A 115,107-nucleotide genomic window follows, 5' to 3' on the forward strand; every position below is an offset into this window, starting at 1 on the left:
GGGGTCCGACGCGTGGGGGGCTTACGGCATCGGGTCCAGGTGTAACGACCGGCGGACCGCCATCATTCCGGGGGCGGGCCCATCGGCCGGGTCCATGTGTAACGACCGGCTGGCCGCCGTCATTCCGGGGCGGGCCACCGTCGCCGACCGGGTCAACCGGCCGGCGGGCGGGGCTGCTACCTCGGCCGTCGGGGGTATTCAACGACGCCCGGCGGCCCACCATTCCGGCCCCGGGATGCCCCCCGGTCACACCCAAAACACCCACACCGCCCAGGAGGCTTTGTACGGCGCAGCGCTCGGCCAGGCAGCCTCGGCCCAGCGGCCGATCCGACCTGGAAACGGACAACCACCTCACCTGGACCTGGCCGCACCGCGCGGTGCCACGCATGCCGGCGGGAACGCGCCGACCCGCCAACGCCCGGCGATCGGGGCCGACAGTCCGGGGCGCATGGGCGATCAGCATCGGCACACCGGGCCGCCGGCCCAGGCGTGGGGTCGCCGGGCAGCCGGGCGCCGGGCCGCCGGGCCGTCCGGCAGGGCGTGGGGTCGCCGGGCCGACGGGCCACCGGTCACCGGGCCCAGCGCGGGTCGCCGGGCCGCGCGGCCCAGGGCGCGGGTCGCCGGGCCGCGCGGCCCAGGGCGCGGGTCGCCGGGCCGCGCGGCCCAGGGCGCGGGTCGCCGAGCGGCGTGGCCCAGGGCGCGGGTCGCCGAGCGGCGTGGCCCAGGGCGCGGGTCGCCGAGCCGCCGGGCTGCCGGTCGCCGGGCTGGCGGGCCACCGGGCGCCGGGGCCGCCGGGTCGCCGGTCGCCGCGCCTGACGGGCCACCGGGCCGACTGGTCCCTGGGCTGCCGGCCGGTAGGGGGAGAGGTGACGCCGGACACATACGATACGGATCGGTTCCGTATCGTTAATGGGTGGGCTTAGGCTGACTGCGATTACGAGTCTGCTCCGTATCGTATCTTCGGGCGGGGCCACCGGGGGGAGAACCGGCAATGGAGATCCGCGACAACACGGGCCACCCGAGGAGGTGGGCGATCCTGGGGGTGCTGGTGATCAGCCTCCTCGTGGTCGTCCTCGACAACACCATCCTGAACGTCGCACTTCGCACGCTCGCCGACCCGACGCACGGGCTGGGTGCCAGCCAGGGCGAGCTGGAGTGGGCGATCAACTCGTACACCCTTGTCTTCGCCGGTCTGCTCTTCACCTTCGGGGTGCTCGGCGACCGCGCCGGTCGTAAGCGGTTCCTGCTGATCGGTCTGGTGCTCTTCGGCCTGTCGTCGCTGCTGTCGGCGTACGCGCAGAGTCCCGGACAGTTGATCGCGGCCCGCGCGCTGATGGGGGTCGGCGGCGCGGCCATCATGCCGGTGACGCTCTCGATCATCTCGAACGTCTTCGACCCGCGGGAGCGGGGTCGGGCAATCGGCGTCTGGGCCGGTGCGGTCGGGCTCGCCGTCGCGATCGGCCCGGTCCTAGGGGGCGGGCTGCTGGAGCACTTCTGGTGGGGTTCGGTCTTCCTGATCAACGTGCCGGTGGTCGTGCTCGGCGTGGTCCTCGTCGCGCTCCTGGTGCCCGAGTCGCGGGACCCGAAGCCGGGCCGGATCGACGTGTTCGGTGTGGTCCTCTCGGTGGTGGGCCTCGTCGCGCTGACCTACGGCATCATCGACGGCGGTGAGCACGGTTTCGGCCGGCCGGTGGTGTGGGTCTCGATCGTCGGTGGCCTGGCGGTGCTCGCCTGGTTCATCAACATCGAGCGGCGCAGCACCCACCCGTCGCTGGACGTCCGGCTGTTCAAGGTGCCGCAGTTCGCCGCGCCGGTCGCGATCGTCGGCCTGATCTTCTTCGCCGCGATGGGCGTGATGTTCTTCAGCTCGTTCTACCTGCAGCTGGTACGCGACTACAGCCCGCTGCAGACCGGTCTGCTCTTCCTGCCGTTCGCCGGCGCCCAGCTGATCTTCGCCCCGCGCAGCGCGGCGATGGTCCGCAAGTACGGCGGCAAGGCGGTCGCGGTGGTCGGGCTGGTGCTGACGGCGATCTCGCTCGGCGCCTTCACCTTCATCGACGCGCAGACCCCGATCTGGGTCGTGCTGATCTTCTTCTTCATCCAGGGCGTCGGGATGGCCAACATCATGCCGCCGGCGACGGAGTCGATCATGTCGTCGCTGCCCCGGGAGAAGGCCGGTGTGGGCTCGGCGGTCAGCAACACGGTCCGTCAGGTCGGTGGCGCGCTCGGCGTGGCGGTGCTCGGCTCGGTGCTCTCCGCGGTCTACCGGGCCGACGTCGACCCGGCGCTGGCCGGCCTGCCGGCCCAGGCCCGGGACGCCGCGAACGAGTCCATCTCCGGCGCGTACGCGGCGGCCGGGCAGCTCGGGCCGGCGGCGCCGAAGCTGCTCGCGGCGGCGAACGACTCCTTCGTCACCGCCATGCACTGGGCGGCCGCGCTCTCCGCGCTGGTGGCCGCGCTCGGCATCCTGGTGGCGCTGCGCTGGCTGCCCGGCCGGGCGGCCACCGAGCCGGCGCCGGCGGCACGGGCCGCGGCACCGGAGTTGGCCGAGACCGCATAGGTTCGGGGACAATGTCCGACATGACGTCCACTGCTGATGCTCCGCGGTCGCCCGGGCGACCGCGGAGCGTCCGCGCCGATGAGGCGATCGTCGAGGCCACCCTTGACCTGCTCGCCGAGGGCAGCACCATCGAGGCGCTGTCGATCGAGGCGATCGCGGCCCGCGCCGGGGTGGGCAAGGCCACCATCTACCGCCGTTGGGCCGGCAAGGACGCGCTGCTGCTGGACGCGCTGCGCCGGCTCAAGGGCATCCTGCCGCAGCCGGCCGGGCACTCCGTCCGTGACGACCTGGTGCTGCTGGTCGGCGCGATCGGAAAGAACGTCGACCCGCGCGCCTCGAAGATCATGCCCTGTCTGGTGCCCGAGGTGAACCGCAGTCCGGACCACTTCCGGCTCTACCAGAACATCATCGCCCCGCGCCGGCAGTTGATGCGCGAGGTGCTGCGGCGGGGGATCGCCGAGGGCCTGCTCCGGCCCGACCTCGACCTCGAGGTGACCATGGCCCTGCTCACCGGGCCGATGCTGATCCAGCGCGTGCTGCAATGGAACCCGGACCTCGACGAGCAGGCCCTGCCCGGGCAGGTCGTCGACACCGTGCTGGCGGGCATCCAGGCCCGCTGACCGCGCTGCCGCTTCCGTCGATCATGCAGTTGTGGTGGTGCGCGAAAGGCGCCTGTCACCACTTGTCGGGCACCACGACTGCATGATCGACCCCGAAGGGGGCGGTCACGCGGCCGGGGTGCGCAGGCGGTGCAGGCGCAGGGCCAGCTGCACCTCCAGGGCCCGCTCCGGCCGCTGCCAGTCGGCGCCGAGCAGCTGCCCGACCCGCTCCAACCGCTGGGTCACCGTGTTCACGTGCACGTGCAGCTGCTCGGCGGCGCGGGCCAGGCTGCCCCCCACCCCGAAGTACGCCTCCAGCGTCTTCACCAGGGCGGTGCCCCGCCGGGCGTCGTAGTCGACCACCGGCCCCACGGTCGCCGTGAGGAACTGCTCCACGTCCCGGTCGCCGCCGTCGCCGACCGCGCCGAGCAGCAACCCGACGAAGCCCAGTTCGGCGGTGCTCGCGCCCTGCCCGGCCCGGCCCAGCGCGCCGAGCGCGGTGAGGCAGCGGTCCGCCTCGCGGAACGTGGCGGCCAAAGACGCCGGCGTGGCCGACGGGCCGCTCGCCCCCGCGGTGACCGGCCGTCCGGTGATCCGAGACAGGTCCCGGGAGACCGCCCGGGCGCTCGCGCCGGCATCCCGACCGGGAAGCATCAGCACCACCCGGCCGTCGCGCGCCGCGGCCAGCCCGCCGCGGGTCGAGGCGTACGTGGTGGCCCAGGAGAGCACCCGCTGCCGGGCCGAGCCGGTCGCCGCGATCGCGTCCTCGCCCACCGCCACCAGCACGTGCGGCGCGTCCAGGTCCACCCCGAGCCGCCGGGCCCGGCTGCGCAGCGCGTCGGTGTCGCGCAGCGGCCGGGAGATCAGGTCGTCGAGCAGCTCGCCACGGACCCGCCCCTCCGCCTCGGCGACCGTCCGGCGGAACAGCAGCAGCAGCGCCGTCACCAGCGCGGCCCGCTCCAGGATCCGCTGGTCGGCGTCGACCAGCTCCTCGTCCGGGCGCAGCACCAACGCGCCCAGGTTCTCCGCGCCCGCCACCACCGCCGCGTACCAGAGCGAGCCCCGCCGGACGCTGCGTCCCTCGGTCCGGGAGGCGGCCACCGCCTCGACGATGTCCGACCGGTCCGGCTCGGTGATCTGCCCGACCCGGGCCAGCAGCCGGCCCTCCGCGTCCAGCGCCAGCAGCGCCCCGCCGAGCACCTCGGTCACCGCTGCCGCCACGTCCTCCACGCCGCCGCCGCGCAGCACCAGCGCGGTCATCCGGTCGTGGGCGGCCGCCGCGCGCTCCACCGAGCTGCTGTGCGCCCGGATGGTGGTGTTCGCCGCGGACAACTCGGCCAGCGCCGAGCGGGTCTCGGTGAGCAGCCGGGCGGTGTCGATCGCGACCGCCGCGTGCGCGGCGAGCGAGACCAGGAGGGCGACCTCCTCACGGACGAAGGGGCGGGCCGAGCGGTTCGCCGCGTAGAGCACCCCGATGGAGGTCGAGCCGAGCCGCAACGGCACGCCGAGGATGGCCACCAGACCCTCCTCGCCCACCCCGGCGTCGATCTCCCCGGTGTGGTGGAAGCGGTCGTCCTCCGGATAGTTCGCGGTGACGTACGGGGCGCCGGACTGGGCCACCAGGCCGCCCAGGCCGGCACCCATCGGCAGCCGCAGCCGCTGGAAGCGGGCGGAGACCGAGCCGTCGGTGACCCGCATGTAGGTGTCGCCGCGCTCGTCGTCGTTGAGGGTCATGTACGCCACGTCGGCGCCGAGCAGGTTGCGCGCCCGGTGCACGATCGCCCGCAGCACGTCGTCCAGGTCGCGCAGGCCGGCCAGGTCGCTGACGGTGTCGTACAGCCCGGAGAGCTCGGTCTCCCGGCGGCGCCGCCGCTCGAGCAGCGCGCGGACCCGCAGCGCCACCGTCTTCGCCTGCTCCAGCTCGGCGAGCCGGTCCGGGGGCAGCCCGGCGGCGCGGGCCGCGACCAGCGGCCCCTCGAACTCGACCGCGGCGGCCTCCCGGGCGAGCAGTTCGAGGAACTCCACGGGCGAAGACATGACGCCCATTGTGCGCGGGCCCACTAGTTCGCCGTCCAGCCCCCGTCGAGCGCGATGGACGCGCCGGTGATGAAGGCCGCCGGTGGCGCACAGAGGTACGCCATCAGCTCGGCGACCTCCTCCGGCTCGATCAGCCGCTTGATCGCCGCCCGGGCCAGCATGATCTTCTCGACCACCTCGGACTCCGCGATGCCGTGGCTGGCCGCCTGGTCGGCGATCTGGCTCTCCACCAGCGGAGTGCGCACGTACGCCGGGTTGATGCAGTTGGCGGTGACGCCGTGCGGCGCGCCCTCCAGCGCGACCACCTTCGACAGGCCCTCCAGCGCGTGCTTCGCCGAGACGTAGGCCGCCTTGTACGGCGAGGCGCGCAGCCCGTGCACCGAGGAGATGTTGATGATCCGGCCCCAGCCCCGGGCGTACATGTGCGGCAGCGCGCGGCGGATGATCAGAAACGGCGCCTCCACCATGACCCGGTGCAGGTACGCGAAGCGCTCCGCCGGGAAGTCCGGTAGCGCGGCGACGTGCTGCAACCCGGCGTTGTTCACCACGATGTCCACGTCCGTGTCGAGCCGGTCCACCACCGCGCCGTCGGCCAGGTCGATCCCCTCGGCCCGGCCACCGGCTTCGGCGGCCACCGCCTTCGCCGCCTCGACGTTGCGGTCCACCACCAGCACGGCCGCGCCGGCCGCCGCCAACCGCAGGGCACAGGCCCGGCCGATGCCGCTGCCACCCCCGGTCACCAGGGCGGTCCGACCGGTCAGGTCGACGTTCACGACGTGGGGGACCGCCACGGGTTCTGCCGTCATGGCGCAAGAAGTTACGAGCTGTGTGGCCGGGCGCACATGGGGTGGCGACACATACTCCACCGCCAAGGTGTGTGGGAGCGCGGCCGGTCGCGGTCGACCGCCGGCTCGCCGTCGCCTGCCCGGGCCGGCGGGGGGCGGTGGGATGTGAGGCGTACGGTCCGGCGTCGGCGTGTCCCGGCGGGCCGGCGTTCGGAGCCACCAGTAGGGTGTCGAACACACGTACTGCTGGCGGCTGGGGGAGGAGGCGGCGTGCGGGTGCTCGGCGTCGACCCGGGGCTGACCCGGTGCGGGGTGGGCGTGGTCGAGGGCGTGCCCGGCCGGCCCTGCACCCTGGTCGCCTACTACGTGGTCTACACCGACCCGGCCGACGAGCTGCCGCTGCGCCTGCTGCACCTGGATCGCAAACTCACCGAGCTGGTGGCGGAGCACCGGCCGGAGAGCGTGGCGGTCGAGCGGGTGTTCAGCCAGCACAACGTGCGCACCGTGATGGGCACCGCGCAGGCCAGCGGCATCGCCGTGCTCGCCGGTGCGCGCGCCGGGCTGCCCGTGCAGACGTACACCCCGAGCGAGGTGAAGGCGGCGGTGACCGGCTCCGGGCAGGCGGACAAGGCGCAGATGACCGCGATGGTCACCCGGCTGCTGCGGCTGCCCGAGCCGCCCCGCCCGGCCGACGCCGCGGACGCGCTGGCGTTGGCGATCTGCCACATCTGGCGCGGCGGAACCCGCTCCAGACTGGCCGCCGCGGCGGACCGGGTACGACGAGGACAGAGGGACTAGTAGTGGGATCCCTCTCTATGAATGCGGCCAGCCGGGGTGAGGTGGCCACGCTGTCGGCAGCACAGAAGGATCGGCTCGCCCGGTTCGGTTTCGAGTTCCTGGAGCACCCGGCGGCTCGCGTCTGCGAGACCGTTGTTGTCAATTGGGAGTCCCTGTCGCCGCGGCGGGAGTTGGTTAAGAGGATGGGCTCGGCAACGGGTGGCAGGCAGTGAAGGTCACCCGAATTGCTTACTCGGCCCGTCAGAACCCGGCTAAGTACGTGGCCTTGACCGAGCAGGCCCGCAGGCTGGGTCGCGTGCGCAGCGAGGTGTGGCAGCGTTACGGTTCGATCAATGGCGTCGGTTCCGGGCTGAAGGACCGACAGGTCAGGGACCGGTGGCTGGCTGACGACACGCACGTCCGGTTCGGCGTGCTGGCGAATGCGTGGAAGGAAACCGTTCGCGACGCTATGGCTGATATCGCGGCGAACCTGGCGTCGGCCAAGGTCGAGGTGCGACGGGCGATCATCCGGCGCACCGGTGATCCAGGCGAGCGGAAGCGGATGTTCACCGCACTGAATAACAACCGGTGGGCCATCGATCCATTCCTGGCCCGACAGATGCGCAAGCACTGGAAGCGAGGCAAGAACCGTACGCACCATCAGATCGTGGTGCGCGCCGACCAGCACAACACAGTCGCTGACGGGCGGGGCCGATTGTGGCTGGCGGTCCCAGGTCTCGAACGCCGCAAGATGGTCAAAATCCCGCTGTCCACGACGGTCGCTCCAACCGGCACGCTGCGGTTGATCCTGCGCGGCGGCCGGGTCGAGGTGCACTACCAGATCGAGGCGTCGCAGATTCGATCGTCGCAGCGGCCGTGCGGTGACCGGATGATTGGCGTCGACAAGGGCTACACCGAAGCCCTGACCGACTCCGATGGCGACTACCACGGCACCGGCCTCGGCCAACTGCTGGCCGCCGAGTCGGACCGGTTGACGGAACGCAGCCGCCGCAGGGCCAAGCTGCGCTCGATAGCCAACAACGCCGCCCGCCGCGGCAACCACGCGAAAGCGCACCGGATCAACGTCAACAACCTCGGACACGTGAAGCGGAGCCGGCGGGCCGCCCGCCACCGGGCGCAGGTCCGCACGGAGATCTTCACCGCCGTGCATCGGGTCGTCGACAAGGCCCGCACCGTGGTCGCCGAAGACCTCACCAAGAGCTTCGCCGGACGCAAAACGCTCGATAAGGCCACTAACCGTCGCCTCGCCGCGTGGACCAAAGGGGTCACCGCCGAGGCGCTGGTCAACGTGTCGGAGCGCAGAGGTTCTGCGCTCGTGCACGTCAACGCCGCCTACACCTCACAAGCCTGTCACCGCTGCGGCTGCCTCGGCCGACGCAGCGGGGACCGGCTTCACTGCACCTCATGCGGGGTGGTGTGGCAGGCCGACGTGAACGCGGCGATCAACATCCTGCAGCGAGCTGGCGACCCCGACATCGCCCTGCACACCCCGCACCACAGGGTCAAGCAGATCCTGCAGGACAGGACCGATCGTCGCCGGACCAGACTGCCGGTCCAGGACTCCAGCCCGGCCACCATTGGGCGGAGAGCGAATCATCCGAACCGCTCAATAATGAGCGACTAGTAGGAAGCAGGAGCCAGATGATCGCGAGCGTGCGCGGCGTGGTGACCGCGACCGGCCCCGACCAGGCCGTGATCGAGGTCGGCGGGGTGGGCCTGGCGGTGCACTGCGCGCCGGGCACCCTCGCCGAGCTGCGGGTCGGCCAGCCGGCCCGACTCGCCACCAGCCTGGTCGTCCGGGAGGACTCGCTCACCCTCTACGGCTTCGCCGACGACGACGCCAAGCAGCTCTTCGAGCTGTTGCAGACCGCCAGCGGGGTCGGTCCCCGGCTGGCCCAGGCGGTGCTCGCCGTGCACACCCCCGACGCGGTCCGCAAGGCGATCGCCAACGCTGACACCGCCGCGTTGACCCGGGTGCCCGGGATCGGCAAGAAGGGCGCCGAGCGGTTGGTGCTGGAGCTGCGCGACCGGATCGGTCCGGTGCCGGTGGGCGCCGACGGCGCGGCCGGGGTGGTCGGCGGCGCCTGGCCGGACCAGGTGCGTCAGGCGCTGGTCGGGCTGGGCTGGACGGCCGCGCAGGCCGACCAGGCGGTCGCCGCGGTGGCGGAGACTGTGGACGGCCCGACGCCGCCGGTGCCGGTCCTGCTCAAGCAGGCCATCCGGCTGCTGGGCCGGACGCGATGACCGGTCCCGACCACGGCGTGGTCTCGGCGTACGTCGCGGACGCGGAGCGGGACGCGGAGGCCAGTGTCCGGCCGAAGCGGCTGGCCGAGTTCATCGCCCAGCACCGGGTGCGCGACCAGCTCGACCTGCTGCTGCAGGGCGCGATGCGCCGGGGCAGCCCGCCCGACCACATTCTCCTGTCCGGGCCGCCCGGCTTGGGCAAGACGACGTTGGCCAACATCGTGGCGGCCGAGTTGGGCGCGGGCATCCGGGTGACCAGCGGGCCGGCGATCGAGCGCTCCGGCGACCTGGCGGCCATCCTGACCAGCCTCGCCGAGGGCGACGTGCTGTTCATCGACGAGATCCACCGGATCGCCAAGCCGGCCGAGGAGCTGCTCTACAGCGCGATGGAGGACTTCCGGGTCGACGTGGTGGTCGGCAAGGGGCCGGGCGCCACCGCGATCCCGCTGGACGTGGAGCCGTTCACCCTGGTCGGCGCGACCACCCGCTCCGGCCTGCTGACCGGGCCGATGCGGGACCGGTTCGGCTTCGTCGCCCACCTCGACTTCTACGCCCCGGCCGATCTGGAGGCGCTGCTGCACCGCTCGGCGCGGATCCTCGGCGTGCCGATCACCGCCGACGGCGCCGTCGAGATCTCCGGTCGCTCGCGGGGGACGCCCCGGATCGCCAACCGGCTGCTGCGCCGGGTGCGCGACTTCGCCGAGGTGCGGGCCGACGGCGTGGTCAACCTGGAGACCGCGCGGGCGGCGCTGACGGTCTACGACGTCGACGCGCTCGGGCTGGACCGGCTGGACCGGGCGGTGCTGACCGCGTTGGTCGACTCGTTCCGGGGCGGCCCGGTCGGGCTCTCCACCCTCGCCGTCGCGGTGGGGGAGCAGCCGGACACCGTCGAGGAGGTCTGCGAGCCGTTCCTGGTCCGGGCCGGTCTGCTGGCCCGTACGCCGCGGGGGCGGGTGGCGACCGAGGCGGCCTGGCGGCATCTGGGGCGTACGCCACCGAATGGTACATTTGGTGCCGATGCCCCTCCCGTGGCCGATCTGTTCTCGACCGCGCCCGATCAGCCGTGATCCGAACGTGATCTGTGCCGCATTCGGCGTTCCCAGGTGCAGGGATTAGACTCGCCGCGGTCTGTACAGGACGTGAGAATCCGCCTCCGCTCCGGCACACCTGGTGCCGGCGGGAGGCCAATGGGAAGGTCTGTAACCGTGCAATACCTTGCAGCGGGCAGCGGCGGGGCCGGCGGTCTGACGCCGATCCTGATGATCGTTCTGCTCTTCGGCGTCATGTACTTCATGATGATCCGCCCTCAGCAGAAGCGCCGCCGTGAGGCTGCGGAGATGCAGTCCGCGCTCGGCCCGGGTGACGAGGTGGTCACCATCGGCGGCCTCTACGGCACGGTCACCGGCGTGGACGACGACACCGTCCTGCTCGAGGTCTCCCCCGGGGTCCAGACCCGGTACGCCCGGCCGGCCATCGCCCGGGTGGTCACCCGGGCCGAGCTTCCGGCGGAACCGGCGACCGAGGACGCGGACACCGTCAAGGAGTGACCCGCCCCCCGTCGGGGCAGCCCGGCCGGTCCCAACCGGCCGATTCCCGACGGGGCGGCGGTGGCGACATCAAAACTGGATAATCGGGTCGACGCTGGGCGTCGGCACATCTGCGTGACCGGTCGGCGCCCCCGCGCTCTCCGCCGCGACGCCGTGCCGCCGACCGCAGCCGGGCCCGGTCGGATCCGTCGGCCCGGGATCCCGGCCCGACACCCGTCGCCGCGGGGGCGGCGCGACCGTACAGGGAGACAGGACAGCCGTGGCACCACCTCAGGGACAGATGCGCCCCGGGCGGCAGCTCGCCGTACTCGGGCTCATCTTCGTCGTCCTCTATCTTTTGGTGTTCTTCTCGGGCGGCGCCAAGGGCAGCTTCACCGACCGGCTCGAGCCCCGGCTCGGCCTGGACCTGGTCGGCGGCACCCGCCTGACGCTGGAGGCGAAGAACACCGTCGACGGTCGGCCCCCGACGGCGGAGAACCTCGAAGAGGCCCGCCAGATCATCGAGAACCGGGTCAACGCCTTCGGCGTGGCCGAGGCCGAGGTGGTCACCGAGGGCAACCGGAACATCGTGGTCTCCCTGCCCGGCGAGAACCGGGATCTGACCAACGTCGGTACCCCGGCCGAGCTGCGCTTCCGCAAGGTGCTCAAGGCGGCGGACGGCAGCGGTGCGATCGCCGCCCCGCCGGCCGCGACGCCGGCCCCGTCCGGCAGCGCGAGCCCGGCCCCCTCGGGCAACGCGACGCCGACCCCGTCGGGCAGCGCCGCGCCGAAGGTGACCAGCTCGCCGTCGGGTGGCCAGGGCGGCATGGCGCCGGCGCCGAGCGCGAGCGCCACCCCGACCCCCTCGACGTCGGCCTCGCCGAGCGCCGCCGCGCCCGCGCCGAGCGCCAGCGAGGCACCGGTGCCGGCCAGCATCGAGCAGCAGCGCAAGGCCGTCGAGCAGAAGGTCGGTGCGGCCGCCTGGTCGGCCGCCAGCGGGTTGCAGGCGCCGGCGGACCTCACCGCCGACCCCTCGCTCGCCGACAAGCTCAAGCCGTTCGGCACGCTCAGCCCGCAGGAGGTCGCTGTTCTGCCGGCGCAGATGCAGTTCAACGTGCCGACCATCGGCTGCGCCCAGCTCGACGGGCGTCCGCCGGCGTCGGTCTCGGACCCGCAGCAGCAGGTGGTGGCCTGTGAGGACGGCGCCGCGAAGTACCTGCTCGACGTGGCGAAGGTGCTCGGCACCGACGTGAGCGACGCCAGCGCGGTGATGGACCAGACCAGCTCCTGGGTGGTGAGCCTCGACTTCACCGGCAACGGCCAGGAGAAGTGGACCAACCTGACCCGCGAGGCGTTCGGCAACGAGGGCCAGGCCTGTGACGCCTCCGCCCTCGGCCAGGACGGCAAGTGCCGGGTGGCCGTGGTGCTGGACAACGAGATCGTCTCCTCGCCGGAGATCCAGGGCGTGCTCACCGGCGACTCGCAGATCACCGGCAACTTCACCCAGAAGGACTCCAGCACGCTGGCCAGCCAGCTGCGCTACGGCGCGCTGCCGGCGACCTTCGAGGCGCAGGAGCAGCAGAACGTCTCCGCCACCCTGGGCGCCAGCCACCTGCGGGCCGGCCTGCTCGCGGCCGGCATCGGCATGCTGCTGGTCATCATCTACGCGTTCTTCTACTACCGTCTGCTCGGCTCGGTGATCTTCCTGAGCCTGATCCTCTCCGCGCTGCTGGTCTTCGGCGCGCTGATCGTGCTCGGGCGGCAGATCGGGTTCACCCTGACGCTCGCCGGCATCGCCGGTTTCATCGTCTCGCTCGGTGTGGCGGCGGACTCGTTCGTCATCTACTTCGAACGATTGAAGGACGAGATCCGCGAAGGCCGCAGCCCGCGTAGCGCGGTGCCGCGGGCGTGGATCCGGGCCCGCCGGACGATCATCTCGGCGAACGCCATCTCGATCCTCGCGGCGGTGGTGCTCTACATCGTCTCGGTCGGCACGGTGAAGGGCTTCGCCTTCGCCCTGGGTCTGGCGACGGTGCTGGACCTGGTCGTGGTGTTCCTCTTCCGGCACCCGATCATGACGATGTTCGCCCGGACCCAGGCGTTCCTCTCGCCCCGGGTCAGCGGCCTGGGCCGCGTCCTGCGGACGGCCGAAGCCGAGCGGGAGACCACCACCCGCCCGTCGCGCGTGAAGGAGGCCTGACATGGCCGGTAGCGGTTTGGCCACTCGCCTCTACCGGGGCGAGGCCGGTCTCGACATCATCGGCAAGCGCAAGCTCTGGTTCGGCATCGCCGGCGCGCTGGTGCTCGCCGCGCTGCTGAGCTTCCTGTTCCGGGGCTTCACCCTCGGCATCGAGTTCGAGGGCGGCAACTCCTTCCAGGTGCCGGCCAGCGTCGGCACCCTCAACCAGGCCGAGGACCGGGTCGACACGGTCCTCGCCGACGCCGGCAGCACCGAGGTGGAGTCGGCCCAGCGGGTCGGCGGCGCGGGCGGGGAGTTCTACGAGTTCCGCACCGCCGTGCTGAGCTCCGAGCAGGCCAACGCGGTCAAGTCCGGGCTGGCGCAGGAGTTCGGCATCAACGCCGACCAGATCAGCTCCAACCAGGTCAGCGCGGCCTGGGGTGGCCAGTACACCGAGCGTGCGCTGCTCGGTCTGGTCATCTTCATCGCGCTGGTGATGCTCTACCTGATCATCCGCTTCGAGTGGCGGATGGCGGTCGGTGCGGTCTCGTCGCTGCTGCTCAACCTGGTCCTCACCGCCGGGGTCTACTCGCTGGTCGGGTTCGAGGTCACGCCGTCGACGATCATCGGCTTCCTCACCATCCTGGGCTTCGCGCTCTACGACGTCGTCGTGGTGTTCGACAAGGTCCAGGAGAACACCCGGGGCATCACGGCGAACAACAACCAGACCTACGGCGAGGCGGCCAACCTCGCCATCAACCAGACCCTGATGCGGTCGATCAACACTGGTCTGGTCGCGCTGCTGCCCGTGGGTGGTCTGCTCTTCATCGGTGTCCCGCTCGGCGCGGTCACCCTGGAGGACCTCGGTCTGGTGCTCTTCGTCGGTATGTTCATCGCGGTCTACTCGTCGATCTTCTTCGCCACCCCGGTGCTGGCGACGCTGAAGGACTTCGAGCCGCGGATCCAGGCGCACAAGAAGCGGGTCCTGGCCCGGCGGGGCGCGATCGCCCGTGGCGAGGTGACCCCGAAGGGCGCACCGCGCGCCGCCGCTGGCGGCGGCGAGAGCGTCGTCGACCCGGAGGCCGCCGCGCTCGCCGGCGCGGCGCCCAAGGTGGGTGCCCGGCCGGCCGCCAAGCGGCAGACCGGCGCCCGCGGTGGGCGGCCGACCGGCGGCGGCGGAAACCGGCCGGGCGGCGCCAAGCGGCGCTGACCGACCGCCGGGGGCCGACCCGGTAGGAACCGACCTGACGGCGTCCTTCATGCTGTGCGAGCAGCATGCAGGACGCCGTCGTCGTCGGAAGGGAAACGGGAACTGCCGTGACGGAGACCCACAGCGCCGAGGTACGCGGGGACAGCGGTGTCGAGACCGCCCGGCTGGTGGCGAGCCGGGTGCTCGACGTGCCGGACTTCCCCAAGCCGGGTGTCGCGTTCAAGGACCTGATGCCGCTCTTCGCCGACGGGGCCGCGTTCCGCGAGGTGACCGACCGGATCATCGCGTACCACGGGCGGGACGCGTTCGACGCCGTGGTGGGCATCGAGGCGCGCGGCTTCGTGGTCGCGGCGGCCATCGCCTACGCGACCGGGGTCGGCGTGGTGCCGGTGCGCAAGGCGGGCAAGCTGCCCCGGGCCGCCTACTCGGCCTCGTACGAGCTGGAGTACGGCGAGGCGACCCTGGAGGTGCACCAGGACGCGTTCACCGCGGGGCACCGGGTGCTGGTGGTGGACGACGTGCTCGCCACCGGCGGTACCGCGGCGGCGACGCTTGACCTGGTCGAGCGGGCGGGCGGCACCGTGGCCGGGTTCACCGTGCTGCTGGAGCTGGGTTTCCTGGGCGGCCGGGACCGGCTCGCTCCCCGTCCGGTCCATGCCCTGCTGACCGTTTGATCCAGGTGGCCGCTGGTAGGCCAGGCGCGGTCCGTCCGGCGGAGCGGCAGGGCACCGTCTGTGCGGGTAGCATTGCCCTTTGCTGACGCCGGCGGTACACCGTTCGGCGGCACGAGACCAGACCGACCGGCGCACGGTCGGTGTGTTTCCGGCGAGCGGTGAGGAGGCCGGTGTCCCACGATGTCGTCCCTCCGGTGGAGGGCACGTTGCACCCGACAGGCGACGCGGACGGCTCGGTGACCGACCGGAACGGTGACGCGACAGCCCGGGTGACGGGCTCTGGCAACGGCTCAGGCCTGACCGACCCGGTCGACGGCGCGCGGCCGGCCGACAACGTGGTGGTCCCGTTCCGGGCCGACGGGTCGGTCGAGCCGGCGGTCGGCACCGGTTTCGGCTTCTCCAACGCGCCCACCGGCCGACGGGTGCGAGCCCGGCTGGCCCGGTTCAACGCGCCCTGGCAGACCTCACAGGTCAGCGAGGTGCTCGAGCCGCTGATCTCGACACACCGGGAGAACCACCCCAAGGCGGATGCCCGGCTGCTCCAGCGCGCCTTCGACACCGCGGCCCGCTGGCACTCGGGGCAGTACCGCAAGTCCGGTGACCCGTACATCACCCACCCGCTGGCGGTGGCCACCATCCTGGCCAACCTCGGGATGGACACCACCACGCTGGTCGCGGCGCTGCTGCACGACACCATCGAGGACACCGAATACACCCTCGACCAGATGCGCGCCGACTTCGGCGGCGAGGTCGCGCTGCTGGTCGACGGCGTCACCAAGCTCGACAAGGTCAAGTTGGGTGACGCGGCCAAGGCCGAGACCATCCGCAAGATGGTGGTGGCGATGGCGAAGGACCCGCGGGTCCTGGTGATCAAGCTCGCCGACCGGCTGCACAACATGCGCACCCTGACCTTCCTGCCCCGCCCCAAGCAGGAGCAGAAGGCGAAGGAGACGCTGGAGATCCTGGCCCCGCTGGCCCACCGGCTCGGTATGAACACCATCAAGTGGGAGCTGGAGGATCTTGCCTTCGGCACCCTCTTCCCGAAGCGGTTCGAGGAGATCAACCGGCTGATCGGGGAGCACCAGCCGCAGCGCGAGGCGCTGCTGCGCCAGGTCACCCAGAAGGTCTCGACCGACCTGAAGGCCGCCAAGATCAAGGCGGACACCACCGGCCGGCCGAAGCACCTCTACTCGATCTACCAGAAGATGATCGTGCGGGGGCGCGACTTCAACGACATCTACGACCTGGTCGGGGTGCGGATCCTGGTCGACACCGTGCGCGACTGCTACGCGGCGCTGGGCGTGATCCACGCCAACTGGCAGCCGGTGCCGGGCCGGTTCAAGGACTACATCGCGATGCCCAAGTTCAACATGTACCAGTCGTTGCACACGACGGTCATCGGGCCCACCGGCAAGCCGGTGGAGATGCAGATCCGCACCTACGCGATGCACCGCACCGCCGAGTTCGGCATCGCCGCGCACTGGAAGTACAAGGAGCACAAGGGCACCCAGATCGTCGGCCCGCCGGCGCACATCGACGAGATGACCTGGCTGCGTCAGCTGCTGGACTGGCAGCGGGAGGCGGCGGACCCGAGCGAGTTCCTCGACGCGCTGCGCTTCGACCTGTCCAGCCAGGAGGTGTACGTCTTCACCCCCAAGGGTGACGTCATCCCGCTGCCGACCGGGTCGACGCCGGTGGACTTCGCGTACGCGGTGCACACCGAGGTCGGGCACAAGTGCATCGGCGCCCGGGTCAACGGCAAGCTGGTCCCGCTGGAGTCGACGCTCTCCAACGGCGACGTGATCGAGATCTTCACCTCGAAGTCCGACACGGCCGGCCCGACGCAGGACTGGTTGGGCTTCGTCAAGAGCCCCCGGGCCCGGACGAAGATCCGCCAGTACTTCAACAAGGAGCGGCGCGAGGAGGCGATCGAGGCCGGCAAGGACGCGATCGTCAAGGCGATGCGCAAGCAGGGCATGCCTCTGCAGCGGATGCTCACCTCCGACGCGTTGATGTCGATCGCCCGCGACCTGCACCTGGCCGACGTCGCCTCGCTCTACGCGGCGGTCGGCGACAGCCAGGTCAGCGCCCAGTCGGTGGTGCAGAAGCTGATGGCCGCGTACGGCGGCGAGGAGGGCGCGGCGGAGGACATCGCCGAGACCGCCGTCGCCACCCGGCCGCCGCGCAGTCGGCAGAGCAGCGCCGATCCGGGTGTGGTGGTCCGCGGCGTCAGCGACGTCTGGATCAAGCTGGCCCGGTGCTGCACCCCGGTGCCGCCGGACGCGGTGTTCGGTTTCGTCACCCGCTCGGGCGGGGTGAGCGTGCACCGGGACGACTGCGCCAACGCCGAGGATCTGCGGGCGCAGAGCGAGCGGGTGGTCGAGGTGAGCTGGAAGCTCACCTCCGCCTCGACGTTCCTGGTCGCCATCCAGGTGGAGGCGCTCGATCGGCACAAGCTGCTCGCCGATGTGACCCGGGTGCTCTCCGAGGAGCGGGTCAACATCCTCTCCGCCACGGTCACCACCACCCGGGACCGGGTGGCGGTCAGCCGGTTCAGCTTCGAGATGGCCGACCCGAAGCACCTCGGCCACCTGCTGGCCACGGTCCGCAAGGTGGACGGCGTCTTCGACGCCTACCGGGTCACCTCCGGCGCCTGACGCCGCCCGGCTGACCGGGCCGGAGGGCGCGGCCTGCCGGGTCGACCGTGGCGCGCTCGTCGGTGCGCCCGCCAGTTCGCGAGATCACCGGGCCCCGACACCGGCGCCATGATCCACTCGACTCCTGGGGAGTCGGGGTATCCGGGCGACCGGACACTCCGACATCCGTGCACCCGAGTCGATCACGAACGAAAGCGCCCGCCGGTCGGTGACCGGCGGGCGCTTCGTCGTACGCGGGGCGCGCTCAGGACTGCGGCGCGCTCATGGTCAGCTTCTTGATGACGATCTCCTTCTTCGGGTGACCGCCACCGGCCTGCTGCGCGAAGGCCTTGTCGTCGCCGGCCTTCGCCACGTCCTGGACGATGTTCATCCCGCCGGTGACGGTGCCGAGGACGGTGTAGTTCGGGTCCAGCGGCGAGTCGCCGTAGACGATGAAGAACTGGCTGCCCGTGCTGCCCGGCTGGCCGGAGTTGGCCATCGCGATGACACCCTCCGGGTAGGGGGGCCGCTTGTCGGTCGGCAGGTTCTCCTCGGCCATCCGGTAGCTCGGGCCGCCGGTGCCGTCGGTGTCCCGCCAGCCCTTGCCGGTGGCGCTCGGGTCACCGCACTGGAGCACCTTGATGCCCTCGGTCACCAGCCGGTGGCACTTGCTGTTGTCGAAGAAGTTCTTCTCCGCCAGGTGGGTGAAGCTCGCCGCGGTGCAGGGCACCAGGGACCGGTCGACCTTGGCGGTGATCGGCCCGAGGTTGGTGTCGATCGTCATGGTCTGCACACCGGTGTTCGACTGCTGGTTGGCCGGCAGCCCGACGTCCTTGATCTCCTTGATCCGCTGATCGGCGGGGATCTCGGTGAAGGCGCACTGGGCGAGGCCGCTCGCGGCGGTCTCGGTGCCGCCGGTCTTGTCGTCGTCGCCACCCAGGCTGGTGGCCAGCCAGACGGTGCCGGCCACCACGAGCAGAAGGGCGAGGCTCGCCCCCACGATCGCCTGGGTCTGCCGGCGCTTGCGGGCCAGGGCCGCGCGCTCGGCCATCTCCTTCTCGAGCCGGGCGCGTGCCGCCGCGCGCTGCCGCTCTCTGGTGGACGTCACGCCTGGATCCTCCTGGACTGTCTGTCTGGGTGCCGCTGCGGGTGGGATGGGGCTGCCCGGTCAGCCGGCGCTCGGGCTGGGCGCCGGGGCGCCGGAGCCGGTCGGCGCCGCTGCGCCCCCGGTGACCGGCTCGCCGACGGTGAGGCTCTGGATCGCCACGTCGGTCTTGGGCTTGACCGTGGCCCCGGTCCCATTGTCCACGGTCGGCAGGGCGCCGACCTTCTCCAGGACGTCCAGGCCGCCGGTGACATTGCCGATGACCGGGTAGGCCGGCTTCTCCGGGTTGTAGTCCTTGAAGAAGAGCAGGAACTGGCTGCCGTTGGCGCCCGGCGGGTTGGCGATCATGGCTACCGTGCCCTTCGGGTAGGCCGGCGGCTGCCCCGGGGCGGGGCTGGCGGACGGGCTCGCCTCGGGCCCGTCCGGCACGTTCTCGTCGTAGAACGAGTAGGTGGGGCCGCCCAGCCCGGTGCCGCTGGGGTCGCCGCAGCGCAGCGCGCCCTCGGCGGTGATCTCGTGGCACTTGGTGTTGTCGTAGAACGACCGGCTCGCCAGGTGGGCGATGCTCGCCGCCGCGCACGGCGCCGAGGCCAGGTCGAGCTCGGCGGTGATCGGCGCACCCTGGTTGGTGGTCACCGTCATTGCCCGGGTGCCCTCGGTGGGCAGGCCGGTGGTGGCCGGGGTGCCCACGTCCTTGAGGTTGGTGTTCGCGGAGGCGTCCTGCGGGGTCCAGAGGCAGACCTCCTCGGCGGCGCTGTTCTCCGCCGGATCCGAGTCGAAGGCGCCCAACGCCCAGGCCGAGCCGGCCACGATCAGCGCCAGCACCAGGGCGGCGCCCACGCCGGCCTGAATCTGCCGCCGGCGCCGGACCCGTCCGGCCCGACGGGCCATCTGCCGGTCGAGCTTGGCCCGCGCCAGTTTGCGCTGCCGGTCCCTGCTGGAAGCCACCCGTGCTCCCCTTCCTCTACGCTGGTCGTCACCGGCGGCGGGCGTCCCCCGCCCGGGCGGGCCAGTGCGCCACGCCACACGCCCGCCAGAGTGTACGGCCACCGGCTGGGAATGTGGTGTACGAGGTCCCGGCTGCGCTTAACGGAGCGGATCACTGTGCCGGGCGGGAACGGCGGGACTGATGGGTCCGCCTAATGCGCTCGTGCCGCCGGTTAGGCTGCTGGCAGACGGACGGCAGCTCGACGGAAGGGGAGCGGACGTGCTCGTGGCCGGCTTTCCCGCCGACGCCTTCGGCACCAACTGCTACGTGGTCGCCACGGCGCCCGGCGAGCAGTGCCTGGTGGTCGACCCCGGGATCGGCGTACTCGACCGGCTCGACGCCCTGCTCGCCGAGCACCGCCTGCATCCGGCCGCCGTGCTGCTCACCCACGGCCACCTCGACCACACCTTCTCGGTGGCGCCGGTCTGCGGGGCGCGCGGCATCCCCGCGTACGTCCACCCCGGCGACCGGGAGATGCTGGCCGACCCGACCAAGGGCCTGTCGGCGGACCTCAGGGCGCTCTTCGGCGGGCGGCTGACCTACTCCGAGCCGGAGGACGTCGCCGAGCTGACCGACGGCGCCACCCTCGCGCTGGCCGGGTTGGAGATCACCGTCGACCACGCACCGGGCCATACCGGCGGGTCGGTGCTGTTCCGGATGCCCGGCGCCGGCTCGCGCTGGGAGGCGGACGAGGTCTGCCTCTCCGGTGACGTGCTCTTCGCGGGCTCGATCGGCCGCACCGACCTGCCGGGCGGCGACATGCCGGCGATGCTCACCAGCCTGCGGGACAAGATCCTTCCGCTGGCCGACGAGACCGTCGTACTGCCCGGCCACGGCCCCACGACCACCATCGGCCGCGAGCGCGCGACCAACCCGTACCTCATCGAGGTGGCGGAGTCCGGCGACGCGCGCCCGGCCGCACCCACCCGCGGCCTGTAGCCGGCCGCGCCGACTCTACTCCCCGCGCGGGCCGCGCGGGTCTGTGAACGGAGCATCATGAGCAAGCCCACGCCCATCTCCGGCTTCCCCGAGTGGTCACCGCCGCAGCGGATGATCGAGCAGTATGTGCTCGACCGGATCCGGAACACCTTCGAGCTGTACGGTTTCGCCCCGCTGGAGACCCGCGCGGTCGAGCCGCTCGACCAGTTGCTGCGCAAGGGGGAGACCTCCAAGGAGGTCTACCTGATCCGCCGGTTGCAGGCCGACGCCGACGGCCCGGCCGGCGACGACTCGCTCGGGCTGCACTTCGACCTGACCGTGCCGTTCGCCCGGTACGTGCTGGAGAACGCCGGCAAGCTGCAGTTCCCGTTCCGGCGCTACCAGATCCAGAAGGTGTGGCGCGGGGAGCGGCCGCAAGAGGGTCGCTACCGCGAGTTCCTCCAGGCCGACATCGACATCGTCGACCGGGACACCCTCGCTGCGCACCACGAGGCGGAGATGCCGCTGGTGATCGGCGACGCGCTGCGCTCGCTGCCGATCCCCCCGGTGCGCATCCAGGTCAACAACCGCAAGATCTGCGAGGGCTTCTACCGGGGCATCGGGCTCACCGACCCGGAGGCGGCGCTGCGCGCGGTCGACAAGCTGGACAAGATCGGCCCGGCGAAGGTGGCCGAGCTGCTGGCCCAGACGTCCGGGGCGAGCGAGGCGCAGGCGAAGGCGGTCCTGGCGCTGGCCGAGATCTCCGCGCCGGACGCGTCCTTCGCCGACGCGGTGCGCGCCCTCGGGGTCACCGACCCGCTGCTCGACGAGGGAATCGAGGAACTGGTCCGGGTGATGGAGACCGCGACCGCGCACTCGCCCGGCCTCTGCGTCGCCGACCTGCGGATCGCCCGTGGCCTGGACTACTACACCGGCACGGTCTACGAGACCCAGCTGCGCGGCTACGAACGGTACGGCTCGATCTGCTCCGGCGGCCGGTACGACAACCTGGCCAGCTCGGGTTCGGTCCGGTTCCCCGGGGTGGGCATCTCGATCGGGGTCACCCGGCTGCTCGGCCTGCTCTTCGGCACCGGCGGGCTGTCGGTCTCCCGGGAGGTGCCGACCTGCGTCCTGGTCGCGGTGACCAGCGAGGAGCAGCGTCCGGTGAGCAACCGGGTGGCCGACGTGCTGCGCCGGCGCGGGGTGCCGACCGAGGTGTCGCCGAGCGCGGCGAAGTTCGGCAAGCAGATCCGCTACGCCGAGCGGCGGGGCATCCCGTACGTCTGGTTCCCCGGCGTGGACGGCGCCGTCGACGAGGTCAAGGACATCCGCTCCGGCGAGCAGGCGCCGGCCACCGCCGACACCTGGACCGCGCCGCCGGCAGACCTGAAGCCGCAGGTGAGCTGACCCAACCCGCCCGCCCCCGCGACTCGCTCCCCGCTCGCTCCCGACTCCCGCGTCGATCATGCAGTTGTGGTGGGGGACGCATCCCGCTTTTCGGGATGTACCAGGCACCACGACTGCATGATCGCCGGGGGCGGGGCCGGGGGCGGGGCCGGGGCCGGGGGTTGGGGTTAGGCGTCCGGGGTTAGCGGGAGGATCAGGCAGGTGCTGGTGGCGTGGGCGACCAGGCGACCGCGGGCGTCGGTGAGGCGGGCCTCGGCCAGGGCGGTGCGGCGGCCACGTTGCAGCACGGTGCCCTCGCAGCGCAGCGTGCCGGAGTCGACGGTGGCCGGGCGGAGAAACTTCACGTTCAGATCCAGCGAGGTGTAGCCGACGCCGGCCGGCAGCGTGCTGTGCACGGCGCAGCCTGCGGCGGTGTCCAGCAGGGTGGAGAGGATTCCGCCGTGGACGGTGCCGAGCGGGTTGTAGTGGAACTCCTGCGGCACCATCTCCACCGTGACGCGTCCCTCGTCGGCCGTCATCCGGGACATGTCGAGCAACTGCATCACCGGTGGCGGGGGTAGTTCGCCGGCGAGCATCGCCTGGAGCATCTCCAGGCCGCCGCGCCGGCCGAGCGCGGCAGCGTTCTCCGCCGGGTCGGACCAGGAGAAGGTGCGGCTGCGCGTGGCGTCCTGCGTCTGCGTCATGGACTCAGGGTGTCAGTCGCTTGCTGAGTCTGTCAACGAGACCTAGCCTGGTCGCCATGAGGCCCCCTGCGCTGGACTGGTCGGTGGAGAACTGCACCATCGCCCGGGCGATGGAGATCCTCGGCGAGCGGTGGACCCTGGTGGTGCTCCGGGAGGTCTTCAACGGCATTCGTCGCTTCGACGACATGCGGATCCGCACCGGCATCCCACGCCAGGTGCTCACCAACCGGCTGGCCACCCTGGTCGAGCAGGGCGTGCTGCGCCGCGAGCCGTACCGGGAGCCGGGCAGCCGGGTGCGCCACGAGTACCGGTTGACCGACAAGGGGCTCGACCTCTGGCCGGTGCTGGTCGCCGTGCTCGGCTGGGGTGACCGCTACCTGGCCGATCCGGAGGGCTCGCCGCTGGCCGTCGAGCACCGTGACTGCGGCGCCGAGATCCGGGTCGCGCTGCGCTGCGACAGCGGCCACCCGGTGGAGTCACCGCGCGACGTGGTGCCGCGACCGGGCCCGGGCGCCCGTCGCCGAATCCGCTGACCGCGCTGACCGCGCTGACCGCGCTGACCGCGCTGACCGCGCTGACCGGCCGCGCCGGCGGGCGGGCGGGGACGGTCGCCCACCCGCCGGTGCGTGGTCACCAGCGGAAGCCGGCGGCGTACGAGACGTTCGCCAGCACCTGCTGGCCGGTGGCGTTCGGGTGGAAGTAGTCCCAGCCGGAGAGCTGGCTCAGCGTGAACGGGTAGCCGAACACCGCGTTGTCGTCGAAGTCGCAGTTCGGGCCGTACGCCGCGCAGGCCTGCGCGAGCTGGGTGTTGTAGTCGACGACCCGCTGGCGTACGCGGTTGCGCCGGTCGGTGTCGGCCGGGGCGGTGGACGTCGGGTTGGCCAGCATCGACTGGCAGATGCCGAAGAGCGACCATGCGCTGCGGGCGCTGCCGCTGTCCTTGCCGACCGACCAGAGCCGGCGGATGTCGGGGATGCTGATCAGCTGCACCCGGGCGGTGGGCAGCCCGGTCTTGAGCCGGTTCAACGCGGCGTCGATGTTGGCCCGGTAGGTGCTGACCGGGGTCATGCTCGACTCCGAGCTGGTGCAGGCGTCGTTGGCGCCGATCAGCATGGTCACGTAGCCGACGCCCTGGCCGACCGCGGTGCCGGCCTGCCCGTACATGTCGGCGGACTTCGCCCCCGACCGGGCGTCGTTGTGGTTGCGCCCTCCGATGGCCGCGTTGACCGCGCGGATGCGCAGGTAGTGGCTGTTGACGGCGGAGTTGTCACCGGTGCTGAAGGACCGGGACGTGCAGTCGACGTACCAGCCGCAGGCGTTGAAGCCGCGGGTGATCGAGTCGCCGAGGCTGGCCATCGCGCTCGGCGGTGGGCCGGGATCGGCGGCGGCGGGGGCGGCGGGGAGCAGGGCGAGCGCGGTGAGGGCGGCGAGCGGGACGAGCAGGCGTCGAATGGGGGACATGGTGGCCTCCGGGTCGCGGGTGCCGAGGGGTGGAGGTGCGGTGAGCAGATCGTATAGACAGCCATCTGTGTCCACAATGTTTCCGGTCGATGACCACCGTTGGCGGGGCGAAAAGGACAAATTTGGGTCTTGCCGATGATCTTAAGCATGTGAATACTTCAGTGAGTCGCGGCCGATTCCCCCAGTTCGGCCGGATTGTCCTGTGCCCCCGCCAGCCCCGGTGTGGGCCGTCGCTCCCTCCCTGGAGGTTTGTTACATGCGACCCACGAGGTCATCGATCCGCCACGCCGCCACCCTCACCGTGGCCGGAGCTCTGGTCGTCGGCTCGCTCATCGGCGCGCCCGCCCAGGCGGCCCCCGCCGCCTCGCCCGACACCGCCGCCGCCCTCGCCGCGCAGCTCGGCGACCGCTCCGCCGGCTCGTACATCGACGCCAACGGCAAGTCGGTCGTCACCGTGACCGACGCGGCGGCCGCCCGCCAGGCGAGCAAGGCCGGCGCCACCGTCAAGTACGTCACCCGCGGCGCCGCCGAGCTGAACCGGGCCACCGCGGACCTGGAGCGCTCGGCCAAGATCCCGGGCACCGCCTGGTGGAGCGACCCGGTCACCAACCAGGTCGTCGTCTCCGTGGACAGCACCGTCACCGGGGCGAAGCTGGAGCGGGTCAAGGCCGCCGCGGCGCGGGCCAACGGCGCGGTCCGGATCGAGGCCGAGGCCGGCGTGCTGAGCACCCGGATCTCCGGCGGCCAGGCCATCTACGCCGGCGGTGGCGGACGCTGCTCGCTCGGCTTCAACGTGCGCAGCGGCAGCACCTACTACTTCCTGACCGCCGGGCACTGCACCAACATCTCGTCGAGCTGGTACTCGAACTCGGCCCAGACCGCGTTGATCGGCACCCGGACCGGCACCAGCTTCCCGGGCAACGACTACGGCATCGTCCGGCACAGCAACTCCGCCAACGCGGCCGGCAACGTCTACCTCTACAACGGCAGCTACCGGGACATCACCGGCGCCGGCAACGCCTCCGTCGGCCAGTCGGTGCAGCGCTCCGGCAGCACCACCGGCCTGCGCAGCGGCTCGGTGAACGCGACCAACGCCACGGTGAACTACGCCGAGGGTTCGGTCTCCGGCCTGATTCGGACCAACGTCTGCGCCGAGCCGGGCGACAGCGGCGGCTCGCTGTTCAGCGGCAGCACCGCCCTGGGCCTGACCTCCGGCGGCAGTGGCAACTGCCGCACCGGCGGCACGACCTACTTCCAGCCGGTCACCGAGGCCCTGAGCCGCTACGGCGTCAGCGTCTTCTGATCCACACCAGCTGAGCGGGCCGCCGGATTTCTCCGGCGGCCCGCGTCGTGCGTCCGGGCGGTCGGGTCGCCACCCTGCCGGCGGCGTACCGCGCGGGCAGCCGACTCACGGAAGCGGGGCCGACTCACGGAAGCGGGTCGGGCCGCGGCGGAGTGGGCTCACGGGCCGGCCGACGGGAATCGTGCGGCACGACCCGGGTCACCCGCCGACCCGAGTCGACGGGCGGCGCGGCGTCGGCGACCGTGGCGGTCCCGGCGGCCGCGGGGTCGGCGGCTGTGGCAGGCCCGGCGGCCGTGGGAAGACCGGCGGCCGCTGGACGACCGGCGGTCCCGGCGGTCCCGGCGGCCCTGGTGAGACGGGCGGGAGCGGCGGCCGTGGCGTCGTCGGCGGCCGTGGCGGCCCAGGTGAGCTGCGCCCGCCGGGCGGAGAGGACCGCCAGCAGCGGCCAGAGCGCGACGGCCACCGCCAGCACCCGCTCGGCCAGCCCGGTGCGGGACCCGCCGGTCACCTCGAACGCGAACCAGCCGAAGAGGACCAGCAGCAGCGCGGTGACGCTGAGCCCCACCGCCCGGCGGAACGCCCACGGCGGTTCCGGCCGGGCCGGGTGCCCGGCGTCCGGGCCCCGCGGTAGCCGCAGCGCCGAACCGGCCGGCCAGAGCGCCATGGCGAGGACGGCCACGGTGGCCACGACGCCGTGGCCGAGGGAGCCGCCGACCGTCGGTCGGGGGAAGGCGATCAGCGCGATGGTGGCCACCCCGCCGACGGCGAGCAGGAAGCGGCTGGGCAGCCCGGCCGCGTGCAGTACGGCGGCGATCGCCACGTAGCAGCCGCCGAACAGCACCAGACAGCCGATCATGATCCAGGCGTCGGTGGCGTCGTGCCCGGCCAGCTCGCTGATGGTGTCCCGGACCGGGTCGTAGCCGGCGGGCTGGCGGGCGCCCGCGACCGTCCAGCCGGTCACCAGCAGCACGGGTGCCGCCGCCGCCGTGGCGACGGCCCAGTTGGGTACGACGCGCATTCGGCCACGTTAACCGGCGCGGCGTCGCGCCGAGCCGGGTTCGCGCCGACCGCCCGACGACGAATTGCCCTGGCGTGCCGGGTGCCCGGGAGCGAGGAGTCCCGCCCCTGACAGAATGCCGGTGAGGACTGTTCCACGATGAGGAGTTGCCAGCCGTGATCCGTACCCACAATGCCGGAAGCCTGCGCGCCGCGGACGCCGGCTCGACGGTGACGCTCGCCGGCTGGGTGGCCCGCCGCCGCGACCACGGCGGTGTCATCTTCGTCGACCTGCGCGACGGCTCCGGCGTGGTCCAGGTGGTGTTCCGCGAGGAGGACGCGCACGCGCTGCGCAACGAGTTCTGCGTGAAGGTCACCGGTGAGGTGACCCGCCGCCCGGAGGGCAACGAGAACCCGGAGCTGCCCACCGGCGAGGTCGAGGTGACCGTCGCGGAGCTGGAGGTGCTCTCCGAGGCGGCGCCGCTGCCGCTGCCGGTCGACGACCAGATCGAGGCCGGCGACGACATCCGGCTCCGGTACCGCTACCTCGACCTGCGACGCAGCGGGCCGGCTAGCGCGATGCGGCTGCGCTCGCGGGCCAACCAGCTGGCTCGCGGCGTGCTGCACGAGCGGGACTTCCTGGAGATCGAGACCCCGACGCTGACCCGGTCCACCCCGGAGGGCGCCCGCGACTTCCTGGTGCCGGTCCGGCTCCAGCCCGGCAGCTGGTACGCCCTGCCGCAGTCCCCGCAGCTGTTCAAGCAGCTGCTGATGGTCGGCGGGATGGAGCGCTATTACCAGATCGCCCGCTGCTACCGCGACGAGGACTTCCGCGCCGACCGGCAGCCGGAGTTCACCCAGCTCGACATCGAGATGTCCTTCGTCACCGAGGACGACGTGATCGACCTCGGCGAGGCGATCGTCTCGGCGCTCTGGAAGGACCTGGCCGGGCACGAGATCTCCCGGCCGATCCCGCGGATCACCTGGCACGACGCGATGGCCCGGTACGGCTCCGACAAGCCGGACCTGCGCTACGGCGTCGAGCTGACCGAGCTGACCGACTACCTGCGCGGCACCGAGTTCCGGGTCTTCGCCGGCGCGATCGACGCCGGCGGCTACGTCGGCGCGGTGGTGATGCCCGGCGGCGCGTCGCAGACCCGCAAGGAGCTGGACGGCTGGCAGGACTGGGCGAAGGCGCGCGGCGCGCGCGGTCTGGCGTACGTGGTGCTCGACGCGGAGACCGGCGAGGCGCGCGGCCCGGTGGCGAAGAACCTCTCCGAGGCGCACCTGGCCGGGCTGGCCGACGCGGTGGGCGCCAAGCCCGGCGACGCGATCTTCTTCGCCGCCGGCGCGAACACCCGCGAGGCGCAGGAGTTGCTCGGCGCCGCCCGGATCGAGATCGCCAAGCGGGCCGGGCTGGTCGACGAGAGCGCCTGGGCGTTCTGCTGGGTGGTCGACGCGCCGATGTTCGAGCGCACCGACGAGGGTGGGTGGACCGCGGTGCACCACCCGTTCACCTCCCCGAACGCCGAGTGGGTGGACCGATTCGAGGAAGCGCCGGACCGGGCGCTGGCCTACGCGTACGACATCGTCTGCAACGGCAACGAGATCGGCGGCGGCTCGATCCGTATCCACCGTGGTGACGTGCAGAAGCGGGTCTTCGACCTGCTCGGCATCACCCCGGAGGAGGCGCAGGACAAGTTCGGCTTCCTGCTCGAGGCGTTCAAGTACGGCGCGCCGCCGCACGGCGGCATCGCCTTCGGCTGGGACCGGGTCTGCATGCTGCTCGCGGGCGCGGACTCGATCCGCGAGGTGATTGCCTTCCCGAAGACCCGGGGTGGCTTCGACCCGCTGACCGGCGCGCCGACGCCGATCACCGGCCAGCAGCGCACCGAGGCCGGCATCGACGCCAAGCCCAAGCCCCCCGCCACCCCGCACACCGGCACCGCCGGCCCCGCCGCCCCGGTAGCCGACCCCACCTGACCCACCCGGGGGCCTTGCCCCTGTTGATCAAGAGGTCCGCGTCATGATTCGCTGTCGACATGACGCGGACCTCTTGATCCTTTTTCGGGAAGTAGGGGGCGGGGTGGGATGAGGCTGCTCGTGGTGGGGGCCAGCGGGTTCCTGGGCGGTGAGGTGTGCCGGCAGGCGGTGGCCGCCGGATGGCCGGTGGTGGGGACGTACCACTCGGGCGCGGTCGGGCTGTCGGGAGTGCAGGCGCGGCGGTTCGACGTGACCGACCGCGCCGCGGTGCGCGCGCTGGTCGCCGAGGTGCGGCCGGACGCCGTCGTCGGCACCCCCTACCGGTACGGCGACTGGACGGTGACCGCCGACGGGGCGGCGCACGTCGCGGTCGCCGCCGCCGAGGTGGGGGCGCGGTTGGTGCACCTCTCCAGCGACGCGCTGCACGCCGGCCGCCCCGAGCCGTACGCCGACGACGAGCCGCCCAGCCCGGTCTACCCGTACGGCGCGGCGAAGGCGGCGGCCGAGACCGCGGTGCGGGCGATCGACCCCGGCGCGGCGCTGGTGCGCACCTCGCTGATCCTGGGGGAGGGGAGCAAGCAGGTCGAACTCTGCCGGGACGCGCTCGCCGGCCGGGCGGCTCTCTTCACCGACGCGATCCGCTGCCCGGTCGATGTCACCGACCTGGCCGCCGCCGTGCTGGAGTTGGTCGAGGGCGACCACGCCGGCCCGCTCAACGTGGCCGGCCCGGATGCGGTCAGCCGCGCCGAACTCGGCCGGCTGGTGGCCCGCCGCGAGGGCCTCGACCCGGCCGGCCTGAAGACCACCACCAGCGCGGAGTCCGGGGCGACCGGCCCCGTCGAGGTGCGCCTCGACTGCTCCCGCGCCGCCGGACTGCTGCGGACCCGGCTGCGCGGGGTCCGCGAACTCCTCGCCGGCTGAGCGCCCCCCGGAAGCATCCCCGACGGTCACGCACACTTCCTGTGCACAACTATTGTGCACAGGAAGTGTGCACAGCTATTGTGCATGCATGGATGACGAACATCCGGGCGGGCCACCCGCCCCCCGCAGCGTCCAGCTGGACGCCCGGCAGGTCCGCACGCTGGCCCACCCGCTCCGGATGCGGCTGCTCGGCACGCTGCGTCTCGACGGGCCGGCGACGGCCACCGCGCTGGCCGAGAAGCTGCACACCAACACCGGGGCGACCAGCTACCACCTGCGGCAGCTCGCCGAGGTGGGGCTGGTGACCGAGGACCTCGACCGCGGCGCCGGCCGCCAGCGGTGGTGGCAGGCGGCGCACGACATCAGCAACTTCGAGCCGACGGACTTCGACGACGACCCGGACGCCCGAGCGGCGGTGCAGTGGATCCAGGCCGACCAGGTGCGGCTCCTCGCCGAGCAGGCCGAACGGTGGATGGCCGTCGCGCCCGGCTGGTCCCGCGAGTGGCGCGACGCCGCCGGCATGGGTGACATGGTGCTCGAGCTCGGGCCGGCCCGGCTCCGCGCGCTCAACGACGAGCTGTGGCAGCTGCTGGAGCGCTACCGCGACGAGGCCACGCCCGACGAGCGGGACGCCCGGTCCGTGCACGTCTTCCTGGCCGCCTTCCCCCGGGTGGAGGAGGAACGATGAGCGCGCTCTCCGTACGCCAGGTCCGCCGCCGTTTCCTGGTGCTGCACGGACTGCGCTGGCTGCCCTCCGGCCTGATCATCCCGGTGATGATCCTGCTGATGCAGCAACGTGGCCTGTCGCTGTCCCAGATCGGGCTGGTCACGGTCGCCCAGGGCCTGGTCGTGCTGGCGCTGGAGCTGCCCACCGGCGGGCTCGCCGACGCCCTCGGCCGACGGCCGGTGCTCCTGGTGGCCTGGACACTCGGCCTGATCTCTCTGCTGATCTTCGCGGTGGCCGACTCGTTCGCGCTCTTCGCCCTGGTCTGGGCGTTGCAGGGCGTCTTCCGGGCGCTGGACAGCGGTCCCCTGGAGTCCTGGTACGTCGACGCCACCCTGGCCGCCGACCCCGAGGCGAAGTACGAGCCGGGTCTCGGCTACGCGGGCACGGTGATCGGCGTGGCCATCGCCGCCGGAGCGCTGCTCAGCGGCGGCCTGGTCGCGCTCGGCCCGATCGGGCCGGTCAGCGCGCTCACCGTCCCGGTGCTGGTCGCCGCCGCGTTCCAGCTGGTGGCCCTGGCCGCCCTGCTGGTGCTGCTGCGGGAGGTCCGCCCGGCCCGAGGCGCCGGGGCGCTGCGGGCGTCGCTCGTCGAGGCGCCACGGATGATCGGTCAGGCCGTCGGGCTGCTGCGCCGCTCCCGGGTGCTCCTGGCGCTGGTCTCCGTCGAGCTGTTCTGGGGCTTCGGGATGGTCACCTTCGAGTCGCTGCTGCCGGTGCGGCTCTCCGAGGTGGTCGGAGATCCGGACCGGGCGGCGGCGCTGCTCGGGCCGGCGAACTCGGCGGCCTGGCTGGCCGGGGCGGCCGGCGCCGCGCTCACCCCGCTGCTGCTGCGCTGGCTCGGGGCCGCCCCGAGCGCCGCACTGATGCTCCTTCTCCAGGGCGGCACGGTGGTCGGGATGGGGCTGCTCGCCGGCCCGGTCGGTGTGCTGCTCGCCTACCTCGCCTGCTACACCGTGCACGGGGCGGCCAACCCGCTGCACCAGGGCCTGCTGCACCGCCAGGTCGACGGCCCCTACCGGACCAGCGTCATCTCGCTCAACTCGATGATGGGCCAGCCCGGCTTCGCGATCGGCGCGGTGGTGCTCACCGCGCTCGCCGACACGGTCAGCGTCACCGCCGCGATGCTGGTCGGCGCCGTGGTGCTGGCCCTCGCCGCGCCGCTCTACCTGCCTGCCTGGCGGGCCGGTCGGGCCGCCGACCGGGCACCGGTCACCCCGGCCGGGCCGACGCCGTCGGCCGGGACGGTCGAGCCCAGTGCCGTGGCGGCGGACGCGGCCGGCGCCACGAGGGGCAGCTGAGCCGGCAGGGCGCGTCGCGGTTCGGGTGTGCTGCCGCTGGGTCGTCACGACGGCTCGGCGGCAGCACACCCGCCCGACGGCACCGGGTGGCGTACGGCCTCAGCCGAGGTGCAGGGAGCTGCGCGGCAGGGTGTTGGTGAAACCGAGCCGCCGGTAGAGCCGGATCGCCCCGACGTTGACCGTGTAGACGCCGAGCGCGGCCTGGTCGTGGCGGGTGAGCAGCGTCCGGGTCATTCCGGCGGTGAGCGCCGCGCCCAGCCCCTGCCCGCGCACGGCCGGGGCGACGGTGAGCCCGGCCAGGAAGCCGATGTCGCCCCGGCTGCGATCCGCCCCGCAGGCGACCAGCCGGTCGCCGTCGCGGATGCCGTACCAGTCGACGACCCGGGGGTCGCCCGGGCGTGAGGTGCTGGTGGGGAAGGCCTCGTCGACCAGCGCGGCGAGCGCCGGGTGGTCGGCCTCGGTGAGCCGGACCACCCGCTCCTCGCTGGGCTGGAACGGCGGCGGCGTGGTGGTCCAGAGGAAGTCCCACTCGTCGTGCCGCGCCACGGTCAGCCGGCCGGCCAGCTCCGCCGGGTCGAGTCGGGGCAGGTGCACCCACTGGCCGGGGCCGAGCGCACCCTCGGCGACCAGCGCGGCGCAGACGTCCAGCGCGGGGCCGGGCGAGCCGAGCGCCCCGGCCGCCGGTCCGTGCTCCGCCGGCAGCAGCCAGAGCACCGCGCCGTCGCGCCGGTAACCGCGCGGCTCGCTGTCCCGCCAGAGCGAGTGCCGGGCGTACGGATGGTGGCCGGCGGCGGCCAGGATGGCGGCCCGGCCATGCAGGACCTGGTCGGCGATGATCATGCAGTCAGCCTAGAAGCCCGCAGCGCAGCGCATCCGCCGGTGCCCGGGTCGGACGGGTGGGTCCATGGTGGAGATTGGCGAGCGGACCGATTGGGTACATCTCGCGCCGACCTACTGGGAACCCCCACCGGAGGAACGCCATGCTCGCCATTCTCGCGGCGATCGTATTCGGCTTCGCCCTGCTGCTCGACCTGATGGACACCAACTTCGGCGCGCCGGACCTGTTCAACTGGAACACCCTTGTGCTCATCGGCCTGCTGCTGCTCTCGCTCTACCTGGCCGGTGTCGGCCGTGGCCCGGGTGGCGGCGGCGGCCGCTGGTACCGGGGTCGGCGTCCGGGTCGGGGCTGACCGGAACCGATCACCGAGGTCGGGCCGCGGCGCGATTCCGGCGTTGCGGACCCGGCCCGGTACTGTTCCCGTGATGGAGTCCGACGCCCTCTTCTCCCTCGGTGAACCCGCCGGAGCGCCCAGCGCCCCCGCGGGTTCCGCTGGCGTCGACGGGTTCAGCACGGTCGGGCCGGATTCGCCCCTGCCGGTGCGGATGCGCCCGGCGAGCCTGGACGAGCTGATCGGGCAGGACCACCTGCTCGCCCCCGGGGCCCCGCTGCGCCAGCTGGTCAGCGGCGGCGCGCCGATGTCGGTGATCCTCTGGGGCCCGCCGGGTAGCGGCAAGACCACCATCGCGCACCTGGTCGCCGGGGCCACCGACCGCCGGTTCGTCGCCATGTCGGCGCTCTCCGCCGGGGTGAAGGACGTCCGGGCGGTGATCGAGACGGCCCGTCGGCAGCGCCGCAGCGGCGGCCCGCAGACCGTGCTCTTCATCGACGAGGTGCACCGGTTCAGCAAGACCCAGCAGGACTCGCTGCTCGCCGCGGTCGAGGACCGCACGGTCACGCTGCTCGCGGCCACCACCGAGAACCCGTACTTCTCGGTGATCTCGCCGCTGCTCTCCCGGTGCGTGCTGCTCACCCTCCAGCCGCTGGACGACGAGGCGGTGCGTAGCCTGCTGCGCCGGGCGGTCGCCGACGAGCGGGGTCTCGGCGGCACGCTGACCCTGGAGCCGGCGGCCGAGGACCACCTCGTCCGGCTCGCCGCCGGCGACGTACGCAAGGCCCTGACCGCCCTGGAGGCCGCTGCCTCCTCCGCCGGCGCGCTCGGCGCCGGCGTGATCGACCTGAGCACCGCCGAGCAGGCGGTGGACGTGGCCGCCGTCCGCTACGACCGGGACGGCGACGCGCACTACGACGTGATCAGCGCCTTCATCAAGAGCATGCGCGGCTCGGACGTGGACGCGGCGCTGCACTGGTTGGCTCGGATGCTGGTCGCCGGCGAGGACGCCCGGTTCATCGCCCGCCGGTTGGTGATCTTCGCGAGCGAGGACGTCGGGATGGCCGACCCGAGCGCGTTGAGCGTGGCCACCGCCGCCGCGCACGCGGTGGAGTACGTCGGGCTTCCGGAGGTCCAGCTCAACCTCGCCCAGGCGGTGATCCACCTGGCCACCGCGCCGAAGTCCAACTCGGCCACCACCGCGATCGGCGCGGCCATCGCCGACGTGCGGGCCGGGCGGGGCGGTCCGGTGCCCCGTGGGCTGCGCGACGCGCACTACGCCGGCGCCCGCGGGCTCGGTCACGGTGCCGGTTACCGCTATCCGCACGACGACCAGCGCGGCGTGCTCACCCAGCAGTACGTGCCGGACGACCTGGTCGGCACCGACTACTACCGGCCCAGCCAGCACGGCTCGGAGCGGTCGGTGGCCACCCGGCTGCCGCTGTTGCGCCGGATCGTCCGCGGGCTGCCCACCCCGGTGAGCCGGCCGGCGGCGTCGGACTCGGCGGCGACGCGACCCGTGGTCCCGGCGGCCGGATCCGAGGCGCCGGCTTCGGTCCCGGCGGGCAACGGCGGTCGACCGACGGGCTCGGATGGCGCCGACGTGGCGGAGCAGGGCGGCAGCGACGCCGCCGGAGAGGGTCAGCAGTGAAATCCCGTGGGGAGCGACCGGAGGACGGCCCGGACGAGCGGCGCGATCCCCGTGCCAAGGGCCGCCGCTGGGGGCGGGGCCGAGCCGAGGCCGAACCGGAGGAGCCGGTCAGCGGCGAGGAGTTCGGCTGGATCGACGACCTGCGCTCGGCCAAGCAGCAACAGGTCGAGCTGGGGCCGGGTGCGCCGGAGGCCGGCGCACCGACCGCTCGCGGCGGCGTTCCGGTACCACCCGGCCCGGACGGGCCACCGCCCGGCGCGCCCCCGGTGCGTCGGGGCGGAACGGAGAGCGGCGCCGCCCGGCCGCGTCCGGTCGACGGGCCGTGGCCCGGCGCGCCGGAGCAGCCCGGCCCGGCCCGCCCGGAGCAGCGGCCACCGGCGCCGCCCGGCGTCGGGCCGACGCCCGGCCCGGCCGCCCCGCACCAGCCCGTCCGCCGCGGCGCGGCGTCGGTACCGGCTCCCGGAGCGCATCCGACTTCGGGCGGCCCGCCGGGGGCCCGGCCAGCCGCGGGCGCCCCGAGAGGCCCGCAGCCCCGCCCGAACCCCGAGGCTCCCGCCGGGCCACCCGGCGCCCGACCCGTGGCCGGTCCGCAGGGCCCCCGGCCCACCCCCGGCGATCCGGCGGGTGCGCCGCCACGCCCGGGTGCTGACAACCCGGTACGCCCGCCCGGTCCCCGGCCGGTCTCCGGCGGCCCGGCCGGTGCGCCGACGAACCCGCGAAACCTGCCGCCGCTCGGTCAGCCGCCGGCGGTGCCCGGCGGTCTGCGGCCCGACCCCGGTGCCGAGCGCGAACCGCGCCCGGACCGGCGCCGCCGCGGCCCGGTCGGTGCGCTCGCCCCGGACCCCGGGGCTCCGACCACGACGGGGCCGGTCACCGACCGGGCCCCCGCATCCGGTTCCGGTCGCCGGCGGGCACCGGAACCCGACGAGTCTCCGGTGCCCCGCTCGGGCAACGCTCCGCCGGTTCCCGGCGCCTCCGCCGAGGAGCCGACGGCCGGCTCGGCCACCGCCAGCGGGCGTCGCCGGCGTCCGGTGGCGGGGGAGACGGAGAGTCCGGCCGGCCGTCGGCGGGCCGCCCCGGACGAGGCCGACACCGCCTCGGGCCGTCGGCATGCGCCCGACGAGGCCGACACCGCCGCTGGCCGTCGGCATGCGGCGGACGGTGCCGAGACCGCCTCGGGCCGTCGGCGGGCGGCGGACGACGCCGATGCCACCGCGGGCCGTCGGCGGGTGGAGCCGGAGGAGGCCGAGACCGCCTCCGGTCGACGGTCCGGCGCGGGCGATGCCGGTCCGACCCGGGGCGGTCGCCCCGAACGCCCGGCGGACTGGCTGCGTCAGGCGGGCCGACTGCCACACACCGATCCGAAGCTTCCGGTGATCAACCGCAGTGGGTCGACGCCGTCCGCGCCGACGACCCCGCCGGCCCCGGACCGCTCCACCGGGCGGCGACCGGCACCCGGCCCCGTCCCGCCGGGTCAGGCCGCGCCGAGCGACCGGCCGACCGGCCGCCGCTCCGCCGTGCCACCGGGCCAGGACCCGACCGGCACTCGGCGTGCCTCCGCGCCGGTGCCACCGACCGCCGAGCCGACCACCGGGCGCGGCGTGCCCGTGGACCCGGGGGCCGGCGACCCGACCGGCCGGCGGGCCGCCGGGGGTCCGCCTCGCCCCGCCGACGACCCCTACCGCTCCGGTCCGGACCGGGGGCGGGGCGCCGGCCGGAACACGCCCGCCGAGCCCACCGGTCCCGCCCCGCCGGCCCGTGGCGCGGCCCGCCCCGGCCCGGGCGCCGAGTCGCCGACCGGTCCCGGCCCGGACGCCGCGGCCGGCCCGGTTCGCGGCGCGGCCCGGCCCGGCCCCGATGCGCCCGCCCGTGGCGCGGCCCGGCCCGGTCCCGACGTGCCTGCCCGTGGCGCGGCTCGCCCCGGCGCGGATGTCGCCGCCCGAGCCGCCGTCCGCCCCGGCGCGGATGGACGGTCCGGACCCGACGGTCCCGGCCGACCCCCGACAGGGGCTGGCGCCGACGATCGCGGCCGACCCGGCGCCGTACCCCGGCCCGGTAGCGCGGCCGTGCCCGCCGCGGCCCGTGCCACCGCCCCCGGGAGACCGGCCCCGGAGGACCGGGCCGCCGGCCGCGCCCTGCCGCCGCAGCGGGAGGCGGGCCGTCCCGAGCCCTCCGGCGTACCGCCGGTCCCGGTCGTGGGCCGCCCGGCAGAGCCGCCGGCGGTCGCCCGGGCCGCCGCGGTGGTACCGCCCCCCGGTCCGGCGCTGGACGGCCCCGGGCCGGAGCCGGTGAGCGGATCGCCGCTGCGCAGCGCGGCCGGACCGGACGCCCCGGACGACGACTCCGCCGCGGCCGGCGGCCTGCGCGGCGCCCGCTCGGAGCTGCGCCGGCAGATGCGCGAGCGCCGCCGGCTGCGGATGGCCGTGCTGGCGGTGGTCACCCTGGTGCTGCTCGGCGCGGTGCCGGTCTACTTCGGCATCCGCACGCTCAGCCGCGACCCGGTCTTCGACAGCCTCGACGAGCTGAACGTGCCGGGCTGGGCGGCGGCGCAGACGGTCGACGAGGTCAGCGGCAGCCGGTGGTGCCTGCTCGACTGCCGGCTGCGTGAGCGCACCGTCACCTCGGAGCGCGCGCCGGACGAGACCGTGCAGGTCTACGAGAGCGCGCTTCGGCAGGACGGCTGGCGCCCGTGGAAGGTGGCCCGTTGCCCGGAGCAGCAGGAGAAGGGCAGCTACACCTGCTGGCGTCGGGACGAGCTGACCCTCGACCTGTGGGTCCGCGAGCCGGCCTGTGTGCCGCCGCCGGTGGACGGGGAGCCGGCCATCGTGCCGTCTCCCGACCCGTCGGCCGCTGCGGGTACGTGCGCCGGCTCGTTGGTGTCGGTGAAGGTCCGCAACGCGATCGACGACGAGCGGACCCGACCACAGCCGACCACTGATCCGTCACTCACCGGCGAGGATCCGTTCCCGACCCTCAGCGGAGACCCGTTGGGTGAGCTGACACCCTCACCGTCGTGAGCCGGTTTCCATCACGGACGGTAGGGTCTGGGGCTGGCAGGCCCGCCTGCTCCCGTTGACCCGCACGGGTCGTCGAGCGCCGGTGTGGGTACCAAGGTCGCACGTTCCGGGGACGTCCGGTCCCCGGAACTCTGCTTGAGGAGGACAGGCGTGGACATTGGAGAGGTCGCGGCGCTGATCGCGGCGATCGCGTTCGCGATGCTGGTGTTGATCCTGACGCTGCCCATCCTGCGGCTGCGACACACCGTCGACGCCACCACGCGGATGATCAATGACCTCAACGACCGCACCGCTCCGCTGCTCGGCGACGTGAACACCACGGTGAGGAACGTCAACACCACCCTGGAGCAGGTGCAGACGTCGCTCGACGGTGTCAACCTCCAGCTGGCCAAGGTCGACAACATGACCGGCCACGCCCAGAACGTCACCGCCAACGTGGCCAATCTCGTCGCGGTGGTCTCGGCCGCCGCGGCGAACCCGCTGGTCAAGGTCGCGGCCTTCGGCTACGGCGTCCGCAAGGCCGCCTCGGCCCGTCGGCACGCCGAGACCGAGCGTGAGGTGCGCGACACCATAAAGCAGCAGCGGCGGGCCGCCCGGCGCGTCGAGCACTGACGCCGGCGACCAGGAGGTGCGACGAGCATGAGACGGTTGTTCTGGCTGGGCATCGGGCTGGCCGTCGGGGTGGTGGTGGTCCGCAAGGCGACCCGTACCGCACAGGCGTACACCCCGGCCGGCATCGCGAGCACGATGTCCGAATCCGCTGGCGGCCTGGTCGAGTCGCTGCGTAGCTTCGTGGAGGACGTCCGGGTCGGGATGGCCGAGCGCGAGCAGGAGATCCACCACGCGTTCGCCCAGGGCGAGGCGTTCGACGACCACTTCGCCGACCTGCGGGAAGACCCGCGGATCGGCGATCGAGAGATCTTTCCGGAGGAACACCAGCGATGAAGACGGCGGAGATCAAGCGGCGGTACCTCGCGCACTTCGAGGCGAACGGCCATGCCGTGGTGCCGTCCGCTCCGCTGCCCGCCATCAGCGACCCGAACCTGTTGTTCGTCAACGCCGGCATGGTGCAGTTCGTCCCCTACTTCCTGGGGCAGCAGACCCCGCCGTACCGGCGGGCGGTCAGTGTGCAGAAGTGCATCCGGACCCCGGACATCGACGAGGTCGGCAAGACCAGCCGGCACGGCACGTTCTTCCAGATGAACGGCAACTTCTCCTTCGGTGACTACTTCAAGGACGGGGCGATCCCGCTCGCCTGGGACCTGGTCACCAAGTCGCGGGAGCAGGGCGGCTACGGCCTCGACCCGGAGCGGATCTGGCCGACGGTCTACCTGGACGACGACGAGGCGTACGAGATCTGGCGGTCGGTGGGGGTGCCGGCCGAGCGGATCGTGCGTCGCGGCAAGGCGGACAACTTCTGGTCGATGGGCATCCCCGGCCCATGCGGTCCGTGCTCCGAGCTGTTCTACGACCGTGGCCCCGAGTACGGCCGCGAGGGCGGCCCGGCGGTCGACGAGGACCGCTACATGGAGTTCTGGAACCTGGTCTTCATGCAGTTCGAGCGGGGCCCGGGCACCACCAAGGACGATTACCCGATCCTCGGCGACCTGCCGGCGAAGAACATCGACACCGGCATGGGCCTGGAACGGATGGCCTCGATCCTGCAGGGCGTCGACAACCTCTACGAAATCGACGAGGTCCGGCCGATCCTGGACAAGGCGGCCCAGCTCACCGGCAAGCGGTACGGCGCGCACTCCGGCCACGTGGCCAGCGAGTCGCACCCGGACGACGTGCGGCTGAGGGTGATCGCCGACCACGTGCGGACCGCGCTGATGCTGATCGGCGACGGGGTGACCCCGTCCAACGAGGGGCGCGGCTACGTGCTGCGCCGGATCATGCGCCGGGCGATCCGGTCGGTGCGGCTGCTGGGCTGGCAGGAGCCGGCGCTGCCGGAGCTGCTGCCGGTGGCCCGGGACTGCATGGCGCCGTCCTACCCGGAGCTGGCGACCGACTTCGACCGGATCGCGGAGTACGCGTACGCGGAGGAGGACGCGTTCCTGTCCACGCTGCGGGCGGGCACGACGATCCTGGACACCGCGATCGCGGAGACCCGGACCGCCGGCGGGGCGGCGCTCTCCGGCGAGAAGGCGTTCCAGCTGCACGACACGTACGGCTTCCCGATCGATCTGACCCTGGAGATCGCGGCCGAGCAGGGCCTGCAGGTGGACGCGGAGGGCTTCCGGCGGCTGATGGCCGACCAGCGGTCCCGGGCGAAGGCGGACGCGCAGGCCCGCAAGACCGGGCACACCGACCTGTCGGCGTACCGGGCGGTGCTGGACGAGAGCGGCCCGGTGCGGTTCACCGGCTACTCGGAGGTGTCCCGGGAGTCGCGGGTGCGGGCGCTGCTCGGCACGTCCGGTCCGCTGGGCGCGGCGGTCGAGGGGGACACCGTCGAGCTGGTGCTCGACGTCACCCCGTTCTACGCCGAGGGCGGTGGCCAGCAACCCGACCAGGGCATGATCACCGTCGGCGCCGGTCAGCTCGAGGTGCTCGACGTGCAGCAGCCGGTGCCCGGCCTGATCGTGCACCGCGCCCGGGTGGTCCGGGGTGAGGTGCGCCCGGGCGAGACCGGCTTCGCCGAGATCGACACCACCCGCCGGCGGGCCATCTCCCGCTCGCACACCGCGACGCACCTGGTGCACCAGACCATGCGCAACTTCCTCGGTGAGTCGGCCACCCAGGCGGGTTCGCTGAACGCGCCGGGCCGGCTGCGCTTCGACTTCAACACCCCGACGGGGGTGTCGCCGAGCGTGCTGCGCGACGTCGAGCAGCAGGTCAACGAGGTGCTCCTGGCAGACCTGGAGGTGCACGCCTTCATCACCTCGCTGGACGAGGCGCGGCGGATCGGCGCGATGGCGCTCTTCGGCGAGAAGTACGGCGAGGAGGTCCGCGTCGTCGAGGTCGGTGACTACGCCCGGGAGCTGTGCGGTGGCACGCACGTGGCCCGCTCCGCCCAGCTCGGCCTGGTGAAGATCCTCTCCGAGGCGTCGATCGGTTCGGGGATACGCCGGGTCGAGGCGCTGGTCGGCATGGACGCGTTCAACTTCCTGGCCCGGGAGCACCTGCTGGTCTCCCGGCTGGCCGAGCTCTACCGGGTGCCCTCCGAGCAGGTGGCCGACCGGGTGGAGCAGACCGTCACCCAGCTCCGCGACGCGGAGAAGGAGCTGGAGAAGCTCCGCGCGCAGCTGGTGCTCGGCGGGGCTGCGGCGCTCGCCGCCCAGGCCAAGGAGGTGCGCGGAGTCGCGTACGTGGGCACCGAGGCGCCGGAGGGCGCGGGCGGCAACGACGTGCGGACCCTCGCCCAGGAGATCCGCGGCAAGATCGACCCGGCCCGGCCGGCGGTGGTCGCGGTGGCGGCCCGCAACAACGGCAAGGCGTCGCTGGTGGTCGCGGTGAACCAGGCGGCCCGGGGCCGGGGACTGGCCGCGTCGGACCTGGTCAAGGCAGCTTTCTCCGGGCGAGGAGGTGGCAGTCCCGATCTCGCCCAGGGCGGTGGTCTGCCCGCCGCCGAGGCGCCGAACCTGCTGCTCACCGTAGAGAAGGCGATCGCCGAGGCGTGATGGCCGACCTCAACCAGCCAGGGCGGACCGCTTCGGTCCGCCCTGGTTCGTCATATCCGGCCGGTGACGGCCGGTGACCGGGCTGTCGCGGGGGGTGCGCCTCGGCGTGGACGTCGGGCAGGTCCGGGTTGGCGTCGCCCGGTCGGACCCGCACGGGGTGCTGGCCACCCCTCTGGTCACCCTCGCCCGGGACCTCACGGCGGCGCCCGACGCGGTGCCCACCGACCTCGCCGAGCTGTCCGCCCTGGTCACGGAGCACGAGGCGGTCGAGGTCGTCCTCGGCCTTCCGGTCAACCTTGCCGGCAAGCACGGCCCGGCGGCCGTCCATGTGAAGGCGTACGCTGACCGACTGGCCGATGTAATAGCGCCCGTGCCGGTAACGCTCACCGACGAGAGGATGTCCACGGTCGTGGCTTCTCGTAGGCTTGCCGAGCGTGGGGTCCGGGGGAAACGTCAACGCGCGGTTGTCGACCAGGCGGCCGCGGTGGAGATCTTGCAAAGCTGGCTGGACGCGCAGCGGAGGCGGACGTAATGATCGACGATCTGGACCTGGGCTTCGATGAGGCGGAGCGGGGGGAGAAGGGCCGACACCGGCGCGGCTTCGCCCGCAAACGCAACGGGAAGTCCGGTGGACGTGGCAAGACCGTGCTGGCCCTGCTGCTCGCCCTGGTCCTGCTCGGCGGTATCGGTGGCGGAGCCTTCTACGGCTTCGACCGGATTCAGAACTACTTCGTCACCCCCGACTACGACGGCGCCGGCACCGGCGAGGTCAGCGTCGAGATCAAGCAGGGCGCGCTGATCGCCGACATGGCCGTCGCGCTCTACGACGCCGGGGTGATCAAGAGCACCAAGGCGTTCATCGAGGCCGCCGAGGCGAACTCCCGCAGCAAGAACATCCAGCCGGGCCTCTACAAGCTGCGCAAGCAGATGAGCGGCGAGAGCGCCGTCACCGCGATGCTCGACCTCAAGAACAAGATCGTCAACGGGGTCACCATCCCGGAGGGCCGCACCGCCAAGAACGTCTACAAGCTGCTCTCCGAGCACACGAAGATCCCGGTGAAGGAGTTCGAGACCGCGGCGAAGGACCCGATCGGGCTCGGCGTGCCGGACTGGTGGTTCAAGCGCAGCGACGGCAAGAAGGTCAAGCCGTCGATCGAGGGCTTCCTCTACCCGGACACCTACGAGATCCCGCCGAAGGCGACCGCGGAGAGCGTCCTCAAGCTGATGGTCGACAACTTCCTCTCGGTCACCGGCTCGATCCAGTTCGCCGACCGGGTGCAGAAGGAGCGCGGCGGGATCACCCCGTACGAGGCGCTGGTCGTCGCCTCGCTGGCCCAGGCCGAGGCGGGCAACAAGGACGATCTGGGCAAGGTCGCCCGGGTCGCCTACAACCGGGTCTACGGCGAGTTCCCGTGCGGCTGCCTGGAGATGGACGTCACGGTCAACTACTACCTGGAGGCGAGCGGTCAGCAGACCAAGTCGTCGAAGGACATGACCGCCGCCGACCTGGACAACCCGAAGAACCCGTACAACCGCAAGCTGCGCGGTCTGGTGCCGACTCCGATCAACAACCCGGGCAAGCAGGCCATGGAGGGCGCGATGTCCCCGCCGCCCGGAAAGTGGCTCTTCTTCGTGGCGATCGACAAGCAGGGGCACTCGGCCTTCGCCGACACCTACGAGCAGCACCAGCAGAACGAGAACAAGGCCCGGGAGGCCGGGATCATCTGATGGCGCAACGACGGCGGGCGGCGGTGCTCGGCAAGCCGATCGCGCACTCCCTCTCCCCGGTGATCCACAACGCCGGCTACGCGGCGGCCGGCCTGACCGGGTGGTCGTACACCCGGATGGAGTGCGCGGAGTCGGAGCTGCCGGGGCTGGTCGCGGGCCTGGGCCCGGAGTGGGCCGGGCTGTCGGTGACCATGCCCGGCAAGGAGGCGGCGCTCGCGGTGGCCGACGCCGCCTCGCCGGTCGCGACGGCGGTCGGTGCGGCCAACACGCTGGTACGTCGCCCGGACGGCTCCTGGTACGCGGACAACACCGACGTCGCCGGCATGGTCGACGTGCTCACCGCCGCCGGCGTGCGTCCCGGCGTCACGGTGACGGTGCTCGGCGCGGGCGGCACCGCCCGCGCGGCGCTGGCCGCGGCGGCGCAGCTCGAGGCCCGCACGGTGACCGTGGTGGCACGGCGGGCGGCGGCGGTCGACGAGCTGCGCCCGGTGGCGCGGGTGCTCGGCCTGCCGATGACCGGCGCGCCATGGGTCGAGGCCGCCGAGCTGTGCCGCGCCGACGTGGTGGTCTCGACGGTGCCGAAGGGGGTCGCCGACCCGCTCGCCGGCACGGTCAGCTGGCGGCCGGAGACGGTGCTCTTCGACGCGCTCTACGACCCGTGGCCGACCCCGCTGGCCGCCGCGGCGGAGGCGGCCGGCTGCCGGATCGTCTCCGGGCTCGACCTGCTGCTGGCCCAGGCGGTCGGCCAGTTCGAGCAGTTCACCGGCGTGCGCGCCCCCCGCGAGGCGATGGCCGCCGCGCTCGCCGCCGCCCGCCAGCGCTGACCCGGCCCCGCCCGCCGACCGCCCACTGTGGCACGCCTTAGGCCAGGATTAAGACGCGCTTAGGTACCCCTGACTTCCTGCCAACATGCGGTGACCGTCGATACGCTGCTCTCCGTCAACGCAGTAGACACAGGGAGTTTCCGGTGAGCAGGCCAGGACTGCACCGCCTCATCCGACACCACGGCGCCCGGCGTAAGGCCGTGCTCCTCAGCGTGCTCGGCACGTCGGTGGTGGCCGGCATCGTGGCGACCATGATGCCGCTGCTGGCCAGCGACGACCTCTCGATCCGGGCGGCGGCGGACACCACCGCGACGGTGGTCACCCAGGACGGCGACAACTCGGCCAAGACGACCCTGGCCACCTGCCCGGCCCGCTGCGACGGCAACCCGCGCGGCGGTCGGGACGCGGTCATCCAGTTCGCGGTGACCACCGTGCCGGCCACCGCGGTCAACGTCCGGGCCACCCTGCGGGTGCACTCCTGGCGCACGGCCGCCGCCACGGTGACCGCGCACGCGTCGCCGGTCGACGCCCGGGCCGCCCGGCCGGCCCCGGCGGTCCCGGGCCCGGCGCTGGCCACGGTCACCGCTGTCCGGCCGGGCTTCAACGAGTGGGACGTCTCCAAGCTGGTGACCGGGAACGGCACCTGGACCGTGTCGCTGGCGCAGACCGGCCTGGAGACCCGGGTCTACTGGGCCGCCACCGAGAACCGCGATCCGGAACTGCGGCCCCGGCTGCTCATTACATACGACATCGGAACCCGGCCGTCGGCGGTGGTGACCAGCCCGGCGGTCGCGCCACCGTCGCCGAGCGTGTCGCCCAGCGCCCCGCCGCGGCCGTCGCCGACAACCAGTCCGGCCCGGCCGACGCCGAGCGCGACGCCCAGCCCGTCGGTGGGCTCCGGCCGGTGCGGCGAGGTGTCGGCGGAGCTGGTGCCCTCCTGCGGCGCCTGGTGGGGCATGTACTCGCCCACCAGCGCGGCGGACGGGTGGGATCACGGCGGGGCCGTCACCGAGGTGGAAGCGCAGGTCGGACGGCGGTTCGACATCGTGCACCGCTACCACGACTTCTCCAACACCGGCAGCAACGGCGCTTTCCCGGACGTCTACGAGCGGCAGCAGATGCGCGAGGGCCGGCTGCTCTTCTTCGCCTGGGAGTCCCGGATCTTCTCCAGCGGCAAGGTGCTGACCTGGGCCGACATCTACAGTGGCCGGCACGACGCGACCATCGACGCGGTGGCCGGTCGGATCCGCGACACCGGCGTGCCGGTCTTCATGGGCTTCGACCACGAGCCGGAGGACGAGCCGGCCAAGGGCAGCGACGCCGAGTTCGTCCGCGCCTGGCGGCACGTGCACGACCGGTTCGCGGCGGCCGGTGCGGCGAACGCGGTCTGGGTCTGGACGATGATGGGCTGGTCCGGGCACTACAACCGGTACGCGGGTCTCTACCCGGGCGACCGCTATGTCGACTGGGTGGCCTACGACCCGTACAACTTCCACGTCTGCAACGGCAGCACGGTGTGGAAGAGCCCGAGCACCACGGTCGGCGGCTTCTACCGGTGGCTGGACGAGCACGGCATCGGCGCCGGCAAGCCGCGGATGCTCGCCGAGTTCGGCACCAACTTCAACTCCGCCGACCCGGCGGCCAAGCGGCGCTGGTTCGAGGAGTTCCCGGCCGCGTTGAAGGCGCACCCGAAGATCAAGGCAGCGATCTACTTCAACTCCGCCGGCATGACCACCACCACGGGCAACTGCAACATGACGATGAACCACGATGCGTCCGCGTTGGCCGGCTTCGCCCGCGCCGGGCAGGACAGCTACCTGCGGCAGCCCACCGGAGGGAGCCGCTGACGACGCTGACCGGCGGGTGACGGGACGTCGCCGGGTCGGGGCGGACATCCGACTCGGCCACGTTCTGTCAGCTAGCGGATTCACTGACCGCCCAATCGGCGGATATCGGCCACCAGGGTTGGCGAGGCACGCTACGCGGGTTCTCATCCATCTTGGAGGCGTAGCGTGCCTGAACTCCCGTTCTCCCGGCGCCCTTCGACAAGAATTCGCATCTGGGCGGGGACGGTCGCGCTGACCACCGTCGCCGCGGTACTCGCCGTGCCGACCGTGACCTCCGCGGCCGTGGTGCCCACGCCGGAGCCGGCCACCGTGGTGTCGGCGAACCCGGCCAATGCGACCCCGCACGCCAGAGACGGTGAGACCCGGGCATTCGCCGAGGTCGGCAACCTGGTGTTCGTCGGCGGGAGCTTCACCCAGATCCGCCAGACCGCCAGCTCCGCGTGGGTCACCCAGCGCTACCTCTTCGCGTACGACCGGAGCACCGGCACGATCTCCACCGGCTTCCTCCCGGTGCTGGACGGCGCGGTCAACACGCTGATCGCCGGCCCGGGCGGGACGCTCATCGTCGGCGGCACCTTCAAGAACGTCAACGGGGTCGCCCGGCGGAACCTGGTCGCGCTCAACCCGACCACCGGCGCGATCATCGACAGCTGGGTCGGCCGCTCCGACGGCGGCACGGTCCGCGACCTGGTGCTGCACGGCAACTGGCTCTACGTGGCCGGCGCGTTCAACTGGCTCAACGGCACCGCGCACGCCGGTCTCGGCCGGCTCAACGCGACCACCGGCGCGATCGACCCGACCTTCAACATCAACGCCACCGTCGGGCGGCACAGCACCACGTCGTACGTCTGGACCATCGACGTCTCGCCCGACGGCGGCACGCTCGCCGTCGGCGGCAACTTCCTCAACGTCAACGACCTGCCGCGCAACCAGATGGCGCTGATCGACCTGACCGGCACCCCGACCGTGCTGGACTGGAGCACCGAGAAGTTCGTGCCGCCGTGCGCGGCCCCGGCGACCTTCGTCCACTACGTACAGGACGTCAAGTTCGGCGGCGACGGCAGCTGGTTCGTGGTCGGCACCAACGGCGGCGCCGGCTGGCCGGCCGCTTACTGCGACGCCCTGGTCCGGTTCGAGACCGCGAACCGGGGCAGCGGCCAGCTCGCCACCTGGGTCGACTTCACCGGCAACGACACGGTCACCTCGGTGGAGGTGGCCGACAACGTCATCTACCTCGGCGGGCACTTCCGCTGGCTGAACAACCCGAACGCCAGCGACAACGCCGGCGCCGGCGCGGTCGACCGGCTGGGCATCGGAGCGGTCACCCCGGCCACCGGCATGCCGATCAACTGGAACCCCCGCCGCAGCGGCGGCTCGGCGCTGCCGTCCGGCGCCAGCTCGTGGGGGTCCGCGGTGCCGGTGCTCTGGCGCGGATCCGACGGGCTCTACTTCGGGCACAACTCCGACGGGATGGGCGAGGAGTACCACGGCCGGCTCGGCATGTTCCCGCTGGCCGGCGGGCGCACCATCACCCCGAAGAACCCGCCCACGGCCACCACCGGCAACCTCTACCTCGGCACCGGCCCGGGCACGGTGGCCAAGGTGCCCTTCAACGGCACCACCCTCGGCACGCCGACCGCGGTCAGCCAGCCCAACTACACGGCGGCCGGCGCGACCTGGCGGGTCGACGACCGGATCTACTGGTCGCACGCGGTGGCGGGCACCCCCACCGGCAGTCGGATCGACATCTCGCTGTTCAACGGCGGAGCGATCGGCGCGCCGTGGGAGGCCTCCGGCTACAACGACTGGTACAACCCGGCCGCGCTGACCGGCGCGTTCTTCCTCAACGGACGGCTCTACTACACCCGCAGCGGGGCGAACGCGCTCTACTACCGCTACTTCGAGATCGACGGCAACTACCTCGGCGCCACCGAGTTCAGCCTGCCCACCACCGGGGTGACCTGGTCGACGGTGCGCGGGATGGCCTGGGTCGGCGGCCGGATCGTCTACGGCGCCACCGACGGCACGCTGCGCAGCGTGCCGTTCGACCCGACGGCCGCTCCGGTGGTCGACGGGACGGCCACCACGGTGGTGGCGACGGCGACACCCGAGCTCACCTGGTCCTCGCCGTCGACGTTCTTCGCGGTGCAGTGATCGGCCGTCTACTCTTCGTAGCCGATCATCGGTAGATTGTTCACGTCGGGCCGGCGACGGGACCACCGTCGCCGGCCCTGCCACACATGGGGGAGGGGTCGTTGGCCGGCGCCGGTGGTCTCCGCGGTGGGCGCGCGGTGCGCGTTGTCTTCGCCGTCAAACGTGGCTGGTACCGGCTGCGCTACCGGCGGCTGACGCTCGGCCGCGACGTCGAGATCCGCGGCCGGATCCGGCTGCGTCGCGGGATCAGGGTCCACATCGGCGAGCGCACCCGGATCAACAAGCTGGTCCGCTTCGCCGGCCCGGGCGAGGTCCGGGTCGGGGCCGACTGCCTGCTCAACGCCACCTGGATCGGCAGCTGGACCTCGGTGACCATCGAGGACCGCTGCCTGCTCTCCGACTGCGAGTTGCTCGACAGCGACTTCCACAACCTGCCGCCCAAGCTGCGGCACGACCCGGCCACCCCGGCCACCCGGGCCCCGATCGTCGTCGAGGAGAACGTCTGGATCGGCACCCACGCGTTGGTGCTGAAGGGCGTCCGGATCGGCCGGGACTCCGTCGTCGGCGCCGCCACCGTGGTCCGCACCGACGTGCCGCCGGGCGTCGTGGTCGTCGGCAATCCTCAACAGACGGTGAAGAAGTTCCATGACTGACCCAGCAGCCGGTTCCTGGCCCGCCGACACCGCGCGCGGCGGCGGTGCGGGCCGTACGGTGACCCTGACCGACCTGCTCCGCGTGCCGCTGCACCGGTTCCGCCTTGTCGCCGGGGTGGCCGCGGTCGGCCTGCTCGCCGCGCTCGGCTACCTGGTGCTGGTCCCGTCGGCGGTGACCGCCAGCGCGGTGGTGGCGGTCCGGCCGGTGGTGACCGACGCGTTCACGCCGAGCGGCGCCGGCGCCGACCGCGCGGTGAACATGAACGTGGAGAGCGGCATCGCCACCGGCACCGAGGTGGTGCAGCGGCTCGCCGACGCGGTCGACGGCGACCCGCGCGACATCCGCGCCGCGCTCGAGGTCGAGGTGCCGACCGGCGGGCAGATCCTGCGCTTCCTCTACCAGGCGCCCAGCCCGCAGCGCGCGGTGGAGAGCGCCAACCTCGCCGCCCAGGCCTACCTGGACGTGCGGCGCACCATGTACGAGAAGCAGCGCTCCGAGATGCTGCGCTCCTACGACGAGAGCATCGCCAAGGTCGTCGCCCAGCAGAGCGCCGTGCAGAAGCGGGTCAACGGCGCCCGCGACACCGCCGCCGGGGACGCCGCGGTGGCCGAGCTCGCCGGGATCAACAGCCAGCTGACCCAGCTCAACTCCGCGCGTACCGAGATCGCCGCGGTCGACGTCAACCCCGGCTGGGTCACCCAGACCGCGGAGAAGGCGTTGGTCTCCGCCGCCGGGCACCGGCCGACCTACCTCCTCGCCGGTCTGCTCGGCGGTCTGCTCATCGGGATCATGCTGGCCTACCTCTGGGAGTCGATGGACCGGCGGATCCGCTCGGTGACCGACGGTCGCGACGCCACCGGCCTGCCGCTGCTGGGCACCGTGCGGCGGCAGCGGTTCCGGGGCCCGCGCCGGGCCGTCGACGCCGACGTGCGCTACGTGGCGATGGCGATCGCCGAGCGGGTTCGACAGCCCGCCCGGGTCTCCCTGCTGACCGCCCGCGAGGATCCGAGCGGGCTCACCGCCGGGCTCGCCGTGGCGCTGGCCGCCGACGGTCGGGAGGTGTTCGTCGCCGACGACAGCGGGCGCGTCGAGCGGCTGCGTACCGCCGTGCTCGCCGACCGGGGGCGGCTGCCGGCGGTCGCCGAACCGAACCGGTCGATCGTGCCCAAGCCGCGCCCGGCCGGGACGCCCGTGGCGGCGGACGCGGCGGCGCGGCGGCCGTCGCCGCACCCGCCCGGCGCGCGCCCCTCCACCGACCCGGACGCCACCCTGACCCTGCCGCGGGTCACCTCCGCGCAGGGCGGCGAGAACGGCCGGGTGATCGGAGCCGAGGACGTGCCGGTCGGCATCGGCAGCGTCCGGTTCGGCAGTTGGCGTCAGGGCGCCGACCACGGGCTGGTGCTCTACAACGCCCCGCCGGCGGAGTCCGACGAGCGCGGCGTGGCGATCGCCCGCCAGGGCACCGCGGTGGTGGTGGTGGAGCGGGACCGGACCCGGCAGAGCGACCTGCGCCGGCTGGTCGAGCGGTTGCGGGCCGCCGGGGTGACGCCGTTGGGCTTCGTGCTCACCCGCAGCGGCCGGGGCTGACCGTGTCGGCCACCCGGGCCCCGGCCACCAGCGAACCGGCCGGGGGTGATCCGCCGCCGGCCGCTCCACTCGGCCCGTCGCCGGCGCCCGCGCCGCCGCTGCTGCCGCTCTGGCCGCTGGCGGTGATGTTCGGGCTGGTGCCGCTCTGGTGGCTGGCCGGCGCCTTCTACCTCGGCTGGCCGCTGCTCGGCGCGCTGCTCTTCGTGCTGCTGGTCACCCGGGGGCGGGTGCCGCTGCCCCCGGCGACGGGAATCTGGCTGCTGTTCCTCTGCATCGTGGTGGTGAGTGCCACCCAGTTGCAGGCGCCGTCTGCGGTGCTGTCGTTCACGCTGCGGCTGGCCTTCTACGCCACCGCGCTGGTCGTCGGGGTCTACGTCTACACCGCCGTGCGCGAGCGCGCCGACCCGGTGGCCGTGCTGACCCCGCTCTGCGCGTTCTGGTGCGGGCTGGTCGTGCTGGGCTGGCTGGGGGTGCTGGTGCCCCGGTTGGCGATGACCACGCCGATGGAGCTGCTGCTGCCGGGCGGAGTGGCCGGCAACCCGTTCATCCAGGACATGGTGCACCTGAGCACGGCCGAGTACAGCGCCCGGTCCCTGAACCCGATCTACCGGCCGGCGGCGCCCTTCCCGTACACGAACAACTACGGCAGCGCGTACGCGATGACGCTGCCCGCCGTGGTTGCGTACACCATGCTGCGCCCCCGCGGCGTGCTGCGCTGGCTGCTCCTGGCGACGCTGCCGCTGTCGCTGGCGCCGGCGTTCCTCACCCTCAACCGGGGGATGTTCCTCAGCCTCGGCGCCGGGCTGGCCGTGCTGGGCATCCGGGCCGGTCTGCGCGGCAACGTGCGGGTGGCGGCGTCCATCGTCGGGATCGTGGTGATCAGCGGGCTCGCCACCCTGTTCATCCCGGTCACCGAGCTGATCGGCAACCGGGTCGAGTCCAGCGACACCAACACCGACCGGCTCTCGCTCTATCTCGAGGTGATCCGGCGGATAGCGGACTCACCGTGGCTCGGCTACGGCGCGCCGGTCAACGTGGACACCGTCACCGCGGCCGCGCCGATCGGCACCCAGGGGCAGCTCTGGATGGTCCTGTTCAGCCACGGCGTGCCCGCGTTGCTCTGCTTCCTCGCCTGGTTCGTGGTCGCCGCGGTGCTCTGCGCCCGGGCCACCTCGGCCGCCGGCCAGTGGCTGGCGGTGGTCCCGGTGGTCTGCCTGGTGCAGTTCCCGTTCTACGGCATGGCCAGCCCGAACCTCGCCGTCGCGTTCTTCGCCATCACGTTCGCGATCGCGCTCGCCGAACGGGAGGCGCGGGCCCGGGCCACCCGGCGCGCGCGCCCGACCCGGCGTCCCGAGGCGGTGCCGGCATGACCGCCGCCACCCGCCCCGGCGGTCCGACGGGGGCGTCCGGCGGTTCGGCGACCGGCCCCGACGCCGTCGACGAGAGCGCCGGTCCGGCCGACCGCACGGTGGAGACCCGCCGGGGCGCCCGCAGCGGCGCCGCCGGGCTGGTCGGCGCCGCGACCAGCGGCCTCTTCGGCTTCGTGCTCGCGGTCGTGATCACCAGGGGCTACGGCACGGTGGGCTCGGGTGCCTTCTTCGCCGCGATCGGAGTGGTCACCGTCGCAACCGCGGTCTGCACGCTCGGGGCGGAGACCGGGCTGATGTGGGCCCTGCCGCGACGGCGCACCGGGTCGGGCGGGAACGCCGCCCGGGTGCTGCCGGTCGCGCTGATCCCGCCGCTGGCCGTCGCGGTGCTGGTCGCCGGCGTCGGGGTGCTGGCCGCCGACGCGTTCGCGCCCCGGCTGCTGGGCGGCTCCGGCGCCGCCGGCCCGCCGCTGCTGGCGCTGAGCTTCGCGGCGGTGCCGGTGGTGGTCGGGATGACTCTGCTGCTCGCGACGCTGCGCTGCGTACGGCCGATCCGGGCGTACGTCGCGGTGCAGTTCTTCCTGCTGCCGGTCGCTCGGCCGGTGCTGGTCGGCGCGGCCGCCCTCGCCGGTGGCGGCCTGCTCGCCGGCATGACCGGTTGGCTGGTGCCGGCGGCGCTCGCGCTGCTGGTCTGCCTCACTCTGGTCGCCGGTCCGCTCGGCGTCGGCCGGGGCGCGGTGCTGCGGCCGGAGCGGGCCGACTGGTCGGTGTTCTGGCGGTTCGCGCTGCCCCGGGCCGCCTCGGCCGCGATCGACGCGGGCAGCATGTGGGTGGGGGTGCTGCTCACCTCGGTGCTCGCCGGGCAGGCCGACGCCGGCGTGTTCGGCGCGGTCGGCCGTTACATCCTCGCCGGGCAGTTGGCCATGCAGGGGTTGCGGGTGGCGGTGTCGCCGCAGCTGTCCCGGCTGCTCGGCCGCGGCGAGCGGGCGGCCGCGGCGGCGGTGCACCGGCAGCTGACCACCTGGGCGCTGGTGCTCTCCTGGCCGGTCTACCTGCTGCTCGCCGTCTTCGGGCCGGCCTTCCTCCAGCTCTTCGGCCCGGAGTTCGCCGCCGGCGCGCCGGCGATGACGGTGCTGGCGCTGGCGATGCTGGTCAACACCGGGGTCGGCAACGTGCAGAGCCTGCTGCTGATGGGCGGGCGCAGCGGCCTGCACCTGACCGCCGCCCTCGCCGGCCTGCTGGTCACCGTCTCCCTGGGGCTGTGGCTGATCCCCGGGCACGGCGCGACCGGCGCGGCGCTGGCCTGGGCGGCCGGGATCGTCACCGAGAACCTCACCGCCGCCGGCTGCGCCCGGGCGGTGGTCGGTCAGCCCCTGGTCGACGCGGCGCTGCTGCGGGCGGCGGCCGGAACGGTCGCCGCGGTGGGTGTGGCGGCGCTGGCCGGTGTGCTGGGCGCCGGGCGGGAGATCCCCGGGCTGGTGGTGGCGCTGGCGGTGCTGGCGGCCGGCTGCGTCGGCTTGTTGACGTTGCCCCGGGTGCGACGGCGCATCCGGGTGACCATGAGTCAGATCCGTGGCCGGGAGCAGGCGGCGCCGACCGCCGCCGATGCCGCCGCGGCGTCCATGAAGGGCAGGTGAGGTCCGTCGTGCCGTCCATCCGAGACCGGGTGAAGCAGCTCGTGCCGACCCAGGTGACCGACCGGGTGAAGGACTCTCTGGTCGACTACGCGGTGCGCACCAGCGACCGGCGGCCGCTGCCGGACTTCCTCATCATCGGCACCAAGCGGGGCGGCACCACCTCGCTCTGGAACTACCTGGTGCAGCACCCGCTGGTGCCGCGCCTCTTTCCGGCCTGGAACACCAAGGCCTCGCACTACTTCGAGGAGAACTGGCACCGGGGCGAGGCGTGGTATCGCTCGCACTTCCCGACCGTGCGGCAGCGCGCGGCGCTGGAGAGCCGGCACGGCGGGCCGGTGCGGGTCGGCGAGGCCGCCCCGCTCTACATGTTCCATCCGCTGGCGGCGCAGCGGGTCGCCGCGCTGATGCCGTCGGTACGGCTGGTGGTGTTGCTGCGGGACCCGGTCGAGCGGGCGTACTCGCACTGGAAGGAGCGGCGGACGCACGGCATCGAGCCGCTGGACTTCGGCGACGCGCTCGCCGCCGAGGCCGAACGCACGGCGGGGGAGCGGGAGCGGCTTCTCGCCGAACCGGAGTACTTCAGCGAACGCTACGACTGGTACAGCTACCGGGCCCGGGGGCGCTACCTGGAGCACCTGGAGCCGTGGCTGGACCGGTTCGACCGGGCGCAGATCCTCTTCCTGCCCAGCGAGGGCCTCTACCGCGACGCCCGCACCACCTACCGCCGGACGCTGGACTTCCTCGGGCTGCCCCCGCACGACCTGCCCGACTTCAAGGTCTACAACGACCGCCGCTCGGCGCCGCTGGAGCCGGCGCTGCGGGCGGAGCTGACCGCGTACTACCGGCCGTACAACGACGCGCTGCGGGAGCGGCTCGGGCTGGACCTCGACTGGCCGGACCGGGCGGCGTGACCGCCTCGGTCGCCGCGTCCGCCGATCCGCGTACCCGCGGCGACGGGCTGGGCTGGGTGAGCCGGGCGGTCTTCGGCGACGAACGGGTGGCGCTGACCGTGGGCGGCGCCCCGCCGGCCGGGCACCGGGCGGTCGCCCGCTACGCGGTGGTGCCGTCACTGTCCCGGGCCCGGTTCCTGCTGCCGCTCGGCGCGCCCCGGGTCACCGCGGCGTCGCTGCTGGCGTACAACGCGCTGCGGCCGCCGAAGGTGCGCGCGGTGCGGGCCGCGCTCGGCGGGCTGTCCCGGGTCGGCGCGGTGCAGCGGGCCTTTCCCACCCTGACCGTCGCGGTACCGGCCGGGGCACCGCTGGCCGAGCTGCTCCTGGCCGACCGGCTCGCCGCGGCCCTCGGCGACGCGCCGCTGCACGCCGCCTGCGGGGTACGGCCACCGGACCCCAACCACAAACCCACCCTGCAGCTCTTCACCGCCGACGGCCGGCCGCGCGGGTACGCGAAGATCGGCTGGAACCGCGCCACCCGGGCGCTGGTCGCCGCCGAGTCCGCCGCGCTGCGCACGTTGGCCGAGGTGACCGGGGTGCCCGACCATCCGGTGACGCCCCGGCTGCTCGCCGAGCTCGACTGGGCGGGGCAGCTCATCGCCGTGGTCGAGCCGCTGCCGTCGCGGGTGCGCGGCGTGCCGGTCACCGACCCGCCCCGGATCGCCGCGCTGCTCGCGGTGGCCCGTCGGGGCCGTCCGGCGGCGCCGCTCCGGCCGCTGGCCGGATCGCCGTTCCTGGCCCGGTTGACCGCCGAGGCGGACCGCTCCGCCGTGGCCGGACCGGCCGGCGCGCGGGCAGTCGCCGCGGTGGGGGAGCTGGCCCGCCGGCACGGCGGCACGCCGGTCGAGTTCGGGCACTGGCACGGCGACTGGGTGCCGTGGAACCTGGGCCGGCACGACGGCCGGCTGGTCGCCTGGGACTGGGAGCACAGTGGACCGGACGTACCCCTCGGCTTCGACCTGGCGCACGACGCGTTCCAGCGGGCCGTGGTGCTGCGCGCGGAACCGGTCGCGACGGCCGCGCGGGCCGTCGACGCGCAGCTCGACCGGTACGGCGAGCGGTTGGGGCTCGGGCCGGCGCAGCGCCGCCTGGTGGCCGACGGCTACCTGCTGGAGATGTGGCTGCGGACGTGGCGGCTGGCCGACGCCGGGGCGGGCTGGAACAGCGCGCTGCATCCCGCGCTCCTGGACGTCATCGAGAAACGACATAGCGGCTGATCCGGTCGGATCGCCACGCCGATGGCTGTTGACCATCGTCGTAGCGTGACGGAAGAATTGCTGGTCGTGATGGTGGTCGATGGACCGCCGGGCGTATGGGGTGACCGGCGACCCCGGCGGAGGGCCGGTCGATCACCCGGTCGCCCTATACAACGGTCGGTCGAGCTGTGATCTGCTCTTGCGTGGCGCCGACCGAAACTCCAAGCGAACTTGTGGGGAGTCGCGTGGACACGAACACTGAGGATGGCGGGCCCCCGGTCCTGCTGCTGGTCAGTTCCAGCGGCGGCCACCTGGCCCAACTTCTGGCACTGCGGCCCTGGTACGAACAGCGGCGTCGGTGCTGGGTCACCTTCGACACGCCGGAGGCGGTGTCGTTGCTCGCCGGCGAGGAACTGGTGCCGGCGCACCACCCGACCACCCGCAACGTGCCGAACCTGTTGCGCAACGCGGTGCTCGCCTGGCGGGTGCTGCGTCGCCGGCGGGTCGCCGCGGTGGTCACCACCGGCGCCGGCGTCGCCGTGCCGTTCGTGGTGCTGGCCCGGCTGCGCGGCATCCCGACCGTCTACATCGAGGTGTACGACCGGATCGACACCCCGACGCTGACCGCCCGGCTCTGCCGCCCGTTCCTCACCGCCATGCTCGTGCAGTGGGACGAGCAGCGCCGGCAGTACCCCGAGGCGACCGTCGTGGGGACGCTGCTGTGAGCGGGGACGCGACAACCGGGACCGCCCCGGCGCACCGGCCCGCCCCGACCCGGCAGGCGCCACACCTGGCCCGACCCGCCGTCCGCCCCGACCCGACCCGGGTGCCTCGCCAGCGCGACCGCGCCGACGCCGCCCGGCTCCAGCTGCTGGTCGCCGTCGGCACCGACAAGCACCCCTTCGACCGGCTGGTGAACTGGCTGGAGGAGTGGCATGCCGAGGCCACCGACCAGATCGGGCTCACCGTCCAGCATGGGCACACCCGGGCTCCCGCGGTGCCCGGGGCGGTGCCGTTCCTCGGCCACGACGCGTTGCAGACCGCGATGGCCGACGCCGACCTGGTGGTCTGTCACGGCGGCCCGGCGACGATCCTGGAGGCCCGCCGGCACGGTCACCTGCCGATCGTGGTCCCCCGGGATCCGTCCCACGGCGAGCACGTCGACGATCACCAGCTGCTCTTCGCCCGCCGGCTCGGCGCGGCCGGCATGGTCGCGCTCTGCGAGTCGCGGCAGGACCTGCGTGCCGCGCTCGCCGCCGGGCTGGCCGACGCGGCCCGCTTCGCGGTCGCCGCCGACCCGCAGGCGCACGACGCGCGGCACGAGGCGGTGAACCGGGTCGGGCAGATCGTGGACGGGCTGGTCGCCGCGGCGGCCGGGCGACGCCGGCAGTGGTGGCGGGCGTGGGCCCGGCCCACCCAGGGCGAGGGGCGGAAGCCGTGACGCCCACGGTCAGCGTCGTGGTGCCCACCCGGGACCGGCCGGAGCTGCTCCGCGCCGCCGTCCGGGCCATCCTCGACCAGGATCATCCCGGCCCCATCGAGGTCGTGGTGGTCCACGACCAGTCCGAGCCGGACGGGTCGCTGGCCGCGCTGTCCCGGCCCGAGCGCAGCGTGCGGGTGATCCGCAACGAGCGCACCCCCGGTCTGGCCGGGGCGCGCAACTCGGGCACCCTGGCCGCCGACGGTGAGTTGATCGCGTTCTGCGACGACGACGACGAGTGGCTGCCGGGCAAGCTCGCCGCCCAGGTCGCCGCGCTCGCCGCCGCGCCCGAGGCGGAGTTCGTCAGCTGCGGCATCCGGGTCAGCTACGACGGGCACACCGTCGACCGGGTGCTCGACAAGGACCGGGTCGGCCTCGCCGAACTGCTGCGCGACCGGATGACCGAGCTGCACCCGTCCACCTTCGTGATCCGCGCCGCCGCGCTGCGCGACGGCTTCGGGCTGGTCGACGAGGAGATCCCGGGCAGCTACGCCGAGGACTACGAGTTCCTGCTCCGGGCCGCGCGCAGCGCGCCGCTGGTCAACCTGCGCACCCCGTACGTGCTGGTGCGCTGGCACAAGCGGTCCTACTTCGCGCAGCGCTGGGACACCATCTCCGAGGCGTTGCAGTGGCTGCTGGAGCGCTACCCGGAGTTCGCCGGCCAGCCGGCCGGCGAGGCGCGGGTGGCGGGTCAGATCGCCTTCGCCCGGGCCGCCTCCGGTGACCGGCGCGGCGCGGTCCGTTGGGCCCGCCACACCCTGCGGCGCAACCTGCGCGAGCCGCGTGCCTACCTGGCGCTCGCAGTGGCCGGCCGGGTGGTCCGCGCGGACGCGGTGTTGCGGAGCCTGCACCGGCGCGGCCGGGGGATCTGACGATGGCGCCGCCGGATCCGCCCGAGGGATTCGGCGGCGACGCGTTTGTTCCACGAGCCCCGATGGCACGGACCGATCGGCCGATGACACGGTCGAATCGATCGATAAAAATCTGATTCCATGGCCCTCCACTCGCTCAGGTTCTATCTGGTTGATTCGCCGACTTCCCTGGGCGCGAAACGGCGCGCCCGGCGTGCCGCGTGGCTCTCGGAAACTTTTCCGGATCTCGCCGAGATGAATGTCCTCGACCTGGGCGGTCGGGTGGAGAGCTGGGCCAAGGTTCCGGTGCGTCCGGCGCACGTGCACGTGGTCAATCTGGAGCCGCTCCCCACGGAGCTGCCCGAGTGGGCCGAGGCCGATCACGCCGATGCGTGTGAACTGCCCAAGAGTGTCCTGAGCCGCCGCTACGACCTCGTCTTCAGCAACAGCGTGCTGGAGCACGTCGGCGGATACGAGCGGCGCCGGCGGATGGCGGAGGCGGTCCGTGAGCTGGCGCCGGCCTACTGGGTCCAGACGCCTTACCGGTACTTCCCGATCGAGCCGCACTGGGTCGCGCCCGGAATGCAATTCCTGCCGGTGTCGGCGCGGGTTGTCGTGGCGCGCAAGTGGCCCCTCGCCTACACGCCCGGAAAATCCTACGACCTGGCGATGAAACAGGTCTTGACGACGGAACTCGTCGGTCGGGCCGAGCTGCGTTACCTCTTTCCCGACGCCACCATTCGAAATGAGCGCCTGCTGGGCCTCACCAAGTCGTTGATCGCGATCCGCAGGCCGTGACCCCGGTTCGCTGATCATGATCCGGTCGGCGACCGGCCGGGCCGGGCGCGCCGGTGGCGGACGCCGTCGTCCGCAGGGCGGGACAGGGCGGGCACCGCACGGCAGTGACCACCCGGCGTGACAGACTGACCGCTGTGTTGCGCTGGCTGACTGCAGGTGAATCGCACGGACCCGCCCTCGTCGCGCTGATCGAGGGGGTGCCCGCCGGGGTCGAGGTGACCACCGGCGAGATCTCGGCCGAGTTGGCCCGCCGGCGGCTGGGTTATGGCCGGGGCGCGCGGATGGCGTTCGAGCAGGACGAGGTCGAGGTGATCGGCGGCCTGCGGCACGGCGTCACCATCGGCAGCCCGGTCGCGGTCCGGGTCGGCAACTCCGAGTGGCCGAAGTGGCGCACCGTGATGGCCCCCGACCCGGTCGACGCCGACGAGCTGGCCGGGCAGGCCCGCAACGCCCCGCTGACCCGTCCCCGGCCCGGCCACGCCGACCTCGCCGGCATGCAGAAGTACGGCCACACCGACGCCCGGCCGATCCTCGAGCGGGCCAGCGCCCGCGAGACCGCCGCCCGGGTCGCCGTCGGCACCGTCGCCAAGGCGTTGGTGAAGCAGACCCTCGGCATCGAGATCGTTTCGCACGTGGTGGAGCTGGGGCCGGTCGCGGTCAAGCCGGGACTGCGCCCGCGCCCGGAGGACGCCGCCCGGATCGACGCCGACCCGCTGCGCTGCCTCGACCCGGAGGCCAGCGCCCGGATGGTCGCCGAGGTCGACGCCGCGAAGAAGGCCGCCGACACCCTCGGTGGCGTGGTCGAGGTGCTGGCGTACGGGGTGCCGCCGGGGTTGGGCAGCCACGTGCAGTGGGACCGGAAGCTGGACGCCCGGCTGGCCACCGCGCTGATGTCCATCCAGGCGATCAAGGGCGTGGAGATCGGCGACGGCTGGCAGCAGGCGCGCTCCCGCGGCTCCGAGGCGCACGACGAGATCATGCCGACCGCCACCGGCGTACGCCGGGTCACCGACCGGGCCGGCGGGCTGGAGGGCGGCATCACCACCGGTGAGCCGCTGCGGGTCAAGGCCGCGATGAAGCCGATCTCGTCGCTGAACCGGGCCCTGGCCACCATCGACGTGACCACCGGCGAGCCGGCCACGGCGATCAACCAGCGTTCGGACGTCTGCGCGGTGCCCGCCGCCGCGGTGGTGGCCGAGGCGATGGTCGCCCTGGTGCTGGCCGAGGCGACCATGGAGAAGTTCGGTGGCGACTCGGTCGCCGAGATCCGGCGCAACCTGGCCGGCTACCTCGACGCGCTGGTGATCCGGTGACCGTGTCCGGTTCCGATCCGACGCTCGGAGCGACCAGGCCGGTCTGTGTGCTGGTCGGCGCGCCCGGCTCGGGCAAGACCACGGTCGGCCAGGCGCTCGCCGCCGCGCTCGGCGTGGAGTTCCGCGACACCGACCTGGACATCGAGCGGATGGCCGGCAAGCCGATCCCGGAGATCTTCATCGACGAGGGCGAGGCGCACTTCCGCGCCCTCGAACGGGCCGCGGTGGCCGCGGCGCTCGCCTCCTGCCCGGGGGTGCTCGCCCTCGGCGGCGGCGCCGTCCTGGCCGAGGAGACCCGTGCCGCCCTGGTCGGGCACACCGTGGTGCACCTCTCCGTCGAGCTGTCCGACGCGGTGAAGCGGGTCGGCCTGGGCGTCGGGCGCCCGCTGTTGACGCTCAACCCGCGGGCGACGCTGAAGCACCTGATGGACCAGCGTCGACCGCTCTACACCGAGGTGGCGACCGCGACGGTGGTCACCGACGGGCGGAGCCCCGCGGAGATCGCCGCCGAGATCACCGCCCTGCTGGCGCGCTGACGTCGCCCGGCCCGGGCCCGCTGGACTAGGCTGCCGGCGATGGACGAGGTAACCCGGATCCCGGTCGGCGGCGAGCGGCCGTACGACGTGCTGGTGGGACGCGACCTGCTCGACACGCTCCCCGGCCTGCTGCCCGGCGCGACCCGGGTGGCGCTGCTGCACGCGCCACCGCTGAAGGAGTTGGCCGACGCGCTCGGCGAGCGGCTGAACGCCGCCGGCGTCGCTCCGCTGCCGATCGAGGTGCCGGACGCCGAGGCCGGCAAGCAGATCGACGTCGCCGCGGCATGCTGGGACCGGCTCGGCGCGGCCGGCTTCACCCGCTCCGACGCAGTGGTCGGGGTGGGCGGTGGCGCGGTGACCGACCTCGCCGGCTTCGTCGCCGCGTCCTGGCTCCGTGGGGTGCGCTGGGTGCCGGTGGCCACCTCCCTGCTCGGCATGGTCGACGCCGCGGTCGGCGGCAAGACCGGGATCAACACCGCCGCCGGCAAGAACCTGGTCGGCGCGTTCCACCCACCGGTCGGGGTCCTCGCCGACCTGGCCACCCTGGACAGCCTGCCCCCGAGCGACCTGGCCGCCGGGCTGGCCGAGGTGGTCAAGTGCGGCTTCATCGCCGACCCGGTGATCCTCGACCTGGTCGAGGCCGACCCGGCAGCGGCCACCGACCCGGCCGGGCCGGTGACCCGGGAGCTGATCGAGCGGGCGATCCGGGTCAAGGCCGACGTGGTCTCCGGCGACCTGCGTGAGTCCGGCGTCCGCGAGGTGCTCAACTACGGCCACACCCTGGCGCACGCGATCGAGAAGGTGGAGGGCTACCGCTGGCGGCACGGGCACGCGGTCGCCGTCGGCCTGGTCTACGCCGGCACTCTGGCCCGCCTCGCCGGCCGGCTCGACGAGGCGACCGCCGGCCGACACCGTACCGTCGTCGCCGCGCTCGGCCTGCCCACCAGCTACCGGGCCGACGCCTGGCCGGAGTTGCTGGGGGCGATGCGGGTGGACAAGAAAGCCCGGGGTGACCGGCTGCGCTTCGTGGTGCTGGACGGGCTGGCCCGCCCGGCGATCCTGGAGGGCCCGGACGACGACCTCCTCCGCGCCGCCTACGCGGAGGTGGCAGCCGGGTGAAGGTGTACGTGCTGAACGGGCCGAACCTGGGCCGGCTGGGCACCCGCCAGCCCGAGGTGTACGGCGCGACCAGCTATGCCGACCTGGTGGCGCTCTGCGAGTCGACCGGCCGTGAGCTCGGCCTGGACGTCACCGTCCGGCAGACCGACGCCGAGCACGAGCTGCTCGGCTGGCTGCAAGCCGCCGCCGACGAGGGCGCCGCGGTGGTGCTGAACCCGGCCGCCTGGTCGCACTACTCCTACGCCGTGCGGGACGCCTGCGCGCTGCTGCGCGGGCCGCTGGTCGAGGTGCACATCTCCAACATCCACGCGCGCGAGGAGTTCCGGCACCACTCGGTGGTCTCCGCGGTGGCGACCGGAGTGATCGCCGGGCTCGGCGTCGACGGCTACCGCCTCGCCTTGCACCACCTGGCCACCCTGACGCCTGACGCCTGACGCCTGACGCCTGACGGCAGGCCCGTTGGCGCTTCCCCCACGCCGTGTTCGCTCACCGTGACCGGCGCGGAGTGCGGCGACCCCCCTTCCGCGCCGCCTTTGCTCTGCTTCAGCGGGGGCAACACCGCGTTGACCTGGGCATACCGTGATCCGGCTCGCATCGTCGGCCCGGGCTCTCGAAACGCCAGGTGACTGTTGCCTGCGCTGAAGCAGAGCAAAGGACGGTGGGTGGGTCGGTCGGGCCGCAGGTGCGGCGGTCGCAGCGGGGCCGGGCCGGCCGGTGACGGCGGAGGCGGCCGTCCCGGGCGGCTTGTAGACTTGCCAGGTCTGTCCGCCAAATTGATGATCAAGGCAGGAAATGGCCACCACCAACGACCTGAAGAACGGCCTGGTACTCAACCTCGACAAGGAGCTCTGGGCCGTAGTCGAGTTCCAGCACGTCAAGCCCGGTAAGGGTGGTGCGTTCGTGCGCACCACGTTGAAGAACGTGCTCTCCGGCAAGGTGGTCGACAAGACCTTCAACGCGGGCACCAAGGTCGAGACGGCGACCGTCGACAAGCGCACCATGCAGTACCTCTACGCCGACGGCGAAGACTACGTCTTCATGGATCTGGAGACCTTCGACCAGATCACCGTGCCCGGCGGCACGGTCGGCGAGGCGGCCAACTACCTGCTGCCCGAGGCCGAGGCGACGGTCGCCACCCACGAGGGCGTCCCGCTCTACATCGAGCTGCCGACCAGCGTCGTGCTCGAGGTCACCTACACCGAGCCGGGTCTGCAGGGCGACCGCTCGACCGGCGGCAACAAGCCGGCGACCGTCGAGACCGGCGCGACCGTGCAGGTGCCCCTCTTCATCACCACCGGCGAGAAGATCAAGGTCGACACCCGCGACGGCCGTTACCTCGGCCGCTCCTGATGGCTGAGGGCCCCAAGCAGCAGATGCCGGCGCGCCGTAAGGCGCGCAAGCGGGCACTGGATGTGCTCTTCGAGGCCGACCTGCGGGATCACCCTCCGGTGGAGGTGCTCGCCGGCTACCTGCAGCGGATCGAGCGGCCGCACCCCGAGCACCTGGGCTACGCGGTGGGCCTGGTCGAAGGGGTCGCCGCCCACCTCGACCGGATCGACGAGCTGATCGCCAGCTACACCGAGGGCTGGACGCTGGAGCGGATGCCGGTGGTCGACCGCAACCTCGCCCGGATCGCGGTCTACGAGCTGCTCTACGTCGACGAGATCGACGACGCGGTGGCGATCAGCGAGGCGGTCGAGCTGGCCCGGCAGATGTCGACCGACGACTCGCCGCGCTTCCTCAACGGGGTGCTCGGCCGGATCGCCGAGTACGCCACCCGCTGACGCGGCCCCGCCGCACCCGTACCACCACGAAGGGCCCGTGCCGGACGGCACGGGCCCTTCGTGGTGTTCGCGGGTCAGGAGGCGAAGAACGCCCGCGGGTCGGCGACCAGCACACCGTGCTCGGTGAGCCGCTCGATCAGACCGGACGGCGAGGCGTCGTAGACGATCGCCAGGGCACGCAGGTCGTCGGCGCGGATCGAGAGCACCCGGCCGTTGTAGTCACCGCGCTGCTGCTGGATCGCCCGGGCGTAGCGGGCCACGTAGGCGAGGTCCTCGGAGGCCTCGTCGTAGAGCCGCTCCAGGTCCAGGACGATCTTGCTGGTGGGCTCGTGACGCACCCCGCTGCCGTCGGGCAGCAGCTCCGAGACGGGAACGCGGTAGAAGTCGGCCAGCTCGGCCAGGCGGGACACCGTCACGGCGCGGTCGCCGCGCTCGTACGAGCCGACCACCACGGCCTTCCACCGCCCGTTCGACTTCTCTTCCACCCCCTGCAGGGACAGCCCCTGCTGCTGGCGGATGGAGCGCAGGCGGGCGCCCAGCGACTTGGCGTATTCAGAGGGCATTCGGACACTCCCAGTGCTGCTTTGGGGTTCTCCCAGCGATCGCTACGGAGCGTGACGGTACGGGGATTGCGACACCTGGTCAAGTGGTCGTGACCCTACCGTTGGGGAGCACGGGGGGAGTTATCCCCATTTCGCCGGCCTGATCCGATGGTCAGCGGGCCGCCGCGATCGGCCCGGTGACCACTGGTAACGTGGCGTGAAGCCCCGGCGTCGCCCTTCGCGGCCGGCCCGGAGGTGTCCGACATCCTTTAACGACCCGTCCCGTGAGGCGGGGAAGGAGGTCCGCCGTGGCCTGCCCACCGGCTGCCCAGTCGCCGACCGCGCGGCAACCCTCGGTGAAGGTGATCCTCGCCAGCGCCGACGTGCAGCGCGTGGTCGACCGGATCGCCCACCAGATCCTGGAGAAGACCCAGGGTGCCGCCGACACCGTGTTGCTCGGCATTCCCACCCGGGGCGCTCCGCTGGCCAAGCGGCTCGCCGCCCGGATCAGCACCTTCGAGGACATGGCCGTTCCGGTCGGTGTGCTCGACATCACCCTCTACCGCGACGACCTGCGCCGGCACGCGATCCGCGCGGTCGGACCGACCCAGCTGCCGCCCGGCGGCATCGACGGCAAGCGGGTCATCCTCGTCGACGACGTGCTCTTCTCCGGCCGCACCGTGCGGGCCGCCCTCGACGCGCTCAACGACGTCGGCCGGCCGGCCTCGGTGCAGCTCGCCGTCCTGGTCGACCGCGGTCACCGCGAGCTGCCGATCCGGGCCGACTACGTCGGCAAGAACATCCCCACCGCGCTCTCCGAGAGCGTCAAGGTGACGCTCGCCGAGACCGACGGCGTCGACGGGGTCAAGCTGTACGGAGGTAACCCCGCATGATCCGGCACCTGCTCTCCGGCGCCGACCTGGACGCGGCCACCGCCACCCGGATCCTGGACACCGCCGCGGAGATGTCCACCGTCGCCGGCCGGGAGATCAAGAAGCTGCCCGCACTGCGTGGCCGGACGGTGGTGAACCTCTTCTACGAGGACTCCACCCGCACCCGGATCTCCTTCGAGGCGGCGGCGAAGCGACTCAGCGCCGACGTGATCAACTTTTCCGCGAAGGGGTCGAGCGTCACCAAGGGCGAGAGCCTCAAGGACACCGCGCTGACCCTGCAGGCGATGGGCGCCGACGCGGTGGTGGTCCGCCACCCCGCCTCCGGCGCCCCGCACCGGCTCGCCGAATGGGTCGACGGGTCGGTGGTCAACGCGGGCGACGGCACCCACGAGCACCCCACGCAGGCGCTGCTCGACGCGTACACCATGCGGTCCCGGCTGGGCCGGCTGGCCGGCCTGTCGGTCACGGTGGTCGGGGACGTGCTGCACAGCCGGGTCGCCCGCTCCAACGTGCTGCTGCTCTCCACCCTCGGCGCCAAGGTCACGCTGGTCGGGCCGCCGACGCTCATCCCCGTCGACATCGCCCAGGCGCTCGCCCCCGGCACCGCCGTCTGCTACGACCTCGACGCGGCGCTGCCCGACGCGGACGTGGTGATGATGCTGCGGGTGCAGCGGGAGCGGATGAACGACTCCTACTTCCCCTCCGCCCGCGAGTACGCCCGCCGCTACGGCCTGGACGGGCCGCGGATGCGCCGGCTGCCGGAGCACGCGATCGTCATGCACCCCGGTCCGATGAACCGGGGCATGGAGATCACGCCCGAGGTGGCCGACTCGCCCCGCTCCACCATCGTCGAACAGGTCACCAACGGGGTCTCCGTCCGGATGGCCGTCCTCTACCTGCTGCTCGGGGGGAACAACGCATGACCGCGTACCTGGTCAAGGGAGTCAGCGTGCTCGGCGCCGCGCCGACCGACCTGCTGATCCGCGACGGCGTCGTGGCCGAGGTCGGCGCCGGTCTGACCGCCGCCGACGCCACCGTGGTCGACGCCGCCGGGCTGGTCGCCCTGCCCGGCCTGGTCGACCTGCACACCCATCTGCGCGAGCCGGGCCGCGAGGACGCCGAGACGGTCGAGTCCGGCTCCCGGGCGGCGGCGCTCGGCGGGTACACCGCGGTCTGCGCGATGGCGAACACCTCCCCGGTCGCCGACACCGCCGGGGTGGTCGAGCAGGTCTGGCGGCTCGGCCGGGAGGCCGGCCTGGTGGACGTGCAGCCGATCGGCGCGGTCACCGTCGGGCTGGCCGGCGAGCGGCTGGCCGAGCTCGGCGCGATGGCCGACTCCGCGGCCAAGGTGCGGATCTTCTCCGACGACGGGCACTGCGTGGCCGACCCGAAGCTGATGCGCCGGGCGCTGGAGTACGTCAAGGCGTTCGACGGGATCATCGCCCAGCACGCCGAGGAGCCCCGGCTGACCGAGGGCGCGCAGATGCACGAGGGTGAGGTCTCCACCCGGCTCGGGCTGACCGGCTGGCCGGCGGTGGCCGAGGAGGCGATCATCGCCCGGGACGTGCTGCTCGCCGAGCACGTCGGCAGCCGGCTGCACGTGTGCCACGTCTCCACGGCCGGCAGCGTCGAGGTGCTGCGACAGGCCAAGGCCCGCGGGGTCCGGGTCACCGCCGAGGTGACCCCGCACCACCTGTTGCTCACCGACGACCGGGCCGAGACGTACGACCCGGTCTACAAGGTGAACCCGCCGCTGCGCACCAACGGGGACATCGTCGCGCTGCGCGCCGCGCTGGTCGACGGCGTGATCGACGTGGTCGCCACGGACCACGCCCCGCACGCGGTGGAGGACAAGGAATGCGAGTGGGCGTACGCCCGGCCGGGGATGCTCGGACTGGAGACGGCGCTCTCGATCGCGCTCGACGTGCTCGGCCCGCGCTGGGACCTGATCGCCGAGCGGATGTCGCGTACGCCGGCCCGGATCGCCGGGCTGGACGCGCACGGCCTCGACCCGGCGCCCGGCGTGCCGGCCAACCTCACCTTGGTCGACCCGGCCGCCCGTCGGGTGGTCGAACCCGCGGAGCTGGCCAGCCACAGCCGTAACACCCCGTACGCCGGCATGACGCTGCCGGGTCGCGTCGTGGCGACCTTCCTGCACGGCGAGCCGACGGTCCTCGACGGAAAGGCAACGAAGTGAAGAGGCGTCCAGCGATTCTGGTGCTGGAGGACGGGCGGACCTTCTCCGGCGAGGCCTACGGCAGCGTCGGGGAGACCTTCGGCGAGGCGGTCTTCAACACCGGTATGACCGGCTACCAGGAGACCCTCACCGACCCCTCCTACCACCGGCAGGTGGTGGTGCAGACCGCACCGCACATCGGCAACACCGGGGTGAACGCGGAGGACGACGAGTCGGCCCGGATCTGGGTGGCCGGCTACGTGGTCCGCGACCCGGCCCGGATCGGCTCGAACTGGCGGGCCACCGGCGGGCTGGAGGACCGGCTCGCCGCCGAGGGTGTGGTCGGCATCAGCGGGGTCGACACCCGGGCGCTGACCCGGCACCTGCGTGAGCGGGGCGCCATGCGGGTCGGCATCTCCAGCGTCGAGGACGACCCGCGGGCGCTGCTCGCCCGGGTCCGGCAGGCCCCGGAGATGGTGGGCGCGGACCTCTCCGCCGAGGTGACCACCGCCCAGCCGTACGTGGTGCCGGCGCAGGGCGAGCACCGGTACACGGTCGCCGCCCTGGACCTCGGGATCAAGCGCAACGTGCCGCGCCGGCTGGCCGCGCGCGGGGTCACCACGCACGTGCTGCCCGCCGGCTCCAGCATCGAGGAGCTGCTCGCGACCGGCGCCGACGCGGTCTTCTTCTCGCCCGGCCCGGGTGACCCGGCGACCGCTGACCGGCCGGTCGCGCTCGCCCGCGAGGTGCTGAGCCGCAAGATCCCGCTCTTCGGCATCTGCTTCGGCAGCCAGATCCTCGGCCGGGCGCTCGGCTTCGGCACCTACAAGCTGGGTTACGGGCACCGCGGCATCAACCAGCCGGTGCTCGACCGGGCCACCGGCAAGGTGGAGGTGACCAGCCACAACCACGGCTTCGCGGTGCAGGTGCCGGGCGCGGGCGCCGGGGTGGTCGTCCCGGACCAGGTGATCGACACCGAGTTCGGCGGGGTCCAGGTGTCCCACGTCTGCCTCAACGACAACGTGGTCGAGGGGCTGCGGGCGCGGGACGTGCCCGCGTTCACCGTGCAGTACCACCCGGAGGCGGCGGCCGGCCCGCACGACGCGGACTACCTCTTCGACCGCTTCGCCGAGCTCATCGAGGGGCGCAGCAATGCCTAAGCGGACCGATCTGAAGCACATCCTGGTCATCGGCTCCGGGCCGATCGTCATCGGCCAGGCCTGCGAGTTCGACTACTCCGGCACCCAGGCCTGCCGGGTGCTGCGCAGCGAGGGGATCCGGGTCAGCCTGGTCAACTCCAACCCGGCGACGATCATGACCGACCCGGAGTTCGCCGACGCCACCTACGTCGAGCCGATCACCCCCGAGTTCGTCGAGCTGGTGATCGCCAAGGAGCGCCCGGACGCGATCCTGCCCACCCTGGGCGGGCAGACCGCGCTGAACACCGCGGTCGCCCTGCACGAGGCCGGCGTGCTGGAGAAGTACGGCGTGGAGCTGATCGGCGCGAACATCGACGCGATCAACCGCGGCGAGGACCGGCAGCTGTTCAAGGAGATCGTGGCCAAGGCCGGCGTCCGGCTCGGCATCGACGACCCGGCCGCCCTGGTGCCCCGCTCCCGGGTCTGCCACTCGATGGAGGAGGTCGAGGCGACCGTCGCCGAGCTGGGCCTGCCGGTGGTTATCCGGCCGTCGTTCACGATGGGCGGGCTGGGCTCGGGCATGGCGCACACCCCGGAGGATCTGGCCCGCATCGCCGGCGACGGCCTGGCCGCCAGCCCGGTGCACGAGGTGCTGATCGAGGAAAGCGTGCTCGGCTGGAAGGAGTACGAGCTCGAGCTGATGCGCGACCGCCGCGACAACGTGGTGGTGGTCTGCTCGATCGAGAACATCGACCCGATGGGCGTGCACACCGGCGACAGCGTCACCGTCGCTCCCGCCATGACCCTGACCGACCGGGAGTACCAGCGGCTGCGCGACCTGGGCATCGCGGTGCTGCGCGAGGTCGGGGTGGACACCGGCGGCTGCAACATCCAGTTCGCGGTGAACCCGGCCGACGGCCGGATCGTCGTGATCGAAATGAACCCTCGGGTGTCCCGCTCCTCCGCGCTGGCGTCGAAGGCGACCGGCTTCCCGATCGCGAAGATCGCCGCCAAGCTGGCCATCGGCTACACCCTGGACGAGATCCCCAACGACATCACCCTGAAGACCCCGGCGGCCTTCGAGCCGACGCTGGACTACGTGGTCGTCAAGATCCCCCGGTTCGCCTTCGAGAAGTTCCCCGGCGCGGACCCGGAGCTGACCACCACGATGAAGTCGGTCGGCGAGGCGATGAGCCTCGGTCGCAACTTCAGCGAGGCGCTGAACAAGGCGATGCGCTCGATGGAGACCAAGGCGGGCGGATTCTGGAGCGTCCCGGATCCGCGCGGAGCCACCAGGGAGAACACCCTGGCCGCGCTGGGTGTCCCGCACGACGGCCGGCTCTACACGGTCGAGCGGGCGCTGCGGCTGGGCGCCTCGATCGCCGAGGTGGCTGCCGCCTCGGGCGGGATCGACCCGTGGTTCCTGGACCAGATCGCCGGTCTGGTCGAGTTGCGCGACGAGATCGTGGCCGCCCCGGTGCTCGACGCCGAGCTGCTGCGCCGGGCCAAGCGCGCCGGCCTCTCCGACCGGCAGCTGGCCGCGCTGCGCCCGGAACTCGCCGCCGAGGACGGCGTGCGGACCCTGCGGCACCGGCTGGACATCCGCCCGGTCTACAAGACCGTGGACACCTGCGCGGCCGAGTTCGAGGCGACCACCCCGTACCACTACTCGTCCTACGACCAGGAGACCGAGGTCGTCGGGTCGGACCGGCCGAAGGTGCTGATCCTGGGCTCCGGCCCGAACCGGATCGGGCAGGGCATCGAGTTCGACTACTCCTGCGTGCACGCGGTCCAGGCGCTGCGGGCGGCGGCCTTCGAGACCGTGATGGTCAACTGCAACCCGGAGACCGTCTCCACCGACTACGACACCGCCGACCGGCTCTACTTCGAGCCGCTCACCTTCGAGGACGTGCTGGAGGTCTGGCACGCCGAGGACTCCTCCGGCCGGGCGGCCGGTGGGCCGGGCGTGGTCGGGGTGGTCGTGCAGCTCGGCGGGCAGACGCCGCTGGGCCTGGCGCAGCGGCTCAAGGACGCCGGGGTGCCGATCGTGGGCACCTCGCCGGAGTCGATCCACCTCGCCGAGGAGCGGGGCGCGTTTGGCGCGGTGCTGGCCCGGGCCGGGCTGCGCGCCCCGGCGCACGGCATGGCCACCTCGTACGACGAGGCGAAGGCGATCGCCGACGAGATCGGCTACCCGGTGCTGGTGCGTCCCTCCTACGTGCTCGGCGGGCGGGGCATGGAGATCGTCTACGACGACCCGACCCTGCGCGACTACATCGGCCGGGCCACGGACATCTCGCCGGACCACCCGGTGCTGGTGGACCGGTTCCTCGACGACGCCATCGAGATCGACGTGGACGCGCTCTGCGACGCCGACGGCGAGGTCTACCTCGGCGGGGTGATGGAGCACATCGAGGAGGCCGGCATCCACTCCGGTGACTCGTCCTGCGCCCTGCCGCCGATCACCCTGGCCGGCTCGCACCTGGCCGAGGTGCGTCGGTACACCGAGGCGATCGCCCGGGGGGTCGGGGTGCGTGGCCTGCTGAACGTGCAGTACGCGCTCAAGGACGACGTGCTCTACGTGCTGGAGGCGAACCCGCGGGCGTCGCGCACCGTGCCGTTCGTGTCCAAGGCGACCGCGGTGCCGCTGGCCAAGGCGGCGGCCCGGATCGCGCTCGGCGCCACCATCGCCGAGCTGCGCGCCGAGGGTCTGCTGCCGCGCGACGGCGACGGCGGCGCCATGCCGGTGGACGCCCCGATCGCGGTGAAGGAGGCGGTGCTGCCGTTCAAGCGGTTCCGCACCCGCTCCGGCAAGGGGATCGACTCGCTGCTGGGCCCGGAGATGAAGTCCACCGGCGAGGTGATGGGCATCGACACCAACTTCGGGCACGCTTTCGCCAAGTCGCAGTCGGCCGCGTACGGCTCGCTGCCGACGGACGGGAAGATCTTCGTCTCGGTGGCCAACCGGGACAAGCGCGCGATGATCTTCCCGATCAAGCGCCTGGCCGACCTGGGCTTCCAGATCGTCGCCACCACCGGCACCGCCGAGGTGCTGCGCCGGCACGGCATCGCCTGCGAGCAGATCCGCAAGCACTACCAGACGGGTGAGGGTGAGGACGCGGTCTCGCTGATCCTCGGCGGCGACGTGGCCCTGGTGGTCAACACCCCGCAGGGCTCCGGCGCCAGCGCCCGCTCCGACGGCTACGAGATCCGCAGCGCCGCGGTCACCGCGGACATCCCGTGCATCACCACGGTGCCCGGCGCCGCGGCGGCGGTGATGGGCATCGAGGCCCGCATCCGCGGCGACATGCAGGTCCGTCCCCTCCAGGAGCTGCACGCCGCGCTGCGGGCCCAGCAGTGATCTTCGAGCGGGCGGTGCGGCCGGCGCTGTTCCGGATCGGCGGCGGCGACGCAGAGGCGGCGCACGAGTGGACGCTGCGCCGGCTCGTTGGGGTGTCCCGGCGGCCGGCGCTGCTCGCGGCGCTGCGGGCCCGGTACGCGGTGCGCGCGCCGCGGACCGTGTTCGGCGTCGAGTTCCCCAACCCGGTCGGCCTGGCCGCCGGGATGGACAAGAACGGCGTCGCGCTGCCCGCCTGGCCGGCGCTGGGCTTCGGCTTCGTCGAGGTCGGCACGGTGACCGCGCACGGTCAGCCGGGCAATCCCCGGCCCCGGCTGTTCCGGCTGCGCGAGAGCGAGGCCGTGGTCAACCGGATGGGCTTCAACAACGCCGGCGCCGAGGCCCTGGCGGCCCGGCTGGCCGCGCTGCCCCGACCGATCGGTGTGCCGCTGGGCATCTCGCTCGGCAAGTCCAAGGTGACCGCGTTGGACGACGCGGTGGCCGACTACCTCGCCTCGTACCAGGCCCTGCGCGGGTACGGCGACTACTTCGCGGTCAACGTCTCCTCGCCGAACACTCCGGGCCTGCGTTCCCTGCAGGACCGGGCGCACCTGGACGCGCTGCTGGCGGCGCTGGTGGGGGAGAAGCCGGTGCTGGTGAAGATCGCACCGGACCTGACCGAGCCGGCGATCGCCGAGCTGCTGGAGGTCTGCCTGGCCCGGGGCGCGGCCGGGGTGATCGCCACCAACACCACGCTCGCCCGCGACGGCCTTGCCGCCGCGGACCAGCCCCGGGGCGCGGAGACCGGCGGGCTCTCCGGCCGGCCGCTCACCGGGCGGGCCCGGGCGGTGGTCTCCTTCGTGCACCGGGAGACCGGTGGCCGGCTGCCGGTGATCGGGGTCGGCGGCATCCTCGACCCGGACGACGCCGCGCGGATGCTCGACGCCGGCGCCAGCCTGGTGCAGCTCTACACCGGCTTCATCTACCGCGGTCCGGCGCTGGTGCGCGCGGCCGCCCGGGCCGCCGCCCCGACGCCGGCCCCGGCCGCGCGCCGGTGAGCCAGTCGGCGGCCGGTCCCGCTTGGACCGTCCGCGCGTACGTCCGCATCCACGTTCGCATCCTTTGCTCTGCTTCAACCCCGGCAACGGCCGCCGTCCGCTCTCCGGACATCGGCTGTCGCCTCCGCTGAAGCAGAGCAAAGAAGGCGCGCGGTGGTCGCCCGGTCGGGTGCCACCGCCAGTTCCGACGGTACGAAGGAGAGCCCGTGACACCCGAGGAGATCCTGGCCGCCGACCGGGCGCACGTCTGGCACCCGTACGCCCCGCTGCCACCGGCCAGCCCGCCCTACGTGGTGGCGGAGGCGCAGGGCGTACGGCTGCGGCTGGCCGACGGCCGCGAACTCGTCGACGGGATGTCGTCCTGGTGGGCGGCGATCCACGGCTACCGGCATCCGGTGCTCGACGCGGCCGTCACCGACCAGCTCGGCCGGATGAGTCACGTCATGTTCGGCGGGCTGACCCACGAGCCGGCGGTCCGGCTGGCCGAGACGCTGGTCGACCTCGCCCCGGACGGGCTGGAGCGAGTCTTCCTCTGCGACTCCGGCTCGGTGAGCGTCGAGGTCGCGGTCAAGATGTGCCTGCAGTACCAGCGGGCCACCGGCCGGCCGGAACGCCGCCGGCTGGGCACCTGGCGGGGCGGCTACCACGGCGACACCTTCCACCCGATGAGCGTCTGCGACCCGGAGGGCGGCATGCACCACCTCTGGGGCGACGTGCTGCCCCGGCAGGTCTTCGCGCCGATCCCGCCGAGCGGCTTCGACGCCCCGCCCGACCCGGCCTACTGCGCCGCGCTGGCGGAGGCCGTCGAGCGGCACGCGGACGAGCTGGCCGCGGTGATCGTGGAGCCCGTGGTGCAGGGCGCCGGCGGAATGCGCTTCCACCACCCGGAGTACCTGCGGGTGCTGCGCGAGGCGACCCGGGCGCACGGGGTGCTGCTCATCTTCGACGAGATCGCCACCGGCTTCGGCCGGACCGGCACCATGTTCGCCGCCGAGCACGCCGGCGTGGTCCCGGATGTGATGTGCGTCGGCAAGGCGCTCACCGGCGGTTACCTCACCCTGGCGGCCGCGCTCTGCACCGCCGAGATCGCCCGGGGGATCTCCGCCGACGGCGTGCTGGCGCACGGCCCGACGTTCATGGGCAACCCCCTCGCCTGCGCGGTGGCCAACGCCTCCATCGGCCTGCTGCGGGCCGGTGACTGGGCGGGTGAGGTGGCGAGGGTGGGCGCGGGGCTGCGGGCCGGCCTGGAGCCGCTACGCGGCGCGCCCGGGGTGCTCGACGTGCGGGTGCTCGGCGCGATCGGGGTGGTGCAGCTGGACCACGAGGTGGACCTGCCCGCTGCCAGCGCCGCGGCGGTGGCCCAGGGGGTCTGGCTCCGGCCGTTCCGGGATCTGATCTACACCATGCCGCCGTACGTGACCGACGACGCCGACCTGGCCCGGATAGCGACCGGGGTGGCGGCGGCGGTGAAGGCCGGCTGAGCCGTCGGCGCGGCCACCCGGGCGGTACGCGGACGGCACCGGCCGTCCGTGTGAGGAGAGCGAGGAGAGGGAGAGACGGATGGAGAGCTTCGGCGCCCGGCTGCACCGGACCGTGACCGAGCGGGGACCGCTCTGTGTCGGCATCGATCCGCATCCGGGTCTGCTGGCCCGCTGGGGACTGCCCGACGACGTCGACGGGCTCGACCGGTTCGCCCGGACCGTCGTGGACGCCCTCGGTGACCGGGTTGCGGTGGTCAAGCCCCAGTCGGCCTTCTTCGAGCGATTCGGGGCCCGGGGCGTCGGGATTCTTGAGTCAACTATCCGACAGTTACGGGATCGCGGCTCGCTCGTTCTGCTTGACGCGAAGCGTGGCGACATCGGCTCGACGGTCCGCGCGTACGCCTCGGCGTACCTTGATCCATCCAGCCCGCTGTATGTCGACGCGGTCACCGCCAGCCCCTACCTGGGAGTAGGTTCGCTCGCTCCGATGTTCGAGCTGGCTGCCGAGCACGGCGGCGGCGTCTTCGTCCTGGCGTTGACCTCGAACCCCGAGGGAGCCGCCGTGCAGCACGCCCGAACCCCCGACGGGCGGACCGTCGCGCAGACCGTGATCGACGAGATTTCCCAGCTCAACGCGGGTGCGGACCCGCTCGGCAGCTTCGGTTTGGTGGTCGGAGCGACCATCGGCGACACCGGTCACGATTTGTCCCAGGTGGGGGGTCCACTGCTCGCGCCCGGGCTCGGCGCGCAGGGCGCGACGGCCGCCGATCTGCGTACCGTCTTCGGTGCCAGCCTGCCCGCGGTGCTTCCCTCGTACTCCCGTGAGGTGCTCGGCGCGGGCCCCGACCCGGTCGCGCTGCGGGCCGCCGCGGAGCGGGTGCTGGCCGACTGCCGGGCGGTCCTGCCGGCCCGCTGACTGACTGACGGCTCGGTCACTTTGCGATGATCATGGCGCGCCCACGTTGCCGAAAGCTCCGTTGACCGCTAGTTTTCCCCGCGCTGGGAACCACGGACCCCTTGGTTCACAGCGACACCACGTTTCACAGATGCGGCGGTGCGCCCCGCCCGTCGCGATAGGGACCTGAGGAGAACTGGTGCCGCTCCCGTCACTGACCCCCGAACAGCGCGCTGCCGCGCTGGAGAAGGCCGCGGAGATCCGCAAGGCCCGTGCTGAGCTGAAGGAGCAGCTCAAGCAGGGCAAGACCACCCTCGGAGCCGTCCTCGAGCGGGCCGAGTCCGACGACGTCGTGGGCAAGCTCAAGGTGTCGGCCGTCCTCCAGGCGATGCCGGGCATCGGCAAGATCCGGGCCACCCAGATCATGGAGAAGCTCAAGATCGCTGACAGCCGTCGCCTGCGTGGCCTCGGCGAGCAGCAGCGCAAGGCACTGCTTGGAGAGTTCGCCGCCAACTAAGAATGGCAGCGTGTAGAAACAAGCAGTGAGCACGGATGGCGAGGCGCGCCCGGTGGCTCGGCTCACTGTCCTGGCCGGCCCCTCGGGTGCCGGCCGGGAGAGTGTCGTCGAGCTGGTCCGGGCGCGTTCTCCGTCCGTGTGGCGGCCGGTGCCGGTGACCACCCGGCCCCGCCGCGCCGGCGAGGTCGACGGGCTCGAGCGGATCTTCCACACCCCGGCCGAGTTCGACCGCATGATCGAGTCCGGTGCCCTGCTGGAGTGGTCCCGCACCGGGCCGCACCGGCGCGGAACCCCCTACGAACCGCTGCGCTCCCGGCTCGCCGCCGGGCAGCCGGTACTGCTGCCGCTCGATGTCCCGGGCGCGCTGGCCGTCCGGGAGCGCCTCTCCGCCGTCCGGCTGGTGCTGCTCTGCCCGCCGGGGCACCGCCCCGAGCCGGCCGTCGCCGCGTCCTTCGAACTCGCCCTCACGCACGACCTGACCGATCGCGTCGCTGATGAGCTGGTAGGCTTGCTCGGTTCTTCTTATCCGACTCCGGCCCGACCGGGCGTGCTCGGTTAGGAGCGGGTCAGCACCGCGTCCGCGCGGTACTAAAGACGCAGAGGTTATTTCGTGGGATCCATCGCCACCAACCCCGAGGGCATCACCAACCCGCCGATCGACGAGCTCCTCGAGAAGACGACGTCGAAGTACGCGCTGGTCATCTTCGCCGCCAAGCGTGCCCGCCAGGTCAACGCCTACTACAGCCAGCTCGGTGAGGGCCTGTTGGAGTACGTGGGACCGCTGGTCGAGACGACCCCCCAGGAGAAGCCGCTCTCCATCGCCATGCGCGAGATCAACTCCGGCCTGCTCACCGCCGAGCCGACCGACCAGCCGTAACCCGCCGCACCGCGATGTCCGCCGGGATCGTCCTCGGAGTCGGTGGCGGCATCGCCGCCTACAAGGCGTGTGAGCTGCTGCGGCTCTTCAGCGAGTCAGGTCACCGGGTCCGGGTCGTGCCGACCGCGTCGGCGCTCCGTTTCGTCGGAGCGCCGACCTGGGCGGCGCTCTCCGGCCAGCCGGTCGCCGACGACGTCTGGTCCGAGGTGCAGGAGGTGCCGCACGTGCGGCTCGGCCAGCAGGCCGACCTGGTGGTCGTCGCGCCGGCGACCGCCGACCTGCTGGCCCGGGCGGCGCACGGCCTCGCCGACGACCTGCTCACCAACACGCTGCTGACCGCCCGCTGCCCGGTGGTGCTGGCCCCGGCCATGCACACCGAGATGTGGGAGCACCCCGCCACCGTGGCCAACGTCGCCACGCTGCGCGCCCGCGGCGTCCGGGTGATCGAGCCCGCCGTCGGCCGGCTGACCGGAGTCGACACCGGCAAGGGTCGGCTGCCCGATCCGGCGGAGATCTTCGCGGTGGCGCGGCGGGTGCTCTCCCGTGGCGTCGACGCGCCCGCCGATCTGGCCGGCCGCCGCGTGGTGGTGACCGCCGGCGGCACCCGCGAGCCGCTGGACCCGGTGCGGTTCCTCGGCAACCGGTCCTCCGGCAAGCAGGGTTACGCCTTCGCCCGCGCCGCGGTCGCCCGGGGCGCCCGGGTCACCCTGATCGCGGCCAACGTCGCCCTCACCGACCCGGCCGGGGTCGACCTGATCCGGGTGGGCACCACCGAGGAGTTGCGGGAGGCGACCCTCAAGGCGGCCGTCGAGGCCGACGCCGTGGTGATGGCCGCTGCTCCGGCCGATTTCCGCCCCGCCGTCTACGCGCCTGGCAAAATCAAGAAGGCGGACGACGGTAGTGCGCCCACCATCGAGCTCGTCACCAACCCGGACATCGCCGCCGAGCTGGGCCAGCGCCGTCGCCCTGAGCAGGTGCTGGTGGTGTTCGCCGCGGAGACCGGCGACGCCGAGGCCAACGGTCGGGCCAAGCTGGCCCGCAAGCGGGCCGACCTCATCGTCATCAACGAGGTGGGGACGGACAAGGTCTTCGGCGCCGACACGAACGCGGCGACCGTCATCGGTGTCGACGGTTCGGTCAACCGGATGCCCGAGCAGTCCAAGGAAGACCTCGCCGACGGCGTCTGGGATCTCGTCGTGACGCAACTGGCCGGTCACTCCTGAGGGTTGGAACGCACCTGACCACCTCCGCCGCACCCGCCGGCGGTGACTACACTGCCGCGAACGACCTTCATACGCTTAGGAGTGCCGTGACACGCCGCCTCTTCACGTCCGAATCGGTCACGGAAGGCCACCCGGACAAGATCGCCGACCAGATCAGTGACGGAATCCTCGACGCGCTGCTCGCGGAGGATCCGCGTAGCCGGGTCGCGGTGGAAACCATGATCACCACCGGGCAGGTGCACATCGCGGGTGAGGTGACCACCAAGGCGTACGCCGACATCCCGACGATCGTCCGCCGGACGATCCTCGACATCGGCTACGACTCGTCGAAGAAGGGCTTCGACGGCGCCTCCTGCGGGGTCAGCGTCTCGATCGGCGCCCAGTCGGAGGACATCGCGCAGGGCGTCGACAACGCCTTCGAGCTGCGTACCGGGTCGTCGGAGAGCGCGCTGGACGCGCAGGGCGCCGGCGACCAGGGCATGATGTTCGGCTTCGCCTGCTCGGAGACTCCCGAGCTGATGCCGCTGCCGATCGCGCTCGCGCACCGGCTGGCCCGCCGCCTCGCCACGGTCCGCAAGGACGGCACCGTCCCTTACCTGCGCCCGGACGGCAAGACCCAGGTCACCATCGAGTACGAGGGCCTGCGCCCGGTCCGGCTGAACACCGTGGTGGTCTCCAGCCAGCACGCGGCCGACATCTCGCTGGAGTCGCTGCTCACCCCGGACGTCCGGGAGCACGTCATCGCCCCCGAGTTGGAGAGCCTCGGCCTGGACACCGAGGGCTACCGGCTGCTGGTCAACCCGACCGGCCGGTTCGAGATCGGCGGGCCGATGGGCGACGCCGGGCTGACCGGTCGCAAGATCATCGTCGACACCTACGGCGGCTACGCCCGACACGGCGGTGGCGCCTTCTCCGGCAAGGACCCGTCGAAGGTCGACCGCTCGGCCGCGTACGCGATGCGCTGGGTGGCCAAGAACGTGGTTGCCGCCGGCCTGGCCGAGCGCTGCGAGGCGCAGGTCGCCTACGCGATCGGCAAGGCGCACCCGGTCAGCCTCTTCATCGAGACCTTCGGCACCGAGACCGTGCCGGTCGCCTCGATCGAGAAGGCCGTCGGCGAGGTCTTCGACCTGCGGCCGGCCGCCATCATCCGCGACCTCAACCTGCTCCGCCCGATCTACCGGCAGACCGCGGCGTACGGCCACTTCGGCCGGGAACTGCCCGACCTGACCTGGGAGAGCACCGACCGGGCCGCCGACCTCAAGTCGGCTGCGGGAGCCTGACCGGCACCACGCGCAGCGACCGGCGACCCGCGGACGGGTCGCCGGTCGCTCGTGTCTGCGTGGACGTCCCGCTCGCCCACCTGGACCGGCCCTTCGACTACCTGGTCCCGGCCGAGCTGGACGAGCTGGCCGCGCCGGGCACCCGGGTGAAGGTCCGCTTCGCCGGCCAACTGGTCGACGGTTGGCTGCTGGAGCGCACCGACGGCTCCGGGCACACCGGCCGGTTGGCGTACCTGGAGAAGGTGGTTTCCCCGGAGCCGGTGCTCTCGCCCGAGGTGGCCGGGCTGGCTCGGGCGGTCGCCGACCGGTACGCGGGCAGCCTCGCCGACGTGCTCCGGCTCGCGGTGCCGCCACGGCACGCCCGGGTGGAGAAGGAGGCGCACGAGCCGCCCCCGCCGGTCGAGCCGCTGCCGGCGCCCGAGCCGGCCGGCTGGCGCGACTACCCGGCGGGGCCGGCCTACCTGCGCGCGCTCACCGACGGGCGGGCGCCCCGCGCGGTCTGGTCGGCGCTGCCGGGGGAGGACTGGGCGGCCCGCTACGCCGACGCGGTGGCCGCGACCGTGGCCGGCGGCCGGGGCGCGGTGGTGGTGGTCGCCGACAACCGGGACCTGGACCGGCTGGACGCCGCCGTCGGCGCCGCCCTCGGCCCGGGGCGACACGTCAGCCTCTCCGCCGCGCTCGGCCCGGCCCGGCGCTACCGGGCCTTCCTGGCCGCCCGCCGTGGCGACGTGCCGGTGGTGATCGGCACCCGGGCCGCCATGTTCGCCCCGGTCGCCCGGCTGGGTCTGGTCGCGGTCTGGGACGACGGCGACGACCTGCACGCCGAGCCTCGGGCGCCGTACCCGCACGCCCGGGAGGTGCTGCTCACCCGGGCCCAGCTCGCCGAGGCCGGCGCACTGGTCGGCGGGTACGCCCGCACCGCCGAGGCGCAGCTGCTGCTGGAGACCGGCTGGGCTCGGGAGGTGGTGGCCGACCGGGGCACCGTGCGGTCGCGTACCCCGGCCATCGCGCCGGCCGGCGACGACCCGCAGCTGGCCCGGGACCCGGGCGCGGCGACCGCCCGGCTGCCCAGCCTGGCCTGGACCGCCGCCCGCGACGCGCTCCGGGCGGAGCTACCGGTGCTGGTCCAGGTGCCGCGCCGTGGCTACCTGCCGTCGGTCTCCTGCGCCGACTGCCGCACCCCGGCCCGGTGCCCGCACTGTGCCGGCCCGCTCGCCCTGCCGTCGGCGACCGGCACCCCCGCCTGCCGCTGGTGCGGCCGGGTCGCCGCCGCCTACGCCTGCCCCGAATGCGGCGGACGGCGGCTGCGGGCCGCGGTCACCGGCGCGCGCCGCACCGCCGAGGAACTCGGGCGGGCCTTTCCCGGCGTGCCGGTGCGCACCTCGGGGCGGGAGGAGGTGCTCACCGCCGTGCCCGGCGGCGCCGGGCTGGTGATCGCCACCCCGGGGGCCGAGCCGGTCGCCGAGGGAGGCTACGGCGCGGTGCTGCTGCTCGACTCGTGGGCCCTGCTCACCCGGGCCGACCTGCGCGCCGGGGAGGAGGCGCTGCGCCGGTGGCTGGCCGCGGCGGCGCTGGCCCGACCGGCCGGGGCCGGCGGCCGGGTGGTGGTGGTCGCCGACGGCGCGCTCGCCCCGGTGCAGGCGTTGCTGCGCTGGGACGCCGGCTGGTTCGCCGGCCGGGAACTGGCCGAGCGACGTGAGCTGGGCTTCCCACCGGCGGTCCGGATGGCCAGCGTGACCGGGTTGCCGGCCGCGGTGGCCGACCTGCTCGCCGAGGCCCGGCTGCCGGCGGAGGCCGAGGTGCTCGGGCCGGTCCCGGCCGACGGCGAGCGGGAGCGGATGCTGGTCCGGGTGCCTCGCGCCCGGGCCGGGGCGCTGGCCGACGCGCTGCACACGGCGGCCGGCGCGCGCAGCGCCCGCAAGGCCGCGGACCCGGTCCGGCTGCAGGTCGACCCGCTCAGCCTCTTCTGACCTCGGCCGGGTGAGCTGCGCTGCGTCGCACGCCGCGTGCGGCGGGAGGCTGGCGAACGGGTGGTAGCATCGCCCGTCATGCCCGGGCGCACGGACGGCGCGACGATGGCGGGAGCGCGTCGGACCGACGCCAGGTCGACGATGTCAATCAGCCGGTGATCAGGGGTGGACCAGTCGTGACCGTTCGTCAATCCATCGTCTTCAACGGTGATCTCGGCAGCGGCAAGAGCACGGTGTCGGTGGAGATCGCCAAGCGGCTGGGGCTGCGCCGGGTGAGCGTCGGTGACCTCTACCGGCAGATGGCGCAGGAGCGGCAGATGACCGCGCTCCAGCTGAACCTGCACGCCGAGCTCGACCAGGCCGTCGACGGCTACGTCGACCAGCTCCAGCGCAACATCGCCGCGTCCGGCGAGAGCCTGGTCATGGACTCCCGGCTGGCCTGGCACTTCTTCACCGACGCGCTCAAGGTGCACATGATCACCGAGCCGGGCGAGGCGGCCCGCCGGGTGCTGGCCCGCCCCTCCGGGCCGGCGGAGAGCTACACCTCGCTGGACGAGGCCAAGGCCAAGCTGCGCGAGCGCAGCGAGAGCGAGCGGAGCCGGTTCCTGGTCCGCTACGGGGTGGACAAGGCCAAGCTGCGCAACTACGACCTGATCTGCGACACCACCCGGGCCACCGCCGAGGAGGTCATCGAGCACATCGTCGCGGCGTACGAGGGCAAGCTCGGCGCCGACGTGCTGCGCGACGGCCCGCCGCTGCTGCTGCTCGACCCGGCCCGGGTCTACCCGACCGAGGACATCACCACCCTGCGCGGGCTCTGGGACTCCGAGTTCGTCGGCGAGCTGGCCGGCGCCGGCGACGAGGCGCTGGAACCCTTGAAGATCGGCTTCACCGGCGAGCACTTCTTCGTGGTCGACGGCCACCGCAGGCTCAGCGCCGCCCTGCAGAACGGCTTCCGCCTGGTGCCGGCCCAGCTGATCGCCGAGGTGAACGAGCCGGTGGTCGGCGGGATGAGCGCGGTGGAGTACTTCACCGCCCAGGTCCGCCCCGGCACGGTCTACGACTGGGAGGCCGCGCACGGCATCCAGCTGCCGCTGCCCGAGCACGCCCTGCTCGCCGGCGACGCGGTGCTGGCCGGGGAGCCGGGCCACAGCGCCTGACGCCCGCTGCCTGACCGCTGCTCGGGCCGTACGCTCGGGCGGTCGTCGCCCGCCCTCCCGGCGGGTCGGCCGGCCCGGACGTCGACGGGGATGCCGGCGGGCGGCCGGCTCGGCATGATGGAGCCTCGTACCCGTCGACGGGGAGGCCGGTCATGGATGCCGCCGAGGCGCTCACCCTGCTCATGTCGCCAGCGGGGCGGGTGGATCCCTACCCGACCTACGAACGGCTGCGCGCGCACGGGCCGGTGGTCGAGGCCGGGCCGGGGTTCTACGTGGTCACCGGCTACGCCGAGGCCGACGAGCTGCTGCGCGACCCCCGCCTCGGGGTGATGGACGACGCGGCCCGGGACCGGGTCTGGCCGGGCTGGCGGGATAGCGCGGCGGTGACGTCGATCTCCCGGTCGATGCTGCGCACCAATCCGCCCGAGCACAGCCGGATGCGCCGGCTCGCCGCCGGCGCGTTCAGCCCGCGCCGGATCGCCGGCATGCGTGACGTGGTGACCGCCCAGGCCGACGAGCTGATCGACACGATGCTCGATCGCGCCCGGCGGGGCGACGAGGTCGACGTGCTGGCCGACTTCGCCTATCCGCTGCCGGTCGGGGTGATCTGCGCCCTGCTCGGCGTGCCGGCCGCCGACCGGCCGCTTTTCCGGCGCTGGGCGGCCGACCTGACCGGCATCCTGGAGCCGGAGATCACCCCCGCCGAACTGGCGGTGGCCGATCGGGGCGCGGCCGAGCTGCGCCGCTACTTCACTGAGCTGGTCGAGTCCCGCCGGCGGGCCCCGGCCGACGACCTGACCACCGCGCTGGTGCGGGTGCACGACGCCGACGGCGAGCGGCTCTCCGGCGACGAACTGCTGGCCAACCTGGTGGTGCTGCTGGTCGCCGGCTTCGAGACCACCACCAACCTGCTCGGCAACGGGCTCGTCGTGCTGCTGGCGCACCCGCGGGCGGCGGACGCGCTGCGCGAGCACCCCGACCTCGCGCCGGCGTACGTCGAGGAACTGCTCCGCTACGACTCTCCGGTGCAGCTGACCACCCGGTTGAGCACCGACCGGGTACGTGCCGGCGGGATCGACCTGCCGCCCGGCGCCTGGACGCTGCTGCTGCTCGGCGCCGCCAACCGCGATCCGCGGCGTTACCCGCAGCCGGACCGGTTCGACCCGTGGCGGGCGCAGGCGCACCCGCTCTCCTTCGGGGCCGGCCCGCACTACTGCATCGGCGCCGGGCTGGCCCGGCTGGAGGCTCAGGTGGCCTTTCCGCTGCTGCTGCGTCGGCTGCCCGGGCTGGCCCTGGTCGGCCCGCCCCGGCGGCGCACCCGGCTGACCCTGCGGGGCTACGAAGCCATGCCGGTGACGCTCGGCACACCGGCGGCGGCCGATCGCGGTACGCCGGCCGGAGCCCCTCCCGGCACTCCGTAGACTGGTACGGCCCGGTTGTCCCACCCCAGAAGGAGCCGTCCCGCGTGACCGTCCAGCCCATCCGTCTGTTTGGGGATCCGGTGCTGCGCACGCCGGCCGATCCGGTGGTCGACTTCGACGCCGAGCTGCGCCGGCTCGTCGCCGACCTGACCGACACCATGCGTGAGCAGAACGGCGCCGGCCTGGCCGCACCGCAGCTCGGGGTGGGCCTTCGGGTCTTCACCTTCGACGTCGACGACGTCCTCGGTCACCTGGTCAACCCGGTGCTGGAGTTCCCCGACGTCGAGGAGCAGGACGGCCCGGAGGGCTGCCTCTCCATTCCCGGGCTCTACTTCGACACCAAGCGCCGGCAGAACGTCATCGCCAAGGGTTTCAACGGCTACGGCGACCCGCTGCAGATCGTCGGCACCGGGCTGATGGCCCGCTGTGTGCAGCACGAGACCGACCACCTCGACGGGGTGCTCTTCGTCGACCGGCTCGACCCGGCCGGCCGGAAGGAAGCGATGAAGGCGATCCGTCAGGCCGAGTGGTACGACGCGGCCGCCCCGCCGGTGGTCAAGCTCAACCCGCACACGGCGGACAGCCCCTTCGGTCTGGGTCGGTGACCGCCCGATGCGCGTGATCTTCGCCGGTACGCCCGCCGTCGCCGTTCCGGCGCTGGCCGCCGTCGCCGCCTCCCGGCACGAGCTGGTCGCCGTGCTCACCCGGCCCGACGCGCCCGCCGGGCGTGGCCGTGGCCTCTCCCGTTCCCCGGTCGGCGAGTGGGCCGACGAGCACGGCATCGAGGTGCTCACCCCGGCCCGCCCGCGCGAGCCGGAGTTCCTGGCGCGGCTGCGCGAGCTGGCCCCGGACTGCGTGCCGGTGGTCGCCTACGGGGCGTTGGTGCCGCCGGCGGCCCTGGAGATCCCCCGGCACGGCTGGGTCAACCTGCACTTCTCGCTGCTGCCGGCCTGGCGCGGTGCGGCACCCGTGCAGCACGCGGTGCTGCACGGCGACGAGCTGACCGGGGCCAGCGTCTTCCAGTTGGAGGAGGGGCTGGACACCGGCCCCGTCTACGGCACCCTGACCGACGAGATCCGCCCGGCCGACACCTCCGGTGAACTGCTGGAGCGGCTGGCCCAGGCCGGCGCCGGCCTGCTGGTGGCGGTCCTCGACGCGATCGCCGACGGCACCGCCCGGGCCGAGCCGCAGCCGGCCGACGGAGTGTCGCTGGCACCGAAGCTGACCGTGGAGGACGCCCGGGTGCGCTGGGCCGACCCGGCCTTCGCGGTGGATCGGCGGATCCGGGCGTGCACGCCGACACCCGGCCCGTGGACGACCTTCCGGGACGAGCGGGTCAAGCTCGGCCCCGTCACCCCCGTCACCCCCGTCGCGAACGGACCGGACCTCAAGCCGGGCGAGCTGCGGGTGGAGAAGTCCGAGGTGCTGGCCGGCACCGGCACCGTGCCGGTGCGGCTGGGCGAGGTCCGGGCGGCGGGCAAGCGGGCGATGCCGGCCACCGACTGGGCGCGTGGCGTCCGGGTCGCGACCGGCGAGGTGTTCGCGTGACCGGCCCGGCGCGGCCGGACCGCGGTGACCGGCCCCGCGGCGGCGACCGGTCGGCCGGGGGAGCCCGGTGGGGCGCCCGCACCGGCGTCGACCGACGTGGCGGCCGGGGCGGCCGGCCGACGGTGGACCTGCCCCGGCAGGCGGCGTACCAGGCGATCGCCGCGGTGCACCGGGACGACGCGTTCGCCAACCTGGTGCTGCCGGCCATCCTGCGCGAAGAGGGGCTGTTCGGTCGGGACGCGGCGTTCGCCACCGAACTGACCTACGGCACCCTGCGCCACCTCGGCACGCTGGACGCGATCCTCACCGCCGCCGCCGAGCGGGACGTGCAGCGCATCGACCCGCCGGTCCGCGACGCGCTGCGGCTCGGGGCGTACCAGCTGCTGCATACCCGGGTCCCCGCGCACGCGGCCGTCTCCTCGACGGTCGACCTGGTCCGTTCGGTCGGCCCCGGCGCCACCGGCTTCGCCAACGCGGTGCTGCGGGAGGTCTCCAGCCGCGATGCCGACGCCTGGGTGCAGCGGCTCGCGCCGAGCATGGAGACCGACCCGGTCGGGCACCTCGCGTTGGCCTACAGCCACCCGCAGTGGGTGGTGCGGGCGTTCTCCGAGGCGCTCGGCGGCGATCTCGGCGAGACCACCCGGCTGCTGATCGAGGACAACGAGCGCCCACCGGTGCACCTGTGCGCCCGGCCGGGCCTGATCGATCCGGTCGAGCTGGCCGACGAGGTCGGCGGCGCCCCGGGCGCCTTCTCGCCGTACGCCGTCTACCTGCCCGGCGGCGCGCCGGGCGACCTGGCGGCGGTGGTCGAGGGCCGTGCCCACGTGCAGGACGAGGGCTCGCAGCTGGTGGCGAACGCGCTGGCGGTGGCGCCGCTCGACGGCCCGGACGGGCGCTGGCTGGACCTCTGCGCCGGCCCCGGTGGCAAGGCCGGGCTGCTCGGCGCCCTCGCCGCCCAGCGCGGCGCCCGGGTGACCGCGGTCGAGGTGGCCGAGCACCGGGCCCGGCTCGTCGCCCAGGCCACCCGGGGGCTGCCGGTGACCGTGCTGCACACCGACGGTCGCACCGTCGGGCAGGATCCGGAGCTGCCGGAGGAGCACTTCGACCGGGTGCTGGTCGACGCGCCCTGCACCGGCCTGGGTTCGCTGCGCCGCCGGCCCGAGTCGCGGTGGCGGCGGCAGCCCTCCGACCTGCCGCCGCTGACCCGGTTGCAGCGCGAGCTGCTCGGCGCGGCGCTGCGCGCGGTGCGTCCCGGTGGCCTGGTCGCCTACGTCACCTGCTCGCCGCACACGGTCGAGACCCACGTGACGGTGACCGAGGCGGCGCGCCGCTCCGGGGTGCCGGTGGACTTCGTCGACGCCCGGCCGCTGCTGCCGGCTGGCATGCCGGGCCTGGGCGACGGGCCGACCACCCAGCTGTGGCCGCACCGGCACGGCACCGACGCGATGTTCCTCGCGATGCTGCGCCGCGGCTGACCGCTGCCGCTACGAATCGAGGGTGGCCACCCCACGCGGGGCGGCCACCCTCGACTCGTAGCAGGGGGCGTCAGGTGACCGGGAGGCCCTTGCTGCCGGCGCCCTTCATCGAGCGGGTGAGGTTGCGGTCGCTGACCCACAGGAAGCACTGCACCCCGCGGTTGCCGTTGCGCCACTCCTGCTCGTACGGGTGGTAGAAGATCGTGCCGGCCCGGTACTGCAGGTCGCCGTTGTTCGGCACCTTGGCGTACCCGGCGAGCACCTTGCGGCACGCCTTGTGGGTGCGCAGGGTGGTCCGGGTGAACTCGGCGTAGCTGATGTCGGGCGCCTGGTAGATCCCGACGAACTCGGCGTGGTGCTTCGCGGTGCAGGAGACCGCGATCATCTCCCGGATGTCGTCGCCGCTGATCTTCGGGTTGAAGCAGCGGTGGGCCAGCGGGGCGGCGCCGGTCAGTGCGCCCTTCAGGCCACCGCTGCGCGAGACCGCGCCGCTCTCGTCGATGCTCTCGTACTCGGTCAGCTCACAGCGGAACCAGCGGGCGCCGCCGGTCCAGGCGGCGCTGGAGGGCAGCACCACGCCCAGCCCCAGCCGACCGGAGCGCCAGTCGGCGCCGAGCAGCTCGTTGGCCGCCTTGTCGCACTCGGCGCGGGCGGCGCGCAGCGCCGCCGAGCCGGCCGGCGGGGGAGTGGACCGCTCGGCGTTCGCCCCCGTCAGCGTCCCGACGTGCACGGTCTCGGCGCGGTGCGGCTGGGCGCAGTCCACCGGGTTGTACGCGGTCAGGTAACCGACGTCCTGCAGGCCGACGTGGCACACCCCGGGGTCCGGGACGAACGTCTCGGCCGCGGCGAGCGCCGGCCAGTCGTCGGTGAGGTTCGCGTCCAGGCCGGCCGGGGCGCACCCGGCGACCCCCAGCACCGCCGCTGCGGCCACGGCGACCGCCGCCCACCACCGTCGCATCCGCCGACCTCCCCGCCGACCGTGGTCACGTCCACCGGCGATCGTCGACCGGTTGCGCCACGGCGCAGCAGCATACGGCACCGGCGCTCAGATCGCGGGCAGTCCCTGCGGGCCCACTCCGCGCATCGACCGGGTCAGCTTCCGGTCGTCGCTCCACAGGAAACAGCGCACCCCCCGGTCGCCCTCCTCCCACTCCCGCTTCGACGGTGGGTAGTAGATGGATCCCGCCCGGTAGGGCAGGTCGCTGTTGTTGGGCACCGCGGCGAACGCGGCGATCAGCGCCATGCAGCGCCGGTGCGCCTGATCGGGCGCGGCGGTGAACTGTGCCCAGCTCATGTCCCGCTCGACGTAGACGCCGACGAACTCGGCCCGATGCGGTTCGGTGCAGAGCACCGGTGCCATGTAGTTCAGGTTCTCCCCGATCAGCTTCGGGTCGAAGCAGCGGTGGATCAGCGGCGAGTCGCCGATCATCGCCCCGCGCAGGCTGCCTGTGCGGTTGACCGGGCGGGTGTTGTCGATGCTGTCGGTCTCGCTCAGGTCGCAGCGGAACCACCGGGCCCCGCCGTCCCACGCCGTGGCGGAGGGCAGCGCGATGTTCAGGGTGAGCCGGGCGGAGTGCCAGTCGCCGCCGAGCACCTCGCGGGCCCGCTGGTCGCACTCGGCCCGTGCGGTGCGCAGCGCCGGCGAGCCGGGCTCCGGCCGGGGACCGGCGGGCAGTCCGCCGATCGTGCCGACGTGGATGGCTTCCGCCAGGTGGTTGCGGGCGCAGTCCACCGTCTCGTACGTGCTCGCCTGCACGACCGGGGTGATCCGGGGCAGGCAGGTGTCGGTGGCCGGGACGAAGAGCGCCGGGGCGCGCATCGCCGGCCAGTCGTCCACCAGGTCACCGTCGGCGCCGTGTGGTTGCAGGCAGCCGGCCAGCAGGACCGTCACCGCGCCGGCAAGCGCCAGCGCCCCTAGCCACCGTCGCATCGTCCGCCCTTCCCGGAAGCCGGTGACCTCCCCGCCCGGCCGGTCGCACCCCGCCGGCGGTGGAGCACGCCCGTCACCGTCCCTGTTGGAGTCTCGTCGGGTTCCCGTCGTTCGGCCAGTCGCAAATGTCTCTTCGTCCGGAATCGTCGGTCCGGACCGGCCAATTCTGCACCACTGGTCACTGCTGGGTCACAGCGCGTCTCCGGTGGTGCGGTGGTGCCGGCGGCGGGTCGCCACGTTCGTACACTGGCCCCGTGACCGTACCGCCGCCGATCGTCGCGCCGAGCATCCTGGCCGCCGATTTCGCCCACCTCGCCGATGAGGTCCGTGCCGTCGAGAACGCCGCTGACTGGTTGCACGTCGACGTGATGGACAACCACTTCGTACCGAACCTGACCATCGGGCTGCCCGTCGTGCAGAGCCTGCGGGCGGTGACCCAGATCCCGTTCGACGTGCACCTGATGATCGAGGATCCGCGGCGCTGGGCCCCCGGCTACGCCGACGCCGGGGCGTACAACGTCACGTTCCACGCGGAGGCGTGCGACGACCCGGTGGCGCTGGCCAAGGACCTCCGCTCGGCCGGGGCGAAGGCGGGGCTGGCGATCGACCGGGACACCCCGATCGAGCCGTACCTCGACCTGCTGCCGAGCTTCGACACGTTGCTGATCATGACGATCAAGGCCGGCTTCGGCGGGCAGCGCTTCCTGCCGCAGCTGCTGGAGAAGGTCAGCGCCGCCCGCCGGCACGTGGCCGCCGGCCACCTCGAGCTGCGCATCGAGGTCGACGGCGGGATCGCCGCCGACACCATCGAGCAGGCCGCCGCGGCCGGTGCCGACGCCTTCGTGGCCGGCACCGCGGTCTACGGCGCCGACGACCCGGCCGAGGCGGTACGCCGGCTGCGGGCTCTCGCGGAACGCGCGATCGCCGGGGCCTGAGGTGGACCCCGCGCAGGAGCGCCCGGACGTCATCCTGGTCGTCGACGACGACGCGGACATCGCGCGCTTCGTCGAGTTCAACCTGCGGCTGCACGGCTTCGAGGTGATCCACGCCAGCGACGGCCAGGAGGCGCTGGAGGTGATCGAGCGGCAGCGGCCCGACCTCGCCGTGGTCGACCTGATGATGCCCCGGATCGACGGTCTGGAGCTGACCCGGCGGCTGCGCGCCGACCCGATGACCTCCGCCCTGCCGGTGATCATGTTGACCGCCAAGGGGATGACCGTCGACAAGGTGCACGGGCTCAGCGCCGGCGCCGACGACTACCTGGTCAAGCCCTTCGACACCGCCGAGCTGGTCGCCCGGGTCAGCTCCACCTTGCGGCGCAACAAGGAGTTCCGGGAGGTCTCCCCGCTGACCGGGCTGCCCGGCAACAGCCGGATCCGGCGGGAGATCGCCGACCGGGTGCGCAGCGGGTCGGACTATGCGGTCGGCTACATCGACATCGACCGGTTCAAGAGCGTCAACGACCGGTACGGCTTCGTCCGCGGCGACGACTTCATCTCGGCGTTGGCCCGCAGTCTGCACCGGGCGGTGGTCTCGGTGGGGCTGCCACCGGCCTTCCTCGGGCACGTCGGCGGCGACGACTTCGTGATCGTCTGCTCCCCGGACCAGGTCCGGCAGTTGACCTCCCGGGCGGTGGTCGACTTCGAGAAGGCCGCCGACACGCTCTACGACCCCAACGACCGGGAGCGCGGTTTCGTCGAGCTCAAGGACCGGCGCGGGAACATCCGCCGGGCCGCGCTGGTCACCCTCTCGATCGGGGTCTCCCTCTCCGCCGCCGACAAGCGCTTCACCGACCCGCTCGAGGCGATCGCGGTCGCCAGCGAGATGAAGACGGTGGCCAAGAGCCAACCCGGGTCGTACGTCGCCGTGGACCGCCGCCGCGGCGTCACATGATCGTGGCACTCCGCTGTGAAGTAGCTCGCCTCGGTGGCACCACCCCCCGCTCGGCGTGTAAGACTTCCGGTGTACCCACCACGCGCTGGCGGGACTCGGTGTAATTCCGAACCGGCGGTGATCCACAGCCTGGCTGTGGTCAGCCCGCGACCCGGACGGCTCTGCCGCCCGGTGGACCTGGTGAGAACCCAGGGCCGACGGTTGGGGGCGGTTCGTCCGCGCCCAGAAAGTCCGGATGGGAGACAGCGCGCGGGACGGACGGGTCCGAGCCGACCGCTGGCTTCAGCGTGCCGTGCCGACCCCCCGGGGCGGCTGTGCCGTTCCCGGAATCCGCCGCCGCACGTCCGCGGCCCCATGCCGCCGCCTCCCTGACCGCCCGCGCGTGCAACGGCGAGTGAGAGGGCAGGGTCACCGGCGATGACGAGCGTCTCCGTCGACGAGGCGATGCGTCGTGCGATCGAGCTGGCCGCGCGCGGGCTCGGCACCACCAGCCCCAACCCCGTGGTCGGCTGCGTGCTGCTCGACGCCGGCGGCGAGGTCGTCGGCGAGGGCTTCCACGCGTACGCGGGCGGGCCGCACGCCGAGATCGTCGCGCTCGCCCAGGCCGGTGAGCGGGCCCGGGGCGGCACCGCGGTGGTCACCCTGGAACCCTGCGACCACACCGGTCGCACCGGTCCCTGCAGCCTCGCCCTCATCCAGGCCGGGGTGGCCCGGGTGGTGATCGCCGTTCCGGACCCGAACCCGGTCGCCTCGGGCGGCGCGGCCACGCTGCGCTCCGCCGGGGTCCGGGTCGACGCCGGCGTGCGCCTCGACGAGGCCGAGGCCGGCAACGTCGCCTGGCTGACCTCGATGCGCCGGGGCTGGCCGTACGTGATCTGGAAGTACGCGGCGACGCTGGACGGCCGGTCGGCGGCGGCCGACGGGACCAGCATGTGGATCACCTCGGAGGCGGCCCGGATCGACGTGCACGCCCTGCGCGGCACCGTGGACGCGGTGGTCGTCGGGGTGGGCACCGTGCTCGCCGACGACCCTCGGTTGACCGCCCGCAACCTGCGCGACGGCAGTCTGGCCATCCGGCAGCCGCTGCGGGTGGTGGTGGACAGCGCCGGGCGTACGCCCGACGACGCCCGGGTCCGCGACGGCGCCGCCCGCACCTGGATCGCCACCGCCAAGGAGGTCGGCGCCGGCCCGGACGGCGGGGTGGACCTGCCGGCCCTGCTCGCGGCGCTGCACCAGCGCGGAATCCGCGCGGTGCTGCTGGAGGGCGGACCCCGGCTGGCCGGCGCGTTCCTCGCCGCCGGGCTGATCGACAAGATCGTCGGCTACGTCGCGCCGCGGCTGCTCGGCGCCGGACCGGCCGCGTTGGTCGACGCCGGTGTGAGCACCATCGCCGAGGCCATCGATCTGGAGTTCATCGACGTTACGCAGATCGGTCCGGATCTACGGATCACCGCGCTGCCCCGAAAGAGGGAGGGCTGACATGTTCACCGGCATCGTCGAGGAGTTGGGCGAGGTCGTCCAGGTGACGGCCACCGCGGGCGACTCCGCGCTGGTCGCCGTCCGCGGCCCGCTGGTCACCGCCGACGCCCGGCACGGCGACTCCATCGCGGTCAACGGCGTCTGCCTGACGGTGGTGGACGTCGACGGCGGCATCTTCACCGCCGACGTGATGGGCGAGACGCTGCGCCGCTCCGCGCTGGGCGCGTTGCAGGCGGGTGACCCGGTCAACCTGGAGCGGGCCGCCACGCTGGGCAGCCGGCTCGGGGGGCACCTGGTGCAGGGCCACGTGGACGGCGTCGGCGAGGTGCTCTCGCGGGAGCCCGCCGAGCAGTGGGAGACGCTGCGGTTCCGGCTGCCCGCCGCGCTCGCCCGGTACGTGGTGGAAAAGGGCTCGATCACCGTCGACGGCGTGTCGCTGACCGTCGCCGGCGTCGGGCCGGACTGGTTCTCGGTCGGCCTGATCCCGACCACGCTGAAGCTGACCACGTTGGGCGCCCGCGGCCTCGGTGACCCGGTCAACCTCGAGGTGGACGTGCTCGCCAAGTACGTCGAGCGGCTGCTCGGCGATCGGGCTGTCGGCTCGCCGAGCGGGCCCGGCGCTGCGGCGGCGGACGCGGCTCCCGCGCAGGCCGGCGGGGTGGACGGCGCTGCGCCGATGGGCGAGGTGGCCTGATGGGCCCGATGCACTGGCTGCTCGACGCGCAGGTGAGCGTCGCCGGGTCGCCGGTGCTGGTCCGGGAGATCGTCGGCAACGTCTTCGGGCTGGCCTCTGCGGTGCTCGGTCTGCGCCGGGTGGTCTGGGCGTGGCCGGTCGGAATGGTCGGCAACGCGCTGCTGTTCACCGTCTTCCTCGGCGGGGTGTTCGCCACCCCGCAGGCGCACGACCTGTACGGGCAGGCCGGCCGGCAGGTGTTCTTCTTCGCCGTCAGCGTCTACGGCTGGTGGCGCTGGTCGCGTACCCGCCGACTCGGCGTGGTGCCGGACCGGGGCGCGGTGGCGCCGCGCTGGGCCACCGGCCGGGAGCGGCTGGTGCTGCTGGCCGCCGCCGCGCTGGGCACCGCCGCCGCGTACCCGCTGCTCGCCGCGCTCGGCTCGTGGGGGCCGCTGCCGGACGCCTGGATCCTCGTCGGCAGCCTGCTCGCCACCTACGGCATGGCCCGGGGCTGGGTGGAGTTCTGGCTGGTGTGGATCGCGGTGGACGCGGTGGGCGTGCCGCTGCTGCTGCGCGGCGGGTTCTATCCGTCGGCCGCCATGTACCTGGTCTACGGCGCCTTCTGCGTCTGGGGCTTCGTCAGCTGGTGGCGCACCTCGCGGGTGCTGCGACCGGCCCGCGCCCCGATCCCGCCCACCTACACGGAGGCTGTGGCATGAGCGAGCGTAGCGAGCGAATCATCAGGTCCAGTCCCTTGGTGCCTCATGACGGCACGGAGCGAAGCGGAGTGCTGGCATGAGCAGTTTCGGGAGCATCGAGGAGGCGTTGGCGGAGATCGCCGCCGGCCGGCCGGTCGTCGTGGTCGACGACGCCGACCGGGAGAACGAGGGCGACCTGATCTTCGCCGCCGAGCTGGCGACGCCGGAGCTGTTGGCGTTCATGGTCCGCTACACCTCGGGCTACGTCTGCGTGCCGCTCACCGAGAGCGAGGCCGACCGGCTCGACCTGCCGCCGATGCACCACACCAACCAGGACCGGCGCGGCACCGCGTACACGGTGACCGTCGACGCCCGGGAGGGGGTCAGCACCGGCATCTCGGCGGCCGACCGGGCGCACACCATCCGGCTGCTCGCCGACCCGGCCACCGGGCCGACCGACCTGGCCCGTCCCGGCCACGTGGTGCCGCTGCGGGCCCGAGAGGGCGGGGTGCTGCGCCGCGCCGGGCACACCGAGGCCGCCATCGACCTCACCCGGCTGGCCGGCCTGCAGCCGGCCGGCGTGCTCTGCGAGCTGGTCAACGACGACGGCACCATGATGCGCCTGCCGGACCTGGAGAAGTTCTCCGCCGAGCACTCGCTGACGCTGATCACCATCGCCGACCTCATCGCCTACCGGCGGCGCACCGAGAAGCAGGTCGAGCAGGTCGCCGACGCCCGGATGCCGACGGAGCACGGGGTGTTCCGGGCGCTGGGCTACCGCAGCGCGCACGACCCGGCCGAGCACGTCGCGATGGTCTTCGGTGACCTCGGCGACGGGCAGGACGTGCTGGTGCGGGTGCACTCCGAGTGCCTGACCGGCGACGTCTTCGGCTCGCTGCGCTGCGACTGCGGCCCGCAGCTCGACGCCGCCCTGGCCCGGGTGGCCCGCGAGGGGCGCGGCGTGGTGCTCTACATGCGCGGGCACGAGGGACGGGGAATCGGGCTGCTGCACAAGCTCCAGGCGTACCAGTTGCAGGACCGGGGCCGGGACACCGTGGACGCCAACCTGGACCTCGGCCTGCCGGCCGACGCCCGGGACTACGGCACCGGCGCGCAGATCCTCTACGACCTCGGGGTGCGGTCGATGCGGCTGCTCACCAACAACCCGGCGAAGCGGGCCGGCCTGGAGGGGTACGGCCTGACCATCACCGGTCGGGAGGGGCTGCCGGTGCGCCCGCACCCGGAGAACGTCCGCTACCTGCGGACCAAGCGGGACCGGATGGGCCACCTGCTGGACGAATTGGACGAGGTCAGCGAGGTGCCGGCTGGCCGGCTGCCCGCGGGCGACGAGATAGGAGCGTAACGATGGCGGGATTCGGCGAACCGGCGACGGCCCCGGTGGACGCGGCCGGGCTGACCGTGGGCGTGGTCGCCGCCCGGTGGCACGGCGAGCTGACCGATCACATGCTCGACCGGGCGCTCGCCGCGGCGCAGGCGTGCGGGGCCCGGGCCGTGGTGGCCCGGGTGGCCGGCTCGGTCGAGCTGCCGGTGGTGGCCCAGGCCCTCGCCCGCCGCTGCGACGTGGTGGTCGCGCTCGGCGTGGTGGTCCGCGGCTCCACGGCGCACTTCGACTACGTCTGCCGGTCGGTGACCGACGGGCTGACCCGGATCGCGCTGGACGAGGGGAAGCCGGTGGCGCACGGAGTGCTCACCGTGGACACCATCGAGCAGGCCCGGGACCGGGCCGGGCTGCCGGACTCGGCGGAGGACAAGGGCTGGGCGGCCACCGTCGCCGCGCTGGACGCCGCCCTGGCGATCCGGGGTGTGGCGTCGAGCAACGGCCAGCGGGTCGGCTTCGGCGGCTGACCGCCCGCCGGCCGGCTCGTACGGTCAGAGCCGGCCGGCTTCGATGATCCGCTTGAGGAACTGCCGGGTCCGTGGCTGCGTCGGGTCGCCCAGCACCTGCGCGGGCGGCCCGGCCTCCACCACCCGCCCGCCGTCGAGGAAGCAGACCTGGTCGGCCACCTCCCGGGCGAACCCCATCTCGTGGGTGGCCAGCACCATCGTCATGCCGTCCGCCTTCAGATCGCGGATCATGGTCAGCACCTCGCCGACCAGCTCCGGGTCGAGGGCGGAGGTCACCTCGTCGAGCAGCATCAGCCGGGGCGAGTTCGCCAGCGCGCGGGCGATGGCCACCCGCTGCTGCTGGCCGCCGGAGAGCCGGTCCGGGTAGGCGTCCGCCTTCGCGCCGAGCCCCACCCGGTCGAGCAGCTCCCGGGCCTGCGCCTCGGCCTCGGCCCGGGCCCGCCGGTGCACCCGGGTCGGTGCGAGCGTGATGTTCTGCAACACCGACAGGTGCGGGAAGAGGTTGTAGGACTGGAAGACCATCCCGATCCGCCGGCGCACCCGGTCCGGGTCCACCCGGGGATCGGAGATCTCCTCCCCGTCCAGCTCGATCACCCCGTCGTCCAGCTCCTCCAACAGGTTGACGCAGCGCAGCAGGGTCGACTTGCCCGACCCGGACGCGCCGATCAGGGCCACCACCTGGTGCTCGTCGACGGTCAGGTCGAGGTCGTCGAGGACCACGTGGTCGCCGAACTCCTTGCGCAGTCCCCGGCAGGTGAGCAGGGCCATGTCAGCCTCCGGACTGGCGTCGGGCCGAGCGCAGCGTCACCCAGTCGGTGACCGCGATCAGCGGGATCGCGAGCAGCACGAACAGCACCCCGGCCACGATGTACGGGGTGTAGTTGAAGGTCTCCGCGGTGGCGATCTGGGCGGCGCGTACCGCGTCGATCGGCCCGGCCAGGGAGACCAGCCCGACGTCCTTCTGCAGCGCCACCACGTCGTTGAGCAGCGGCGGCGCGACCCGCCGGACGGCCTGCGGCAGCACCACGTGCCGCATGGTCTGCCGGTAGGTCAGGCCCAGCGAGCGGGCCGCGGCGAGCTGGCTCGGGTGGACCGACTCGATGCCGGCGCGGAACACCTCGGCCAGGTAGCCGCCGTAGGTGAGCACCAGCGCCAGCCCGCCGAGCACCAGCACCGGCGGCATGCCCTGCAACCGCAGCCCGGGCACGCCCAGGGTGAGCAGGTAGAGCACGATGATCAGCGGCAGGCCGCGGAAGGTGTACGTGTAGCCGGTCGCGAGCGCCCGGACCGGGAAGAAGACCGGCCCGCGTAGCGTCCGCAGCAGCGCGATCAGCAGTCCGAGCAGCAGCGCTCCGGCGGCGCAGCAGACCAGCAGCCGTACGTTCAGCCAGAGCCCGGTCAGCACGTCCGGCAGGGCGTCGCGGGCGATCGCCGGGTCGAGGAACGACTCACGGACCCGCTCCCAGCCCGGCGCTCCGGTGACCGCGACGACGAGCAGCGTGCCGAGCACCGCCGTGGAGGCGGCGGCGATCAGCACGCTGCGGGTCGTCTGGCGGCGCCGGTACGCGGCCCGGCGCCGCTGGGCCACCGAGGGGGTGTGGTGCAGCAGGCTCACCGGAGCTCGGCCGCCCCCGCCACCTGGGCGAGCCACTTCTGCTCCAGCTGGGTGAGCGTGCCGGCCTCGGTGAGTTGGCCGACCGCGCCGCTGACGCAGCCGGTGAGCGGGGAGCCCTTGTCCAGCAGCAGCCCGAACGCCTCCGGGGTGCCGACCTGCGGCACCTGCCCGACGATTGTCGCGTCGGTGAGTTCCGCGCCGGTGATGTAGAACGCGGTCGGTAGGTCCACCACCAGACCGTCGAGCTGGCCGTTCTGCAGGGCCTTCTTGGCGTCGTCGTTGCTGTTGTAGACCTGCGGGGCGACCGTCGGCTTGATCACGTCGGTGATCGCCTGATAGCTGGTCGTGCCGACCTGGGCCCCGAGCTTGGCGTCGCGCAGGTCGGCCAGCGCGGTCCTGCCGGCGATCTTCGACGACTTCAGCGCGATCACGGTCTGCCGCACCAGGTAGTAGGGGGCGGAGAAGTCGACCGCCTTCTTGCGTTCCTCGGTGATGGAGAACTGGTTGATGTCGAAGTCGAAGTTCTTCGGGCCGGGGGCGATGGCGGTGTCGAACTTGACCCGGGTCCAGGTGACGTCCGCCCGGGCGTAGCCGAGCTTCTCCGCGACCGCGTACGCCACGGCGGCCTCGAAGCCCTCGCCGCTCTCCGGCTTGTTCTCCCGGAACCACGGCTCGTACGCCGGCTCGTCGGTGGCGATGGTGAGCTTGCCCGGGGTGCGGGTGCGCAGGCTCTCCTTGCTGCAGGAGGCCGCGCCGCTGCTGGCGGTGTCGGTGGGGGATTCGTCGTCCTGCGGCGCGCAGCCGGCGACCGCGAGCAGGGCGGCGGTGGCGGCGGTGAGCGCGACGATACGTGAGCTGCGTCCCATGGCCGACAGCGTAGGACGGGCGCGGCGACGTTCCGAAGAGTGTCCCACCAACTAGGTAGGGAATTGTCGCCGGAACGATGCGGCTCCGTTGCCGGGGCGGCGGCGCCCGCCGGTGGCCGCGCGGGCGCGGCCGGCCGGTCCCGCTGGGTGAGCGGGATCTGACCCGGCGGAGCCGGGCCGTCGGGGCGGCTGGAAGAATCGCGGTGTGAAGACGTTCGAGGAGTTGTTCGCCGAGCTGCAGGCCAAGGCCGCCGCCGGCACTCCCGGCTCGGGCACGGTCGCCGCGCTCGAGCGGGGCGTGCACTTCATCGGCAAGAAGGTCGTCGAGGAGGCGGCCGAGTCGTGGATGGCCGCCGAGCATGAGGGCCGGGAACGGGCCGCCGAGGAGATCTCCCAGCTGATCTACCAGACCCAGGTGCTGATGCTCGCCACCGGTCTGGAGCTCAAGGACGTCTACCGACATCTGTGAGTGCGCCCCGTCGTTGATCTGAATCGACTGCAAGGAGCACTCCGTCATGCTGCGTGTCGCCATCCCCAACAAGGGCACCCTGGCCGAGCCGGCCGCCCAGATGCTGCGTGAGGCGGGCTACCGCCAGCGCACCGACCCGAAGGACCTGGTCTGCCGGGACGAGCCGAACGACGTCGAATTCTTCTACCTGCGCCCGAAGGACATCGCCACCTACGTCGGCTCCGGTGACCTCGACCTCGGCATCACCGGCCGGGATCTGCTGATCGACTCCGGCGCGCCCGCCGAGGAGGTGGTGGACCTCGCCTTCGGCCGGGCCACCTTCCGCTTCGCGGCCCGCCCCGACGCCACCGACTCCGTCCAGGAGCTGGGCGGGCACCGGATCGCCACCGCGTACCCGGGGCTGGTCGAGCGGCACCTCGCCGAGCTGGGCGTGAAGGCCGACGTGATCCGCCTCGACGGGGCGGTGGAGAACGCCGTCCGGCTCGGCGTCGCCGATGTGGTCGCCGACGTGGTGGAGACCGGCGCGACGCTGCGCCAGGCCGGGCTGGTGGTCTTCGGTGAGCCGCTGCTGCGCTCGTCGGCGGTGCTGGTCCGCCGGGCCGACGCGCCGGCGCACCCGCAGGCCGCCCAGCTGCTGCGCCGCCTGCACGGGGTGCTGGTGGCCCGCCGCTACGTGATGCTCGCCTACGACGTGCCGGCCGGTCTGCTGGACCGGGCCAGTTCGCTGACCCCGGGCATCGAGTCGCCCACCGTCTCGCCGCTGCACCGGGAGGGCTGGGTCGCGGTGCAGGCCATGGTGCTCCGCGACGACGTGCACCGGATCATGGACGAGCTCTACGAGCTCGGCGCCCGGGCCATCCTGGTCACCAACATCCACGCCTGCCGGCTCTGACCCGGCCCGTGTGGCGGTGACCGGCCCGGCGGGGCCGGATGGCAGACTGGTGGGGTGAGTGAACCCGAGCTGATCCGCCTCCGGCCCCGTCGTATCCGGGTGGTCTGCTGGTCCTCGGCGGCCGTCCTGCTGGTGGTCTTCACCGCGGTGGCCACCTCGCTCAGCGGCCCGACCGGCAACGGCTACGGCACCTTCCAGCGCGGCGACCAGATCGCCATGGTCGGCCTCGGCGTCCTCGGCGCGCTCGGCTTCCTGCTCTTCACCCGGCCCCGGGTCGAGGCCGACGCGCGGGGGGTCCGGGTGCGCAACGTGCTCGGCTCCTACGAGCTGCCGTGGGAGGTCGTCCGCGGGGTCCGCTTCGACCGGGGCGCCCCGTGGGCCAGCCTGGAGCTGCACGACGACGACCTGCTGCCGATCGTCGCCCTCCAGGCCGCCGACAAGGAGCTGGCCGTCGAGGGCGTCCGCGCCCTGCGCCGGCTGCACCAGGCGCACCTGGCCCGGCTCGGCGAGGGCGCCACCGGCCGCTGACCCGTCCCGTTCCCGCCCGATTTGGGGGCGAGTCGGCCCAGGGTGTAGTGTTGTCGAGTCGACCAGGCTGTCTTCTCGTGCGAGCAAGTCCGCACGTGACCCGGCAGCCATGAAAGTGGAGCGCCTGCTCCCACCCGCGTCGCCACCACGGTGGCCGGGTCCGGTCCCCGGTTCCGGGCACATCCCGGCACCGGATGCGCGATCCTGTGATCGTGCCGACCGGTCGAGCGGGCCCTGGCATGCGCCGGGGCCTTCTGCTTTCCGGCTCGGCTCCCACCCGGGGGCCGCAGGGTCGGCACAGAGCAGACACTCGACTCGAGGAGGCCCCATCAGCGTCGAACCACGCGTTAACGAGCAGATCCGGGCACGTGAGGTCCGACTGGTCGGCCCCGAGGGTGAGCAGGTGGGCATTGTCCCACTGGAGCGCGCCCTTCAGCTGGCCGCGGACGTCGATCTGGACCTGGTCGAGGTTGCGCCGATGGCGCGCCCGCCGGTGTGCAAGCTCATGGACTTCGGCAAGTTCAAGTACGAGAGCGCACTCAAGGCGCGCGAAGCGCGGCGTAATCAGCAGCAGACCGTCATCAAGGAGATGAAGCTCCGGCCGAAGATCGACCCGCACGACTACGAGACCAAGAAGGGTCACGTGGTGCGGTTCCTCAAGGCGGGCGACAAGGTCAAGGTGACGATCATGTTCCGCGGTCGCGAGCAGAGCCGCCCGGAGCTGGGTTACCGGCTCCTGCGCCGGCTCGAATCCGAGATCACGGACCTGGGATACGTCGAGGCCGCTCCGAAGCAGGACGGCCGAAACATGATCATGGTTCTCGCTCCGCACCGGGCCGTCAAGGCCTCCGCGGTCGCCGCCACGGCGTCCCGCGGCGGGCCCCGGGACCGGGCTGCGGACGAGTCCGCCGCTCCGGCAGCCGGTCAGACCGCGGCGACCGGCGAGACCGCAGCAGCCGGTGAGACCGGCGCAGTCGCCGACAACAGCGGCGAGTAACAGGGGAGAGACGTTCCACATGCCGAAGATGAAGAGCCACACGGGTATGGGTAAGCGAGTCAAGGTGACCGGCAAGGGCAAGATCGTTGCCCAGCAGGCCGGCCTCCGGCACAACCTGGAGAAGAAGCCCTCCACCCAGACCCGGCGGCTGACCGGCACGGTCGTGCTGGCCAAGGCCGATGTCAAGCGCATCAAGAAGCTGCTCGGCCGCTGACGCGCGCCACCCCGACGTAAGAAGGAGTTGAGATGGCACGCGTCAAGCGGGCTGTGAACGCCCAGAAGAAGCGCCGTACCCTGCTGGAGACCGCGAGCGGCTACCGCGGTCAGCGCTCCCGGCTGTACCGCAAGGCCAAGGAGCAGGTGCTGCACTCGATGCAGTACGCCTACCGGGACCGTCGCGACCGCAAGGGCGACTTCCGGCAGCTCTGGATCCAGCGGATCAACGCGGGCGCCCGCGCCAACGGGATGACCTACAACCGCCTGATCCAGGGTCTCCGGCTGGCCGGCATCGAGGTCGACCGGAAGATCCTGGCCGACCTGGCCGTCAACGACGCCGCCGCGTTCGCGGCGATCGTCGAGCTGGCCCGGGCCGCGGTCGCGGCCGAGGGCACCGGCGGCGCGGCGGCCCAGGCCGCCTGATCCCCTGCGGCTGACCGAGGCGTCCCCCATGTCGTCACCGACCCCTGGGGGGCGCCTCGCTGGTGCCCGAGGGAACGCCACCGTGCTCTTCACCCCGCGTACGCCCCGGGTGGTCGCCGCCCGCCGGCTGCACCGCCGCCGCGACCGCGACACCACCGGCCGCTTCCTCGCCGAGGGCCCGCAGGCCGTCCGCGAGGCCCTCACCCGCCCCGGCGTGGTCACCGAGCTGTTCGGTACGCCGACCGCGCTGGACCGCCACGCCGAACTGGCCGCGCTGGCCGCCGGCGGTGGCGTGCCGGTCTCCGAGGTGACCGACGACGCGCTGGCCGCCCTCGCCGAGACCGTCGCCCCGCAGGGCCTGGTCGCCGTCTGCCGGCACCTCGACGTGCCGCTGGCGCAGGCCCTCGCCGGCGCGCCCCGGCTGGTCGCGGTGCTCGCCGAGATCCGCGACCCGGGCAACGCCGGCACCGTGCTGCGCACCGCCGACGCGGCGGGCGCCGGTGCGGTGGTCTTCGCCGGCGACGCCGTCGACCCCTACAACGGCAAGTGCGTGCGGGCCTCCGCCGGCAGCCTCTTCCACGTCGACGTGGTGCGCGCCGCCGACACGGTCCAGGCGGTCGACGCGCTGCGCGCCGCCGGACTCTCGATTCTCGCCACCACCGGCTACGGCGAGGCGGACCTCGACGACCTCGCCGACGCCGGCCGACTCGCCGCGCCGACCGCCTGGCTCTTCGGCTCCGAGGCGCACGGGCTGCCGCCGGCGCTGACCGAGGCCGCCGACGCCCGGGTCCGGGTGCCGCTGCACGGGCGCGCGGAGAGCCTCAACCTGGCTGCGGCCGCCGCGGTCTGCCTGTACGCTTCAGCCAGAGCACAGCGATGACCACCACTGGGTCACGCGCACGGCACAGCAGGGGAGAAGTAGTCGTCGATGAACGCGCCACGGCGTTCGTTTAGCCAGCCCGCCGGTGTCGGCGGGCGGCGGGCCTGACTCGCTCCCTGCACAACTCCCACCGGCGGGCTGCGGCACAGCCGCGCGTCCGTAGACTCGCTTCGCCGTCCCGCGAGGGCCGGCGCCGCCGTGAGGGAGTGCCCGTACGCCATGAGCTACCGCAACGATCCGTACGATCCGAAGCAGGTCGCCCTGCTCGACCCGGCCGCCCTGGCCGAGGCCGTCGCCGACGCCGAGAAGGCGTTCGCCGCCGCCGGTGACCCGGACGCGCTGACCGCGCTGCGCCCGTCCCACCTCGGTGACCGGGCGCCGATCTCACTGGCCCGCCGGGAGATCGGCGCGCTGCCGCCGGCGGCCAAGTCCGAAGCCGGCAAGCGGGTCAACGAGGCCCGCCGGGCGATCGAGGCCGGCTACGCCGCCCGCGCCGAGGTGTTGGAGCGCGAACACGCCGAGCGGATGCTGGTGGCCGAGCGGGTCGACGTGACGCTGCCGCACGAGCGCCGCCCGCGTGGCGCCCGGCACCCGCTGGCCACGGTGATGGAGCAGGTGAGCGACCTCTTCGTCGGGATGGGCTACGAGGTGGCCGAGGGCCCCGAGGTCGAGCTGGAGTGGGTCAACTTCGACGCGCTCAACATTCCCGCCGACCACCCCTCGCGGGGGCTGATGGACACCTTCTACGTCGCGCCCGCGGACGGCTCCGGCCTGGTGCTGCGCACGCACACCTCGAACGTGCAGACCCGCACCATGCTCAGCCGCAAGCCGCCGATCTACGTGATCTGCCCCGGCCGGGTCTACCGCACCGACGAGGTGGACGCCACGCACAGCCCGGTCTTCCACCAGGCGGAGGGCCTGGTGGTGGACAAGGGCATCACCATGGCGCACCTGCGCGGCACGCTGGACCACTTCGCCCGCGCCATCTTCGGCCCGGACGCGAAGACCCGCTGGCGGCCGCACTACTTCCCGTTCACCGAGCCGTCGGCCGAGTTCGACGTCTGGTTCCCGGAGCACCGTGACGGTCCCCAGTGGGTCGAGTGGGGTGGCTGCGGGATGGTGAACCCCCGGGTGTTGCGCGCCTGCGGCATCGACCCGGAGGTCTACTCCGGCTTCGCCTTCGGCATGGGCATCGACCGGACGCTGATGGTCCAGCACGGAATCAGCGACATCCGCCATCTCTTCGAGGGCGACGTCCGGTTCAGCCGGGCGCTCGGGACCGAGGCGTAGACGATGCGGGTACGAGTTACGGAGACGGTGGTCTGAGTCATGCGAGTTTCTGTCAGCTGGCTGCGGGAGTACGTCGACCTCCCCGCCGACCTGCCCACCGGTGACCTGGAGCAGGCCCTGGTCGACCTCGGTATCGAGGTCGATTCCGCGGTGGACCTGCGGGAGACCGTCACCGGGTCGCTGGTGGTCGGTGAGGTGCTGGAGATCGAGGAGCTCACCGGCTTCAAGAAGCCGATCCGGTTCTGCCGCGTGGACGTGGGCGCCGCCAACGGCACCGGCGAACCGCAGGAGATCGTCTGCGGAGCGCGCAACTTCGCCGTCGGCGACCGGGTGGTGGTCATCCTCCCCGGCGGAGTGCTGCCCGGCGGCTTCGCCATCGGCGCCCGCAAGACCTACGGCCACAACTCCAACGGCATGATCTGCTCGGCCAAGGAGTTGGGCCTCGGTGACGACCACTCCGGCATCATCGTGCTGCCCGCCGAGACGCCGGCGAAGCCGGGCGACGACGCGCGCCCGGTCGTCGGCCTCGACGACGTCGTGCTGGAGCTGGAGATCACCCCCGACCGGGGGTACGCGCTGAGCCTGCGCGGCCTGGCCCGGGAGCTGTCGCACGCGCTCGGTGTGCCGTTCCGCGACCCGGGCCTGGCGCCCGCGCCGGGCGGCACCCCGCAGCCGGCGTACCCGGTGCAGGTGCGCGACACGGTCGGCTGCGACCGGTTCGCCGCCCGGATGGTCCGCGGCGTCGACCCGGCCGCGCCCACGCCCGGCTGGATGCAGCGGCGGCTGACCACCGCCGGCGTCCGGAGCATCTCGCTGCCGGTCGACATCACCAACTACGTGATGCTCGAACTGGGCCAGCCGATGCACGCGTTCGACGCCGACCGGATCGCCGGGCCTCTCGTCGTCCGCCGGGCCGAGGCGGGGGAGAAGCTGACCACCCTGGACGGCGTCGAGCGGGTGCTCGCGCCGGAGGACATGGTGATCTGCGACGAGACCGGCCCCATCTCGCTGGCCGCGGTGATGGGCGGCCAGACCAGCGAGGTCGTCGCCGACACCACCAACGTGCTCTTCGAGGCCGCGCACTGGGATCAGGTGATGGTCGGGCGCACCGCCCGCCGGCACAAGCTGTTCAGCGAGGCGGCGAAGCGCTGGGAGCGGGGCGTCGACCCGGCCCTGGCGTTGGTCGCGCTGGAGCGGGCGGTGCGGCTGCTCACCGAGTACGGCGGCGGCGTCGTGGGCGACGAGATCCTGGACATCGACCACGTCCGGCCGCGTACCCCGGTGACCCTGCCGGTGGACCTGCCGACCCGGCGGATCGGGGTCGACTACCCGCCGGCGCGGGTGGTCGCCCTGCTGGAGCAGGTCGGCTGCACCGTGGCTCAGGGCTCGGACCGGCTGGCCGAGGATCCGGGTGCCGTCGGCGTCGCCGCCGGGGCCGGGCTGGCGCTGACCGTCATCCCGCCGAGCTGGCGGCCCGACCTGACCGACCCGGCCGACCTGGTCGAGGAGGTGGTCCGCCTCGACGGCTACGACCGGGTGCCGTCGGTGCTGCCGCTGGCGCCGGCCGGCCGCGGGCTGACCTGGCAGCAGCGTCGGCGCCGGGCGGTCGCCCGATCGCTGGCCGAGCACGGGTACGTCGAGGTGCTGGCCCACCCGTTCGTCTCGCCCGAGCTGCCCGACCTGCTCGGCCTGCCCGAGCAGGACCCTCGTCGGCAGGCGGTGCGGCTGGCCAACCCGCTCTCCGACGAGGAGCCGCTGCTGCGCACCACGCTGCTCGGCCCGCTGCTCGGGACCCTCAAGCGCAACCTCGGTCGGGGCCACCGCGACGTCGCGCTCTACGAGATCGGAGCGGTGTTCCATCCGCGCCCCGGCGCGGGCAGTCCGCCGGCGATGGGGGTGGACCGGCGTCCGACCGACGCCGAGTTCGCCGCCGCCGACGCGGTCGTGCCCGACCAGCCCCGGCACGTCGCCGCGGTGCTGACCGGCGAGGTGGAGCTCTCCGGCTGGTGGGGCCCGGGTCGGGTGGCCGGCTGGGCGGACGCGGTCGAGGCCGGTCGCACGGTGCTCGCCGCCGCCGGCATCCCGGCGGACCGGGTCGAGGTCCGGGCCGCCGAGTACGCGCCGTGGCACCCGGGCCGCTGCGCCGAGCTGCTGGTCGACGGCACCGTCGTCGGGCACGCCGGCGAACTGCACCCGACGGCCGTCGCGGCGCTGGAGCTGCCCCGGCGGACCAGCGCCATGGAGCTGAACCTCGATCTGGTGCCGGCGCCGCCGGTGCTGCCCGCGCCGACCGTCTCCGGCTTCCCGCCGGCGCTGATCGACGTGGCGCTGGTTCTCGACGAGACGGTGCCCGCGGCCGAGGTGCAGCGCGCCCTCACCGAGGGCGCCGGCGAGCTGCTGGAGGATGTGCGGCTCTTCGACGTGTACGCCTCGGAGCAGCTCGGCGCCGGGCGCCGGTCGCTGGCGTACAAGCTCACCTTCCGGGCGCCGGACCGGACGTTGACCGTGGAGGAGGCGGTGGCCGCCCGGGACGCGGCGGTCGCCGTGGCCGCCGAGCGTTTCGGCGCCACCCTGCGCGGCGCCTGAGACGGATCAACGGGCCCCGGCTGTCAGCTGACGGCCGGGGCCCGTTCGCGTCTCGGTCAGGGGTGACGCAAGCCATTTCTCATCTTCATGCAATCCGCTGCATGAACTTGCGGACGGAGATCATCGCTGCTAGCCTTCGGTGCATAGTCATGCGGAGGTGAGTATGGGGATCCGAGTCGCGGTCGCCGGGGCCAGCGGTTACGCCGGCGGGGAGCTGCTCCGCCTGATCGCCGGGCACCCGGAGTTCGAACTGGTCGCCGCCACCGCACACAGCCAGGCCGGGCACCGCGTCGATGTCGTACACCCGCAGCTCACCGGGCTGGACCTGGTGCTCGGCGCGACCGGACCGGAGACCCTGGCCGAGGCGGACCTGGTCTTCCTCGCCCTGCCGCACGGCGAGTCGGCGGCGCTCGCCGCCCAGCTGCCCGCCGACGTCCGGATCGTGGACCTCGGCGCCGACCACCGGCTCGCCAACCCCTACGACTGGGCGCAGTACTACGGCGGCACCCACGCCGGGCAGTGGACCTACGGCCTGCCGGAGCTGCCCGGGCAGCGGGAGCTGATCGCCGGCTCCACCCGGGTGGCCAACACCGGCTGCTACGCCGCCACGATCACCCTGGCGCTCGCCCCGCTGATCGCGGCCGGCGCGGCGGAGCCGGCCGACGTGGTCGTGGTCGCCGCCTCCGGCACCTCCGGGGCGGGGCGGGCCGCCAAGGCGCACCTGCTGGCCAGCGAGGTCATGGGGGACCTGTCGCCCTACCGGGTCGGCACCCACCAGCACGTGCCGGAGATCAAGCAGGCGACCGGGGCGACCAGCCTCTCCTTCACCCCGGTTCTCGCGCCGATGCCCCGCGGCATCCTGGCCACGGTGACCGCGGTGCCGGCCCGCGGCGTGGACCCGCAGGCGGTGCTCGCCGAGGCGTACGCGGACTCGCCGTTCGTGCACGTGCTGCCCGAGGGGCGCTGGCCGCACACCGCCGCCACGCTCGGCTCCAACTCCTGCCACCTGCAGGCCACCGTCGACGTCGACTCCCGCCGCCTGATCGTGCTGAGCGCGCTGGACAACCTGGGCAAGGGCGCGGCCGGCCAGGCCGTGCAGAACGCCAACCTGATGTTCGGCCTGCCGGAGACCACCGGCCTCTCGGTCTGGGGGGTCACCCCGTGACCGTCACCGCCCCTCGGGGCTTCCGGGCGGCCGGGGTGGCCGCCGGGCTGAAGCCCAGCGGCGCGGCCGACGTGGCCGTGGTGCTCAACGACGGACCGGACGCGGGCGTCGCCGCGGTCTTCACCGCCAACCGGGTGAAGGCCGCACCGGTGCTCTGGACCCAGCAGGTGGTCCGCGGCGGCGTGGTCCGGGCCGTCGTGCTCAACTCGGGCGGCGCGAACGCCTGCACCGGCCCGGCCGGCTTCCAGGACACCCACGCCACCGCCGAGCACGCCGCCGCCACGCTCACCGCGGCCAGCCCCCGGCTGATCCTGGGCGCCGGCGAGGTCGCGGTCTGCTCCACCGGCCTGATCGGCGAGCGGCTGCCCATGCCCGCGCTGCTCTCCGGGGTGCGCACGGCCGTTCGTGGGCTGGCCCGCGACGGTGGGCTCTCCGCCGCCGAGGCGATCATGACCACGGACACCCGCTCGAAGACCACCGTCGTGGCCGGCAGCGGCTGGTCCGTCGGAGGCATGGCCAAGGGCGCCGGCATGCTGGCGCCGGCCATGGCCACCATGCTCTGCGTGCTGACCACCGACGCGGTGGCCGGGCCGGAGGAGCTGGACGCGGCGCTGCGCGAGGCGTGCCGGGTCACCTTCGACCGGATCGACTCCGACGGCTGCATGTCCACCAACGACACCGTGCTGCTGCTGTCCAGCGGGGCCTCCGGCATCACGCCCGACCGGGCGGAGCTGACCGCCGCGGTTACCGCCGCCGCCCACGACTTGGCCCAGCAGCTGATCGCCGACGCCGAGGGCGCCACCAAGCAGATCGCCATCGACGTGGTCGGCGCCGCGAGCGAGGACGACGCGGTCGAGGTGGGCCGGGCGGTGGCCCGCAACAACCTGGTCAAGACGGCGCTGTTCGGCAACGACCCGAACTGGGGGCGGATCCTCGCCGCGGTCGGCACCACCGCCGCCGCGTTCGAGCCGGACGCTGTCGACGTCGCGGTCAACGGGGTCTGGGTGTGCCGGGCCGGCGCGGCCGCCGAGGACCGGTCGAAGGTCGACCTGACCGGGCGGGACGTGACGATCCGGATCGACCTGAACGCCGGCGCCGCCGCGGCCACCGTCTGGACCAACGACCTCTCCCACGCGTACGTGCACGAGAACTCGGCCTACTCCTCATGACCCTCTCTGCCGACCTCACCCGCTCCCAGGCCAAGGCCGCCACGCTGATCGAGGCGCTGCCCTGGCTGGCCCGCTTCTCCGGCTCGACCGTGGTGGTCAAGTACGGCGGCAACGCCATGGTCGACCCCGAGCTGCAGCGGGCCTTCGCCGCCGACATGGTCTTCCTGCGCTACGCCGGCCTGAAGCCGGTCGTCGTGCACGGCGGCGGGCCGCAGATCTCGGCCATGCTCGGCCGGCTCGGCATCGCCAGCGAGTTCCGCGGTGGCCTTCGGGTGACCACCCCGGAGGCGATGGACGTGGTCCGGATGGTGCTGGTCGGCCAGGTGGGCCGGGAACTGGTCGGGCTGATCAACGCGCACGGCCCGTTCGCGGTCGGCCTCTCCGGCGAGGACGCCGGGCTGTTCACCGCGGTACGCCGGCCGGCGTACGTCGACGGCGAACCGGTCGACGTCGGCCAGGTCGGCGACGTCGAGTCGGTCGACATCTCGGCCGTCACCGACCTGATCGACGCCGGCCGGATCCCGGTGATCTCGACCGTCGCGCCGGACGCCGACGGGGTGCTGCACAACCTCAACGCCGACACCGCCGCCGCCGCGCTGGCGATCGCGTTGCAGGCCCGCAAGCTGGTGGTGCTCACCGACGTCGCCGGCCTCTACGCCGACTGGCCGGACGCCGCCAGCCTGATCTCCGAGATCAGCGCCGACGACCTGGCGAAGCTGCTGCCCTCCCTGGAGTCGGGGATGGTGCCGAAGATGGAGGCCTGCCTGCGGGCGGTGCGCGGGGGCGTGCCCGCCGCGCACGTCGTCGACGGCCGGGTCGCCCACTCCACGCTGCTCGAGGTCTTCACCACGGAAGGATTCGGAACGATGGTGATGGAGTCATGAGCAGCCTGGTGCAGCGCTGGGGCCAGGCCATGATGGACAACTACGGCACGCCGCCACTGGCGCTGGTCGCCGGCTCGGGCGCCGTCGTGGTCGACGACACCGGCCGGGAGTACGTCGACCTGGTGGGCGGGATCGCGGTGAACGCCCTGGGCCACGCCCACCCCGCCGTGGTCGCCGCCGTCTCCAAGCAGGTCGCCACCCTCGGCCACGTCTCGAACCTCTTCGTCGCCGAGCCGCCGGTCGCCCTGGCCGAGCTGCTGCTGGCGCTGGCCGGCCGGCCGGGCCGGGTCTTCTTCGCCAACTCCGGGGCGGAGGCGAACGAGGCGGCGTTCAAGCTCTCCCGGCGTACCGGCCGCACCCACGTGGTCGCCACCCGGGGCGGTTTCCACGGCCGGACCATGGGCGCGCTCGCGCTCACCGGTCAACCGGCCAAGGCCGACCCGTTCCGCCCGCTGCCCGGCGAGGTCACCCACGTCGACTACGGCGACGTGGCCGCGTTGGAGGCGGCGGTCAGCGACGCCACCGCCATGGTCATCCTGGAGCCGATCCAGGGCGAGAGCGGCGTGGTCGTGCCGCCCGCCGGCTACCTGGCCGCGGCCCGGCTGATCACCGCGCGGCACGGCGCGCTGCTGGTGCTCGACGAGGTGCAGACCGGCATCGGGCGGACCGGGCACTGGTTCGCCCACCAGGCCGAGGGCGTCGAGCCGGACGTGATCACCCTGGCCAAGGGGCTCGGCGGCGGGCTGCCGCTCGGCGCCACGCTGGCCTTCGGTCGGGCCGCCGACCTGCTCACCCCGGGCTCGCACGGTACGACCTTCGGTGGCAACCCGATCAGCTGCGCCGCCGCCCTGGCCGTGGTGGCGACCATCGCCAACGAGGGCCTGCTCGACCACGTCAAGCGGGTCGGCGAGCGGCTGCGCCGGGGGATCGAGGCGCTGGGCCACCCGCTGGTCGCCGGGGTGCGCGGCGCCGGGCTGCTGCTCGGCGTGGTGCTGACCGAGCCGGTCGCCCCGGCGCTCGGCGAGGCGCTGCGCGCGGCGGGTTTCCTGGTCAACCCGGTGCAGCCGGGCGTGCTCCGGCTCGCCCCGCCGCTGATCCTCACCGCCGAGCAGGTCGACGCCTTCCTGGCCGCCCTGCCCGCCGCGCTCGACGCCACCGCGCCGGCTCCCGTCGCCGCGTTCGCGTCGGAGCTCGGCCAGCGGCGCCCCCCGGCGGGGCCGACGTCACCCCGGCCCTCGACGCCGGTCCAGCCCACCACGACGGAGACGAACGCATGAGCCGGCACTTCCTGCGGGACGACGACCTCAGCCCGGCCGAGCAGTCGGCCGTGCTCGACCTGGCCGCCCGGATGAAGGCCGACCGGTTCGGCTACCAGCCCCTCGCCGGGCCGCGTTCGGTGGCGGTGCTCTTCGACAAGCAGAGCCTGCGCACCCGGATCTCCTTCGACGCCGGCATCGCCGAGCTGGGCGGGCACCCGCTCGTGGTGGACACCCAGGTCACCCACTTCGGCCGGGGTGAGACCCTCGCCGACGCCGGGCGGGTGCTGTCCCGCTACGTCGCCGCGATCGTGCTGCGCACCCACGGCGACGACCGGATCGCCGAGGTCGCCGGGGGCGCCACCGTGCCGGTCGTCAACGCGCTCACCGACGGCTTCCACCCCTGCCAGCTCCTGGCCGACCTGCTCACCATCCGGGAGCGGTGCGGCGGCACCGCCGGGCGTACCCTCGCCTACCTCGGCGACGCGGCCAACAACATGTCCCACTCCTACCTGCTGGCCGGGGTGACCGCCGGGATGCACGTACGGGTGGCCGGGCCGGCCGGCTTCGCCCCCGACGCCGCGGTGGTGTCCCGGGCCACCGAGATCGCCGCCGGCACCGGCGGTTCGGTGAGCGTGCTGACCGACCCGGCCGAAGCCGTCAAGGGCGCCGACGTGATCGCCACCGACACCTGGACCTCGATGGGCCAGGAGGCCGACGGGCTGGACCGGATCACCCCGTTCCTGCCGTACCAGGTCAACGCCGAGCTGCTCGCGCAGGCCGCGCCGGGCGCGATCGTGCTGCACTGCCTGCCCGCACACCGCGGCGAGGAGATCACCGACGAGGTGCTCGACGGCCCGCGCAGCGCGGTCTTCGACCAGGCGGAGAATCGGCTGCACGCCCAGAAGGCGCTGCTCACGTTCCTGCTCGGGGAAGCGAACCCGGACGCGGCGGCGCCGGACGCCACCGTGACCAGGGAGATCCGATGACCACCCCGCTGACACGCGCCGCCCGGCACGCCCGCATCGTCGAGCTGATCCGGGACAAGGCGATCCGCTCGCAGACCGAACTGGCCGACCTGCTCGCCGGAGACGGCGTCGGAGTCACCCAGGCCACCCTGTCGCGGGACCTGGAGGAGCTGGGCGCGGTCAAGGCCCGCGGCGGTGACGGGCGGGCCGTCTACCTGATCCCCGAGGACGGCCACCGGCCGCTGCGCGACGCCGAGGCGGCCCCCGCCCGGCTGGTCCGGCTGCTGCACGAGCTGCTCAACGGGGTCGACTCCAGCGGCAACATCGCCGTACTGCGCACCCCGCCGGGCGCAGCTCACTACCTGGCCAGCGCGTTGGACCGAGCGGGCCTGCCCGAGGTCGTCGGCACCATTGCCGGCGACGACACCATCCTCGTCGTGGCCCGCGAGGCCGACGGCGGAGCCGCGCTCGGCGAGAAGCTCGCCGGCTGGGCCCGCCGCGAAGAGAACGTTGAAGGGAGCACCACACCATGACCGAGCGGGTCGTCCTGGCGTACTCCGGAGGGCTGGACACCTCCGTCGCCATTCCCTACCTGGCCGAGCAGACCGGCGCCGAGGTGATCGCGGTCGCGGTCGACGTCGGGCAGGGCGGCGAGGACCTCGACGCGATCCGGCAGCGCGCGCTCGACTGCGGCGCCGCCGAGTCCGAGGTGGTCGACGCGCGCGACGAGTTCGCCGCCGACTACTGCCTGCCGGCCATCCGGGCCAACGCCCTCTACATGGACCGCTATCCGTTGGTCTCCGCGCTGTCCCGGCCGCTGATCGTCAAGCACCTGGTCGCCGCGGCGCGCAAGCACGGCGGCACCATCGTCTCGCATGGCTGCACCGGCAAGGGCAACGACCAGGTCCGCTTCGAGGTCGGCCTGGCCGCCCTCGCCCCCGAGCTGAAGATCATCGCGCCGGCCCGGGACTTCGCCTGGACCCGGGACAAGGCCATCGCCTTCGCCGAGGAGAAGGGCCTGCCGATCGACGTGTCGGCGAAGTCGCCGTACTCCATCGACCAGAACCTGTGGGGCCGCGCCGTCGAGACGGGCTTCCTGGAGGACATCTGGAACGGCCCGATCGAGGACCTCTACTCGTACACCTCCGACCCGGCGGAGCCGCGTGACGCCGACGAGGTCGTGATCACCTTCGACGGCGGCGTACCGGTCGCCGTCGACGGTGAGACGGTCACCCCGTACCAGGCGATCCTGGAGCTCAACCGGCGCGCCGGCGCCCAGGGCGTCGGCCGGCTCGACATGGTCGAGGACCGCCTCGTCGGCATCAAGAGCCGCGAGGTGTACGAGGCGCCCGGCGCGATCGCGCTGATCACCGCCCACCAGGAGCTGGAGGCGGTCACCGTCGAGCGGGACCTGGCCCGGTTCAAGAAGAGCGTCGACCAGCGCTGGGGTGAGCTGGTCTACGACGGCCTCTGGTTCTCGCCGCTGAAGGACTCGCTGGACGCGTTCATCGACGACGCCCAGCGGCACGTCTCCGGCGAGGTGCGGCTCACCCTGCACGGCGGCCGGGCCACCGTCACCGGCCGGCGCTCCGAGGCCAGCCTCTACGACTTCGGCATGGCGACCTACGACACCGGCGACACCTTCGACCAGTCGCTGGCCAAGGGCTTCGTGCAGCTGTGGGGCCTGCCGAGCAAGATGGCCGCCGCCCGGGACGCCCGGCTGGGTGGCTCCTGACCGTGGGGACCACAATGGGCGGGGTGGACGACAAGAGCCTGACCGAGAACAGCGCCGCCACCAACCGGACCAGCCTGTGGGGTGGCCGGTTCGCCGGCGGCCCTGCCGAGGCCCTGGCCCGGCTGTCGGTGAGCGTGCAGTTCGACTGGCGCCTCGCCCCGTACGACATCGCCGGGTCCCGGGCGCACGCCCGGGTCCTGGCCGGCGCCGGCCTGCTGGATCCCGAGGAACTGGGCCGGATGCTGGCCGCGCTCGACGACCTGGAGGCGGCCTGCGCCTCCGGGCAGTTCCGGCCGACCGTCGACGACGAGGACGTGCACACCGCCCTGGAGCGCGGCCTGCTGGAGCGGCTCGGCAGCCTCGGCGGAAAGCTGCGCGCCGGCCGGTCGCGCAACGACCAGGTCGCCACCGACCTGCGGCTCTACCTGCGCGATCACGCCCGGGGGGTGGCCAGCCGGTTGGTCGAGCTGGCCGAGGCCCTGGTCGAGCAGGCCGAGCGGCACGTGGAGACCCCGGCGCCCGGGATGACCCACCTGCAGCACGCCCAGCCGGTCACCTTCGGGCACTGGCTGCTCGCCCACGTGCAGCCACTGCTGCGCGACCTGGAGCGACTGCGCGACTGGGACCATCGCACGGCCGTCAGCCCGCTCGGGGCTGGCGCGCTGGCCGGCTCGTCGCTGCCGCTGGACCCGGTGGCCGTCTCCAAGGAGCTGGGGTTCCGCACCTCCTTCGCCAACTCGATGGACGCGGTCGCCGACCGGGACTTCGTCGCCGAGTTCCTCTTCGTCACCGCGCTGGCCGGGGTGCACCTGTCCCGACTCGGCGAGGAGGTGGTGCTCTGGACCTCGCAGGAGTTCGGTTGGGTGGAGCTGGACGACGCCTTCGCCACCGGATCGTCGATCATGCCGCAGAAGAAGAACGCGGACATCGCCGAACTGGCCCGGGGCAAGTCCGGCCGTCTCGTCGGCGGGCTGATGAGCGTGCTCACCATGCTCAAGGGCCTGCCGATGACGTACGACCGGGACATGCAGGAGGACAAGGAGCCCGCCTTCGACGCGGTCGACACGCTGGAGCTGCTGCTGCCGGCGCTGGCCGGCATGATCTCCACCATGACGGTACGGGTCGACCGGCTGGTCGCCGCCGCGCCGGTGGGCTACTCGCTGGCCACCGAGGTGGCCGACTGGCTGGTCCGCAAGGGCGTGCCGTTCCGCGACGCGCACGAGATCACCGGCCGGCTGGTCGCGCTCTGCGTCGCCCGGGACTGCGCCCTGGACGAGGTCTCCGACGACGACCTGGCGACGGTCAGCGCGCACCTGGACCCGTCGGTGCGTGACGTGCTCTCGGTCCGTTCGGCGCTCGCCGCCCGGATCACGCCCGGCTCCACCGGCCCCGGCCCGGTCGCCGACCAGCTCGCCGCCGCGGCGGACAAGCTGGCCGGCTGGCGGGACTGGGCCGCCGAACGGGTCGTCCCCCGCTGAGCCTGCGCCCGCGCGGCGCCCCCTCGGGCGCCGCGCGGGCACCCACGGCTGTTCACACCGTCGGCCGCTCCCGCTTCGGCAGCTTGGCCACCACCGCGTCGTACGACGCGTCGACCGCCTCGGTCAGCTCCTCGTCGTCGATCCCGCCGTCCAGCCGCAGGGTGTTCCACCCGGACCGTCCGATGTAGGGCATCACCCGGGCGTCGGACGGGTACCGGTGCAGCCACTCGTCGGCCGCCTCCCGGGTCGGGCCGCACTTCAACCCGATGGTCGGGTCGGCCGCCGGTGAGCCGAGGAACGCGAAGATCCGGCTGCCCACCTTGACCACCTCGTCGCCCTCCCACGGCTGGTCCAGCCAGGCGCCCGGCTTCGCCAGGCAGTACGCCAGCATCTCCTCGCGCCGCATCGCGCCCTCCCGTCGGTTGGCTTCCCGCACAGTCTGCCCGAGGTGGTGGTAGCCGTCCCGGGTTGACGCCGCTGTCAGGAGAGCGGATGGAGCGGCCGCGACCTGGTCACTGCCCGGCGGCGGTCGCTCCGGCGCGGTCCGCCAGCCGGTCGAAGCGCTGCCGGGCGGCCTGCGCGCTGCCCAGCCCGAGCCCGAAGGCGATCGCCTGCCAGGTGAGCCCGCGAGCGCGGGCCAGCGTCAACAGGCCCGACTCCAGCGCGTCGAGTTCGGCGCGGACGTGCGGCAGCAGGGTCAACGCGGCGGTGAGGTCGCCGTCGTCGACCGGCTCCTCGCCGTCGTCGAGTTCGGCCCCGCCGGCGGCCAGGGCCGTGACCAGGGCGACGGCCTCCCACGGGTCGGCCACGTACGGGTTGGCGTAGCGACGCCGACGGGTGTCGGTGCCGGCGTGCCGCTCGGTGATCCGGCTGAGCGCCGCGTAGGTGCGGTGGGCCCGGGCCCGAGCCGGGTCGGGCGCGGCGAACGGGTCGTCCTGGGTCTGGGTCATGAACCGATTCCAGTACATGAACCGGCTGTTGTCAACGGAATGTTGAAAGGCGGCGGCGGCGCAGTAGCGCCGCCGCCGGCTGGGCGTGCGCGAGGTCAGTCCCTCAGGGCCACGGACGGCGGGTTGTCGTCGGTTCCTTCCGACACCAGCACCAGCTGGTACGCGAACAGCGCGCCCGGCGCGATCCACGCCGCCCGTCCACGCGGCTGCACCGCACGCAGCTCCTTGCCGAGAGCCTGCCCGGTGTCCGGGTCGATGATCAGGCGCACCTCGAAACGGCCGTTGCCCGGGCTGTCCTGCGGGTAGGCGACCGCCTGCCCGGGCCGACCGCGCAGGTCGTGCACGACACCAAGCCCCCGCACCCCCGGCAACGCGGCGAGCATGCGGTACGCGGCGGCGCGGACCTCGTTGCTGACCGGCAGGTCGATCACCACGTTGGCGGCGACGGTGAACAGCCACTGGTCGCGGTCCGTGGGCAGGTCACTGCCGCCCCCGTGGAAGCGGCTGAGCAGCGCGTCGCGGAGGGGGCCGGGGTCGGTTGGCAGCGCATCGAGTTGCGCCTGCGACACGTTGCGGTCACCGAGGGCGAAGAGATGGTCCGCGTCGACGGTGTTGCCCTGGATCTCGCCCGGGGCGATCTGCAGGTCGAAGGGCTTGGGCTTGGTGACCCTCACGACGGAGGGCGATCCGCTGCGACGCCAGGCGTCCTCGTCGCCGGGGGTGGCGGGCACCGCGCCGAGCGACTGCCCGAAGACCCAACTGCGGTCGGTGCTGGAGCGGGCCAGCCAGTACTGGCCGCCGCTCCTGGCGATCATGGTGTACCCGCCGCCGGCGGCCTTGACCGGCACCGCGGAGCCGCTCTCCGTCTGGATGGTCAGATAGCGCCCGCCCG

Annotated in this window: 106 protein-coding genes and 1 riboswitch (1 of these 107 only partly in view); of the genes, 89 read left to right on the top strand and 17 right to left on the bottom strand. The window is 73.3% G+C overall.

From position 1 onward, the window contains the following. Window positions 1-991 precede the first annotated feature (991 nt). Entirely contained in the window at window positions 992-2,560 is a 1,569-nt protein-coding gene (locus ACIBBA_RS24285; RefSeq protein ID WP_396700268.1) for an MFS transporter, read from the top strand. Window positions 2,561-2,571: 11 nt separating this feature from the next. Next, window positions 2,572-3,180 carry a TetR/AcrR family transcriptional regulator gene (locus tag ACIBBA_RS24290; RefSeq protein WP_396700269.1) on the top strand — a complete coding sequence of 203 codons (609 nt, stop codon included), beginning with the start codon at window positions 2,572-2,574 and terminating at the stop codon, window positions 3,178-3,180. Window positions 3,181-3,285: 105 nt separating this feature from the next. Here the strand turns inward: ACIBBA_RS24290 and ACIBBA_RS24295 are convergent, their stop codons facing one another. Together ACIBBA_RS24295 and ACIBBA_RS24300 are read right to left on the bottom strand one after the other, a co-directional pair. Next, the gene (locus ACIBBA_RS24295) at window positions 3,286-5,205 is read right to left on the bottom strand and encodes a helix-turn-helix domain-containing protein (RefSeq protein ID WP_396700270.1); all 1,920 of its coding nucleotides are present in this window, start codon (window positions 5,203-5,205) and stop codon (window positions 3,286-3,288) included. Window positions 5,206-5,219: 14 nt separating this feature from the next. Beyond that, entirely contained in the window at window positions 5,220-6,002 is a 783-nt protein-coding gene (locus ACIBBA_RS24300; RefSeq protein WP_396700271.1) for a 3-hydroxybutyrate dehydrogenase, read from the bottom strand. Between the two features lie 249 nt (window positions 6,003-6,251). Between ACIBBA_RS24300 and ruvC the strand changes: the two genes are divergently transcribed. From ruvC to ACIBBA_RS24345, 9 genes are all read left to right on the top strand, one after another. Further along, window positions 6,252-6,779: a crossover junction endodeoxyribonuclease RuvC gene (gene ruvC / locus ACIBBA_RS24305; protein WP_396700272.1), complete on the top strand. Its 528-nt coding sequence runs from the start codon at window positions 6,252-6,254 to the stop codon at window positions 6,777-6,779. Between the two features lie 208 nt (window positions 6,780-6,987). Beyond that, complete coding sequence (locus ACIBBA_RS24310; protein WP_396700273.1) at window positions 6,988-8,403, top strand: RNA-guided endonuclease TnpB family protein; 1,416 nt, start codon at window positions 6,988-6,990, stop codon at window positions 8,401-8,403. Between the two features lie 17 nt (window positions 8,404-8,420). Next, window positions 8,421-9,023: a Holliday junction branch migration protein RuvA gene (gene ruvA, locus ACIBBA_RS24315; RefSeq protein ID WP_350871089.1), complete on the top strand. Its 603-nt coding sequence runs from the start codon at window positions 8,421-8,423 to the stop codon at window positions 9,021-9,023. After that, window positions 9,020-10,090, top strand: a complete 1,071-nt coding sequence (gene ruvB / locus ACIBBA_RS24320) for a Holliday junction branch migration DNA helicase RuvB (RefSeq protein ID WP_350871087.1) — start codon at window positions 9,020-9,022, stop codon at window positions 10,088-10,090. Before ruvA ends, ruvB begins: the two co-directional genes overlap by 4 nt. Before the next feature lie 120 nt (window positions 10,091-10,210). Continuing rightward, window positions 10,211-10,570 (top strand): preprotein translocase subunit YajC, encoded by a 360-nt coding sequence (gene yajC / locus ACIBBA_RS24325; protein ID WP_350871085.1) that lies wholly within the window; start codon window positions 10,211-10,213, stop codon window positions 10,568-10,570. Window positions 10,571-10,829: 259 nt separating this feature from the next. Beyond that, on the top strand, window positions 10,830-12,749 hold the full coding sequence (secD, locus tag ACIBBA_RS24330; RefSeq protein ID WP_396700274.1) for a protein translocase subunit SecD: 1,920 nt from the start codon (window positions 10,830-10,832) through the stop codon (window positions 12,747-12,749). A gap of 1 nt (window position 12,750) precedes the next feature. Next, entirely contained in the window at window positions 12,751-13,938 is a 1,188-nt protein-coding gene (gene secF, locus ACIBBA_RS24335) for a protein translocase subunit SecF (protein ID WP_396700275.1), read from the top strand. Between the two features lie 107 nt (window positions 13,939-14,045). Next, window positions 14,046-14,612 (top strand): adenine phosphoribosyltransferase, encoded by a 567-nt coding sequence (locus tag ACIBBA_RS24340; RefSeq protein WP_357059813.1) that lies wholly within the window; start codon window positions 14,046-14,048, stop codon window positions 14,610-14,612. A 170-nt stretch (window positions 14,613-14,782) separates the two neighbouring features. Further along, window positions 14,783-17,269, top strand: coding sequence for a RelA/SpoT family protein (locus ACIBBA_RS24345; protein WP_396700276.1), 2,487 nt, complete (start codon window positions 14,783-14,785; stop codon window positions 17,267-17,269). 244 nt (window positions 17,270-17,513) lie between these two features. Here ACIBBA_RS24345 and ACIBBA_RS24350 read toward each other — a convergent pair whose 3' ends face one another. Together ACIBBA_RS24350 and ACIBBA_RS24355 are read right to left on the bottom strand one after the other, a co-directional pair. After that, on the bottom strand, window positions 17,514-18,356 hold the full coding sequence (locus tag ACIBBA_RS24350) for a peptidylprolyl isomerase (protein ID WP_396700277.1): 843 nt from the start codon (window positions 18,354-18,356) through the stop codon (window positions 17,514-17,516). A 60-nt stretch (window positions 18,357-18,416) separates the two neighbouring features. After that, a complete protein-coding gene (locus ACIBBA_RS24355; protein ID WP_396700278.1) occupies window positions 18,417-19,301 on the bottom strand; it encodes a peptidylprolyl isomerase in 885 nt (294 codons plus the stop codon). A 259-nt stretch (window positions 19,302-19,560) separates the two neighbouring features. Here ACIBBA_RS24355 and ACIBBA_RS24360 point away from each other — a divergent pair, with 259 nt between their 5' ends. Together ACIBBA_RS24360 and hisS are read left to right on the top strand one after the other, a co-directional pair. Next, entirely contained in the window at window positions 19,561-20,280 is a 720-nt protein-coding gene (locus tag ACIBBA_RS24360) for an MBL fold metallo-hydrolase (RefSeq protein ID WP_396700279.1), read from the top strand. 57 nt (window positions 20,281-20,337) lie between these two features. Then, window positions 20,338-21,666: a histidine--tRNA ligase gene (gene hisS, locus ACIBBA_RS24365; RefSeq protein ID WP_396700280.1), complete on the top strand. Its 1,329-nt coding sequence runs from the start codon at window positions 20,338-20,340 to the stop codon at window positions 21,664-21,666. Between the two features lie 167 nt (window positions 21,667-21,833). Here the strand turns inward: hisS and ACIBBA_RS24370 are convergent, their stop codons facing one another. Continuing rightward, window positions 21,834-22,349 carry a PaaI family thioesterase gene (locus ACIBBA_RS24370; RefSeq protein WP_350871070.1) on the bottom strand — a complete coding sequence of 172 codons (516 nt, stop codon included), beginning with the start codon at window positions 22,347-22,349 and terminating at the stop codon, window positions 21,834-21,836. Window positions 22,350-22,405: 56 nt separating this feature from the next. On the opposite strand from ACIBBA_RS24370, the gene ACIBBA_RS24375 reads away from it, so the two are divergent. Further along, window positions 22,406-22,882 (top strand): winged helix-turn-helix transcriptional regulator, encoded by a 477-nt coding sequence (locus ACIBBA_RS24375; RefSeq protein ID WP_396700281.1) that lies wholly within the window; start codon window positions 22,406-22,408, stop codon window positions 22,880-22,882. 97 nt (window positions 22,883-22,979) lie between these two features. On the opposite strand, the gene ACIBBA_RS24380 is transcribed toward ACIBBA_RS24375, so the two are convergent. Beyond that, complete coding sequence (locus ACIBBA_RS24380; protein ID WP_396700282.1) at window positions 22,980-23,810, bottom strand: GDSL-type esterase/lipase family protein; 831 nt, start codon at window positions 23,808-23,810, stop codon at window positions 22,980-22,982. A gap of 256 nt (window positions 23,811-24,066) precedes the next feature. Between ACIBBA_RS24380 and ACIBBA_RS24385 the strand changes: the two genes are divergently transcribed. Continuing rightward, window positions 24,067-25,113, top strand: a complete 1,047-nt coding sequence (locus ACIBBA_RS24385; RefSeq protein ID WP_396700283.1) for a S1 family peptidase — start codon at window positions 24,067-24,069, stop codon at window positions 25,111-25,113. A gap of 124 nt (window positions 25,114-25,237) precedes the next feature. On the opposite strand, the gene ACIBBA_RS24390 is transcribed toward ACIBBA_RS24385, so the two are convergent. Continuing rightward, window positions 25,238-26,131: a DUF998 domain-containing protein gene (locus ACIBBA_RS24390; protein WP_396700284.1), complete on the bottom strand. Its 894-nt coding sequence runs from the start codon at window positions 26,129-26,131 to the stop codon at window positions 25,238-25,240. Window positions 26,132-26,286: 155 nt separating this feature from the next. Here ACIBBA_RS24390 and aspS point away from each other — a divergent pair, with 155 nt between their 5' ends. The 4 genes from aspS to ACIBBA_RS24410 all read left to right on the top strand — a co-directional run bounded on the left by aspS (window position 26,287) and on the right by ACIBBA_RS24410 (window position 31,035). Next, window positions 26,287-28,092, top strand: a complete 1,806-nt coding sequence (gene aspS / locus ACIBBA_RS24395; protein ID WP_396700285.1) for an aspartate--tRNA ligase — start codon at window positions 26,287-26,289, stop codon at window positions 28,090-28,092. 108 nt (window positions 28,093-28,200) lie between these two features. Next, window positions 28,201-29,013, top strand: a complete 813-nt coding sequence (locus tag ACIBBA_RS24400; RefSeq protein WP_396700286.1) for a sugar nucleotide-binding protein — start codon at window positions 28,201-28,203, stop codon at window positions 29,011-29,013. A gap of 88 nt (window positions 29,014-29,101) precedes the next feature. Then, complete coding sequence (locus tag ACIBBA_RS24405) at window positions 29,102-29,701, top strand: ArsR/SmtB family transcription factor (RefSeq protein WP_396700287.1); 600 nt, start codon at window positions 29,102-29,104, stop codon at window positions 29,699-29,701. Continuing rightward, on the top strand, window positions 29,698-31,035 hold the full coding sequence (locus tag ACIBBA_RS24410; protein ID WP_396700288.1) for an MFS transporter: 1,338 nt from the start codon (window positions 29,698-29,700) through the stop codon (window positions 31,033-31,035). Before ACIBBA_RS24405 ends, ACIBBA_RS24410 begins: the two co-directional genes overlap by 4 nt. Window positions 31,036-31,134: 99 nt before the next feature. Here ACIBBA_RS24410 and ACIBBA_RS24415 read toward each other — a convergent pair whose 3' ends face one another. Beyond that, window positions 31,135-31,875 carry a GNAT family N-acetyltransferase gene (locus ACIBBA_RS24415; protein ID WP_396700289.1) on the bottom strand — a complete coding sequence of 247 codons (741 nt, stop codon included), beginning with the start codon at window positions 31,873-31,875 and terminating at the stop codon, window positions 31,135-31,137. Between the two features lie 140 nt (window positions 31,876-32,015). Between ACIBBA_RS24415 and ACIBBA_RS24420 the strand changes: the two genes are divergently transcribed. The 27 genes from ACIBBA_RS24420 (at window position 32,016) to nusB (ending at window position 62,317) form a co-directional block, all read left to right on the top strand. Continuing rightward, entirely contained in the window at window positions 32,016-32,225 is a 210-nt protein-coding gene (locus ACIBBA_RS24420; RefSeq protein WP_155332763.1) for a hypothetical protein, read from the top strand. 73 nt (window positions 32,226-32,298) lie between these two features. After that, window positions 32,299-33,855 carry a replication-associated recombination protein A gene (locus ACIBBA_RS24425; RefSeq protein WP_396700290.1) on the top strand — a complete coding sequence of 519 codons (1,557 nt, stop codon included), beginning with the start codon at window positions 32,299-32,301 and terminating at the stop codon, window positions 33,853-33,855. A 2,393-nt stretch (window positions 33,856-36,248) separates the two neighbouring features. Beyond that, window positions 36,249-36,872 carry a hypothetical protein gene (locus ACIBBA_RS24430; RefSeq protein ID WP_357060150.1) on the top strand — a complete coding sequence of 208 codons (624 nt, stop codon included), beginning with the start codon at window positions 36,249-36,251 and terminating at the stop codon, window positions 36,870-36,872. A gap of 150 nt (window positions 36,873-37,022) precedes the next feature. After that, window positions 37,023-37,484: a DUF948 domain-containing protein gene (locus ACIBBA_RS24435; protein ID WP_396700291.1), complete on the top strand. Its 462-nt coding sequence runs from the start codon at window positions 37,023-37,025 to the stop codon at window positions 37,482-37,484. Between the two features lie 27 nt (window positions 37,485-37,511). Then, the gene (locus tag ACIBBA_RS24440) at window positions 37,512-37,817 is read left to right on the top strand and encodes a hypothetical protein (RefSeq protein ID WP_350871045.1); all 306 of its coding nucleotides are present in this window, start codon (window positions 37,512-37,514) and stop codon (window positions 37,815-37,817) included. Continuing rightward, window positions 37,814-40,492 (top strand): alanine--tRNA ligase, encoded by a 2,679-nt coding sequence (alaS, locus tag ACIBBA_RS24445; RefSeq protein WP_396700292.1) that lies wholly within the window; start codon window positions 37,814-37,816, stop codon window positions 40,490-40,492. Before ACIBBA_RS24440 ends, alaS begins: the two co-directional genes overlap by 4 nt. Before the next feature lie 73 nt (window positions 40,493-40,565). After that, window positions 40,566-41,024, top strand: coding sequence for a Holliday junction resolvase RuvX (ruvX, locus tag ACIBBA_RS24450; RefSeq protein WP_350871042.1), 459 nt, complete (start codon window positions 40,566-40,568; stop codon window positions 41,022-41,024). Next, window positions 41,024-42,220 carry an endolytic transglycosylase MltG gene (mltG, locus tag ACIBBA_RS24455; RefSeq protein WP_396700293.1) on the top strand — a complete coding sequence of 399 codons (1,197 nt, stop codon included), beginning with the start codon at window positions 41,024-41,026 and terminating at the stop codon, window positions 42,218-42,220. The genes ruvX and mltG overlap by 1 nt, the downstream gene beginning before the upstream one ends. Beyond that, complete coding sequence (locus ACIBBA_RS24460) at window positions 42,220-43,044, top strand: shikimate dehydrogenase (protein ID WP_396700294.1); 825 nt, start codon at window positions 42,220-42,222, stop codon at window positions 43,042-43,044. The genes mltG and ACIBBA_RS24460 overlap by 1 nt, the downstream gene beginning before the upstream one ends. A gap of 143 nt (window positions 43,045-43,187) precedes the next feature. Beyond that, on the top strand, window positions 43,188-44,891 hold the full coding sequence (locus tag ACIBBA_RS24465) for a glycoside hydrolase family 26 protein (RefSeq protein WP_396700295.1): 1,704 nt from the start codon (window positions 43,188-43,190) through the stop codon (window positions 44,889-44,891). Window positions 44,892-45,101: 210 nt separating this feature from the next. Next, entirely contained in the window at window positions 45,102-47,045 is a 1,944-nt protein-coding gene (locus ACIBBA_RS24470; protein ID WP_396700359.1) for a hypothetical protein, read from the top strand. A gap of 86 nt (window positions 47,046-47,131) precedes the next feature. After that, entirely contained in the window at window positions 47,132-47,698 is a 567-nt protein-coding gene (locus tag ACIBBA_RS24475) for a DapH/DapD/GlmU-related protein (RefSeq protein ID WP_350871033.1), read from the top strand. Further along, entirely contained in the window at window positions 47,691-49,286 is a 1,596-nt protein-coding gene (locus tag ACIBBA_RS24480; protein ID WP_396700296.1) for a lipopolysaccharide biosynthesis protein, read from the top strand. The genes ACIBBA_RS24475 and ACIBBA_RS24480 overlap by 8 nt, the downstream gene beginning before the upstream one ends. Before the next feature lie 2 nt (window positions 49,287-49,288). Beyond that, window positions 49,289-50,656 carry an O-antigen ligase family protein gene (locus ACIBBA_RS24485; RefSeq protein WP_396700297.1) on the top strand — a complete coding sequence of 456 codons (1,368 nt, stop codon included), beginning with the start codon at window positions 49,289-49,291 and terminating at the stop codon, window positions 50,654-50,656. After that, on the top strand, window positions 50,653-52,290 hold the full coding sequence (locus ACIBBA_RS24490) for a lipopolysaccharide biosynthesis protein (protein WP_396700298.1): 1,638 nt from the start codon (window positions 50,653-50,655) through the stop codon (window positions 52,288-52,290). Before ACIBBA_RS24485 ends, ACIBBA_RS24490 begins: the two co-directional genes overlap by 4 nt. Before the next feature lie 8 nt (window positions 52,291-52,298). Beyond that, on the top strand, window positions 52,299-53,201 hold the full coding sequence (locus ACIBBA_RS24495) for a sulfotransferase domain-containing protein (protein WP_396700299.1): 903 nt from the start codon (window positions 52,299-52,301) through the stop codon (window positions 53,199-53,201). After that, window positions 53,198-54,457 carry a hypothetical protein gene (locus ACIBBA_RS24500; protein ID WP_396700300.1) on the top strand — a complete coding sequence of 420 codons (1,260 nt, stop codon included), beginning with the start codon at window positions 53,198-53,200 and terminating at the stop codon, window positions 54,455-54,457. The genes ACIBBA_RS24495 and ACIBBA_RS24500 overlap by 4 nt, the downstream gene beginning before the upstream one ends. 224 nt (window positions 54,458-54,681) lie before the next feature. Next, a complete protein-coding gene (locus ACIBBA_RS24505) occupies window positions 54,682-55,161 on the top strand; it encodes a UDP-N-acetylglucosamine--LPS N-acetylglucosamine transferase (protein WP_357059874.1) in 480 nt (159 codons plus the stop codon). Between the two features lie 65 nt (window positions 55,162-55,226). Then, complete coding sequence (locus ACIBBA_RS24510; protein WP_396700360.1) at window positions 55,227-55,877, top strand: glycosyltransferase; 651 nt, start codon at window positions 55,227-55,229, stop codon at window positions 55,875-55,877. Beyond that, window positions 55,874-56,788, top strand: a complete 915-nt coding sequence (locus ACIBBA_RS24515; protein ID WP_396700301.1) for a glycosyltransferase — start codon at window positions 55,874-55,876, stop codon at window positions 56,786-56,788. Before ACIBBA_RS24510 ends, ACIBBA_RS24515 begins: the two co-directional genes overlap by 4 nt. A 120-nt stretch (window positions 56,789-56,908) precedes the next feature. Then, complete coding sequence (locus ACIBBA_RS24520) at window positions 56,909-57,565, top strand: class I SAM-dependent methyltransferase (RefSeq protein ID WP_396700302.1); 657 nt, start codon at window positions 56,909-56,911, stop codon at window positions 57,563-57,565. A 134-nt stretch (window positions 57,566-57,699) separates the two neighbouring features. Continuing rightward, a complete protein-coding gene (gene aroC, locus ACIBBA_RS24525; protein ID WP_396700303.1) occupies window positions 57,700-58,878 on the top strand; it encodes a chorismate synthase in 1,179 nt (392 codons plus the stop codon). Window positions 58,879-58,880: 2 nt separating this feature from the next. Further along, on the top strand, window positions 58,881-59,414 hold the full coding sequence (locus ACIBBA_RS24530) for a shikimate kinase (RefSeq protein ID WP_396700361.1): 534 nt from the start codon (window positions 58,881-58,883) through the stop codon (window positions 59,412-59,414). Window positions 59,415-59,453: 39 nt separating this feature from the next. Then, entirely contained in the window at window positions 59,454-60,533 is a 1,080-nt protein-coding gene (aroB, locus tag ACIBBA_RS24535) for a 3-dehydroquinate synthase (RefSeq protein ID WP_396700304.1), read from the top strand. Further along, complete coding sequence (gene aroQ / locus ACIBBA_RS24540) at window positions 60,530-60,967, top strand: type II 3-dehydroquinate dehydratase (protein ID WP_396700305.1); 438 nt, start codon at window positions 60,530-60,532, stop codon at window positions 60,965-60,967. The genes aroB and aroQ overlap by 4 nt, the downstream gene beginning before the upstream one ends. 358 nt (window positions 60,968-61,325) lie before the next feature. After that, window positions 61,326-61,883, top strand: coding sequence for an elongation factor P (gene efp, locus ACIBBA_RS24545; protein WP_120683886.1), 558 nt, complete (start codon window positions 61,326-61,328; stop codon window positions 61,881-61,883). A gap of 23 nt (window positions 61,884-61,906) precedes the next feature. After that, window positions 61,907-62,317 (top strand): transcription antitermination factor NusB, encoded by a 411-nt coding sequence (gene nusB, locus ACIBBA_RS24550; protein ID WP_350871156.1) that lies wholly within the window; start codon window positions 61,907-61,909, stop codon window positions 62,315-62,317. Window positions 62,318-62,391: 74 nt separating this feature from the next. On the opposite strand, the gene ACIBBA_RS24555 is transcribed toward nusB, so the two are convergent. Further along, the gene (locus tag ACIBBA_RS24555; protein WP_013285505.1) at window positions 62,392-62,880 is read right to left on the bottom strand and encodes a transcriptional regulator; all 489 of its coding nucleotides are present in this window, start codon (window positions 62,878-62,880) and stop codon (window positions 62,392-62,394) included. Between the two features lie 287 nt (window positions 62,881-63,167). Here ACIBBA_RS24555 and pyrR point away from each other — a divergent pair, with 287 nt between their 5' ends. From pyrR to ACIBBA_RS24650, 19 genes are all read left to right on the top strand, one after another. Continuing rightward, on the top strand, window positions 63,168-63,752 hold the full coding sequence (gene pyrR / locus ACIBBA_RS24560) for a bifunctional pyr operon transcriptional regulator/uracil phosphoribosyltransferase PyrR (RefSeq protein ID WP_396700306.1): 585 nt from the start codon (window positions 63,168-63,170) through the stop codon (window positions 63,750-63,752). Continuing rightward, window positions 63,749-64,675 (top strand): aspartate carbamoyltransferase catalytic subunit, encoded by a 927-nt coding sequence (locus ACIBBA_RS24565; protein WP_350871005.1) that lies wholly within the window; start codon window positions 63,749-63,751, stop codon window positions 64,673-64,675. The genes pyrR and ACIBBA_RS24565 overlap by 4 nt, the downstream gene beginning before the upstream one ends. Further along, window positions 64,672-65,949, top strand: coding sequence for a dihydroorotase (locus tag ACIBBA_RS24570; RefSeq protein ID WP_396700308.1), 1,278 nt, complete (start codon window positions 64,672-64,674; stop codon window positions 65,947-65,949). The genes ACIBBA_RS24565 and ACIBBA_RS24570 overlap by 4 nt, the downstream gene beginning before the upstream one ends. Next, window positions 65,946-67,088 (top strand): glutamine-hydrolyzing carbamoyl-phosphate synthase small subunit, encoded by a 1,143-nt coding sequence (gene carA, locus ACIBBA_RS24575; RefSeq protein WP_396700309.1) that lies wholly within the window; start codon window positions 65,946-65,948, stop codon window positions 67,086-67,088. Before ACIBBA_RS24570 ends, carA begins: the two co-directional genes overlap by 4 nt. Beyond that, on the top strand, window positions 67,081-70,428 hold the full coding sequence (carB, locus tag ACIBBA_RS24580; RefSeq protein WP_396700310.1) for a carbamoyl-phosphate synthase large subunit: 3,348 nt from the start codon (window positions 67,081-67,083) through the stop codon (window positions 70,426-70,428). Before carA ends, carB begins: the two co-directional genes overlap by 8 nt. After that, a complete protein-coding gene (locus ACIBBA_RS24585) occupies window positions 70,425-71,462 on the top strand; it encodes a quinone-dependent dihydroorotate dehydrogenase (protein WP_396700311.1) in 1,038 nt (345 codons plus the stop codon). Before carB ends, ACIBBA_RS24585 begins: the two co-directional genes overlap by 4 nt. 206 nt (window positions 71,463-71,668) lie before the next feature. Further along, window positions 71,669-72,943 (top strand): adenosylmethionine--8-amino-7-oxononanoate transaminase, encoded by a 1,275-nt coding sequence (locus ACIBBA_RS24590; RefSeq protein WP_396700312.1) that lies wholly within the window; start codon window positions 71,669-71,671, stop codon window positions 72,941-72,943. A gap of 79 nt (window positions 72,944-73,022) precedes the next feature. Further along, window positions 73,023-73,859: an orotidine-5'-phosphate decarboxylase gene (gene pyrF, locus ACIBBA_RS24595; RefSeq protein ID WP_396700313.1), complete on the top strand. Its 837-nt coding sequence runs from the start codon at window positions 73,023-73,025 to the stop codon at window positions 73,857-73,859. A 178-nt stretch (window positions 73,860-74,037) separates the two neighbouring features. Then, window positions 74,038-74,355 (top strand): integration host factor, actinobacterial type, encoded by a 318-nt coding sequence (gene mihF / locus ACIBBA_RS24600; protein WP_007458370.1) that lies wholly within the window; start codon window positions 74,038-74,040, stop codon window positions 74,353-74,355. Window positions 74,356-74,380: 25 nt separating this feature from the next. Beyond that, the gene (locus ACIBBA_RS24605) at window positions 74,381-74,914 is read left to right on the top strand and encodes a guanylate kinase (protein ID WP_350870986.1); all 534 of its coding nucleotides are present in this window, start codon (window positions 74,381-74,383) and stop codon (window positions 74,912-74,914) included. 51 nt (window positions 74,915-74,965) lie between these two features. After that, window positions 74,966-75,232, top strand: coding sequence for a DNA-directed RNA polymerase subunit omega (gene rpoZ / locus ACIBBA_RS24610; protein ID WP_025617742.1), 267 nt, complete (start codon window positions 74,966-74,968; stop codon window positions 75,230-75,232). A 14-nt stretch (window positions 75,233-75,246) separates the two neighbouring features. Further along, window positions 75,247-76,455 carry a bifunctional phosphopantothenoylcysteine decarboxylase/phosphopantothenate--cysteine ligase CoaBC gene (gene coaBC / locus ACIBBA_RS24615; RefSeq protein ID WP_396700314.1) on the top strand — a complete coding sequence of 403 codons (1,209 nt, stop codon included), beginning with the start codon at window positions 75,247-75,249 and terminating at the stop codon, window positions 76,453-76,455. 86 nt (window positions 76,456-76,541) lie between these two features. Further along, entirely contained in the window at window positions 76,542-77,735 is a 1,194-nt protein-coding gene (gene metK / locus ACIBBA_RS24620; RefSeq protein WP_357059915.1) for a methionine adenosyltransferase, read from the top strand. Window positions 77,736-77,794: 59 nt separating this feature from the next. Continuing rightward, window positions 77,795-79,705 carry a primosomal protein N' gene (locus tag ACIBBA_RS24625; protein ID WP_396700315.1) on the top strand — a complete coding sequence of 637 codons (1,911 nt, stop codon included), beginning with the start codon at window positions 77,795-77,797 and terminating at the stop codon, window positions 79,703-79,705. Between the two features lie 176 nt (window positions 79,706-79,881). Continuing rightward, window positions 79,882-80,865 (top strand): AAA family ATPase, encoded by a 984-nt coding sequence (locus ACIBBA_RS24630; RefSeq protein WP_396700316.1) that lies wholly within the window; start codon window positions 79,882-79,884, stop codon window positions 80,863-80,865. Between the two features lie 152 nt (window positions 80,866-81,017). Further along, window positions 81,018-82,286: a cytochrome P450 gene (locus ACIBBA_RS24635; protein WP_396700317.1), complete on the top strand. Its 1,269-nt coding sequence runs from the start codon at window positions 81,018-81,020 to the stop codon at window positions 82,284-82,286. Window positions 82,287-82,330: 44 nt separating this feature from the next. Then, window positions 82,331-82,891, top strand: coding sequence for a peptide deformylase (gene def / locus ACIBBA_RS24640; protein WP_350870971.1), 561 nt, complete (start codon window positions 82,331-82,333; stop codon window positions 82,889-82,891). A 7-nt stretch (window positions 82,892-82,898) separates the two neighbouring features. After that, entirely contained in the window at window positions 82,899-83,834 is a 936-nt protein-coding gene (fmt, locus tag ACIBBA_RS24645; protein WP_396700318.1) for a methionyl-tRNA formyltransferase, read from the top strand. Continuing rightward, entirely contained in the window at window positions 83,789-85,309 is a 1,521-nt protein-coding gene (locus ACIBBA_RS24650) for an RsmB/NOP family class I SAM-dependent RNA methyltransferase (RefSeq protein ID WP_396700362.1), read from the top strand. The genes fmt and ACIBBA_RS24650 overlap by 46 nt, the downstream gene beginning before the upstream one ends. A gap of 70 nt (window positions 85,310-85,379) precedes the next feature. Here ACIBBA_RS24650 and ACIBBA_RS24655 read toward each other — a convergent pair whose 3' ends face one another. Both ACIBBA_RS24655 and ACIBBA_RS24660 read right to left on the bottom strand, forming a co-directional pair. Continuing rightward, entirely contained in the window at window positions 85,380-86,267 is an 888-nt protein-coding gene (locus ACIBBA_RS24655; RefSeq protein ID WP_396700319.1) for a septum formation family protein, read from the bottom strand. Between the two features lie 87 nt (window positions 86,268-86,354). Next, entirely contained in the window at window positions 86,355-87,239 is an 885-nt protein-coding gene (locus ACIBBA_RS24660; protein WP_396700320.1) for a septum formation family protein, read from the bottom strand. A gap of 254 nt (window positions 87,240-87,493) precedes the next feature. On the opposite strand from ACIBBA_RS24660, the gene rpe reads away from it, so the two are divergent. From rpe to ribH, 7 genes are all read left to right on the top strand, one after another. After that, complete coding sequence (gene rpe, locus ACIBBA_RS24665) at window positions 87,494-88,174, top strand: ribulose-phosphate 3-epimerase (RefSeq protein WP_350870961.1); 681 nt, start codon at window positions 87,494-87,496, stop codon at window positions 88,172-88,174. Next, window positions 88,068-89,132 carry a response regulator gene (locus tag ACIBBA_RS24670; protein WP_396700321.1) on the top strand — a complete coding sequence of 355 codons (1,065 nt, stop codon included), beginning with the start codon at window positions 88,068-88,070 and terminating at the stop codon, window positions 89,130-89,132. Before rpe ends, ACIBBA_RS24670 begins: the two co-directional genes overlap by 107 nt. A gap of 80 nt (window positions 89,133-89,212) precedes the next feature. After that, window positions 89,213-89,383: riboswitch (FMN riboswitch) on the top strand. Window positions 89,384-89,549: 166 nt separating this feature from the next. Then, complete coding sequence (gene ribD / locus ACIBBA_RS24675) at window positions 89,550-90,611, top strand: bifunctional diaminohydroxyphosphoribosylaminopyrimidine deaminase/5-amino-6-(5-phosphoribosylamino)uracil reductase RibD (RefSeq protein WP_350870955.1); 1,062 nt, start codon at window positions 89,550-89,552, stop codon at window positions 90,609-90,611. Window position 90,612: 1 nt separating this feature from the next. Beyond that, a complete protein-coding gene (locus ACIBBA_RS24680) occupies window positions 90,613-91,305 on the top strand; it encodes a riboflavin synthase (RefSeq protein WP_396700323.1) in 693 nt (230 codons plus the stop codon). Further along, window positions 91,305-92,003: a nicotinamide riboside transporter PnuC gene (gene pnuC / locus ACIBBA_RS24685; protein ID WP_396700324.1), complete on the top strand. Its 699-nt coding sequence runs from the start codon at window positions 91,305-91,307 to the stop codon at window positions 92,001-92,003. The genes ACIBBA_RS24680 and pnuC overlap by 1 nt, the downstream gene beginning before the upstream one ends. A 76-nt stretch (window positions 92,004-92,079) precedes the next feature. Continuing rightward, window positions 92,080-93,345 carry a bifunctional 3,4-dihydroxy-2-butanone-4-phosphate synthase/GTP cyclohydrolase II gene (locus ACIBBA_RS24690; protein ID WP_396700326.1) on the top strand — a complete coding sequence of 422 codons (1,266 nt, stop codon included), beginning with the start codon at window positions 92,080-92,082 and terminating at the stop codon, window positions 93,343-93,345. Window positions 93,346-93,347: 2 nt separating this feature from the next. Beyond that, window positions 93,348-93,848 (top strand): 6,7-dimethyl-8-ribityllumazine synthase, encoded by a 501-nt coding sequence (ribH, locus tag ACIBBA_RS24695; RefSeq protein WP_396700327.1) that lies wholly within the window; start codon window positions 93,348-93,350, stop codon window positions 93,846-93,848. Window positions 93,849-93,872: 24 nt separating this feature from the next. On the opposite strand, the gene ACIBBA_RS24700 is transcribed toward ribH, so the two are convergent. From ACIBBA_RS24700 to ACIBBA_RS24710, 3 genes are read right to left on the bottom strand one after another with little or no spacing between them, the layout of a single operon-like run. Then, window positions 93,873-94,616 (bottom strand): amino acid ABC transporter ATP-binding protein, encoded by a 744-nt coding sequence (locus tag ACIBBA_RS24700; RefSeq protein ID WP_357059949.1) that lies wholly within the window; start codon window positions 94,614-94,616, stop codon window positions 93,873-93,875. 1 nt (window position 94,617) lies between these two features. After that, on the bottom strand, window positions 94,618-95,463 hold the full coding sequence (locus tag ACIBBA_RS24705) for an amino acid ABC transporter permease (protein ID WP_357059952.1): 846 nt from the start codon (window positions 95,461-95,463) through the stop codon (window positions 94,618-94,620). Further along, the gene (locus tag ACIBBA_RS24710; protein WP_396700328.1) at window positions 95,460-96,329 is read right to left on the bottom strand and encodes an ABC transporter substrate-binding protein; all 870 of its coding nucleotides are present in this window, start codon (window positions 96,327-96,329) and stop codon (window positions 95,460-95,462) included. Before ACIBBA_RS24710 ends, ACIBBA_RS24705 begins: the two co-directional genes overlap by 4 nt. Before the next feature lie 205 nt (window positions 96,330-96,534). Here ACIBBA_RS24710 and ACIBBA_RS24715 point away from each other — a divergent pair, with 205 nt between their 5' ends. The 17 genes from ACIBBA_RS24715 to argH all read left to right on the top strand — a co-directional run bounded on the left by ACIBBA_RS24715 (window position 96,535) and on the right by argH (window position 113,265). Then, window positions 96,535-96,798, top strand: a complete 264-nt coding sequence (locus ACIBBA_RS24715; RefSeq protein ID WP_350870932.1) for a phosphoribosyl-ATP diphosphatase — start codon at window positions 96,535-96,537, stop codon at window positions 96,796-96,798. Between the two features lie 46 nt (window positions 96,799-96,844). Next, on the top strand, window positions 96,845-97,690 hold the full coding sequence (gene hisG, locus ACIBBA_RS24720) for an ATP phosphoribosyltransferase (RefSeq protein WP_350870929.1): 846 nt from the start codon (window positions 96,845-96,847) through the stop codon (window positions 97,688-97,690). Between the two features lie 54 nt (window positions 97,691-97,744). After that, window positions 97,745-98,218 carry a PH domain-containing protein gene (locus ACIBBA_RS24725; RefSeq protein WP_350870926.1) on the top strand — a complete coding sequence of 158 codons (474 nt, stop codon included), beginning with the start codon at window positions 97,745-97,747 and terminating at the stop codon, window positions 98,216-98,218. Between the two features lie 328 nt (window positions 98,219-98,546). Beyond that, window positions 98,547-99,215, top strand: coding sequence for a translation initiation factor IF-3 (gene infC / locus ACIBBA_RS24730; protein WP_396700363.1), 669 nt, complete (start codon window positions 98,547-98,549; stop codon window positions 99,213-99,215). A gap of 19 nt (window positions 99,216-99,234) precedes the next feature. Further along, window positions 99,235-99,429 carry a 50S ribosomal protein L35 gene (rpmI, locus tag ACIBBA_RS24735; RefSeq protein ID WP_007458415.1) on the top strand — a complete coding sequence of 65 codons (195 nt, stop codon included), beginning with the start codon at window positions 99,235-99,237 and terminating at the stop codon, window positions 99,427-99,429. Window positions 99,430-99,461: 32 nt separating this feature from the next. After that, entirely contained in the window at window positions 99,462-99,854 is a 393-nt protein-coding gene (rplT, locus tag ACIBBA_RS24740; RefSeq protein ID WP_030335718.1) for a 50S ribosomal protein L20, read from the top strand. Between the two features lie 28 nt (window positions 99,855-99,882). Next, window positions 99,883-100,734, top strand: coding sequence for a TrmH family RNA methyltransferase (locus tag ACIBBA_RS24745; RefSeq protein ID WP_396700329.1), 852 nt, complete (start codon window positions 99,883-99,885; stop codon window positions 100,732-100,734). Between the two features lie 219 nt (window positions 100,735-100,953). Continuing rightward, window positions 100,954-102,024 (top strand): phenylalanine--tRNA ligase subunit alpha, encoded by a 1,071-nt coding sequence (gene pheS / locus ACIBBA_RS24750; protein WP_350870917.1) that lies wholly within the window; start codon window positions 100,954-100,956, stop codon window positions 102,022-102,024. Window positions 102,025-102,063: 39 nt separating this feature from the next. Next, window positions 102,064-104,610 carry a phenylalanine--tRNA ligase subunit beta gene (gene pheT, locus ACIBBA_RS24755; RefSeq protein WP_396700330.1) on the top strand — a complete coding sequence of 849 codons (2,547 nt, stop codon included), beginning with the start codon at window positions 102,064-102,066 and terminating at the stop codon, window positions 104,608-104,610. A gap of 163 nt (window positions 104,611-104,773) precedes the next feature. Then, window positions 104,774-105,775: an N-acetyl-gamma-glutamyl-phosphate reductase gene (argC, locus tag ACIBBA_RS24760; RefSeq protein WP_396700331.1), complete on the top strand. Its 1,002-nt coding sequence runs from the start codon at window positions 104,774-104,776 to the stop codon at window positions 105,773-105,775. Next, window positions 105,772-106,944 carry a bifunctional glutamate N-acetyltransferase/amino-acid acetyltransferase ArgJ gene (argJ, locus tag ACIBBA_RS24765; RefSeq protein ID WP_357059975.1) on the top strand — a complete coding sequence of 391 codons (1,173 nt, stop codon included), beginning with the start codon at window positions 105,772-105,774 and terminating at the stop codon, window positions 106,942-106,944. The genes argC and argJ overlap by 4 nt, the downstream gene beginning before the upstream one ends. Then, complete coding sequence (gene argB, locus ACIBBA_RS24770) at window positions 106,941-107,828, top strand: acetylglutamate kinase (protein WP_396700332.1); 888 nt, start codon at window positions 106,941-106,943, stop codon at window positions 107,826-107,828. The genes argJ and argB overlap by 4 nt, the downstream gene beginning before the upstream one ends. Next, a complete protein-coding gene (locus ACIBBA_RS24775; RefSeq protein WP_396700333.1) occupies window positions 107,825-109,105 on the top strand; it encodes an acetylornithine transaminase in 1,281 nt (426 codons plus the stop codon). Before argB ends, ACIBBA_RS24775 begins: the two co-directional genes overlap by 4 nt. After that, window positions 109,102-110,073: an ornithine carbamoyltransferase gene (gene argF, locus ACIBBA_RS24780; RefSeq protein ID WP_396700334.1), complete on the top strand. Its 972-nt coding sequence runs from the start codon at window positions 109,102-109,104 to the stop codon at window positions 110,071-110,073. The genes ACIBBA_RS24775 and argF overlap by 4 nt, the downstream gene beginning before the upstream one ends. Continuing rightward, the gene (locus ACIBBA_RS24785; RefSeq protein WP_350870902.1) at window positions 110,070-110,585 is read left to right on the top strand and encodes an arginine repressor; all 516 of its coding nucleotides are present in this window, start codon (window positions 110,070-110,072) and stop codon (window positions 110,583-110,585) included. The genes argF and ACIBBA_RS24785 overlap by 4 nt, the downstream gene beginning before the upstream one ends. After that, window positions 110,582-111,787: an argininosuccinate synthase gene (locus ACIBBA_RS24790; protein WP_357059989.1), complete on the top strand. Its 1,206-nt coding sequence runs from the start codon at window positions 110,582-110,584 to the stop codon at window positions 111,785-111,787. The genes ACIBBA_RS24785 and ACIBBA_RS24790 overlap by 4 nt, the downstream gene beginning before the upstream one ends. A gap of 14 nt (window positions 111,788-111,801) precedes the next feature. Beyond that, on the top strand, window positions 111,802-113,265 hold the full coding sequence (gene argH / locus ACIBBA_RS24795; protein ID WP_396700364.1) for an argininosuccinate lyase: 1,464 nt from the start codon (window positions 111,802-111,804) through the stop codon (window positions 113,263-113,265). Window positions 113,266-113,317: 52 nt separating this feature from the next. On the opposite strand, the gene ACIBBA_RS24800 is transcribed toward argH, so the two are convergent. The 3 genes from ACIBBA_RS24800 to ACIBBA_RS24810 form a co-directional block, all read right to left on the bottom strand. Beyond that, window positions 113,318-113,671, bottom strand: coding sequence for an MmcQ/YjbR family DNA-binding protein (locus ACIBBA_RS24800; protein WP_350870898.1), 354 nt, complete (start codon window positions 113,669-113,671; stop codon window positions 113,318-113,320). 106 nt (window positions 113,672-113,777) lie between these two features. Then, window positions 113,778-114,215 carry a DNA-binding protein gene (locus ACIBBA_RS24805; protein ID WP_396700335.1) on the bottom strand — a complete coding sequence of 146 codons (438 nt, stop codon included), beginning with the start codon at window positions 114,213-114,215 and terminating at the stop codon, window positions 113,778-113,780. Window positions 114,216-114,310: 95 nt separating this feature from the next. Further along, window positions 114,311-115,107, bottom strand: the 3' portion of a protein-coding gene (locus ACIBBA_RS24810; RefSeq protein ID WP_396700336.1) for a CU044_5270 family protein. Its footprint extends 376 nt past the window's final position; only the last 797 of its 1,173 coding nucleotides appear in the window; the start codon falls outside the window, past its right edge; it ends in the stop codon at window positions 114,311-114,313.

This window comes from Micromonospora sp. NPDC051006, from assembly GCF_044456245.1.
GTDB lineage: Bacteria > Actinomycetota > Actinomycetes > Mycobacteriales > Micromonosporaceae > Micromonospora.

Coding starts and splice junctions, on each gene's coding strand:
- ACIBBA_RS24430 (WP_357060150.1), top strand. CDS start 36,249: ATGCGCGAGCGCCGCCGGCTGCGGATGGCCGTGCTGGCGGTGGTCACC.
- nusB (WP_350871156.1), top strand. CDS start 61,907: ATGCCGGCGCGCCGTAAGGCGCGCAAGCGGGCACTGGATGTGCTCTTC.
- ACIBBA_RS24440 (WP_350871045.1), top strand. CDS start 37,512: ATGAGACGGTTGTTCTGGCTGGGCATCGGGCTGGCCGTCGGGGTGGTG.
- ACIBBA_RS24385 (WP_396700283.1), top strand. CDS start 24,067: ATGCGACCCACGAGGTCATCGATCCGCCACGCCGCCACCCTCACCGTG.
- ACIBBA_RS24410 (WP_396700288.1), top strand. CDS start 29,698: ATGAGCGCGCTCTCCGTACGCCAGGTCCGCCGCCGTTTCCTGGTGCTG.
- alaS (WP_396700292.1), top strand. CDS start 37,814: ATGAAGACGGCGGAGATCAAGCGGCGGTACCTCGCGCACTTCGAGGCG.
- pheS (WP_350870917.1), top strand. CDS start 100,954: ATGAGCTACCGCAACGATCCGTACGATCCGAAGCAGGTCGCCCTGCTC.
- argH (WP_396700364.1), top strand. CDS start 111,802: ATGGGCGGGGTGGACGACAAGAGCCTGACCGAGAACAGCGCCGCCACC.
- ACIBBA_RS24390 (WP_396700284.1), bottom strand. CDS start 26,131: ATGCGCGTCGTACCCAACTGGGCCGTCGCCACGGCGGCGGCGGCACCC.
- ACIBBA_RS24420 (WP_155332763.1), top strand. CDS start 32,016: ATGCTCGCCATTCTCGCGGCGATCGTATTCGGCTTCGCCCTGCTGCTC.
- ruvA (WP_350871089.1), top strand. CDS start 8,421: ATGATCGCGAGCGTGCGCGGCGTGGTGACCGCGACCGGCCCCGACCAG.
- carB (WP_396700310.1), top strand. CDS start 67,081: ATGCCTAAGCGGACCGATCTGAAGCACATCCTGGTCATCGGCTCCGGG.
- rplT (WP_030335718.1), top strand. CDS start 99,462: ATGGCACGCGTCAAGCGGGCTGTGAACGCCCAGAAGAAGCGCCGTACC.
- ACIBBA_RS24690 (WP_396700326.1), top strand. CDS start 92,080: ATGAGCAGTTTCGGGAGCATCGAGGAGGCGTTGGCGGAGATCGCCGCC.
- rpmI (WP_007458415.1), top strand. CDS start 99,235: ATGCCGAAGATGAAGAGCCACACGGGTATGGGTAAGCGAGTCAAGGTG.
- argB (WP_396700332.1), top strand. CDS start 106,941: ATGACCCTCTCTGCCGACCTCACCCGCTCCCAGGCCAAGGCCGCCACG.
- ACIBBA_RS24745 (WP_396700329.1), top strand. CDS start 99,883: ATGTCGTCACCGACCCCTGGGGGGCGCCTCGCTGGTGCCCGAGGGAAC.
- yajC (WP_350871085.1), top strand. CDS start 10,211: ATGGGAAGGTCTGTAACCGTGCAATACCTTGCAGCGGGCAGCGGCGGG.
- secF (WP_396700275.1), top strand. CDS start 12,751: ATGGCCGGTAGCGGTTTGGCCACTCGCCTCTACCGGGGCGAGGCCGGT.
- ACIBBA_RS24635 (WP_396700317.1), top strand. CDS start 81,018: ATGGATGCCGCCGAGGCGCTCACCCTGCTCATGTCGCCAGCGGGGCGG.
- ACIBBA_RS24520 (WP_396700302.1), top strand. CDS start 56,909: ATGGCCCTCCACTCGCTCAGGTTCTATCTGGTTGATTCGCCGACTTCC.
- ACIBBA_RS24700 (WP_357059949.1), bottom strand. CDS start 94,616: ATGGCCCTGCTCACCTGCCGGGGACTGCGCAAGGAGTTCGGCGACCAC.
- pheT (WP_396700330.1), top strand. CDS start 102,064: ATGCGAGTTTCTGTCAGCTGGCTGCGGGAGTACGTCGACCTCCCCGCC.
- ACIBBA_RS24285 (WP_396700268.1), top strand. CDS start 992: ATGGAGATCCGCGACAACACGGGCCACCCGAGGAGGTGGGCGATCCTG.
- ACIBBA_RS24400 (WP_396700286.1), top strand. CDS start 28,201: ATGAGGCTGCTCGTGGTGGGGGCCAGCGGGTTCCTGGGCGGTGAGGTG.
- ACIBBA_RS24655 (WP_396700319.1), bottom strand. CDS start 86,267: ATGCGACGGTGGTGGGCGGCGGTCGCCGTGGCCGCAGCGGCGGTGCTG.
- ACIBBA_RS24405 (WP_396700287.1), top strand. CDS start 29,102: ATGGATGACGAACATCCGGGCGGGCCACCCGCCCCCCGCAGCGTCCAG.
- ACIBBA_RS24555 (WP_013285505.1), bottom strand. CDS start 62,880: ATGCCCTCTGAATACGCCAAGTCGCTGGGCGCCCGCCTGCGCTCCATC.
- ribH (WP_396700327.1), top strand. CDS start 93,348: ATGGCGGGATTCGGCGAACCGGCGACGGCCCCGGTGGACGCGGCCGGG.
- ACIBBA_RS24380 (WP_396700282.1), bottom strand. CDS start 23,810: ATGTCCCCCATTCGACGCCTGCTCGTCCCGCTCGCCGCCCTCACCGCG.
- ACIBBA_RS24570 (WP_396700308.1), top strand. CDS start 64,672: ATGACCGCGTACCTGGTCAAGGGAGTCAGCGTGCTCGGCGCCGCGCCG.
- ACIBBA_RS24300 (WP_396700271.1), bottom strand. CDS start 6,002: ATGACGGCAGAACCCGTGGCGGTCCCCCACGTCGTGAACGTCGACCTG.
- ACIBBA_RS24475 (WP_350871033.1), top strand. CDS start 47,132: ATGGGGGAGGGGTCGTTGGCCGGCGCCGGTGGTCTCCGCGGTGGGCGC.
- efp (WP_120683886.1), top strand. CDS start 61,326: ATGGCCACCACCAACGACCTGAAGAACGGCCTGGTACTCAACCTCGAC.
- hisS (WP_396700280.1), top strand. CDS start 20,338: ATGAGCAAGCCCACGCCCATCTCCGGCTTCCCCGAGTGGTCACCGCCG.
- fmt (WP_396700318.1), top strand. CDS start 82,899: ATGCGCGTGATCTTCGCCGGTACGCCCGCCGTCGCCGTTCCGGCGCTG.
- ribD (WP_350870955.1), top strand. CDS start 89,550: ATGACGAGCGTCTCCGTCGACGAGGCGATGCGTCGTGCGATCGAGCTG.
- ACIBBA_RS24710 (WP_396700328.1), bottom strand. CDS start 96,329: ATGGGACGCAGCTCACGTATCGTCGCGCTCACCGCCGCCACCGCCGCC.
- pyrF (WP_396700313.1), top strand. CDS start 73,023: ATGGAGAGCTTCGGCGCCCGGCTGCACCGGACCGTGACCGAGCGGGGA.
- ACIBBA_RS24295 (WP_396700270.1), bottom strand. CDS start 5,205: ATGGGCGTCATGTCTTCGCCCGTGGAGTTCCTCGAACTGCTCGCCCGG.
- coaBC (WP_396700314.1), top strand. CDS start 75,247: ATGTCCGCCGGGATCGTCCTCGGAGTCGGTGGCGGCATCGCCGCCTAC.
- ruvB (WP_350871087.1), top strand. CDS start 9,020: ATGACCGGTCCCGACCACGGCGTGGTCTCGGCGTACGTCGCGGACGCG.
- ACIBBA_RS24800 (WP_350870898.1), bottom strand. CDS start 113,671: ATGCGGCGCGAGGAGATGCTGGCGTACTGCCTGGCGAAGCCGGGCGCC.
- ACIBBA_RS24660 (WP_396700320.1), bottom strand. CDS start 87,239: ATGCGACGGTGGCTAGGGGCGCTGGCGCTTGCCGGCGCGGTGACGGTC.
- ACIBBA_RS24775 (WP_396700333.1), top strand. CDS start 107,825: ATGAGCAGCCTGGTGCAGCGCTGGGGCCAGGCCATGATGGACAACTAC.
- ACIBBA_RS24290 (WP_396700269.1), top strand. CDS start 2,572: ATGTCCGACATGACGTCCACTGCTGATGCTCCGCGGTCGCCCGGGCGA.
- ACIBBA_RS24375 (WP_396700281.1), top strand. CDS start 22,406: ATGAGGCCCCCTGCGCTGGACTGGTCGGTGGAGAACTGCACCATCGCC.
- ACIBBA_RS24370 (WP_350871070.1), bottom strand. CDS start 22,349: ATGACGCAGACGCAGGACGCCACGCGCAGCCGCACCTTCTCCTGGTCC.
- ACIBBA_RS24790 (WP_357059989.1), top strand. CDS start 110,582: ATGACCGAGCGGGTCGTCCTGGCGTACTCCGGAGGGCTGGACACCTCC.
- argF (WP_396700334.1), top strand. CDS start 109,102: ATGAGCCGGCACTTCCTGCGGGACGACGACCTCAGCCCGGCCGAGCAG.
- argC (WP_396700331.1), top strand. CDS start 104,774: ATGGGGATCCGAGTCGCGGTCGCCGGGGCCAGCGGTTACGCCGGCGGG.
- ACIBBA_RS24565 (WP_350871005.1), top strand. CDS start 63,749: ATGATCCGGCACCTGCTCTCCGGCGCCGACCTGGACGCGGCCACCGCC.
- ACIBBA_RS24680 (WP_396700323.1), top strand. CDS start 90,613: ATGTTCACCGGCATCGTCGAGGAGTTGGGCGAGGTCGTCCAGGTGACG.
- hisG (WP_350870929.1), top strand. CDS start 96,845: ATGCTGCGTGTCGCCATCCCCAACAAGGGCACCCTGGCCGAGCCGGCC.
- mltG (WP_396700293.1), top strand. CDS start 41,024: ATGATCGACGATCTGGACCTGGGCTTCGATGAGGCGGAGCGGGGGGAG.
- pnuC (WP_396700324.1), top strand. CDS start 91,305: ATGGGCCCGATGCACTGGCTGCTCGACGCGCAGGTGAGCGTCGCCGGG.
- ACIBBA_RS24425 (WP_396700290.1), top strand. CDS start 32,299: ATGGAGTCCGACGCCCTCTTCTCCCTCGGTGAACCCGCCGGAGCGCCC.
- ACIBBA_RS24805 (WP_396700335.1), bottom strand. CDS start 114,215: ATGACCCAGACCCAGGACGACCCGTTCGCCGCGCCCGACCCGGCTCGG.
- ACIBBA_RS24415 (WP_396700289.1), bottom strand. CDS start 31,875: ATGATCATCGCCGACCAGGTCCTGCATGGCCGGGCCGCCATCCTGGCC.
- ACIBBA_RS24490 (WP_396700298.1), top strand. CDS start 50,653: ATGACCGCCGCCACCCGCCCCGGCGGTCCGACGGGGGCGTCCGGCGGT.
- ACIBBA_RS24785 (WP_350870902.1), top strand. CDS start 110,070: ATGACCACCCCGCTGACACGCGCCGCCCGGCACGCCCGCATCGTCGAG.
- ACIBBA_RS24480 (WP_396700296.1), top strand. CDS start 47,691: ATGACTGACCCAGCAGCCGGTTCCTGGCCCGCCGACACCGCGCGCGGC.
- ACIBBA_RS24460 (WP_396700294.1), top strand. CDS start 42,220: ATGGCGCAACGACGGCGGGCGGCGGTGCTCGGCAAGCCGATCGCGCAC.
- aroB (WP_396700304.1), top strand. CDS start 59,454: ATGGACGAGGTAACCCGGATCCCGGTCGGCGGCGAGCGGCCGTACGAC.